The 114137-nt window shown below is 52.2% G+C and carries 112 protein-coding genes, 2 tRNA genes, 1 other RNA gene, 1 pseudogene and 1 other annotated feature (2 of these 117 running past the window's edge); of the genes and pseudogenes, 51 read left to right on the top strand and 65 right to left on the bottom strand.

Going from position 1 to position 114137, the window contains the following annotated elements:
• Positions 1-244: the beginning of a class I fumarate hydratase FumA gene (gene fumA, locus HVY19_RS09680; RefSeq protein WP_181684084.1), read on the bottom strand. Its footprint begins 1403 nt before the window's first position; 244 of the gene's 1647 nt are visible here — the first part of the coding sequence; the start codon lies at positions 242-244; its stop codon lies off the left edge, out of view.
• A 198-nt stretch (positions 245-442) separates the two neighbouring features.
• Between fumA and manA the strand changes: the two genes are divergently transcribed.
• Positions 443-1618 (top strand): mannose-6-phosphate isomerase, encoded by a 1176-nt coding sequence (manA, locus tag HVY19_RS09675; RefSeq protein ID WP_181684083.1) that lies wholly within the window; start codon positions 443-445, stop codon positions 1616-1618.
• A gap of 101 nt (positions 1619-1719) precedes the next feature.
• Complete coding sequence (locus HVY19_RS09670; RefSeq protein WP_181684082.1) at positions 1720-3228, top strand: YdgA family protein; 1509 nt, start codon at positions 1720-1722, stop codon at positions 3226-3228.
• A gap of 91 nt (positions 3229-3319) precedes the next feature.
• Here HVY19_RS09670 and HVY19_RS09665 read toward each other — a convergent pair whose 3' ends face one another.
• The gene (locus HVY19_RS09665) at positions 3320-4345 is read right to left on the bottom strand and encodes a Mal regulon transcriptional regulator MalI (protein ID WP_181684081.1); all 1026 of its coding nucleotides are present in this window, start codon (positions 4343-4345) and stop codon (positions 3320-3322) included.
• 175 nt (positions 4346-4520) lie between these two features.
• Here HVY19_RS09665 and malX point away from each other — a divergent pair, with 175 nt between their 5' ends.
• The 3 genes from malX (at position 4521) to add (ending at position 8401) form a co-directional block, all read left to right on the top strand.
• Positions 4521-6113 carry a PTS maltose transporter subunit IICB gene (malX, locus tag HVY19_RS09660; protein WP_181684080.1) on the top strand — a complete coding sequence of 531 codons (1593 nt, stop codon included), beginning with the start codon at positions 4521-4523 and terminating at the stop codon, positions 6111-6113.
• Positions 6114-6123: 10 nt separating this feature from the next.
• Positions 6124-7296 carry a MalY/PatB family protein gene (locus HVY19_RS09655; protein ID WP_181684079.1) on the top strand — a complete coding sequence of 391 codons (1173 nt, stop codon included), beginning with the start codon at positions 6124-6126 and terminating at the stop codon, positions 7294-7296.
• Between the two features lie 103 nt (positions 7297-7399).
• Positions 7400-8401, top strand: a complete 1002-nt coding sequence (gene add, locus HVY19_RS09650) for an adenosine deaminase (RefSeq protein ID WP_181684078.1) — start codon at positions 7400-7402, stop codon at positions 8399-8401.
• Positions 8402-8485: 84 nt separating this feature from the next.
• On the opposite strand, the gene HVY19_RS09645 is transcribed toward add, so the two are convergent.
• A complete protein-coding gene (locus HVY19_RS09645; protein ID WP_181684077.1) occupies positions 8486-9526 on the bottom strand; it encodes an oxidoreductase in 1041 nt (346 codons plus the stop codon).
• 243 nt (positions 9527-9769) lie between these two features.
• On the opposite strand from HVY19_RS09645, the gene blr reads away from it, so the two are divergent.
• The 12 genes from blr to gstA all read left to right on the top strand — a co-directional run bounded on the left by blr (position 9770) and on the right by gstA (position 20021).
• Positions 9770-9895 carry a division septum protein Blr gene (gene blr, locus HVY19_RS09640; RefSeq protein ID WP_181684253.1) on the top strand — a complete coding sequence of 42 codons (126 nt, stop codon included), beginning with the start codon at positions 9770-9772 and terminating at the stop codon, positions 9893-9895.
• A 281-nt stretch (positions 9896-10176) separates the two neighbouring features.
• Positions 10177-10392, top strand: a complete 216-nt coding sequence (ydgT, locus tag HVY19_RS09635; protein WP_181684076.1) for a transcription modulator YdgT — start codon at positions 10177-10179, stop codon at positions 10390-10392.
• A gap of 78 nt (positions 10393-10470) precedes the next feature.
• Positions 10471-10911 carry a DUF2569 domain-containing protein gene (locus tag HVY19_RS09630; protein WP_181684075.1) on the top strand — a complete coding sequence of 147 codons (441 nt, stop codon included), beginning with the start codon at positions 10471-10473 and terminating at the stop codon, positions 10909-10911.
• Positions 10912-10987: 76 nt separating this feature from the next.
• The gene (gene rsxA / locus HVY19_RS09625) at positions 10988-11569 is read left to right on the top strand and encodes an electron transport complex subunit RsxA (protein WP_181684074.1); all 582 of its coding nucleotides are present in this window, start codon (positions 10988-10990) and stop codon (positions 11567-11569) included.
• Positions 11569-12147: an electron transport complex subunit RsxB gene (gene rsxB, locus HVY19_RS09620; protein WP_181684073.1), complete on the top strand. Its 579-nt coding sequence runs from the start codon at positions 11569-11571 to the stop codon at positions 12145-12147. The genes rsxA and rsxB overlap by 1 nt, the downstream gene beginning before the upstream one ends.
• Positions 12140-14179, top strand: a complete 2040-nt coding sequence (gene rsxC, locus HVY19_RS09615) for an electron transport complex subunit RsxC (RefSeq protein WP_181684072.1) — start codon at positions 12140-12142, stop codon at positions 14177-14179. The genes rsxB and rsxC overlap by 8 nt, the downstream gene beginning before the upstream one ends.
• Positions 14180-15238 carry an electron transport complex subunit RsxD gene (gene rsxD / locus HVY19_RS09610; protein WP_181684071.1) on the top strand — a complete coding sequence of 353 codons (1059 nt, stop codon included), beginning with the start codon at positions 14180-14182 and terminating at the stop codon, positions 15236-15238.
• Between the two features lie 3 nt (positions 15239-15241).
• Entirely contained in the window at positions 15242-15862 is a 621-nt protein-coding gene (gene rsxG / locus HVY19_RS09605) for an electron transport complex subunit RsxG (RefSeq protein ID WP_181684070.1), read from the top strand.
• Positions 15863-15864: 2 nt separating this feature from the next.
• The gene (locus HVY19_RS09600; protein ID WP_181684069.1) at positions 15865-16563 is read left to right on the top strand and encodes an electron transport complex subunit E; all 699 of its coding nucleotides are present in this window, start codon (positions 15865-15867) and stop codon (positions 16561-16563) included.
• Complete coding sequence (nth, locus tag HVY19_RS09595) at positions 16560-17195, top strand: endonuclease III (RefSeq protein ID WP_181684068.1); 636 nt, start codon at positions 16560-16562, stop codon at positions 17193-17195. Before HVY19_RS09600 ends, nth begins: the two co-directional genes overlap by 4 nt.
• A gap of 609 nt (positions 17196-17804) precedes the next feature.
• Positions 17805-19310 carry a dipeptide/tripeptide permease DtpA gene (gene dtpA / locus HVY19_RS09590; RefSeq protein WP_181684067.1) on the top strand — a complete coding sequence of 502 codons (1506 nt, stop codon included), beginning with the start codon at positions 17805-17807 and terminating at the stop codon, positions 19308-19310.
• A gap of 105 nt (positions 19311-19415) precedes the next feature.
• A complete protein-coding gene (gene gstA, locus HVY19_RS09585; RefSeq protein WP_181684066.1) occupies positions 19416-20021 on the top strand; it encodes a glutathione transferase GstA in 606 nt (201 codons plus the stop codon).
• 59 nt (positions 20022-20080) lie between these two features.
• Here gstA and pdxY read toward each other — a convergent pair whose 3' ends face one another.
• The 5 genes from pdxY to anmK form a co-directional block, all read right to left on the bottom strand.
• Positions 20081-20941 carry a pyridoxal kinase PdxY gene (pdxY, locus tag HVY19_RS09580; protein ID WP_181684065.1) on the bottom strand — a complete coding sequence of 287 codons (861 nt, stop codon included), beginning with the start codon at positions 20939-20941 and terminating at the stop codon, positions 20081-20083.
• 64 nt (positions 20942-21005) lie between these two features.
• Entirely contained in the window at positions 21006-22280 is a 1275-nt protein-coding gene (gene tyrS / locus HVY19_RS09575) for a tyrosine--tRNA ligase (RefSeq protein WP_181684064.1), read from the bottom strand.
• Positions 22281-22406: 126 nt separating this feature from the next.
• Positions 22407-23063: a pyridoxamine 5'-phosphate oxidase gene (pdxH, locus tag HVY19_RS09570; protein ID WP_181684063.1), complete on the bottom strand. Its 657-nt coding sequence runs from the start codon at positions 23061-23063 to the stop codon at positions 22407-22409.
• Positions 23064-23121: 58 nt separating this feature from the next.
• Positions 23122-23445, bottom strand: coding sequence for a C-type lysozyme inhibitor (gene mliC, locus HVY19_RS09565; protein WP_181684062.1), 324 nt, complete (start codon positions 23443-23445; stop codon positions 23122-23124).
• 92 nt (positions 23446-23537) lie between these two features.
• Positions 23538-24659 (bottom strand): anhydro-N-acetylmuramic acid kinase, encoded by a 1122-nt coding sequence (gene anmK, locus HVY19_RS09560; protein ID WP_181684061.1) that lies wholly within the window; start codon positions 24657-24659, stop codon positions 23538-23540.
• Positions 24660-24908: 249 nt separating this feature from the next.
• Here anmK and slyB point away from each other — a divergent pair, with 249 nt between their 5' ends.
• A complete protein-coding gene (gene slyB / locus HVY19_RS09555; RefSeq protein ID WP_181684060.1) occupies positions 24909-25376 on the top strand; it encodes an outer membrane lipoprotein SlyB in 468 nt (155 codons plus the stop codon).
• A gap of 42 nt (positions 25377-25418) precedes the next feature.
• Here the strand turns inward: slyB and slyA are convergent, their stop codons facing one another.
• Positions 25419-25859, bottom strand: a complete 441-nt coding sequence (gene slyA / locus HVY19_RS09550; protein ID WP_181684059.1) for a transcriptional regulator SlyA — start codon at positions 25857-25859, stop codon at positions 25419-25421.
• A 223-nt stretch (positions 25860-26082) separates the two neighbouring features.
• Between slyA and HVY19_RS09545 the strand changes: the two genes are divergently transcribed.
• The 3 genes and pseudogenes from HVY19_RS09545 to HVY19_RS09535 all read left to right on the top strand — a co-directional run bounded on the left by HVY19_RS09545 (position 26083) and on the right by HVY19_RS09535 (position 29225).
• Entirely contained in the window at positions 26083-26295 is a 213-nt protein-coding gene (locus HVY19_RS09545) for a DUF1656 domain-containing protein (protein WP_181684252.1), read from the top strand.
• A gap of 1 nt (position 26296) precedes the next feature.
• A complete protein-coding gene (locus HVY19_RS09540; RefSeq protein WP_181684058.1) occupies positions 26297-27151 on the top strand; it encodes an HlyD family secretion protein in 855 nt (284 codons plus the stop codon).
• Positions 27152-29225, top strand: a pseudogene (locus tag HVY19_RS09535) (FUSC family protein).
• On the opposite strand, the gene sodC reads toward HVY19_RS09535, so the two are convergent.
• From sodC to HVY19_RS09520, 3 genes are all read right to left on the bottom strand, one after another.
• The gene (gene sodC / locus HVY19_RS09530) at positions 29168-29692 is read right to left on the bottom strand and encodes a superoxide dismutase [Cu-Zn] SodC (RefSeq protein WP_181684056.1); all 525 of its coding nucleotides are present in this window, start codon (positions 29690-29692) and stop codon (positions 29168-29170) included. The pseudogene HVY19_RS09535 and the gene sodC sit on opposite strands and share 58 nt — an antisense overlap.
• 79 nt (positions 29693-29771) lie before the next feature.
• Positions 29772-30668 (bottom strand): aldo/keto reductase family oxidoreductase, encoded by an 897-nt coding sequence (locus tag HVY19_RS09525; protein ID WP_181684055.1) that lies wholly within the window; start codon positions 30666-30668, stop codon positions 29772-29774.
• 49 nt (positions 30669-30717) lie between these two features.
• Positions 30718-30957, bottom strand: a complete 240-nt coding sequence (locus HVY19_RS09520) for a DUF1289 domain-containing protein (RefSeq protein WP_181684054.1) — start codon at positions 30955-30957, stop codon at positions 30718-30720.
• A 101-nt stretch (positions 30958-31058) separates the two neighbouring features.
• Here HVY19_RS09520 and HVY19_RS09515 point away from each other — a divergent pair, with 101 nt between their 5' ends.
• The 5 genes from HVY19_RS09515 to HVY19_RS09495 all read left to right on the top strand — a co-directional run bounded on the left by HVY19_RS09515 (position 31059) and on the right by HVY19_RS09495 (position 38883).
• Positions 31059-31658 carry a TetR/AcrR family transcriptional regulator gene (locus HVY19_RS09515; RefSeq protein ID WP_181684053.1) on the top strand — a complete coding sequence of 200 codons (600 nt, stop codon included), beginning with the start codon at positions 31059-31061 and terminating at the stop codon, positions 31656-31658.
• A 57-nt stretch (positions 31659-31715) separates the two neighbouring features.
• Positions 31716-32813 carry an alkene reductase gene (locus HVY19_RS09510; RefSeq protein ID WP_181684052.1) on the top strand — a complete coding sequence of 366 codons (1098 nt, stop codon included), beginning with the start codon at positions 31716-31718 and terminating at the stop codon, positions 32811-32813.
• 89 nt (positions 32814-32902) lie between these two features.
• Complete coding sequence (gloA, locus tag HVY19_RS09505; RefSeq protein ID WP_181684051.1) at positions 32903-33310, top strand: lactoylglutathione lyase; 408 nt, start codon at positions 32903-32905, stop codon at positions 33308-33310.
• A gap of 102 nt (positions 33311-33412) precedes the next feature.
• Positions 33413-34060, top strand: coding sequence for a ribonuclease T (gene rnt, locus HVY19_RS09500; RefSeq protein ID WP_181684050.1), 648 nt, complete (start codon positions 33413-33415; stop codon positions 34058-34060).
• Positions 34061-34203: 143 nt separating this feature from the next.
• Positions 34204-38883, top strand: a complete 4680-nt coding sequence (locus tag HVY19_RS09495) for an ATP-dependent helicase (RefSeq protein ID WP_181684049.1) — start codon at positions 34204-34206, stop codon at positions 38881-38883.
• A 63-nt stretch (positions 38884-38946) separates the two neighbouring features.
• Here HVY19_RS09495 and grxD read toward each other — a convergent pair whose 3' ends face one another.
• Entirely contained in the window at positions 38947-39294 is a 348-nt protein-coding gene (gene grxD / locus HVY19_RS09490; RefSeq protein WP_003832760.1) for a monothiol glutaredoxin 4, read from the bottom strand.
• A 332-nt stretch (positions 39295-39626) separates the two neighbouring features.
• Between grxD and HVY19_RS09485 the strand changes: the two genes are divergently transcribed.
• Together HVY19_RS09485 and sodB are read left to right on the top strand one after the other, a co-directional pair.
• The gene (locus HVY19_RS09485; protein ID WP_181684048.1) at positions 39627-40460 is read left to right on the top strand and encodes a C40 family peptidase; all 834 of its coding nucleotides are present in this window, start codon (positions 39627-39629) and stop codon (positions 40458-40460) included.
• Between the two features lie 255 nt (positions 40461-40715).
• Positions 40716-41297: a superoxide dismutase [Fe] gene (gene sodB / locus HVY19_RS09480; RefSeq protein WP_181684047.1), complete on the top strand. Its 582-nt coding sequence runs from the start codon at positions 40716-40718 to the stop codon at positions 41295-41297.
• Between the two features lie 47 nt (positions 41298-41344).
• On the opposite strand, the gene HVY19_RS09475 is transcribed toward sodB, so the two are convergent.
• Positions 41345-42511, bottom strand: a complete 1167-nt coding sequence (locus HVY19_RS09475; protein WP_181684046.1) for an MFS transporter — start codon at positions 42509-42511, stop codon at positions 41345-41347.
• A gap of 181 nt (positions 42512-42692) precedes the next feature.
• A complete protein-coding gene (locus HVY19_RS09470) occupies positions 42693-42782 on the bottom strand; it encodes a YnhF family membrane protein (RefSeq protein WP_181684045.1) in 90 nt (29 codons plus the stop codon).
• Between the two features lie 295 nt (positions 42783-43077).
• Between HVY19_RS09470 and purR the strand changes: the two genes are divergently transcribed.
• Positions 43078-44103 (top strand): HTH-type transcriptional repressor PurR, encoded by a 1026-nt coding sequence (purR, locus tag HVY19_RS09465; RefSeq protein WP_181684044.1) that lies wholly within the window; start codon positions 43078-43080, stop codon positions 44101-44103.
• Here purR and punR read toward each other — a convergent pair.
• Positions 44100-45032, bottom strand: coding sequence for a DNA-binding transcriptional activator PunR (gene punR, locus HVY19_RS09460; protein ID WP_181684043.1), 933 nt, complete (start codon positions 45030-45032; stop codon positions 44100-44102). The two genes, purR and punR, sit on opposite strands and share 4 nt — an antisense overlap.
• A 111-nt stretch (positions 45033-45143) precedes the next feature.
• Between punR and punC the strand changes: the two genes are divergently transcribed.
• Together punC and cfa are read left to right on the top strand one after the other, a co-directional pair.
• The gene (punC, locus tag HVY19_RS09455) at positions 45144-46352 is read left to right on the top strand and encodes a purine nucleoside transporter PunC (RefSeq protein ID WP_181684042.1); all 1209 of its coding nucleotides are present in this window, start codon (positions 45144-45146) and stop codon (positions 46350-46352) included.
• Positions 46353-46642: 290 nt separating this feature from the next.
• The gene (gene cfa, locus HVY19_RS09450) at positions 46643-47791 is read left to right on the top strand and encodes a cyclopropane fatty acyl phospholipid synthase (RefSeq protein ID WP_181684041.1); all 1149 of its coding nucleotides are present in this window, start codon (positions 46643-46645) and stop codon (positions 47789-47791) included.
• Positions 47792-47830: 39 nt separating this feature from the next.
• Here cfa and HVY19_RS09445 read toward each other — a convergent pair whose 3' ends face one another.
• Entirely contained in the window at positions 47831-48472 is a 642-nt protein-coding gene (locus HVY19_RS09445) for a riboflavin synthase subunit alpha (protein WP_181684040.1), read from the bottom strand.
• 218 nt (positions 48473-48690) lie between these two features.
• Here HVY19_RS09445 and mdtK point away from each other — a divergent pair, with 218 nt between their 5' ends.
• From mdtK to HVY19_RS09425, 4 genes are all read left to right on the top strand, one after another.
• Positions 48691-50064, top strand: coding sequence for an MdtK family multidrug efflux MATE transporter (gene mdtK, locus HVY19_RS09440; RefSeq protein ID WP_181684039.1), 1374 nt, complete (start codon positions 48691-48693; stop codon positions 50062-50064).
• A gap of 151 nt (positions 50065-50215) precedes the next feature.
• Positions 50216-50292, top strand: a tRNA-Val gene (locus tag HVY19_RS09435).
• Positions 50293-50296: 4 nt separating this feature from the next.
• Positions 50297-50373: transfer RNA gene (locus HVY19_RS09430), tRNA-Val, on the top strand.
• A 145-nt stretch (positions 50374-50518) separates the two neighbouring features.
• Positions 50519-50824, top strand: a complete 306-nt coding sequence (locus HVY19_RS09425; RefSeq protein WP_181684038.1) for a monooxygenase — start codon at positions 50519-50521, stop codon at positions 50822-50824.
• A gap of 31 nt (positions 50825-50855) precedes the next feature.
• Here the strand turns inward: HVY19_RS09425 and HVY19_RS09420 are convergent, their stop codons facing one another.
• The 11 genes from HVY19_RS09420 to tssB all read right to left on the bottom strand — a co-directional run bounded on the left by HVY19_RS09420 (position 50856) and on the right by tssB (position 63155).
• Entirely contained in the window at positions 50856-51659 is an 804-nt protein-coding gene (locus HVY19_RS09420) for an MBL fold metallo-hydrolase (RefSeq protein WP_181684037.1), read from the bottom strand.
• Between the two features lie 55 nt (positions 51660-51714).
• A complete protein-coding gene (locus tag HVY19_RS09415; RefSeq protein ID WP_181684036.1) occupies positions 51715-53022 on the bottom strand; it encodes a VasL domain-containing protein in 1308 nt (435 codons plus the stop codon).
• 156 nt (positions 53023-53178) lie between these two features.
• On the bottom strand, positions 53179-53622 hold the full coding sequence (gene tssE / locus HVY19_RS09410) for a type VI secretion system baseplate subunit TssE (RefSeq protein ID WP_181684035.1): 444 nt from the start codon (positions 53620-53622) through the stop codon (positions 53179-53181).
• Position 53623: 1 nt separating this feature from the next.
• Complete coding sequence (gene tssJ / locus HVY19_RS09405) at positions 53624-54160, bottom strand: type VI secretion system lipoprotein TssJ (RefSeq protein ID WP_181684034.1); 537 nt, start codon at positions 54158-54160, stop codon at positions 53624-53626.
• Positions 54141-55232 (bottom strand): type VI secretion system baseplate subunit TssG, encoded by a 1092-nt coding sequence (gene tssG / locus HVY19_RS09400; protein WP_181684033.1) that lies wholly within the window; start codon positions 55230-55232, stop codon positions 54141-54143. Before tssG ends, tssJ begins: the two co-directional genes overlap by 20 nt.
• Positions 55196-56959, bottom strand: a complete 1764-nt coding sequence (tssF, locus tag HVY19_RS09395; protein ID WP_181684032.1) for a type VI secretion system baseplate subunit TssF — start codon at positions 56957-56959, stop codon at positions 55196-55198. The genes tssG and tssF overlap by 37 nt, the downstream gene beginning before the upstream one ends.
• A 27-nt stretch (positions 56960-56986) precedes the next feature.
• Positions 56987-59068, bottom strand: coding sequence for a type VI secretion system domain-containing protein (locus HVY19_RS09390; protein WP_249419103.1), 2082 nt, complete (start codon positions 59066-59068; stop codon positions 56987-56989).
• 3 nt (positions 59069-59071) lie between these two features.
• Positions 59072-59725, bottom strand: coding sequence for a type VI secretion system protein TssL, short form (gene tssL, locus HVY19_RS09385; RefSeq protein WP_181684031.1), 654 nt, complete (start codon positions 59723-59725; stop codon positions 59072-59074).
• A complete protein-coding gene (gene tssK / locus HVY19_RS09380) occupies positions 59722-61062 on the bottom strand; it encodes a type VI secretion system baseplate subunit TssK (protein WP_181684030.1) in 1341 nt (446 codons plus the stop codon). The genes tssL and tssK overlap by 4 nt, the downstream gene beginning before the upstream one ends.
• A gap of 14 nt (positions 61063-61076) precedes the next feature.
• The gene (gene tssC, locus HVY19_RS09375) at positions 61077-62621 is read right to left on the bottom strand and encodes a type VI secretion system contractile sheath large subunit (protein WP_181684029.1); all 1545 of its coding nucleotides are present in this window, start codon (positions 62619-62621) and stop codon (positions 61077-61079) included.
• A gap of 42 nt (positions 62622-62663) precedes the next feature.
• Positions 62664-63155, bottom strand: coding sequence for a type VI secretion system contractile sheath small subunit (gene tssB / locus HVY19_RS09370; protein WP_181684028.1), 492 nt, complete (start codon positions 63153-63155; stop codon positions 62664-62666).
• A 538-nt stretch (positions 63156-63693) separates the two neighbouring features.
• On the opposite strand from tssB, the gene HVY19_RS09365 reads away from it, so the two are divergent.
• From HVY19_RS09365 to HVY19_RS09345, 5 genes are all read left to right on the top strand, one after another.
• Entirely contained in the window at positions 63694-63834 is a 141-nt protein-coding gene (locus HVY19_RS09365; RefSeq protein ID WP_152404854.1) for a hypothetical protein, read from the top strand.
• 369 nt (positions 63835-64203) lie between these two features.
• Positions 64204-65037: an ABC transporter substrate-binding protein gene (locus HVY19_RS09360; RefSeq protein ID WP_181684027.1), complete on the top strand. Its 834-nt coding sequence runs from the start codon at positions 64204-64206 to the stop codon at positions 65035-65037.
• Position 65038: 1 nt separating this feature from the next.
• Entirely contained in the window at positions 65039-65860 is an 822-nt protein-coding gene (locus tag HVY19_RS09355; RefSeq protein ID WP_181684026.1) for an amino acid ABC transporter ATP-binding protein, read from the top strand.
• Positions 65857-66636 carry an amino acid ABC transporter permease gene (locus tag HVY19_RS09350; protein WP_181684025.1) on the top strand — a complete coding sequence of 260 codons (780 nt, stop codon included), beginning with the start codon at positions 65857-65859 and terminating at the stop codon, positions 66634-66636. The genes HVY19_RS09355 and HVY19_RS09350 overlap by 4 nt, the downstream gene beginning before the upstream one ends.
• Positions 66626-67330, top strand: coding sequence for an amino acid ABC transporter permease (locus tag HVY19_RS09345; RefSeq protein WP_181684024.1), 705 nt, complete (start codon positions 66626-66628; stop codon positions 67328-67330). Before HVY19_RS09350 ends, HVY19_RS09345 begins: the two co-directional genes overlap by 11 nt.
• Here the strand turns inward: HVY19_RS09345 and ydhT are convergent.
• The 10 genes from ydhT to HVY19_RS09295 all read right to left on the bottom strand — a co-directional run bounded on the left by ydhT (position 67299) and on the right by HVY19_RS09295 (position 76350).
• Entirely contained in the window at positions 67299-68108 is an 810-nt protein-coding gene (gene ydhT / locus HVY19_RS09340) for a protein YdhT (RefSeq protein ID WP_181684023.1), read from the bottom strand. The two genes, HVY19_RS09345 and ydhT, sit on opposite strands and share 32 nt — an antisense overlap.
• A gap of 3 nt (positions 68109-68111) precedes the next feature.
• Entirely contained in the window at positions 68112-68897 is a 786-nt protein-coding gene (gene phsC, locus HVY19_RS09335) for a thiosulfate reductase cytochrome B subunit (RefSeq protein ID WP_181684022.1), read from the bottom strand.
• Positions 68894-69562: a 4Fe-4S dicluster domain-containing protein gene (locus tag HVY19_RS09330; protein WP_181684021.1), complete on the bottom strand. Its 669-nt coding sequence runs from the start codon at positions 69560-69562 to the stop codon at positions 68894-68896. Before HVY19_RS09330 ends, phsC begins: the two co-directional genes overlap by 4 nt.
• Before the next feature lie 50 nt (positions 69563-69612).
• Entirely contained in the window at positions 69613-70263 is a 651-nt protein-coding gene (locus HVY19_RS09325) for a YdhW family putative oxidoreductase system protein (RefSeq protein WP_181684020.1), read from the bottom strand.
• 10 nt (positions 70264-70273) lie between these two features.
• The gene (locus HVY19_RS09320; protein WP_181684019.1) at positions 70274-72376 is read right to left on the bottom strand and encodes an aldehyde ferredoxin oxidoreductase; all 2103 of its coding nucleotides are present in this window, start codon (positions 72374-72376) and stop codon (positions 70274-70276) included.
• Positions 72377-72396: 20 nt separating this feature from the next.
• Positions 72397-73023: a ferredoxin-like protein gene (locus HVY19_RS09315; RefSeq protein WP_181684018.1), complete on the bottom strand. Its 627-nt coding sequence runs from the start codon at positions 73021-73023 to the stop codon at positions 72397-72399.
• Between the two features lie 466 nt (positions 73024-73489).
• Positions 73490-73699 (bottom strand): fumarate hydratase FumD, encoded by a 210-nt coding sequence (gene fumD, locus HVY19_RS09310; protein WP_181684017.1) that lies wholly within the window; start codon positions 73697-73699, stop codon positions 73490-73492.
• 133 nt (positions 73700-73832) lie between these two features.
• Positions 73833-74645, bottom strand: a complete 813-nt coding sequence (locus HVY19_RS09305; protein WP_181684016.1) for a MetQ/NlpA family ABC transporter substrate-binding protein — start codon at positions 74643-74645, stop codon at positions 73833-73835.
• A gap of 21 nt (positions 74646-74666) precedes the next feature.
• Complete coding sequence (locus tag HVY19_RS09300) at positions 74667-75335, bottom strand: methionine ABC transporter permease (protein ID WP_181684015.1); 669 nt, start codon at positions 75333-75335, stop codon at positions 74667-74669.
• The gene (locus HVY19_RS09295; RefSeq protein WP_181684014.1) at positions 75328-76350 is read right to left on the bottom strand and encodes an ATP-binding cassette domain-containing protein; all 1023 of its coding nucleotides are present in this window, start codon (positions 76348-76350) and stop codon (positions 75328-75330) included. Before HVY19_RS09295 ends, HVY19_RS09300 begins: the two co-directional genes overlap by 8 nt.
• 523 nt (positions 76351-76873) lie before the next feature.
• Between HVY19_RS09295 and pykF the strand changes: the two genes are divergently transcribed.
• Positions 76874-78295: a pyruvate kinase PykF gene (pykF, locus tag HVY19_RS09290; protein WP_181684013.1), complete on the top strand. Its 1422-nt coding sequence runs from the start codon at positions 76874-76876 to the stop codon at positions 78293-78295.
• A 309-nt stretch (positions 78296-78604) separates the two neighbouring features.
• The gene (lpp, locus tag HVY19_RS09285) at positions 78605-78841 is read left to right on the top strand and encodes a murein lipoprotein Lpp (protein WP_001082307.1); all 237 of its coding nucleotides are present in this window, start codon (positions 78605-78607) and stop codon (positions 78839-78841) included.
• Positions 78842-78910: 69 nt separating this feature from the next.
• Here the strand turns inward: lpp and HVY19_RS09280 are convergent, their stop codons facing one another.
• The 10 genes from HVY19_RS09280 to HVY19_RS09235 form a co-directional block, all read right to left on the bottom strand.
• Positions 78911-79900, bottom strand: coding sequence for a L,D-transpeptidase family protein (locus HVY19_RS09280; RefSeq protein ID WP_181684012.1), 990 nt, complete (start codon positions 79898-79900; stop codon positions 78911-78913).
• A gap of 97 nt (positions 79901-79997) precedes the next feature.
• Positions 79998-80408, bottom strand: a complete 411-nt coding sequence (gene sufE / locus HVY19_RS09275; protein ID WP_181684011.1) for a cysteine desulfuration protein SufE — start codon at positions 80406-80408, stop codon at positions 79998-80000.
• A 12-nt stretch (positions 80409-80420) separates the two neighbouring features.
• Positions 80421-81641 carry a cysteine desulfurase SufS gene (sufS, locus tag HVY19_RS09270; protein ID WP_181684010.1) on the bottom strand — a complete coding sequence of 407 codons (1221 nt, stop codon included), beginning with the start codon at positions 81639-81641 and terminating at the stop codon, positions 80421-80423.
• Complete coding sequence (gene sufD / locus HVY19_RS09265) at positions 81638-82909, bottom strand: Fe-S cluster assembly protein SufD (protein WP_181684009.1); 1272 nt, start codon at positions 82907-82909, stop codon at positions 81638-81640. Before sufD ends, sufS begins: the two co-directional genes overlap by 4 nt.
• On the bottom strand, positions 82884-83630 hold the full coding sequence (sufC, locus tag HVY19_RS09260) for a Fe-S cluster assembly ATPase SufC (RefSeq protein WP_181684008.1): 747 nt from the start codon (positions 83628-83630) through the stop codon (positions 82884-82886). Before sufC ends, sufD begins: the two co-directional genes overlap by 26 nt.
• 9 nt (positions 83631-83639) lie before the next feature.
• Complete coding sequence (gene sufB / locus HVY19_RS09255) at positions 83640-85127, bottom strand: Fe-S cluster assembly protein SufB (protein WP_181684007.1); 1488 nt, start codon at positions 85125-85127, stop codon at positions 83640-83642.
• Between the two features lie 8 nt (positions 85128-85135).
• Positions 85136-85504, bottom strand: a complete 369-nt coding sequence (sufA, locus tag HVY19_RS09250; protein ID WP_181684006.1) for a Fe-S cluster assembly scaffold SufA — start codon at positions 85502-85504, stop codon at positions 85136-85138.
• 528 nt (positions 85505-86032) lie between these two features.
• Positions 86033-86221, bottom strand: a complete 189-nt coding sequence (locus tag HVY19_RS09245) for a YdiH family protein (RefSeq protein ID WP_181684250.1) — start codon at positions 86219-86221, stop codon at positions 86033-86035.
• Between the two features lie 100 nt (positions 86222-86321).
• Positions 86322-86732, bottom strand: a complete 411-nt coding sequence (menI, locus tag HVY19_RS09240) for a 1,4-dihydroxy-2-naphthoyl-CoA hydrolase (protein WP_181684005.1) — start codon at positions 86730-86732, stop codon at positions 86322-86324.
• Positions 86729-89785 (bottom strand): FAD-binding and (Fe-S)-binding domain-containing protein, encoded by a 3057-nt coding sequence (locus HVY19_RS09235; RefSeq protein WP_181684004.1) that lies wholly within the window; start codon positions 89783-89785, stop codon positions 86729-86731. The genes menI and HVY19_RS09235 overlap by 4 nt, the downstream gene beginning before the upstream one ends.
• A 201-nt stretch (positions 89786-89986) precedes the next feature.
• Here HVY19_RS09235 and ydiK point away from each other — a divergent pair, with 201 nt between their 5' ends.
• From ydiK to aroD, 3 genes are all read left to right on the top strand, one after another.
• On the top strand, positions 89987-91099 hold the full coding sequence (gene ydiK, locus HVY19_RS09230; protein WP_181684003.1) for an AI-2E family transporter YdiK: 1113 nt from the start codon (positions 89987-89989) through the stop codon (positions 91097-91099).
• 184 nt (positions 91100-91283) lie between these two features.
• Positions 91284-91391, top strand: an RNA gene (gene rprA, locus HVY19_RS09225) — antisense sRNA RprA.
• A gap of 89 nt (positions 91392-91480) precedes the next feature.
• Positions 91481-92239, top strand: coding sequence for a type I 3-dehydroquinate dehydratase (gene aroD / locus HVY19_RS09220; protein ID WP_181684002.1), 759 nt, complete (start codon positions 91481-91483; stop codon positions 92237-92239).
• Between the two features lie 99 nt (positions 92240-92338).
• Here aroD and ppsA read toward each other — a convergent pair whose 3' ends face one another.
• Positions 92339-94717 (bottom strand): phosphoenolpyruvate synthase, encoded by a 2379-nt coding sequence (ppsA, locus tag HVY19_RS09215; RefSeq protein ID WP_181684001.1) that lies wholly within the window; start codon positions 94715-94717, stop codon positions 92339-92341.
• Between the two features lie 330 nt (positions 94718-95047).
• Between ppsA and ppsR the strand changes: the two genes are divergently transcribed.
• Together ppsR and aroH are read left to right on the top strand one after the other, a co-directional pair.
• A complete protein-coding gene (gene ppsR / locus HVY19_RS09210; RefSeq protein WP_181684000.1) occupies positions 95048-95881 on the top strand; it encodes a posphoenolpyruvate synthetase regulatory kinase/phosphorylase PpsR in 834 nt (277 codons plus the stop codon).
• 155 nt (positions 95882-96036) lie between these two features.
• Entirely contained in the window at positions 96037-97083 is a 1047-nt protein-coding gene (aroH, locus tag HVY19_RS09205; RefSeq protein ID WP_181683999.1) for a 3-deoxy-7-phosphoheptulonate synthase AroH, read from the top strand.
• A gap of 96 nt (positions 97084-97179) precedes the next feature.
• Here the strand turns inward: aroH and selO are convergent, their stop codons facing one another.
• The 14 genes from selO to thrS form a co-directional block, all read right to left on the bottom strand.
• Complete coding sequence (selO, locus tag HVY19_RS09200; protein ID WP_181683998.1) at positions 97180-98622, bottom strand: protein adenylyltransferase SelO; 1443 nt, start codon at positions 98620-98622, stop codon at positions 97180-97182.
• Positions 98623-98683: 61 nt separating this feature from the next.
• A complete protein-coding gene (locus HVY19_RS09195) occupies positions 98684-99397 on the bottom strand; it encodes an EAL domain-containing protein (protein WP_181683997.1) in 714 nt (237 codons plus the stop codon).
• A gap of 223 nt (positions 99398-99620) precedes the next feature.
• Positions 99621-100085 carry an NlpC/P60 family protein gene (locus tag HVY19_RS09190; protein ID WP_181683996.1) on the bottom strand — a complete coding sequence of 155 codons (465 nt, stop codon included), beginning with the start codon at positions 100083-100085 and terminating at the stop codon, positions 99621-99623.
• A gap of 78 nt (positions 100086-100163) precedes the next feature.
• A complete protein-coding gene (gene btuD / locus HVY19_RS09185; RefSeq protein ID WP_181683995.1) occupies positions 100164-100913 on the bottom strand; it encodes a vitamin B12 ABC transporter ATP-binding protein BtuD in 750 nt (249 codons plus the stop codon).
• Positions 100913-101464 carry a glutathione peroxidase gene (locus HVY19_RS09180; protein WP_181683994.1) on the bottom strand — a complete coding sequence of 184 codons (552 nt, stop codon included), beginning with the start codon at positions 101462-101464 and terminating at the stop codon, positions 100913-100915. Before HVY19_RS09180 ends, btuD begins: the two co-directional genes overlap by 1 nt.
• A 61-nt stretch (positions 101465-101525) precedes the next feature.
• Positions 101526-102506 carry a vitamin B12 ABC transporter permease BtuC gene (gene btuC / locus HVY19_RS09175; protein WP_181683993.1) on the bottom strand — a complete coding sequence of 327 codons (981 nt, stop codon included), beginning with the start codon at positions 102504-102506 and terminating at the stop codon, positions 101526-101528.
• Between the two features lie 100 nt (positions 102507-102606).
• The gene (gene ihfA / locus HVY19_RS09170) at positions 102607-102906 is read right to left on the bottom strand and encodes an integration host factor subunit alpha (protein WP_001229265.1); all 300 of its coding nucleotides are present in this window, start codon (positions 102904-102906) and stop codon (positions 102607-102609) included.
• A 4-nt stretch (positions 102907-102910) separates the two neighbouring features.
• Positions 102911-105298: a phenylalanine--tRNA ligase subunit beta gene (gene pheT / locus HVY19_RS09165; RefSeq protein WP_181683992.1), complete on the bottom strand. Its 2388-nt coding sequence runs from the start codon at positions 105296-105298 to the stop codon at positions 102911-102913.
• Between the two features lie 14 nt (positions 105299-105312).
• The gene (gene pheS / locus HVY19_RS09160; protein WP_181683991.1) at positions 105313-106296 is read right to left on the bottom strand and encodes a phenylalanine--tRNA ligase subunit alpha; all 984 of its coding nucleotides are present in this window, start codon (positions 106294-106296) and stop codon (positions 105313-105315) included.
• A gap of 234 nt (positions 106297-106530) precedes the next feature.
• Positions 106531-106654, bottom strand: a sequence feature (Phe leader region).
• Positions 106605-106649, bottom strand: a complete 45-nt coding sequence (pheM, locus tag HVY19_RS09155; protein ID WP_181684249.1) for a pheST operon leader peptide PheM — start codon at positions 106647-106649, stop codon at positions 106605-106607. (Overlaps the previous feature by 45 nt.)
• Before the next feature lie 118 nt (positions 106655-106772).
• A complete protein-coding gene (gene rplT / locus HVY19_RS09150; protein ID WP_000124850.1) occupies positions 106773-107129 on the bottom strand; it encodes a 50S ribosomal protein L20 in 357 nt (118 codons plus the stop codon).
• Positions 107130-107179: 50 nt separating this feature from the next.
• Positions 107180-107377 (bottom strand): 50S ribosomal protein L35, encoded by a 198-nt coding sequence (gene rpmI / locus HVY19_RS09145; RefSeq protein ID WP_003030583.1) that lies wholly within the window; start codon positions 107375-107377, stop codon positions 107180-107182.
• A 96-nt stretch (positions 107378-107473) separates the two neighbouring features.
• Positions 107474-108016: a translation initiation factor IF-3 gene (infC, locus tag HVY19_RS09140; RefSeq protein WP_181684248.1), complete on the bottom strand. Its 543-nt coding sequence runs from the start codon at positions 108014-108016 to the stop codon at positions 107474-107476.
• A 3-nt stretch (positions 108017-108019) separates the two neighbouring features.
• Positions 108020-109948 carry a threonine--tRNA ligase gene (thrS, locus tag HVY19_RS09135; RefSeq protein WP_181683990.1) on the bottom strand — a complete coding sequence of 643 codons (1929 nt, stop codon included), beginning with the start codon at positions 109946-109948 and terminating at the stop codon, positions 108020-108022.
• A 301-nt stretch (positions 109949-110249) separates the two neighbouring features.
• Between thrS and yniD the strand changes: the two genes are divergently transcribed.
• A complete protein-coding gene (gene yniD, locus HVY19_RS09130) occupies positions 110250-110357 on the top strand; it encodes a small membrane protein YniD (protein WP_181683989.1) in 108 nt (35 codons plus the stop codon).
• 58 nt (positions 110358-110415) lie between these two features.
• On the opposite strand, the gene HVY19_RS09125 is transcribed toward yniD, so the two are convergent.
• Entirely contained in the window at positions 110416-111174 is a 759-nt protein-coding gene (locus HVY19_RS09125; protein WP_181683988.1) for a YdiY family protein, read from the bottom strand.
• A gap of 286 nt (positions 111175-111460) precedes the next feature.
• Here HVY19_RS09125 and pfkB point away from each other — a divergent pair, with 286 nt between their 5' ends.
• The 3 genes from pfkB to HVY19_RS09110 all read left to right on the top strand — a co-directional run bounded on the left by pfkB (position 111461) and on the right by HVY19_RS09110 (position 113753).
• Positions 111461-112393: a 6-phosphofructokinase II gene (pfkB, locus tag HVY19_RS09120; protein WP_181683987.1), complete on the top strand. Its 933-nt coding sequence runs from the start codon at positions 111461-111463 to the stop codon at positions 112391-112393.
• 102 nt (positions 112394-112495) lie between these two features.
• Complete coding sequence (ghoS, locus tag HVY19_RS09115; protein WP_181683986.1) at positions 112496-112786, top strand: type V toxin-antitoxin system endoribonuclease antitoxin GhoS; 291 nt, start codon at positions 112496-112498, stop codon at positions 112784-112786.
• Positions 112787-112892: 106 nt separating this feature from the next.
• Complete coding sequence (locus HVY19_RS09110; RefSeq protein ID WP_181683985.1) at positions 112893-113753, top strand: fructosamine kinase family protein; 861 nt, start codon at positions 112893-112895, stop codon at positions 113751-113753.
• A gap of 96 nt (positions 113754-113849) precedes the next feature.
• On the opposite strand, the gene HVY19_RS09105 is transcribed toward HVY19_RS09110, so the two are convergent.
• Positions 113850-114137, bottom strand: the 3' portion of a protein-coding gene (locus HVY19_RS09105; RefSeq protein ID WP_181683984.1) for a YniB family protein. The gene runs 249 nt beyond the window's last position; only the last 288 of its 537 coding nucleotides appear in the window; its start codon lies beyond the right edge, outside the window; its stop codon occupies positions 113850-113852.

The raw sequence follows: 114137 nt of genomic DNA, 5'->3' as shown, positions 1-114137 counted from the left end.
TTTCACTGGCCTGCGGGTCATGCAGAATGTCAGCCACCTGCTGTTGATGCGACGGGCGCAGCATAAACGACGCGTCGTGGAATGCCTGTTGCGCAAGCAGCGTTAAGGCTTCCGGGGCCACTTTGAGGATCTCTTGACCTTCAAATTCGGCGACTGTTACATGTTCACTGGTCAACAGGTAGTATTCGGTTTCGTCCTTTTTGAGGGGAAAAGGATCCTGATAATGAAAGGGTTTGTTTGACATTGTTCTCTCACTTACAGCTCGGTGTGATTGTTCTGGGCAGCAGTTCCGTTGCCCTCTTTAAAAGCAAGTCAGCATATCCTACACAATTCTTTAACAAAAACTGAGACTAGTACGACTTTTTGCGTGCAGAGGTTACTTCAGGCGGGTTTCTTGCTTTAATAACCGAATTATATTCCACGAAAAAACAGGGCATTGATAATGCAAAAACTCATCAACTCCGTGCAGAACTACGCCTGGGGCAGCAAAACCGCACTGACTGAACTCTATGGCCTTGCCAACCCACAGCAATTACCGATGGCTGAACTGTGGATGGGCGCGCACCCAAAGAGCAGTTCTCAGGTTGTAGATGCCTCCGGAAAGGCTGTTTCGCTGCGCGACGTGATTGATAACGATAAAGCCACCCTGCTAGGCGACGCCGTTGCCCAACGCTTTGGCGAATTACCTTTCCTTTTTAAAGTCCTGTGCGCCGCTCAGCCCTTGTCGATTCAGGTGCATCCGAATAAGCACAATTCCGAAATCGGCTTTGCGAAAGAAAACGCAGCCGGGATCCCAATGGATGCCGCAGAACGTAACTACAAAGATCCGAACCACAAGCCGGAACTGGTATTTGCCCTGACGCCGTTCCTCGCAATGAACGCGTTTCGTGAGTTTTCTGAAATTGTATCTCTGCTGCAACCTGTATCAGGCGCACATCCCGCCATTGCCCATTTTCTCGAAAAACCAGATGCGGAACGCCTGAGCCAACTTTTCGCCGCGCTACTGAATATGCAGGGAGAAGAAAAATCACGCGCGCTGGCGATTCTTAAAAGTGCGCTGGACACACAGCAAAGCGAACCGTGGGAAACCATTCGCCTGATCGCCGGGTTTTATCCCGACGACAGTGGGCTGTTCTCACCGCTGCTGTTAAACGTGGTGAAACTGAATCCGGGTGATGCCATGTTCTTGTTTGCAGAAACGCCGCATGCCTATCTGCAAGGCGTAGCGCTGGAGGTCATGGCAAACTCCGATAACGTGCTGCGTGCCGGCCTGACGCCGAAATATATCGACATTCCGGAACTGGTGGCGAACGTCAAATTTGAGGCGAAACCGGCCAACCGGTTACTGACGACACCGCAGAAAAACGGTCCGGAACTGGACTTCCCGATTCCGGTCGATGATTTTGCCTTCTCGCTCCATGATCTCTCTGCGCAAAGTGTTGCCATCGAACAGTCAAGTGCCGCCATTTTGTTCTGCGTGGAGGGCGAGGCGCTGCTGCAAAAAGGTGAACAGCGTCTGACGCTCAAACCGGGTGAGTCGGCGTTTATTAGTGCCGCCGAGTCTCCGATCACCGCCAGCGGCGTGGGACGTTTAGCGCGGGTATTCAACAAACTCTAGCAACTTACTGAATTTTTTAACAACTCTTGCTAAGCTAGTAAGAGGTCTTCGAATTCTCCAGGTGGCCTATGCTGCCTGGTTTCATTTTATGGATAAACAATATGAAAAAATCGCTGGTAGCTGCGAGTGTGATCGTCGCACTCGGCGTCGTCTGGACGGGCGGCGCATGGTACACAGGTAAAAAGCTTGAAAAGCATCTTTCTGAAATGGTCACCCAGGCGAATGAGCAAATTAAGCGCTCTGCGCCGGAGGCAAACGTAGAGCTTGGCTATCAGAACTATCAGCGCGGCGTGTTCAGCAGCCAGTTGCAACTGGTGATCAAGCCGGTCGCCGGAAAAGAAAACCCGTGGCTAAAAGCCGGTCAGAGCGTGGTATTTAACGAATCTGTCGATCACGGTCCCTTCCCGTTCGCCCAACTAAAAACCTTTAATCTTCTGCCTTCAATGGCCTCGGTGAAAACCACGTTAGCCTCAAATGATGTTAGCAAGCCATTGTTTGATTTGGCAAAAGGGGAAACGCCGTTCGAGATTAATTCTCGCATTGGCTATAACGGAGACTCCCGTTCTGTTATCAATCTTAAGCCACTGAATTATGAAAAAGACGCTGAGAAAGTTGCTTTCAGCGGCGGCGAATTTACGCTCAATGCGGATAAAGAGGGCAACGTCGTCTCTTTATCTGGTGAAGCGCAAAGTGGCCTGGTCAATGCAGTTAACGAATATGACCAAAAGGTTCAACTCACCTTTAATAACCTGAAAACAGAAGGCTCCAGCACCCTGGCAAGCTTTGGCGAGCGCATCGGCAACCAAAAAGTGTCCCTGGAAAAAATGGCCATTTCGATTGAAGGTAAAGAGATGGCGCTGCTGGAAGGCATGGAGATCAGCGGCAAATCCGATCTGGTCAACGACGGCAAAACCATTAACAGCCAGCTCGATTACTCGCTTAACAGTCTGAAGGTGCAAAATCAGGATCTGGGTAGCGGCAAATTGACCGTCAAAGTTGGCCAGATTGACGGCGAGGCATGGCATCAGTTTAGTCAGCAGTACAATGCGCAAACGCAGGCATTGCTGTCCCAACCAGAAGTAGTGAGCGATCCGGAACTCTATCAGGAGAAAGTCACCGAAGCTTTCTTTGGTGCCCTGCCACTGTTGATGAAAGGCGAGCCGGTGATCACTATCGCACCGTTGAGCTGGAAAAATGCCAAGGGAGAAACGGCCTTTAATCTTTCCCTTTTCCTGAAAGATCCCGCAACTGCAACTGGCGAGCCGCAAACGCTGGCGGACGAAGTGGACCGTTCCGTGAAGTCACTTGACGGGAAAATCACGATTCCAGTGGATATGGCCATTGAATTTATGACGCAAATCGCCCGACTGGAAGGGTATCAGCAGGACGAAGCCGCGGAACTGGCGAAACGGCAGGTGAATGGTATGGCGGCGATGGGACAGATGTTCCGCATCACTACGCTGAAGGACAATACCATTGGTTCCAGCCTGCAGTACGCCAACGGTCAGGTTACGTTGAACGGTAAGAAAATGCCCCTTGAGGAATTCGTCGGTATGTTTGGCATGGCGTCCCTGCCAATGCCTGATGCGCCCGCAATGCCTCAGCAGTAAACAGAAAACCCCTCGTCAGAGGGGTTTTTTATTCGGTGGTGCTTACCGTGTATATCTGATAAGCGAAACGCCATTCGACATAATACCCGGTCTATTGCACGACAAGACGCGCAGCCATCGTCTGGTTACGACTATGGCTGTCCTCGTGACTGATGCGCTGTAAGATCCGCTCCGCCAGGGTATAGCCCATTTCCCGGGCGGGTGTCGTGGCCCAGACGATGGGAAGATCGTCCAGCGCGTTTTCTGCGACATCAGCAAAGGCGCCCAGTGAGACCTGCTGTTCAAAGTAGCGATCGACACCCCCTTCACCGCTCTGACGCCCTGCTCTCATCAGACCAAACCACGCGCCCATCGCGATAGTTTCGTTATAACAAACGACGGCGCTGATGGTCGGATTGCGCCGTAACAAAGCCGTGATAGCTTCAGCGGCCTGTTTTTGGCTGGAGGCGCACTCCAGCACCCAGTCGCTGTGAAAGGGTAAGCCGTATTTCAGCAGCGTGGCGCAGTACCCCCCCACGCGCTCGGCGCGGGTTAATGACGAGCTTTTCCCTCCCAGCCACGCAATACGCTGATGTCCGTGACGAATCAGGTGTTCCGTCAGTAGTTGCGAGGCCTGCATGTTATCCGGGCGAACAGTATCAACTTCATCGATATAACTGGCTCGTGAAGCGAAAACCACCGGGATCCCCTTCTCTTCCGCCATAATGCGCAGAGTCTCGCTACTGCCTGCCGCCCCGGCGATCACAACGCCATCAACCCCTTGATTAAGCAACATTGTAAAGCGCTGCGTGAGTTGCTCTCCGTCCTTGCCACCATGCAGCAAAAAGACCATTCGCCCTTGCGCTTCCAGCGCCTCCGTGAGACCCGCCGTCAGCTCCGCGTAAAACTGTGTCGACAAGTCGCGAACGATGAGGCCGACAACGCCGCTTTGCCCCCCTCGCAGCGCCGAGGCCTGGCGGTTGCGCACAAAGCCAAGCTGTTCAATGGCCGCATTTACGCGTTCGCCAGTCGCCGATGAGATTCGGCCTTTGCCGCTCAGGACCAATGAAACCGTACTGACGGAAACCCCAGCTGCCAGCGCAACATCGTGGATAGTTATTTTTTTGGCGATAGCCATGAAAACGACAGTCTCCCTGATTTCGTGACAGATAAAACGTTTTATCAATTACTTATCTTTATACGCTTTATTATCCTTCAGGAATGTGATTTCTGCCGCACTAAAATTAGGTAAAACGTTTTATCTTCTTGCTCAAATTCACTCATTCAAATGGATTTTCACAAGGAATCGTTAGATGACGGCGAAAACAACACCAAAAATCACGTTATGGGAGTTCTTCCAACAGTTGGGCAAAACGTTTATGTTGCCCGTGGCATTACTGTCATTTTGCGGAATTATGCTAGGGATTGGCAGTTCACTGAGCAGCCATGACGTCATAACCCTACTCCCCGCGCTGGGTAACCCGGTTCTTCAGGCTATCTTCACCTGGATGAGTAAAGTCGGATCGTTCGCCTTTAGCTTCCTGCCGGTCATGTTTTGTATCGCCATCCCGTTAGGGCTGGCCCGTGAAAACAAAGGCGTTGCCGCATTTGCCGGTTTTGTTGGCTATGCAGTGATGAACCTCGCCGTTAACTTTTGGCTGACGGCGAAAGGTATTCTCCCCACGACTGACGCCGCGGTCCTGAAAGCAAACAACATTCAGAATATCCTCGGCATCCAGTCCATCGACACCGGGATCCTCGGCGCGGTTATCGCCGGTATTATTGTCTGGATGCTGCATGAACGCTTCCACAACATCCGCCTGCCGGATGCGCTCGCGTTCTTCGGCGGCACCCGCTTTGTGCCGATTATCTCCTCCGTCGTCATGGGACTGGTCGGGTTGGTGATCCCGCTGGTGTGGCCCGTGTTTGCCATGGGGATCAGCGGACTGGGTTATATGATCAATAGCGCAGGCGACTTTGGTCCGATGCTGTTTGGTACGGGTGAACGCCTGCTGCTGCCGTTCGGTTTGCACCATATTCTGGTCGCGCTGATTCGCTTTACCGACGCGGGCGGCACTCAGGAAGTCTGCGGACAGAGCGTGAGCGGCGCGCTGACCATCTTCCAGGCGCAACTGAGTTGCCCTACCACGCAAGGCTTCTCTGAAAGTGCGACCCGCTTCCTTTCACAAGGCAAAATGCCCGCATTCCTCGGCGGTTTGCCCGGTGCCGCATTAGCGATGTACCACTGCGCACGACCGGAGAACCGTCATAAAATTAAAGGGTTGCTGATTTCCGGGCTGATTGCCTGCGTCGTTGGTGGCACGACGGAACCGCTCGAATTCCTGTTCCTGTTCGTCGCACCGGTTCTGTATGTCATCCACGCGCTGTTGACCGGCCTGGGCTTCACCATGATGTCTGTGCTGGGCGTGACCATCGGTAACACCGACGGCAATATTATCGATTTCGTGGTGTTTGGGATCCTGCACGGTCTGTCGACCAAGTGGTATCTGGTGCCAGTGGTTGCCGCAGTCTGGTTTGCGGTGTACTACGTCATCTTCCGCTTCGCGATCACCCGCTTTAATCTTAAGACGCCGGGGCGTGACAGCGAAATTGCCAGCACCATTGAAAAAGCAGTTGCCGGCGCGCCGGGCAAGTCTGGCTATAATGTGCCGGCGATCCTGGAAGCGCTGGGTGGCGCGGATAATATCGTTAGCCTGGACAACTGCATTACCCGCTTGCGTCTGTCGGTGAAAGATATGTCGCTTGTGAATGTTCAGGCGCTGAAGGACAATCGCGCAATTGGTGTCGTACAGTTGAATCAACATAACCTGCAGGTGGTTATTGGTCCGCAAGTTCAGTCTGTAAAGGATGAAATGGCCGGTCTGATGAACACCGTTCAGGCATAAGGACAAGCGCATGTTCGATTTTTCACAGGTCGTAGACAGACAGGGAACGTGGTGTACGCAATGGGATTATGTCGCCGACCGTTTCGGTTCTGCCGACCTGCTGCCGTTTACTATTTCTGATATGGACTTTGCCACGGCCCCCTGCATCCTGAAGGCGCTGAATCAGCGCCTTACCCACGGCGTGCTGGGCTACAGTCGCTGGAAAAATGATGAGTTCCTCGGTGCTATCTCGCACTGGTTTGCGATTCGCCACAATAGCGCGATTGACGCCTCTTCGCTGGTCTATGGCCCTTCCGTTATTTACATGGTTTCAGCATTAATTCGTCAGTGGTCATCCGTGGGAGATGGCGTGGTTATCCATACCCCTGCCTATGACGCGTTCTACAAAGCGATCGAAGGCAACCAGCGCAAGGTTTATCCTGTCGCGCTGGAAAAGCAGGACGGCGACTGGCACTGTGATATGAACAAGCTGGAAGCGGTGCTGGCGCGCGGGGAAAGCAAAATCCTCCTTCTGTGTAGTCCGCAGAACCCCACCGGCAAAGTCTGGACGCGTTCTGAGCTGGAAACGATGGCGGAACTTTGCCAGCGCCACGGCGTGCGGGTGATCTCAGATGAAATTCATATGGATATGGTGTGGGGCGAACAGCAACATATTCCCTGGAGTAACGTGGCGCGTGGCAGTTGGGCATTGCTGACGTCCGGTTCAAAGAGCTTCAATATTCCTGCCCTGACGGGGGCATATGGCCTGATCGAAGACGCTGACAGCCGTAATCGCTATCTGCAAGCATTGAAAGGTCGCGATGGACTCTCTTCTCCTGCCGTACTGGCGCTGACGGCGCATATCGCGGCCTATGAGCAAGGTGCGCCCTGGCTCGATGCGCTGCGGGATTATCTTCAGGGTAATTTACGCTTCGTTGCAGATACGCTAAACAACGCATTTCCGACGCTCCACTGGCAGGTGCCACAGTCCACCTATCTCGCCTGGATCGATCTACGGCCGCTGTGCCTGGATGACACTGCGTTGCAAAACACGCTGATCCAGCAGGAAAAAGTGGCTATTATGCCAGGCTACACCTATGGCGATGAAGGACGAGGATTTATTCGCCTGAACGCCGGGTGCCCGCGTTCGAAACTGGAAAGAGGCGTAGCCGGATTGATTAACGCCATCCATTCCTTACGCTGATGACATGTTGCGCAATGAAATTTGTCATTGCGCAACATAGCTTTTATGGCGAATTTGTTTTTATAATAGCGCGCACTTTTATATCAGAAAAATGAGTGCGACCATGATTGATACTTCCCTGCCTTTAACTGACATTCATCGCCACCTCGATGGTAACATCCGACCACAAACGATTCTGGATCTTGGCCGCCAGTTTAATCTGCCTCTTCCCGCACAAACGCTGGAAAGTTTAATTCCCCATGTTCAGGTGACTTCCGCAGAACCCGACCTGGTCAGCTTTCTCTCTAAGCTGGACTGGGGGGTAAAAGTCTTAGCGTCCCTCGATGCCTGCCGCCGCGTGGCACGCGAGAATATTGAGGATGCCGCCCGCAACGGTCTGCACTATGTCGAACTGCGTTTTTCACCGGGTTATATGGCAATGGCGCATCAGTTACCGGTTGCCGGTGTTGTTGAAGCCGTTATCGATGGTGTACGCGAGGGTTGCCAGGATTTCGGCGTACAGGCGCGTCTGATTGGCATCATGAGCCGAACCTTTGGTGAAGCGGCTTGTCTCCAGGAACTTGAAGCACTGCTCGCGCACCGTGACCAAATCACTGCGCTCGATCTGGCGGGTGATGAACTGGGTTTCCCTGGCAGTTTGTTCCTCTCGCATTTTAATCGCGCGCGTGACGCAGGCTGGCGTATTACAGTTCATGCGGGGGAAGCGGCCGGTCCGGAGAGTATCTGGCAGGCAATTCGTGAACTGGGCGCGGAGCGAATTGGTCATGGCGTGAAAGCGGTTGAAGACCCGGCGCTGCTTGATTTTCTTGCAGAACAACGTATCGGAATGGAATCCTGCCTGACGTCAAATATTCAGACCAGCACCGTTGCATCACTGGCGGTTCATCCGCTGAAAACCTTCCTTGAGCATGGCATTCTCGCGAGCATCAATACTGACGACCCAGCGGTTCAGGGCGTGGATATTATTCATGAATACACCGTGGCAGCCCCGGCGGCCGGGCTGAGCCGAGAACAGATTCGTCAGGCGCAGATTAACGGTCTGGAAATCGCTTTCCTGAGTGCGGCGGAGAAACAGGCGCTTAGAGATAGAGTAGCAGCAGCGTAAGCGGCAATGCCGGAAAGCGCTAACGCTTTCCCGTCCAGTGGCTTGTAGGCCCGGTGAGCGACAGCGCCACCGGGCACATCGAGATTATGCGAGGCACAGCGTCGAGCGATGCTTCGCCGACTCAATCCCGAGCTCAATCAGTTCCATAATCTGAATTGCCTGGCTCGCCGGAACCGGGTTTTCTCCATTACCGTTGAGCGCATCACGAATACCCGCATAATAAGCAGGATAATTCCCCGGCACGGTCAGCCAGGTTTCTTCGACCCGCGCTTCGCCTTCTACCCGCGTTAACACGCCGTCACGCATGTCATACCCCCAGTCCTCTTGCGGCAATCGCTCACCGTTTTTCAGGCGCTCTTCCTGCGGGTCAAGACCGTATTTAACATAGCTGGCACGAGAGCCGTGCACGATATAGCGCGCCGATTCCGCCGCCGCCAGCATGGTGCCATGCAACACAACCCGACGCTGTGGATACGAGAGAATGGCATGGAAGTAGTCTGTCGATTGCGCGCCCGGCCGCAACTGTGCTAAATCCACCGTCATACTGACCGGCAGGCCGAACAAATTGATCGCCTGATCGAGAAGATGCGGTGCAAGATCGTACCAGATGCCACTGCCCGGACCACCCTGCTCACGCCAACGGTCACGCACCTGCGGACGAAAGCGATCGAAATGAGATTCAAAATAGGCGACCTCACCAAGAACGCCTTCTGCCAGCATCGCTTTCAATGTCAAGAAATCACTATCCCAGCGGCGGTTATGGAACACAGACAGTACTCGCCCCAGACTGCGTGCCAGAGAATCCAGCTCACGCGCTTGTGACAGTGTCACGGTAAATGGCTTATCGACCACCACATGTTTACCCGCTTCCAGCGCTGCTTTCGCCAGCGGGAAATGGGTATCATTAGGTGTTGGAATGACGATCAGGTCGATATTCGGGTCATTAAACAGATGCTTCGGCTCTGAGACAACCGCCACGGAAGGCCAGTCAGCCTTCACTTTTGCTGCATCGCTACTGGAAACCACCGCCAATTCCAGCCCAGGCGTTCCCGCAATAAGAGGGGCATGGAAGGTTTTACTGGCGTAACCGTAGCCAATCAGTCCAACTCGGATGTTGTCACTCATAAAATTGCCTCTTGTTTCAGTCTGTGGCTATTTCACACTATCCATGAACCACTCACAATAGTGTAATAACCTTACAGGGAAAATGGTTGCAAACTTAACTTAAGTCAAACAATCAACACTTTCAGATTACTTTACTGCAAAAAGTTGCTGAAATCGTTCCCGCCCTACTTGCCGTGACAATTATTGCTAAGTAACATCTGCTTCCTGGTATTTATGGATAAATCAACGAAAATGTCATCAGTAATCAATCGTCTCATTGAATTAACAGGTTGGGTTGTTCTCGCGGTTTCCGTGGTATTGCTTGGCGTCGCTAATCATATTGATAATTACCAACCCCCAGAGCCTGTGACCACCCCGCAAGCCAAATAATCTCTTGAGCTTTACCTCCGTAGGTTACTGAGCCAGGCCTTTTCCTCAGGTGATATCCAGAAAAGGCTGAATTTCTGTCTTTATCGGGTAATTGTGACGTATCCAGCGCCTGTGGTTATTGCCAGTTGCCTTCAGTCACGTTACCCTTCCCCTGATATCGTTTTACATGCGATATTTTACTTAAGAATATACTTATTTCGTTTTTTGTTCCCCGGCTTATTTTCCCGGGAATAGTCTTTTTATTTCTCAGTTACACCTATTTATATCAGGGATCTCTGTATATGACTGTTCAGGATTATTTATTAAAATTCCGTAAAATTAGTTCTCTCGAAAGTCTGGAAAAGCTGTTTGATCATCTGCATTATTCACTTACTGACGATCGGGACATTATCAATATGTACCGCGCCGCCGATCACCGCCGCGCTGAACTGGTTTCCGGCGGTCGACTGTTTGACGTAGGACAAGTCCCTAAGTCTGTCTGGCGTTTCGTTCAATAAGAAAGTAGCGATCGCGAGCAAAGGCTTTATAATACCAGCCCCATAAAGAACGGTACGTCTGGCTATTCCGGAGATTTTATGACCACAACACCGGCGCAGCGCATTGGAGGCTGGTTACTGGGCCCTTTAGCCTGGCTTTTAGTTGCATTATTAAGCGCGTCCTTGGCGCTCTTTTTGTATGCCACCGCCCTTGCCACACCGCAAACATTCGATATGCTGGCGCAGCAAAGCACAGGTAATCTGCTGCTTTGGGGTGTCTCTTTGCTTACCGCAATCGCCATGTGGTATTACACCCTGTGGTTGACAATTGCCTTCTTCAAGCGCAGACGCTGCGTGCCTAAACATTACATTGTCTGGCTGCTGGTTTCGGTACTGCTGGCAATCAAGACATTCGCATTTTCGCCCGTTCCTGATGCCCTGGCCGTTCGCCAACTGTTGTTCCCGCTGCTTGCGGCGGCACTTTTAGCGCCTTACTTCCGCCGCTCGACGCGTGTGAAAGCGACTTTTGTGAACCCGTAATAACCTTACAGTTAACCTGTTGTCGCCTGCTGCTGATTATCAGATAATAGGCGGCTTTTTTATTTCAGGCCGAAAAATGACTGATTACCTGCTGCTGTTTGTCGGAACTGTGCTGGTCAATAACTTTGTACTGGTGAAGTTTCTGGGTCTTTGCCCGTTTATGGGGGTTTCCAAAAAGCTGGAAACCGCGATGGGTATGGGGCTTGCGACGACTTTCGTGATGACGCTTGCCTCAATATGCGCGTGGCTGATTGATACCTGGGTCCTCATTCCACTAGACCTTATCTATCTGCGCACGCTGGCCTTTATTCTGGTCATTGCGGTTGTTGTGCAATTTACTGAGATGGTGGTGCGCAAGACCAGTCCGGCACTGTATCGCCTGCTGGGTATCTTCTTGCCGTTGATCACGACCAACTGTGCGGTGCTGGGCGTCGCGTTGTTGAATATCAATCTCGGTCATAATTTTTTGCAGTCGGCGCTGTACGGCTTTTCCGCCGCCGTCGGCTTCTCGTTGGTGATGGTACTGTTCGCAGCCATTCGTGAACGTCTCGCAGTGGCTGATGTCCCTGCTCCTTTCCGCGGTAACGCGATTGCGCTGATTACCGCAGGGTTAATGTCTCTGGCCTTTATGGGCTTTAGTGGTTTGGTGAAGTTGTAATGAATGCTATCTGGATTGCCGTTGCCGCCGTGAGCCTGCTGGGTCTGGTGTTTGGCGCCATTCTGGGTTATGCCTCCCGCCGTTACGCGGTGGAAGATGATCCTGTTGTTGAAAAAATTGATGAGATTTTGCCGCAAAGCCAGTGTGGGCAATGCGGTTACCCCGGCTGTCGCCCTTATGCAGAGGCCATCGGCAGTCAGGGTGAAAAAATTAACCGCTGTGCGCCCGGCGGCGAAACCGTGATGCTGAAAATCGCGGAACTGTTGAACGTGGATCCACAACCTATCGATGGCGATGAACAGGATGTTGCCCCCGTCCGTATGCTGGCGGTTATTGATGAACCCAACTGTATTGGGTGTACAAAATGTATTCAGGCCTGCCCCGTGGATGCCATTATCGGTGCCACCCGCGCGATGCACACGGTCATGAGCGATCTTTGTACCGGCTGTAATCTTTGCGTCGATCCATGTCCGACCCAATGTATTGAATTACGCCCGGTCGCTGAAACGCCAGACAGTTGGAAGTGGGATTTAAATACCATTCCCGTTCGTATTATTCCCGTGGAACAACATGCTTAATTTATTCTCTGCGTTTAAAAAGAATAAGATTTGGGATTTTGATGGCGGTATTCATCCGCCTGAAATGAAGTCTCAGTCCAACGGCACACCGCTGCGCCAGGTTCCTCTTGCGCAGCGCTTTGTTATGCCGCTTAAGCAGCACATTGGTGCCGAAGGTGAACTGTGCGTCGCCGTTGGCCAGCACGTGCTGCGCGGACAACCACTGACGCGCGGGCGTGGCCGAATGCTTCCGGTTCATGCGCCGACCTCCGGTACTGTTGTTGCGATAGCGCCTCACTCTACTGCTCATCCTTCGGCACTGGCAGAACTGAGCGTGATTATCGATGCCGATGGCGAAGATCGCTGGATTGAGCGCGAAGGCTGGGTGGACTATCAAAACCATAGCCGCGAAGCGCTCATTAGTCGTATTCATCAGTTCGGTGTCGCGGGACTTGGCGGTGCAGGCTTCCCCACGGGCGTTAAATTGCAAGGCGGCGGCGATAAAATTGAAACGCTGATCATTAATGCGGCGGAATGCGAGCCCTATATCACCGCTGACGACCGCCTGATGCAGGATTGCGCCGCCCAGGTCATTGAGGGGATTCGTATCCTCGCGCATATCCTGCAGCCGCGAGAAGTCCTGATTGGCATTGAAGACAATAAACCGCAGGCAATTTCAATGCTGCGCGCGGTACTGGCCGATACCCATGATATCTCTCTGCGCGTGATCCCGACCAAATACCCTTCCGGCGGTGCTAAACAGCTGACGCAAATCCTGACGGGGAAACAGGTTCCCCACGGTGGTCGCTCGTCGGATATAGGGGTATTGATGCAAAACGTCGGCACCGCTTACGCCATCAAGCGCGCGGTCATTGACGGCGAGCCAATTACAGAACGCGTCGTTACCGTCACCGGTGAGGCAATTGCGCGTCCCGGCAACGTCTGGGCCAGACTGGGAACACCGGTTCGACATCTGCTGAATGACGCCGGTTTCTGCCCTTCTGCCGATCAAATGGTCATTATGGGCGGCCCATTGATGGGCTTCACGCTGCCGTGGCTTGACGTTCCGGTAGTGAAAATCACCAACTGTCTGTTGGCACCTTCGGCAACAGAAATGGGTGAGCCGCAGGAAGAGAAAGGCTGCATCCGCTGTAGCGCCTGTGCTGATGCCTGCCCTGCCGATTTGCTGCCGCAGCAACTTTACTGGTTTAGCAAAGGCCAACAGCATGACAAGGCCACTGCGCATAATCTCGCTGACTGTATTGAGTGCGGTGCCTGTGCATGGGTCTGCCCAAGTAACATTCCGTTAGTGCAGTATTTCCGCCAGGAGAAGGCGGAGATCAACGCGATTAAACTGGAAGAAAAACGTGCTGCAGAAGCGAAAATGCGTTTCAAAGCCCGACAGGCACGGCTGGAGCGTGAAAAAGCAGCCCGCCTGGAAAGACATATAAAAGCCGCCGTGCAGCCTGCGGCAAAAGATAAAGATGCCATTGCGGCGGCACTGGCTCGCGTAAAAGAAAAACAAGCGCAGGCGACGCAGACGGTGATCGTTAAAGCCGGTGAAAAGCCCGACAACAGTGCGGTCATCGCCGCCCGTGAAGCGCGTAAGGCGCAGGCGCGAGCAAAACAGGCGGGTAACGAGGTTGTTGCGGACGTTGATCCACGTAAGGCTGCGGTCGAAGCCGCCATCGCCCGTGCAAAAGCCCGTAAACAAGAACAGCTGAACAGCAGCGAACACGCTGCACCTGCTGAGACGGTTGATTCGCGTAAGGCTGCGGTCGAAGCGGCCATCGCCCGTGCGAAAGCGCGTAAACAAGAACAGCAAAACAGCAGCCAACACGCTGCGCCTGCTGAAACAGTCGATCCGCGTAAGGCTGCGGTCGAAGCGGCCATCGCCCGTGCAAAAGCGCGCAAACAAGAACAGCAGGCTAGCGCTGAAACGGCCATCCCCGCTGCCGCCGCCGAAGATCCGCGAAAAGCGGCAATCGCTGCTGCGATTGCCCGCGCTAAAGCCAAAAAAGCCGTTCAGCAGCAGGTTGTTAACGAGGAATAAATGGTATTCAGAATCGCAAGCTCCCCTTATACGCATAACCAGCGACAAACGTCGCGCATCATGCTGCTGGTTTTACTCGCTGCTGTACCGGGCATTGCCGCGCAGTTATGGTTCTTCGGTTGGGGGACTCTGTTTCAGATAGTCATTGCGTCAGTAAGTGCGCTACTGGCTGAAGCCCTTGTGCTTAAACTGCGTAAACAGCCAGTTGTGCCTGTTTTGAAAGACAACTCCGCGTTGCTCACCGGTTTACTGCTTGCGGTGAGTATTCCTCCGCTCGCGCCATGGTGGATGGTGGTCCTCGGAACGGTATTCGCCGTGATTATCGCCAAACAGTTGTATGGCGGGCTGGGACAAAACCCGTTTAACCCGGCAATGATAGGCTACGTGGTGCTACTGATCTCCTTCCCCGTGCAGATGACCAGCTGGCTTCCACCCCATGATATTGCCGCAACCGCACCTGGTTTCGTCGATGCGCTTCAGGTTATTTTTACCGGGCATACGGCAAGCGGCGGTGATATGAACTCGCTACGTATGGGCATTGACGGAATAAGCCAGGCCACGCCGTTGGATACCTTTAAAACCTCGCTCCATGCCGGACGCTCCCTAGAGCAAATCATGGATTATCCCATCTTTAGCGGCATGCTTGCGGGTGCAGGCTGGCAGTGGGTGAACCTGGCATGGCTGGCAGGCGGGGTGTTCCTGCTATGGCAAAAAGCGATTCGATGGCATATTCCGCTTAGCTTTCTACTCTCGCTGGCGGTATGCGCAACGTTGGGCTGGCTGTTAGCGCCGGATACGCTCGCCTCACCGCAAATACATTTGCTATCCGGGGCGACGATGCTTGGCGCATTCTTCATTTTGACCGATCCGGTGACGGCGTCGACGACCAACCGTGGCCGCTTGCTGTTTGGTGCGCTGGCGGGTCTTCTGGTGTGGTTAATCCGTAGCTTCGGCGGTTATCCCGATGGCGTAGCATTTGCTGTCCTGTTGGCGAATATCGCGGTTCCGCTGATTGACTACTATACGCGTCCTCGCGTATACGGACACCGCAAAGGATAAACCATGCTGAAGACTATCCGTAAACATGGCATCACTCTGGCGCTGTTTGCTGCGGGCTCAACCGGGCTGACCGCGGCCATCAACCTGATGACCAAAACAACAATTGATGAACAGGCCGCGATTCAGCAAAAGGCACTGTTTGATCAGGTTCTCCCTGGTGACCGTTATAATAACCGCTTACAGGACCGCTGCTTTGTGGTGAACACCCCGCAACTGGGCAAAGGTGAACACCGGGTTTATATCGCGGAACAGGATGGCAAGCCCGTCGCCGCGATTCTTGAAGCCACCGCGCCTGATGGCTATTCCGGCGCGATCCAATTGCTGGTTGGTGCTGACTTTAACGGTACCGTTTTAGGTACCCGCGTGACTGAACACCATGAAACACCGGGTCTGGGCGATAAAATCGAACTGCGCCTTTCCGACTGGATCACCCTTTTCAGCGGCAAGCAGATCCAGGGCGATAACGATAGCCACTGGGCGGTAAAAAAAGACGGCGGCGATTTTGATCAGTTTACTGGCGCCACGATTACCCCTCGAGCGGTGGTTAACGCGGTCAAGCGTGCGGGTTTGTATGCGCAGACGCTCCCCGCGCAATTGTCTCAACTTCCTGTTTGCGGAGATTAACCATGAGCGAAATTAAAGAAGTCATCGTTCAGGGATTGTGGAAAAACAACTCTGCACTGGTGCAACTACTGGGGCTTTGTCCCCTGTTGGCAGTCACCTCAACCGCGACAAATGCGCTTGGCCTGGGACTCGCCACGACGCTGGTGCTCACACTGACTAACCTGACGGTTTCTGCACTGCGTCGTTGGACACCCCCAGAGATCCGTATTCCTATCTATGTGATGATCATCGCCTCGGTAGTAAGCGCAGTGCAGATGTTGATTAATGCCTATGCGTTCGGTCTTTATCAGTCGTTGGGCATTTTTATCCCGCTGATCGTGACTAACTGTATTGTTGTTGGCCGTGCTGAGGCCTTCGCCTCCAGGAAAGGCCCCGCGCTTTCCGCGCTTGACGGGTTTTCGATTGGGATGGGGGCCACCTGCGCGATGTTCGTGCTGGGTTCCCTGCGTGAAATCATTGGTAACGGCACACTGTTCGACGGTGCCGACGGTCTGCTCGGCAGTTGGGCGAAAGTCTTACGGGTGGAAATCTTCCATACCGACTCCCCGTTCCTGCTGGCCATGTTACCGCCGGGTGCTTTCATTGGCCTGGGTCTGATGCTGGCGGTAAAATATCTCATTGATGAGAAAATGAAAAAACGCCGCGCCAGTGCAGCAGTAGCCACTCAACTGCCCTCCGGCGAACAAGGGAATGTGTCATGAACAAAGCGAAGCGGCTGGAAATATTGACGCGATTACGCGATAACAACCCTCACCCGACGACAGAACTGAACTTCAGTTCCCCTTTTGAACTGCTGATTGCTGTGTTGCTTTCTGCACAGGCAACCGACGTCAGCGTTAACAAGGCAACGGCAAAACTCTACCCGGTTGCGAATACGCCTGCGGCGATGCTTGAACTTGGTGTCGAAGGGGTGAAGTCCTACATCAAAACCATCGGCCTGTTTAACAGTAAGGCCGAAAACGTCATCAAAACCTGCCGGATCCTGCTTGAACAGCACCAGGGAGAAGTCCCCGAAGATCGTGCTGCGCTGGAGGCACTACCAGGTGTCGGACGCAAAACAGCAAACGTGGTGCTAAATACCGCCTTTGGTTGGCCGACCATCGCCGTGGACACCCATATTTTTCGCGTCTGCAACCGCACGCAGTTTGCCCCTGGTAAAAACGTCGAGCAGGTTGAGGAGAAACTGCTGAAAGTCGTACCGGCGGAATTTAAGGTCGATTGTCACCACTGGTTCATTCTTCATGGCCGCTACACCTGTATCGCCCGCAAACCACGCTGTGGCTCCTGCATTATTGAAGACTTGTGCGAGTACAAAGAGAAAGTCGATATCTGATCCTCAGGGGAGGAATTTTCCGCCCCTTTCATAACCCTTGTTGATCCACTCTCTCACTCACTTTCAACCGACAATCATTCCGCATCTTTAGTCATATCTAATGCATTATCGCTGGGTTCTAACACTTAGCCAGGTTAATCATTTTTTTAATAACGAAAAATTCTATTCAGTTGTGATCCAGATCAATCCGATAACTTAATGTAAATCATTTTAATAAAAAATGTTAAATACGCAATGAAATGACCTGTGCATGACTTTTAATCACAAAACATTACACTGCCTATTTTTCAGATAATGGCCTTTATCACTGGGGTGAAAGGCAAATAGCAGAACATATCGCCAATTAGCCTTTTCAGACCCACTGCTATAGTGTAAAAATCTGCCATTTCATTTTTAGAGAAATTTAACGCTGGATAACATTTGCCAACCCCGTGAAATACACCACTCCAGATATATGTAACAGATTATTACAAAGGACTTGTCTGAAAGTGCAAGATAGTGAACATTACTTGCCGTTTCCCCTCCCACTATAACAATCTCACGGCTGCCAGGCAGGTAACACGTGACTGAACACCCCCGTTAATATGGGATGTAAAAAAAGAGGTAAAAGTGTCTACTGCAAACAATAAACCAACTGAAAGCGTCAGTCTTAATGCTTTCAAACAACCTAAAGCGTTCTATCTCATCTTCTCTATCGAGCTCTGGGAACGTTTCGGTTATTACGGCCTGCAAGGGATCATGGCCGTCTACCTGGTTAAGCAACTGGGTATGTCAGAAGCGGATTCAATCACCCTTTTCTCCTCCTTTAGCGCCCTTGTATACGGTCTGGTCGCCATTGGCGGTTGGTTAGGGGATAAAGTTTTGGGTACCAAGCGCGTCATTATGCTCGGTGCTGTGGTGCTGGCTATCGGCTATGCTCTGGTGGCATGGTCCGGTCACGATGCCGGTATCGTCTATATGGGTATGGCTGCCATTGCCGTAGGTAACGGTTTATTTAAAGCGAACCCATCGTCACTGCTTTCAACCTGCTATGCAAAAGATGACCCGCGTCTTGATGGTGCATTTACCATGTACTACATGTCCGTCAACATCGGTTCATTCTTCTCCATGCTGGCGACACCGTGGCTGGCTGCAAAGTATGGCTGGAGCACTGCGTTCGCACTGAGCGTCGTCGGTATGCTGATCACCGTGGTGAACTTTGCCTTCTGCCAACGCTGGGTGAAAAACTACGGCTCTAAACCAGACTTCGAGCCGATCAACTACCGTAACCTGCTGCTGACCATCGTCGGCGTGGTTGCCCTGGTTGCCGTCGCAACCTGGCTGCTGCACAACCAGGAAATTGCTCGTATGGCGCTGGGTGTGATCGCGCTGGGTATCGTCTTTATCTTCGGTAAAGAAGCTTTCGCGATGAAGGGTGCGGCGCGCCGTAAAATGATCGTGGCATTCATTCTGATGCTGGAAGCGATTATCTTCTTCGTTCTGTACAGCCAGATGCCGACCTCGCTTAACTTCTTTGCGATTCGTAACGTTGAGCACTCAATCCTTGGTTTTGCCTTCGAACCTGAACAGTATCAGGCGCTGAACCCATTCTGGATCATCATCGGTAGCCCAATTCTTGCCGCTATCTACAACAAAATGGGTGACACCCTGCCAATGCCGACCAAGTTCGCGATTGGTATGGTCCTGTGTTCCGGTGCGTTCCTCGTTCTGCCGCTAGGTGCAAAATTCGCGACCGATGCGGGTATCGTTTCAGTGAACTGGCTGATCATTTGCTACGGCCTGCAGAGCATCGGTGAACTGATGATTTCTGGTCTGGGTCTGGCGATGGTGGCACAGCTGGTGCCGCAGCGTCTGATGGGTTTCATCATGGGTAGCTGGTTCCTGACCACTGCTGGCGCAAACATCATTGGCGGTTACGTCGCAAACATGATGGCCGTGCCAGAAAACGTGACTGACCCGCTGATGTCTCTGGAAGTCTACGGTCGCGTGTTCCTGCAGATTGGTGTGGCAACTGCCGTTATTGCCGTGCTGATGCTGCTGACCGCACCGAAACTGAATCGTATGACTCAGGATGACGACACCAACGCAAAAGCGACAAATACCGCGACTGCATAACGTGTTGGGAAACTAAAATTGAGGCCGCTAACTGTGCGTTAGCGGCTTTTTTTTTGCCCTAACACGATTTAGGATAAATGAAACCTCTGTCGAAAGGAGTTACCGATGAAACTGTTCTATAAACCGGGTGCCTGTTCCCTCGCCTCACATATCATCCTTCGTGAGAGCGGGAAGGATTTCACGCTGGACGGCGTCGATTTAATGAAAAAGCGCCTGGAAAATGGCGATGATTTTTTTGCGGTAAATCCAAAAGGACAGGTCCCAGCCCTTCTGCTTGATGATGGCACGCTGCTGACTGAAGGTGTGGCGATCATGCAATATCTCGCCGATAACGTCCCTGACCGCCAACTGCTTGCCCCGGTAAGCAGTATTTCGCGGTATAAGACCCTGGAATGGCTTAACTACATTGCCACCGAGCTGCATAAAGGGTTTACGCCATTGTTTCGCCCGGACACGCCAGAGGACTATAAACCTACCGTTCGCGCGCTACTGGAGAAAAAACTTCAGTACGTTAACGACGCGCTGAAGGAAGGCCAGTGGATCTGTGGCTCGCGTTTTACTATCGTGGATGCCTACCTGTTTACCGTTCTACGTTGGGCATATGCGGTGAAACTGAATATGGATGGGTTTAGCCATATTGCTGGCTATATGAAGCGTGTAGGTGAGCGCCCTGCGGTTGCTGCGGCGCTGAAAGCGGAAGGGTTAATTTAGAAGATGTTGCCGGGTGGCACTGACGCTTACCCGGCAAATCGCGGCAATTTTCGAATCTGTTACAGCAGGGTCGCGCTAAAATAGTGCTCGGGCTGGGCAATACGATCCTGAGCGGCAACAACCTGTAATTCATATTCCTGCATCGCTTTGGTGGCGATCATAATCTCATATACGGCGGCAGTGACATGTTCCAGCGCATGCTGAACCGTTGCGCCCTGCAACAGTTTTACCAGCAGTAAACCGCTGGTGACGTCGCCAACGCCAACAGGTTGTCGTGCACCAAAGTCGACCAGTGGACGGCTGATATGCCACGCCTCATGCGCTGTTACCAGTAGCATTTCAAAACGATCCTGACTGTATCCCGCTCGTGCAAGATGCTTCACCAGCACAATTTCTGGCCCCTGCGCGATCAGTTCACGGGCGGCGGCAACCGCTTCCGCGACGCTGTTAACTGGGTGTTCACAGAGAATTTCCAGTTCAACCAGGTTGGGCGCGATAATATCGCTGGCCGGTAGCGCGTAGCGAACGTGAAATTCCGCCACTCCAGGGGCCACGATGCACCCTTTTTCTGGATGTCCCATCACCGGGTCGCAGAAATATTTTGCCTGCGGGTTCGCTGCCTTCACCTGACGAACGATCCCTAAGATATGCTCGCCCTGCTCCGCTGAGCCGAGATAACCGCTCAGAACGGCATCGCAGGTCTGAAGTTTATTAATATCGGCAATACCCTGAACAATTTCCGTCAGATGGCCTGGAGGCATGACGCAGCCGGTCCATTTTCCATACTGGGTATGATTCGAGAACTGAACGGTATTCAGAGGCCAGACATTTGCGCCAAGGCGGCGCATCGGGAATTCTGCTGCACTATTGCCCGCATGTCCGAAAACCACATGGGACTGGATGGCGAGGATATTCTTCATTATTTCTTACCACAACCCTGAAAAAATTAAGGGCGTGGTTTCCCACGCCCCTGCATCATGTGAATTACTTCCAGCACACCAGGCAATAATTCTTTTTACCCCGACGTAACAGGGTGTAGCGACCAAACAGGCGATCGGCTTCCACGAAGACATATTCAGGATCGGTCTGTTTTTCACCGTTAATGGTTACCGCATTCGAAGCAATGGTTTTACGCGCCTGTCCACGAGACGGTTGCAGTTCAGAGTCCACCAGCGCTTGCATCAGATCGGCCCCTTTTTCCATCTCGACCATTGGCACGCCGTCCTGCGCCAACTGCTCGAAATCGGCTTCGCTCAACGCGCTCAGGGAACCGCTGAACAGGCTTTCAGTAATGCGTTTAGCTGCCACCAGACCCTCTTCGCCATGAACAAGACGCGTGACCTGCTCGGCCAGCACGTACTGGGCGCGCGGCGCTTTGCCACTGTTTTTGTCTTCTTCTTCCAGGGCATTGATCTCTTCAATGTCCATAAAGGTGAAGAACTTCAGGAAGCGATAAACGTCAGCATCGGCGGTGTTGATCCAGAACTGGTAGAATTTGTACGGACTGGTCTTCTTCGGATCTAACCAGACTGCGCCACCTTCGGTTTTACCGAACTTCGTACCGTCGGCTTTGGTGATCAGCGGAACGGTCAGCCCAAAGACCTGGTTCTGATGTAAACGACGGGTCAGGTCGATACCCGAGGTAATGTTACCCCACTGGTCTGAGCCACCAATCTGTAAAACGACGCCGTGCAGTTTATTCAGGCAGGCAAAGTCATACCCCTGCAGCAGGTTGTAGGAGAACTCAGTAAAGGAGATACCCTGATCGTCACGATTGAGACGCTGCTTCACCGCTTCTTTGTTAATCATCTGGTTAACAGAGAAATGCTTACCGATATCACGCAGGAAGGTCAGCACGTTCATGCTGCCAAACCAGTCGTAGTTATTGGCGGCGATTGCCGAGTTGTCTCCGCAGTCGAAATCCAGGAACGGTGCAACCTGTTTACGGATTTTGTCTACCCACTCCTGAACAGTGTCTTCGGTGTTCAGTTTACGCTCGGCAGCTTTGAAGCTCGGGTCGCCAATCAGACCGGTCGCGCCGCCAACCAGTGCGACAGGCTTGTGGCCGGCCATCTGGAAGCGTTTCAGGCATAACAATGGAACAAGATGCCCCAAATGCAAGCTGTCAGCGGTAGGATCGAAGCCGCAATAGAGCGCGATCGGGCCTTGCGCCAGTCGCTCTGCTAACGCTACCTCATCCGTCACCTGGGCCACCAGCCCCCGCTCTTGCAATTGTTTAATCAAGTTACTGCTTGCCATCAAAATCTCCATGTATAAAACGACTGCACCTATGCCGGTACACGACTTTTCGCCAGACGCGAAAGGTATATAGAATAAAGCGCTGGCGCACGTAGCGCTAGCGCTTAACACAACAATTTTCGGGGATTAAGGCGCCAGTCGGTCAATTTTCCATGCGTTGTTTTCACGCTGGTAAAGAAAACGGTCATGCAGGCGGTGTTCACCCCCCTGCCAGAACTCCATTTGCTCAATGCTCACGCGAAATCCCCCCCAGAAACTGGGAAGTGGGATTTCGCCCTGCTGGAATTTCTGTTTCAGTTCGAAGAATTTGCTTTCGAGGATCCCACGCGCCGAAATTCGGCTGGACTGTTTTGACACCCAGGCACCGATTTGACTGTCACGCGGACGGCTGTGGAAGTATTTCACCACTTCAAGTGTAGAAAGACGTTCGGCTTTGCCTATCACCATCACCTGACGTTCAAGCATATGCCAGGGGAACAGCAGACTCACCCGGGGATTATTTTCAATTTGATGCGCCTTGCGGCTACCGAGGTTGGTATAAAACACCAGCCCTTTTTCATCATAATGCTTCAGCAGGACAATCCGCTGATACGGCTGGTGGTTTTCGTCAACCGTAGCAACGACCATTGCCGTTGGGTCTGCCAGTCTGGCATCACATGCCTGAGCCAACCAGCGTTCGAAGAGGGATAAAGGTTCTGCGGGAAGATCGTGGCGTCGCAGGCCACCTTTGGTGTATTCGCGGCGCAGATGCGCAATTTGCTGCAATTCGTCGTTATCAGACATGGTGTTCGCTACGGATTGTCAGTGGGTGGCGCTATTGTGCGCCGCCCTGCTGTAAATCTCAACGCTTCGGGTTTTGTAACTGGCAGTTATTTAACACAATGCGGTCGCGCTTATAGATGGTCGCCGTGTCGCCTTTCGACCAGAAGACATAAATTCCGTCAGTGTAGCGTGCGCCGGATGCGGAAACACCCTGTTTAAGGTTGAGCATTTTATTGTCATAAATAAAGCTCACATCCTGACGGGTATTATTCAACTTTACGGTAAGCGGTTTTTCATCACACTGATATTCCAGTGTGTCCGTTTGCATACGTTCGACAAACTGGTTGTAGACGCTACAACCCGTCAGCATGAGCGGCAAACATACGAGTAACAGTTTTTTCATAGACGTATCCCGAAAACTTTCCTGGTCCGGAGGGTGAATTCACCCTCCCTAAGATCAAGAGTGTAACGGCAGAAGAGGCAAGAAAAATTCAGTTAACTCTGAGTTCGCGGGTTAGCCGGAAAAATAGCGCCTAATACGCTGGCTTCTCTGGCCCCCGTCACGGACGGCAAATTGCCGGGAAGCCCTGCCAGCGTCCGCCAGGCAAGCCACGCAAACGCGAGAGCTTCCATATCATCACCGCTGATCCCTGCATCATCAGTAGAGGTAACCTCGGTGCCCGGCAGAAGACCAGCGAGTCGCGCCATCAACAACGGGTTGCGACTCCCGCCTCCACAAACCATCAGTCGCTCACAGCCTCCGCTGAGCAACACCTGTTCTGCAATCGTGACCGCCGTCAGTTCGGTTAATGTGGTTTGTACATCGCGGGGATCTACGCCCGGAAACGCGGCAAGATGTCGTTCCACCCAGCCATAATTGAAATACTCGCGCCCCGTGCTTTTCGGCGCAGGTAAAGAAAACCACGGATCGCTGAGCATATTTTGCAGCAGCGGAAGGATCACCGTACCCGCGCTGGCCCACTGCGCATCCTGATCGTACGGTTTCCCGCGCTGACGCCAGATCCATGCATCCATCAACATGTTCCCCGGCCCGGTATCGTGTCCACGAACGGGTTGACCCGGAATAAGCATCGACAGATTGGCGATACCGCCGATGTTCAGCACCATTCGACGTTCGCTCGGGTGCGCCAAAAGCGCATGGTGAAATGCGGGAACAAGCGGCGCGCCCTGCCCCCCGAGCGCAATATCACGGCGGCGGAAGTCGCCCACTACGGTAATGCCCGTCAGTGCGGCAATCTGATTATTATCGCCAATTTGCAGGGTATGCGGGGCATTCCCCGTCGGCTCGTGCCAGACCGTTTGCCCGTGGCACCCTATGGCAACCACATCTTGCGGACGCAGCTTTTCCTGGGCCAGCAGCGCATTGACCGCCTCAGCAAACAGTTTTCCTAATCGCACATCGAGTTGCCCGAGTTGCGAAAGGGTCAAGGGTTGTCCCTGGCAAATATCGAGGATCGCCTGTTTCAGGGAAACGGGCATCGGCCAGCTCAGACTGCCCTGCTGTGCAACCATTGTGTCATCTATTGTCGCCAGTACCACGTCGACACCGTCCAGACTGGTGCCTGACATTACGCCAATAAAGCGGCCTGATTTCATAAATGTTCCTTTTGAGCATCACTTTTTTGCGTAAACACTCCATCATAAACGCTCAACCAATGCTACGATTCATTGTCCTTTTTATTATAAAGAGCGCCGTCAGATTCGTTTAGAGAGGGTTAACCTGACTACTATTATGATTTGTGCATTGTTACGAGGGAGAACAAGTGACCTTTACCGCGCAAATGCCATATAATTTAACCATGAGGGATGCTGGGTAGCGTTTCATGGTGAACAGGAGATTTTCAAATGATTAAACGTGTGCTGATCGTTTCACTGGCGGGTTTATCTTTAGTAGGTTGTACCAACACCTCTAGCCTTTCCGGTGATGTCTATACGGCTTCTGAGGCGAAGCAGGTTCAGAACGTCACTTACGGTACAGTGGTCCACGTTCGACCGGTACAAATTCAGGCAGGTGATGATTCCAACGTCATCGGTGCGATTGGCGGTGCTGTGCTCGGCGGTTTCCTCGGAAGTACCGTTGGTGGGGGTACCGGTCGTTCATTAGCCACCGCAGCGGGTGCTGTGGCTGGTGGCGTGGCGGGCCAGGGCGTCCAGGGCGCGATGAACAAAACGCAGGGTGTTGAACTCGAAATTCGGAAAGATGATGGCAATACCATCATGGTGGTTCAGAAACAGGGTGATACCAAATTCTCTGCGGGTCAGCGCGTTGTTATGGCCAGCAACGGTAGCCAGGTTACCGTTTCTCCGCGCTAAGCAAATTAACGTGTGGTCAGTAACTGGCCACACGTTTCCCGTTTAGTCGTGAGACTGTAGTTCGATAATGTTGTGTTCCAGACGTGCAATAAGCTTGATCAGCAGATCAATTTCCTGCATTGAAATACCTTCCAGAATTTCACCACGGGTTTTGTTGATGACTGCTTCCATATCGGCGATCAGCGGTTCTGCCTTTTCAGTCAGCTTAATGCGTTTTGCCCGGCGATCGCTGGCACATGTCTGACGTGAAATCAGCCCCTTCTCTTCGAGCTGATCCAACGTACGTACCAACGATGGCTGTTCAATACCGATCGCTTTTGCCAGTTGTATCTGTGATTGATCCGGTGGCAGTTGGTGGATATTGTGCAGTGTTACCCAGTGAGTCTGCGTCAACTCCAGAGGCTTAAGACGGTGGTCTATCAAAGCACGCCATATGCGCACCAACCGTGCCAGATCAGAACCTAGTGGCGATTCCAATTTCATCTCCTTATAATTAGCTTGCTAAGATATTATACTGATTTTAGAATAGTGTGCAGCATTTGTATTTCTAAAACAAATGGATTGCTGCATTTGGTAACCACCGGACATATTTTTCAGAAATTACGCGAAAATAGCGCGCGTCGTATCGGTTTTTTGCTAAACCTGGAGAAACGCCACTTGACGCAAAGGAATATTGCTTGTGACCTCCGCATTTTCTTCAACAGGAATGCCTCTACAGGACGTGGTATTCGGGGCTTCCGTTTATTTTCCTCCTCTGTTTACCGCCTTTGTGCCTGGATTTGTTCTTTGGCTCTGTATTCATCGTCTCCTGCGCGACCGACTTTATTCCGGCGAGTTCTGGCATCCATTATTAATGGATTTATCGCTCTTTACTCTTTGTGTATGTCTGAGTTTTCTATTGCTGGTCGTGTGGTGCTGAAATGATGAAAAAACTTAAGTATTTCTCGACTATTCTGATCGCAATGGTTGCCCTGATGGCTGGATGGGCCTTATGGAACTATTATATGCAGTCTCCATGGACACGAGACGGCAAAATTCGGGCAGAACAGGTCAATATTTCGGCACAGGTTTCGGGGAGAATTGTCGATCTTAAGGTTAAAGATAACCAGTATATCCAGGCTGGCGATCTGCTGTTCACTCTCGACAAGACCCCTTTCCAGATCGCCGAACTGAACGCTCAGGCCGAACTGGCCAAAGCGCAATCCGAACTGGCAAGAGCGAATCACGAAGCAAATCGCCGCCGTCATCTGACGCAAAATGTCATTTCTGCCGAGGAGTTGGACACGGCGAATATGAACGTCAAGGCGATGCAGGCAAGCGTTGAGGCTGCACAAGCCACCCTTAAACAGGCAGAGTGGCAGCTAGGTCAAACGGATATTCGCTCCCCTGTTTCAGGCTGGGTCACTAATCTTTCAACCCGCATCGGCAATTTCGCCACTGCCGGACAACCCATATTTGCCCTCGTCGATAGCCAGTCTTTTTTCGTGATGGGTTATTTTGAAGAAACCAAGTTAAGACATATCCGCGTGGGTGCGCCGGCGCGAATTACGTTGTACAGCGGCAATACAAAGTTACAGGGTCATGTTTCCAGCATTGGACGTGCCATTTACGATCAAAGCGTCGAGAGCGATTCTGGCCTGGTACCGGACATCAAACCGAACGTCCCGTGGGTCCGCCTGGCTCAACGCGTCCCAGTGCGTATTACCTTCGACAAACTACCTGAAGACGTTACGCTCGTTGCGGGAACCACCTGTAGCGTTGCCATCGGGCAGTAAATGAAGCGCCTGACCTTTTCTCTCTTTAATACCCCGTGGTTGAAAGCAACCGCCGGACAGTGGCGCTATGCTTTGCGTAACACCATTGCGATGTGTCTGGCGTTAACCTTCGCCTACTCTCTGAATCTGGATGAACCCTATTGGGCGATGACGTCCGCTGCAGTGGTAAGTTTCCCGACCGTTGGTGGAGTGATCAGCAAGAGCCTGGGACGTATTGCGGGCAGTCTTCTTGGAGCCGTCGCTGCCCTGATCCTCGCCGGGCACACGCTCAACGAACCCTGGCTTTTTCTGCTGAGCATGTCGGCATGGTTAGGATTTTGTACCTGGGCCTGTGCGCATTTTACCAATAATGTGGCCTACGCTTTCCAGCTTGCAGGCTACACTGCCGCGATCATTGCCTTCCCGATGGTCAACACGCTGGAAATCACACAGCTTTGGGACATCGCCCAGGCCAGGGTTTGCGAGGTCATTGTCGGGATCCTCTGCGGCGGCATGATGATGATGATTTTGCCCAGCACCTCGGACGGTTCGGCCTTGCTCACCGCGCTGAAAAATATGCATGCCCGATTGCTGGAACATGCCAGTTTGCTATGGCAACCAGAAACCACCGACGCCATCCGTTCGGCGCATGAAGGGGTGATCGGCCAGATTCTGACGATGAATCTTTTGCGCATTCAGGCTTTCTGGAGCCATTACCGTTTTCGGCAGCAGAACACGCTGTTGAATTCGCTTTTACATCAGCAGTTGCGGCTTACCAGCGTTATCTCAAGCTTGCGCAGAATGCTCCTGAACTGGCCAACACCACCTGCGCAGACTCGGGACGTTGTCGAACAATTGTTAAATGCCCTTGCCAACCCCCGGACCGATTATTATACCGTCGCGCGAATTATCGCCCCGCTTTCACCTCGCGATATGAATGATTTCCGCCACGTCGCCTTCTGGCAGCGGCTGCGCTATTTTTGCCACCTTTATCTGCAAAATAGCCGTCAGCTACACTTGCTTGAAGCGGGTACGCCGGTGGGTCATATCACCGTTCGTCGCACGCCGGGTCTGGCACGACATACCGATAACGTTGAGGCCGTCTGGAGCGGCCTGCGCACATTTACCACGCTAATGGTGATTGGCGCCTGGAGTATCGGCTCACAATGGTCGTCAGGCTCGAGCGCGTTGTCGCTGGCTGCGATCAGTTGCGTTCTTTATTCTGCCGTAGCCACACCGTTTAAATCGCTTTCGCTGTTGATGCGCACGCTGGTGCTACTGTCATTATTCAGCTTTATCGTTAAGTTTGGCCTGATGGTACAAATCAGTGAGCTATGGCAGTTCCTGCTGTTTCTTTTTCCACTGCTGGCAACGATGCAATTATTAAAGCTGCAAATGCCAAAGCTGGCTGGATTATGGGGGCAGTTAATTGTCTTTATGGGTTCGTTTATCGCCGTCACCAATCCTCCGGTCTATGACTTTGCCGGTTTTCTGAATGACAACACCGCGAAAATTATCGGCGTCGGCATTTCATGGCTGGCATTCGCAGTACTCCGCCCTGGGTCGGACGCGCGCAAGAGTCGCCGCCATATTCAGGCGCTGCGTCGGGATTTCGTCGATCAACTCAGCCGCCATCCTGTCCACAGCGAACATGAGTTTGAATCATTAACGTATCATCACGTCAGCCAGTTGAGTAATAGTCAGGATGCCCTCGCGCGCCGCTGGTTACTGCGCTGGGGCGTGGTGCTTTTAAACTGCTCACATGTGGTCTGGCAGCTACGTGCCTGGGAAGCGCGTTCAGATCCACTTTCGCGAGTCAGAGATATTTGTATTTCATTATTACGCGACGTGATGAGTGAGCGCGGCGTTCAGCAGCGTTCACTCGCCGCCACACTCACGCAGCTGTTACATATCTGCGAAACGCTGTCTCACCATCATCAACCCGCTGCGCAAGAGTTGGCGGCGATAGTCTGGCGACTGCATTGTTCGCTTTCTCAGCTGGAACAAGCGCCGCCACAGGGAACGCTCGGTTCCTGATTACTTGATCACCCCGCAGGCGAAGCGCGCACCTCCACCACCGAGCGGTTTAGGCTGATCGGACATATTATCGCCACCCACATGGATCATCAGCGCTTTATCTTTGACATCATTCAGTGATTTCAGGCGCGGTGCCACGACGGGAATTATCGCCCGGCCTTCGTTGTTGACGACCAGTACAGGCAGGTCGCCCAGATGGCCGTCGCCGTCGGGACCCGCATGTTTACCGGATTTATGCGGGTCAAGATGCCCACCAGCCGCCTCTGCAGCGGAGGCTTTACCCTCTTTGATAGCTGGCTGGCAGCTTCCGTTAGCATGAACATGAAAACCATGTTCGCCAGGGGGAAGCGCTTTAAGATCCGGCGTAAACTCCAGCCCTTTCTCCGTTTCAGCGATGGTCACCTCGCCAATGGCTTGCCCGATGCCCTGGGCGGTGACCATGTTCATTTCGACTTTCTCACTGGCTGCTTGCGCGCCAGTACACGCTAACAGGGTGATGATGATCAGATGTAATTGTTTCTTCATAGGACCTCCGTTCAGTGTGCATTCCCATTAAGTGTAAACCAGTGTCGCATTTTCGAACGGGAGATCCGGGATTTAGCAATTACGGTACATCGTAACCTAATGCGGCCTTGCGAATACGGAACCACTGCTGACGGCTCATCGCCAGGCTTTCGGCCCCAATCGACGCCCGCACGCGCTCGATTTTACCAGAACCGATGATCGGCAGTGGCTGAGACGGCAGACGTAAGATCCAGGCATAAACGACCTGTTCTATAGACTGTGTGTTGAGTTCCTCAGCTACGACAGCCAGTTCATCGCGCAGTGGCTGGAATGCCTCATCATTGAACAGTCGGCCTCCGCCAAGACAGGACCATGCCATCGGGCGAATGCGCAGTTGCTGAAGCTGATCCAGCGTACCGTCCAGCAGCAGCGGCTGATGAACCGGGGAGATTTCGACCTGGTTGGTTGCCAGGGTGAACGGCAGGCGCGACTGCAGTAAGGCAAATTGCGCAGGCGTAAAGTTTGACACGCCGAAATGACGCACTTTTCCACTCTGATGCAAATGCTTAAAGGCTTCGGCAACCTCATCAGCATCCATTAGCGGATCCGGACGATGGATTAACAGCAGGTCCAGACGATCGGTCGCGAGGTTTTTGAGGGACTGCTCTGCACTCTTCACAATGTGATCGCGATCGGTAATGTAGTGACCAAGGGCATTTTCCGGACGAGCCGTCGTCGCAATTCCACATTTTGTGACAATTTCCATGCGCTCGCGTAAATGCGGAGCCAGTTTCAGCGCTTCGCCAAAGGCGGCTTCACAGGCATAACCACCATAAATATCGGCATGGTCTACAGTAGTAATACCTAAATCCAGGTGCTCTTCAATAAAGCTGACCAGCTCTCTTGCGGACATGTTCCAGTCCATTAACCGCCAGTACCCCATCACAAAGCGGGAAAACTCCGGGCCTTGCGGCGCAATAGTAATACGCTGAACCATAACTGCTTCCTCGTGAATTAAACTGCCCCGAGTATATACAATTACCGCCTTAAAAGAGTGAAGGCTGTTGAGGTTCTTCGGGTTCCACCGGTTTATTTGCCCGCATTTTACGCAGCAGGCGTTGTCGACATAACCGCAGCACCTCTTGTTTCTGCGCATCGCTCATCGTTTGCCAGTTAAAACGCTCATCCCGGCTACGCATGCATCCCCGGCAAAAACCACGCTCGTCAGACTGACAAATTCCCCGGCATGGGCTCTGGACAGGGAAAAACTCCAACTGCTCCGCCACATCCCCTCCTCATACTTTGCTTTTCACTCTATTGAAGACGCAAAGACGATTTCTGGCAACCCACCTTGCATTAGACCGACTGGTCTATTATACTCGCTTTCATGACAAAACAAACTGAATACGATACCCGCGAGCATCTGCTGGCAACCGGTGAGCGACTCTGTATGCAGCGTGGCTTTACCGGCATGGGGTTGAGCGAACTGCTTAAAACCGCCGAAGTGCCAAAAGGGTCGTTTTATCACTATTTTCGCTCGAAAGAAGCGTTCGGCGTTGCGATGCTGGAGCGGCATTTTGCTGCTTATCATCAGCGTCTGACAGTCCATTTCGAGACGGGAGCCGGAAACTACCGTGACCGGATCCTTGCGTATTATCAGGAAACCCTGAATCAGTTTTGCCAGCAGGGCATTATCAGCGGTTGTCTGACAGTGAAGCTCTCCGCTGAGGTCTGCGATCTGTCAGAAGATATGCGTACTGCGATGGACAACGGTGCGAGGCAGATTATGGCGATTCTGGCGCAGGCGCTGGACAATGGACGAGCCAATGGTTGCCTGACGTTTAGCGGCGAGCCGTTGCAACAGGCACAGATCCTGTATGCCCTGTGGCTGGGGGCAAATCTGCAGGCCAAGATTTCGCGCAGTGCGTCTTCGCTTGAAAACGCGCTGGCGCATGTGAAATGTATTATTGCAGCGCCTGGTGTTTGACAGGCGTTTTATTTCATTACTGACTAGACGACCGGTCTATTCGAACCTGGAGCAATTATGTCTTCTGCAAAACTGTTTACCCCATTAAAAGTGGGCGCGATTACTGCACCAAACCGCGTATTCATGGCACCGCTCACCCGCTTGCGTAGTATCGAACCCGGTGACATCCCAACACCGTTAATGGCCGAATACTATCGTCAACGCGCCAGCGCGGGGCTGATTATCAGCGAAGCGACGCAAATTTCCGCTCAGGCGAAAGGCTATGCTGGCGCACCAGGTCTGCACAGTGATGAGCAAATTGCCGCGTGGAAAAAAATCACCGCTGGCGTGCATGCTGAAAACGGTCGCATCGCCGTTCAGCTATGGCATACCGGTCGTATTTCGCACTCCAGTCTGCAACCGGGCGGCCAGGCTCCGGTGTCGGCTTCCGCAATCAGCGCAGGCACCCGTACCTCTTTACGTGATGAAAACGGGCAGCCGATACGTGCAGAGACGTCCATGCCTCGCGCACTGGAAACCGAAGAAATTCCAGGAATCGTCAACGATTTCCGTCAGGCGATTGCTAATGCTCGCGAAGCCGGTTTTGACTTAGTGGAACTGCACTCCGCCCACGGCTACCTCTTGCATCAGTTCCTCTCCCCCTCCTCCAACCAGCGTACTGACCGCTATGGCGGCAGCGTTGAAAACCGCGCCCGTCTGGTACTGGAAGTGGTGGATGCCGGGATTGAGGAATGGGGAGCGGACCGCATCGGTATTCGTGTTTCACCTATCGGCACATTCCAGAATGTCGATAACGGACCGAACGAAGAAGCCGACGCCTTGTACTTAATTGAAGAGCTGGGTAAACGTGGTATCGCTTACCTGCATATGTCTGAGCCGGACTGGGCTGGCGGTAAACCGTACACCGACGCATTTCGTGAAAAAGTGCGTGCCCGTTTCCATGGACCCATCATCGGTGCGGGTGCGTATACCCCAGAAAAAGCCGAATCGTTAATTGAGAAAGGATTGATTGATGCCGTCGCGTTTGGTCGCGATTACATCGCCAACCCGGATCTGGTCGCCCGTCTACAGCGCAAAGCCGAGCTGAACCCACAACGTAGCGAGATGTTCTACGGCGGCGGCGCAGAAGGCTACACCGACTACCCGACGCTGTAAGACAGAATTCCTTCATTGATAGCGGCGCAACAACGCCGCTATACTAAAATAACAGTTTGAATGTCTTGACCATTTTTAAGGGGATAACAATGCGTTTACTTCACACTATGCTGCGCGTTGGCGACTTGCAACGTTCTATTGATTTCTATACCAACGTGCTGGGCATGAAACTCCTGCGCACCAGTGAAAACCCGGAATATAAGTACTCCCTGGCGTTCGTAGGCTACGGCGCAGAAACTGACGAAGCCGTGATCGAACTGACGTATAACTGGGGTGTGGATAAATACGATCTGGGCAACGCCTACGGGCATATCGCCCTGAGCGTCGATAACGCCGCTGAAGCCTGTGAGCGTATTCGCCAGAACGGCGGCAACGTTACTCGGGAAGCCGGTCCGGTCAAAGGTGGCACCACGGTCATCGCCTTTGTGGAAGATCCTGACGGTTATAAAATCGAACTGATCGAAGAGAAAGACGCTGGTCGCGGTCTGGGTAACTGATCCCTGCCGGGCGCAGTTCCCGCTGCGCCCGTTGTTTTACTGCATCAAAGCGTATTTTTTGGCATAATGCGCGCTGCAATTTTTCCGTATTAAGAGAGTCTGATGTCCGATAACGCTCAACTTACCGGTCTGTGTGACCGTTTTCGTGGTTTTTATCCTGTCGTCATTGATGTCGAAACGGCAGGGTTTAACGCCAAAACCGATGCGCTGCTAGAGATCGCCGCCATCACGCTGAAAATGGATGAGCAAGGCTGGCTGATGCCGGACATGACACTGCATTTCCATGTTGAACCCTTTGAAGGGGCAAATTTGCAGCCAGAAGCCCTGGCGTTCAACGGAATCGACCCGAGCAATCCGCTGCGCGGCGCGGTCAGTGAATACGACGCCCTGCATGCCATTTTCAAAATGGTGCGCAAAGGTATTAAAGACAGTGGTTGTAACCGCGCCATCATGGTTGCCCACAATGCAACTTTTGATCACAGCTTTATGATGACCGCCGCAGAGCGTGCCTCACTTAAGCGCAATCCGTTCCATCCGTTTGTCACTTTTGACACCGCAGCGCTAAGTGGCCTGGCATTAGGACAGACGGTGCTGTCGAAGGCCTGCCTCGCTGCTGGTATGGAGTTTGACGGAACGCAGGCCCACTCGGCGCTATACGATACCGAAAGGACTGCCGTACTGTTTTGCGAAATTGTTAACCGCTGGAAGCGTCTGGGCGGTTGGCCGCTACCGCTACCCACAGAATCCTGATTATCGGGCCCGATGGCCGTCGGCTATCGGGTTTTTGTCCCTCCCCCTCATACTGTATATTTGACCAGTATCAATACACATTCCCTTTTTCCCGCTATTCTGTAACAAGGTCAGGTTCGCAACCGTCATAAGGGACAGGGAGAATGTCAGAACTCAATGCATCGTTACCTCACCTGCCGGATATATTCACTGAGGCAACTCGCAACTGGTTTACCTCGGCCTTTCGTCAGCCAACGCAGGTTCAGTCCCAGACGTGGAAGGTGACCGGTGCGAATCAACATGCCTTAGTCATTGCCCCAACCGGTTCCGGTAAAACGCTGGCTGCGTTTCTCTATGCGCTGGACAGACTGTTTCGTGAAGGCGAACAACGACAAGAAACCCCCTCTTCAGCCAAAGAAAAGAAAGTCACGCGGATCCTGTATCTGTCTCCGATCAAAGCGCTGGGAACAGACGTACAGCGCAACCTGCAGATCCCTCTACGCGGGATCGGCGAAGAACGTCATAAGCTCGGTGCGCCCGAGGTCACGATCGCGGTGGGGATCCGCACAGGAGACACCTCCACACAGGAGCGGGCAAAACTCAGTCGCAACCCGCCCGATATTCTCATCACCACACCTGAATCGCTTTACCTGATGCTGACTTCCCGCGCCAGAGAAACGTTGCGCGGCGTTGAAACCGTCATTATTGATGAAGTTCATGCGGTAGTGGGAACCAAACGCGGCGCGCATCTGGCTCTCAGTCTCGAACGCCTGGATGCCCTGCTCACCAGACCAGCGCAGCGTATCGGGCTGTCAGCAACAATACGCTCTGTTGCAGATGTTGCCGCCTTTCTTGGTGGAGATCGGCCGGTTACCGTTGTCAATCCCCCCGCCACACGCCAACCGGATATCCATATTGTTGCACCCGTTGCTAACCTGGATAACGTATCTGCCGACGCTCCCGGCACCGAAGAGAATGACGATTCAGGAAGAGAAGGATCAATCTGGCCGCAGATCGAGTCAGGTATTCTCGAGCAGGTGCTTCATCACCGCTCGACCATTGTCTTCACCAATTCACGCGGACTTGCGGAAAAACTCACGGCCAGGTTAAACGAGCGCTACCTGGCGCAAGTACAACGTGCGGGCGCTCCCCAGTCGGAACCGGTGCACTATGCGTCGTCTTCGGGGTCCACCAGCAATCGGGCGCAGGACGCGCAGGCATTTATTGCCCGGTCGCATCATGGGTCAGTGTCCAAAGAACAGCGGGCGGTGACGGAACAAGCGCTTAAATCCGGCGATCTTCGCTGCGTCGTGGCGACGTCAAGCCTCGAACTTGGCATTGATATGGGTGCAGTCGATCTGGTAATTCAGGTCGCGACCCCGCTTTCCGTTGCCAGCGGACTGCAACGGATAGGCCGTGCCGGGCATCAGGTTGGCGGTGTATCAAAGGGGCTGTTCTACCCGCGAACCCGGCGGGATCTGATAGATTCCGCCGTGATTGTAGAATGTATGTATGCCGGAAAACTGGAAACGCTTACTCCGCCCCGCAATCCGCTTGACGTCCTCGCGCAACAAACCGTCGCAGCCGTGGCGATGGATGCGCTTAACGTTGACGACTGGTTCGCCACCGTTCGACGTGCTGCGCCGTGGAAAGATCTGCCAAGAAGCGCTTTTGACGCCACGCTGGATATGCTGGCCGGGCGCTACCCTTCAGGTGATTTCTCAGTTTTTCGTCCGCGCATTATCTGGAATCGCGAAACCGGACTTCTGACCGCACGCCCTGGCGCACAGCGTCTGGCCGTAACCAGCGGCGGAACGATCCCCGACCGGGGTATGTTCAGCGTTATGCTACCGGAAGGTGAGGAACAGGCAGGTTCACGACGCGTGGGAGAACTTGATGAAGAGATGGTGTATGAATCACGCGTCAACGACATCATCACGCTGGGTGCCAGCTCATGGCGGATCCAGCAGATCACCCGCGACCAGGTCATCGTCACTCCTGCACCTGGACGTTCCGCCCGTCTTCCCTTTTGGCGAGGTGAAGGCGTTGGTCGCCCGGCCGAACTGGGTGAGCAGATTGGCGATTTTATTCATGCCATGGACGAAGACAACGTCGGGCAAGTCGTCTCTTCCAGACTGACCGATGCGAATGTTGTGAGCAATATTAAAGGGCTGATCGAAGATCAAAAGAAGGCCACCGGCGTGCTTCCGTGGAGTCGACATCTGGTACTGGAACGCTGTCGGGACGAGATGGGCGACTGGCGCGTTATGCTGCACTCTCCGTATGGTCGCCGGGTTCACGCGCCGTGGGCGCTGGCTGTTACCGGTCGTATTCAGGCGCTGTGGGGGGCAGATGCCTCTATCGTTGCCAGCGATGACGGCATCGTTGCACGAATTCCGGATACCGACGGTAAATTGCCTGACGCGGCTATTTTTCTGTTTGAACCGGAAAAGCTGCTGCGTATTGTCCGCGAAGCGGTAAGCAGCACCGCGCTTTTTGCTGCCCGATTCCGTGAGTGCGCCGCACGTGCCCTGCTGATCCCAGGCCGTTCACCGGGGCATCGGTCCCCACTCTGGCAACAGCGCCTGCGCGCGGGTCAACTGCTGGAGATCGCTGCCGGATATCCTGATTTCCCCATCATTCTGGAAACTGCCCGCGAGTGTCTACAGGATGTCTACGATCTCGAGGCGCTTGACCAGCTTATGCGGCGACTCAACAACGGTGAAATTCAGATATCCGAGGTCACAACCGCTACGCCATCCCCCTTCGCTACGAATCTTCTTTTTGGCTATGTGGCTGAATTTCTCTATTCAACGGACACGCCGCTGGCAGAACGGCGCGCCTCGGTGCTGGCACTGGACAGCGAGTTGCTGGGCAATCTGTTAGGCCAGGGCAATCCACTGGAATTACTCGACCCGGTTATTGTCCGTCAGGTCGAGGACGAACTTCAGCGTCTGGCGACAGGCAGAAAAGCGCAGGGTATTGAAGGCATTTATGACCTCCTACGGGAGTTAGGGCCGATGAGCGAAGATGAGCTCACGGCGCGACATGAGGGCACCGCTGACGAAATTCGCACCTGGCTGCAGCAGTTAATTGACGACAAGCGAGTGTTTGTTGCCGTCATTGCAGGTATTCCGCGCCTGGCCTGTATGGATGATGCCACCAGCCTTCGTGATGCATTAGGTGTGCACTTGCCGCCCTCCCTGCCACAAGCGTGGCTGCATCCGGTAAATACACCGCTGCGGGATCTTTTCCTTCGCTACAGTCGTACTCATGCGTTATTCACCACCGCACAGATTGCAGAAGCGTTTGGGCTGGGTATCGTCGTCGCGGATGAACTTCTCCAGCCGTTACGGGACCAGGGATTGCTCATTTTCCTACGCACAGAGGAATCTACCACCCCGGGAGGGATCCGCTCTGCCATCTGGGTAAGCGAGGAGGTTTTTCGTCGGCTGCGCATTCGCTCATTGCAGGCGGCCAGAGAAGCTACCCGTCCGGTTTCAGCACAAATCTATGCACGGCTGCTGCTGGAGCGTCAGGGGGTGCTCTCAACCACTGACGGCAGCGCGGCACTCTTTGCAGGAACCGGCATCGGAACGCTGGAAGGAAGTGACGGTGTAACGCGCGTCATAGAGCAACTGGCCGGACTCGCACTCCCTGCGTCACTGTGGGAGAGTCACATCTTACCCGCCAGAGTCCGTGACTATTCACCGGATATGCTTGATGAACTTCTCGCCACCGGAGAAGTTATCTGGTCCGGAGAGAAGAAACTCGGTGACGATGACGGACTGGTCGCTCTGCATTTGCGTGACTATCTGGCCGAAACCCTGGCCCCAGCGAGCAGCGAAAACCACACACTTTCAGCGATCCAGCGCGCTATTCTGGATGTGCTGTCAGGTGGTGGTGCCTGGTTTGCCCAACAGCTCAACACAATGATCCGCAGCAAATTCGAAGCCCCGTTAGACGATGATTCCATCTCCCCTGCACTTATGCACGAAGCGCTCTGGGGACTGGTCTGGCAGGGCTATGTCACCACAGATATCTGGGCCCCCTTGCGTGGGCTGTCTCGCGCCGCCGCCTCTACCCGGCATCAACCCCGACGTTCAACGCGCATGCGTCGAGGTCGGCCGGTTTATCCCTCCCGCCCGATAAGCCATATTATGCCTGTCTCGTACAATACGCCTGCGCTGGCCGGCCGCTGGTCGCTGTTGAGTACAGAAAAACTCAGCGATACCGAGCGGATGCTGGCCAGCGCCGAGAATATGCTCGACCGCTACGGGATTATCAGTCGCCAGGCCGTGGTTGCCGAATATATCCCCGGCGGTTTCCCTGCCATGCAGACTCTGTGCCGCAGCATGGAAGATAGCGGGCGTATCCTGCGTGGACGCTTCGTCGAGGGGATGGGTGGCGCGCAGTTTGCTGAGCGAATGACCATCGATCGGCTTCGCGAATTGTCCGCTCAAGGAAAAGATAATCAGACCTACACGGCCGTCGGCTTGTCCGCAGCTGATCCCGCAAACCCGTGGGGCAATTTTCTGCCCTGGCCTGCCCATTCTTCAACGCTCGCACCTACCCGACGTAACGGCGCCTTTGTTGTCATTTGCGGTGGCGTTTTAAAACTGTATCTTGCCCAGGGTGGAAAAAAAATGATTGTCTGGACGGAGAAAGAGGCTATGCCATCAGCTGACATTTTCCGTTCGCTAACCGACGCGTTGCGTCGCGAACCAAGGCTACGTTTTACGCTTACTGAGGTTAACGATCAGCCAGTACGACAGACCAGTCTGTTTACACTGCTACGGGAAGCGGGATTTACCAGTTCACCACAGGGGCTGGATTGGGGATAGAGGCATTGATGTGAAAAGGAGCTTTCCTGACGACAGGAAAAGCTCCTTTAAAACGGGTACAGATTACTCTGCGTCTGGTTCTTCAGTTTTGTATTTTGCAGCAGTTTCTTTAATCAACTGCTGCAACTCACCGCGCTGGTACATTTCAATGAGAATGTCGCAGCCGCCAACCAGTTCACCATCTACCCACAGTTGTGGGAAAGTCGGCCAGTTAGCATATTTCGGCAGTTCAGCGCGAATATCCGGGTTTTGCAGAATATCCACATAGGCAAAACGCTCACCACACGCGGAAAGTGCCTGCACAGCCTGGGCAGAGAAGCCGCAGCTTGGCAGTTTTGGTGAACCCTTCATGTACAGGAGAATCGGGTTTTCAGCGATCTGGCGCTGGATTTTTTCGATAGTGGTGCTCATTGTCTTGCTTCCTTAACTTCTTTTACGGCAGTTGACTGACATTGTAGCGGGTCAGACCAACATCGGAAAATAACATTTTCATCACGTTTACTATTTTATCGTCTGACGACCAAAGTTGCATTCCTAATAGCACTTCAGGCCACCGTTATATACAGATTGTCGGTTTGAGCATCAAATTCCACTTTGGCTGATGAATTTTTTTGCACTCAGTAGCGAAACACTATTTTTAACAATAAAAGCTATTAACAATCGTTGTTTCTATAGATTAGAATCCTAACGTTTTGTAAATCACACGCAGGTATGATTCAACCTGCCTTAACCGAGGACTGCCAGTGGCGCGGATAAACCGGATTTCGATCACGCTCTGTGCTTTACTTTTTACATCTATTTGCGTTCTGCCTTCAGCACATGGCTCAAGGCACGCCAGCACTACATCTGAAGTTACACATACAAAAAAAGCATCTGAAAAAAAGAAAAGTACCGTAACGGCCAGAGCCAGTAATAAAACCAGTAAAACAGCCAGCAAGCCCTCCCGTAAAACCACTGCTAAAACTAAAACCGTCTCTTCCAGCAAAAAGCCCACTGCCGCTTCTACTAAAAAAACCAAAACCGTCAGCCGCAAAGCGAAATCTGCGGTCAAGAAAACCGCAGCGGTAACCTGGACAGAGAAATGCACGCCGCGCAAAGGGCGTAAGCCGCATTGCGTAAAGGTTAAAGGCAGCATGCCGGGGACGATTGCCGACGCGCATAAAGTAAAAATGCAAAAGGCAACCTCGACGGCGATGAACAAATTGATGAGCCAGATCGGTAAGCCGTATCACTGGGGCGGTACTTCTCCGCGCACCGGTTTTGATTGCAGTGGCCTGGTCTATTATGCCTATAAGGATTTGGTGAAATTCCGTATTCCACGTACCGCAAACGAGATGTATCACCTGCGTGACGCGGCACCGATTAAGCGTGGTGAATTAATGAATGGCGATCTGGTGTTTTTCCGCACTCAGGGACGTGGAACGGCAGATCATGTCGGCGTGTATGTCGGTAACGGAAAATTCATTCAGTCGCCGCGCAGCGGTCAGGAAATTCAGATCACTTCCCTCAGCGAAGACTACTGGCAGCGCCACTATGTGGGCGCGCGTCGGGTTATGACGCCTAAAACCATTCGATAAAACTTACCCTGTTGTTCAGTCAACAGGGTAAGTTCTTCTTTTGCCACACCTTTCAATTTGCTACCCTATCCTTACGTACAATAGGGTTATTGTGCGAATGTATAATTTTAAATCCCTGAATGGTTTGGGGTGCAGAATGGCAGCAAGGGAGTGACTCGAATCCCCGGTGGCTTATCACTGTAAGTGGCTGGGGTGAACGTGTGCAGCTAACGCATCTGCAGCCTGGAGCATGACGGGAAAATAAGGAGAGAAGCAATGTCGTTCGAATTACCTGCACTACCGTATGCTAAAGACGCCCTCGCGCCGCATATTTCGGCTGAAACGCTGGAGTATCACTACGGTAAACATCACCAGACGTATGTCACCAATCTGAACAACCTGATTAAAGGCACCGCGTTTGAAGGAAAGTCACTGGAAGAGATCGTGCGTAGCTCTGAAGGTGGTGTATTCAATAACGCGGCTCAGGTCTGGAACCACACTTTCTACTGGCACTGCCTGGCACCAAACGCGGGGGGTGAACCGACCGGTAAGCTGGCTGAAGCCATTGCCGCTGCTTTCGGTAGCTTTGCTGAATTTAAAGCACAGTTTACCGATGCCGCCATTAAGAACTTTGGCTCTGGCTGGACCTGGTTAGTTAAAGGGAAAGAGGGGAAACTGGCTATCGTATCTACGTCAAACGCCGGTACGCCGCTGACGACTGATGCCACGCCGCTGATGACCGTTGATGTCTGGGAACACGCCTACTATATCGACTATCGTAATGCGCGTCCTGGCTATCTGGAAAACTTCTGGGCGCTGGTGAACTGGGAGTTTGTCGCGAAAAACTTCGCTGCATAATCTGTTAAATGCCTGATGGCGCTAACGCTGCCATCAGGCATTTTTATTTAGCTGGCAACACACTCTGCCTGAGGCTGTTTTCTCGCTGATACAAACACCAGTAACAGTGCCAGCCCTGCGACAATCGCCCCCATGACCGGGACAAAGCTATAGCCTAATCCGCCGGAGATCACCGCCCCGCCTGCTGCTGCACCTAACGCATTTCCCAGGTTAAATGCGCCTATGTTCACAGAGGAAGAAAGACCAGGCGCTTCGTGTGCGACACGCATGACTCGCATCTGAAGCGGCGGCACGACGGCAAATGTTGCCGCGCCCCAAACCACCATACTGACGGCCGCCCCCCACTCACTCTTCGCGAGAAACGGTATTGCCAGCATGATCACCATCAGAAGCAACAGAAAGCCCTTCAATGTACCATTAACCGAACGGTCGGCCAGTTTCCCGCCAAGATAATTACCGATTGAAAAACCCACACCAATCAGGACGAGCATTCCGGTGACAAACGCAGGGGTTGCGTTGGTAATACTGTGCAGCACAGGTGCGATATAGGTGTAAAGTGTGAACATGGCGCCCGCACCCAGCACTGTGGTCATTAAGGCAGACAACACCTGTGGGCGCATTAAAACTGCCAGTTCTTTTTTCACTTCCGGACGCGTGCCCGCTCCGCCTTTCGGCAATGAGAAGAACAGACTCACCATGGAGATAACGCCCAGACCGGCGGTTGCCATAAACGACATGCGCCAGCCGATAGTTTCACCCAGCCAGGTCGCTGCGGGGACGCCACCGATATTGGCGATGGTCAGCCCCATAAACATGGTTGCCACCGCGCTGGCCTGTTTATGTTTCGGGACTACACTCGCAGCAACAACAGAGCCCAGCCCGAAGAACGCGCCGTGGTTAAGGCTGGTCAGAATCCGCGACAGCATCAGCGTGGTGTAATCTGGCGAAATAGCAGAAAGCACATTGCCAAGTGTAAAGATTGCCATCAAAAAGATCAGCGCGTTACGACGTCCACGATGTGAAAGCAGCAGCGTCATCAGCGGCGCGCCGACCATTACTCCAACGGCATAAGCGCTGATCAACATCCCCGCTGCCGGTATTGACACGCCGACGCCATTAGCGATGACGGGCAATAAGCCCATCGGTGAGAATTCTGTAGTTCCTATACCAAACGCACCGATTGCCAGCGCCAGTAACGGATAATTAATTTTCATGTGTTGATTGCTCCGCCTCTTCGCGTTGAAACGCGATGCTCATGTATGAGTGAAAAGCATGACATCAATCACAAAAAAATGAAATTAACAAAAGTACAAAAGACTATTGCAGATTAGATAACAATTCAGACAGGGATATTGGCAGGAAGGTATGAGGGAGCGCATGCTCCCTCTCGGTGAATCAGTGCAGTGCTGCCGTCAAACCACCCGCAACGATCAGGGCCAGAACAATAACTGTGGTCACTACGGAAAACTTAAGATCGGTACTCATCAACTTTTCTCCTTTTTATTCCCACACAAAAAGTGATATAGCGCATTTTTACACACTTCTGAGTAAAAATCTCCCACGATTTAGAGTGATATCTGTTTTTAGCACTTCCCCTTTTCGTTAAGATCAGCCAGAATTCCACGCTTACTAATTTAGCGTACTGGCCATTGACCCCTTCCTGTCGTTCCGTGTCGTTTTCCCGGCGTGCCGCAACCCTGATGTTGCGATCGGGGTGTGTGAAGGCAAACGTTTACTTAACGTAGTTTAACGATCGGGTTAGGGTCTGGAGTGAGATGTAATGGCAACAATTAAAGATGTAGCGAAGCGAGCAAACGTTTCCACTACAACCGTATCACACGTAATTAACAAGACGCGTTTCGTCGCTGAAGAAACACGCAATGCGGTGTGGGCGGCAATCAAAGAATTGCACTATTCCCCCAGCGCCGTTGCCCGTAGCCTGAAGGTGAACCACACCAAGTCTATTGGACTGTTGGCGACCAGTAGCGAAGCTGCGTATTTTGCAGAAATTATTGAAGCCGTGGAAAAAAACTGCTTCCAGAAAGGCTACACCCTGATTCTGGGTAATGCATGGAATAGCCTCGAAAAACAGCAGGCCTATCTCTCAATGATGGCGCAGAAACGCGTCGACGGCCTGCTGGTGATGTGCTCTGAGTACCCGGAGCCCCTGCTTTCCATGCTCGAAGAGTATCGCCATATCCCAATGGTGGTAATGGACTGGGGCGAAGCCAAAGCAGATTTTACCGATACGGTGATTGATAACGCCTTTGAGGGCGGCTATATGGCGGGTCGTTATCTTGTCGATCGCGGTCATCGAGAGATCGGCGTCATTCCGGGGCCGATGGAGCGAAATACCGGTGCCGGACGTCTGGCCGGTTTTATGAAGGCGATGGAAGAAGCACTGATCAAGGTTCCGGAAAACTGGATTGTTCAGGGTGATTTTGAGCCGGAATCCGGTTACCGCGCCATGCAGCAGATCCTGTCGCAGTCGCATCGCCCAACGGCGGTCTTTTGCGGCGGTGATATTATGGCGATGGGCGCGCTTTGCGCTGCGGATGAGATGGGACTGCGCGTGCCGCAGGACATTTCGCTGATCGGTTATGATAATGTGCGTAACGCCCGCTTCTTTACGCCGGCATTAACGACGATCCATCAGCCAAAAGATTCACTGGGTGAAACCGCCTTTAATATGCTGTTAGACCGTATCGTCAACAAACGCGAAGAGTCGCAGTCTATCGAAGTTCATCCGCGCCTCATTGAACGTCGTTCCGTTGCGGATGGTCCGTTCCGCGACTATCGTCGTTAATTCTTTACTGCGGGAGTCTCTTCCGGCTCCCGCAACCACTCTCTGTTCAGCGTTTCGCTGTCTCCCAGATAGTCCAGCAGCCAGGCAAGCGCAGGTGAGGTATCGTTCTGCTGCCATGTCAGGCAGCATGCCGCATCCGGGAACGGATTCTCCAGTTCCAGTGCCACCCACTGTCCGTCATTAAGCCGCGGTTTAGCAAAATGCGTGGGCACCATGCCGATGCACAGCCCGGCAGAAATGCAGGTCGCCGAAGAGTTCCAGTCCGGAACGACCATCCGCCTTTGGTTATCAAGTAGCCAGGTCACGCGTTTTGGCAGGGTACGCGACGTATCCTCCAGCACCAGTGATGGCCAGTTGCGCAGAGTGTCATCACTCAGGGGGCCGCGCATCGCCGCTAAGGGATGCTGCTTTGCTACCACGCAACTCCAGCTCAGCATCCCCATATCACGGAAGGTGTAGCGTCCCCCAACGGGTATCGCCTGCGTTGCACCGATAGCAAGCTCTACCCTGCCATCAGAAAGCGCGTCCCACACACCGTTGAAAACCTCCTGAAAAACCAGTAACTCTACGTCATCAAAATGGCGATAGAAATCAACGATCATTTGCTGGGTGCGTTCCGGGCGAACAATATTGTCCACCGCGATCGGCAATTGCCCGCGCCAGCCGTTAGCAATCTGCTGACACTGTTGCCGTGTGTCCTGCATTTTTTTGATAACAGAACGGCCTTCTTTCAAAAACCACGCGCCAGCGGGCGTTAATACGACATCCCGATGACGCCGCTCAAAAAGCGGGACTGCCAGCCATTCTTCAAGCTGACGCACGGTGTAACTGACCGCAGAAGGAACACGGTGTAACTCTTGCGCCGCTGAACTAAAGCTGCCGTTGCGCGCGACAGCATCGACCACTTCCAGTGCGTATTCTGACCACATAATCTGCCTGCAAAATTTTTGAATGCAATGTCCAAATATTACCGTTTCACAAGCAGAAATACACTCCCTACACTCTGCCGCATTGTCATTAGGTTAATTAAGAGAACATGTATGCAACCTGGAAAAGGGTTTTTAGTGTGGCTGGCAGGACTCAGCGTGTTGGGTTTTCTGGCGACGGATATGTATCTGCCGGCTTTTGCCACCATCCAGTCTGACCTGCAAACCCCAGCCTCCGCGGTCAGTGCCAGCCTGAGCCTGTTCTTAGCCGGCTTTGCGGTGGCGCAACTGCTGTGGGGACCGCTTTCGGACCGCTACGGACGTAAGCCAATTCTCCTGTTGGGCCTGTCGATTTTTGCGGTGGGCAGTTTGGGGATGTTATGGGTTGAAAGCGCAACCGGGCTGCTCGTCCTGCGCTTTATCCAGGCCGTTGGCGTCTGTGCGGCAACGGTTATCTGGCAGGCTCTGGTTACGGATTACTATCCCTCGCAGAAAATTAACCGCATTTTCGCCACGATTATGCCGTTGGTCGGGTTATCTCCAGCCCTGGCACCGCTGCTGGGCAGTTGGATCCTGACCCATTTCTCCTGGCAGGCCATTTTTGCCACGCTGTTCGCTATTACCCTTATTCTGATGCTGCCAGCGTTGCGTCTGAAGCCGTCCAGTAAAGCACGTCATGATAACCACGAGAAACTGACCTTCACCACGCTTCTGCGTTCGAAAACCTACCGGGGCAATGTATTAATTTATGCCGCATGTTCAGCCAGTTTCTTTGCCTGGCTTACCGGTTCGCCGTTTATTCTCAGTGAAATGGGCTACAGCCCCGCGGTAATAGGTCTTAGCTACGTGCCGCAGACCATTGCGTTTTTGATTGGCGGTTACGGCTGTCGCGCCGCCCTGCAAAAATGGCAAGGCAAGCAGTTACTCCCCTGGTTGCTGGTGGTCTATGCGCTAAGCGTTGTTGGCACCTGGGCTGCTGGCTTTATTCACAACGTTTCGCTGACTGAGATTCTGATCCCGTTCTGCGTGATGGCAATTGCCAACGGTGCCATTTATCCCATCGTAGTGGCAGAAGCGCTGCGGCCTTTCCCTCAGGCGACAGGCCGGGCGGCGGCCTTGCAAAACACCCTGCAACTGGGGCTGTGTTTCCTCGCAAGCCTGGTCGTATCCTGGCTTATCAGCACGCCGCTGCTGACAACGACCAGTGTCATGCTGACGACCGTTCTGCTGGCAGGATTGGGTTATAAAATGCGTTCGCTGCCTCAGGCTTGCGAACCGATAAACGACCACGCAGCAGAGATTGCCCATAGCGAATCTCATTGATATCAATGATATTTTATATTGATTAGCCACCTAACAATTTTTGATTGAATCATCAGATTTTGAGGCCTATACTAAATCTCGGTTGTTAAAAATACGAAAATAATTATGTATTAACGGGAACCGGAGCGTTCCCGTTTCACCATGGATGGCCTATTCGGCAAGGTTTCCTCCTTTCCTCTGCTCTACGTCGATTAATAGACTCGCGAAATATTCCGTGAGATTTCTCACAAAGCCTAAAAAGCGTCTACGCTGTTTTAAGGTTCTAATCACCGACCAGTGATGGAGAAACTATGAGCTCATCGTGTATAGAAGAAGTCAGCGTTCCGGATGACGACTGGTACCGGATCACCAACGAATTATTAAGCCGTGCGGGTATCACCATAAACGGTTCCTCTCCCGCAGACATACAGGTTACGAACCCCAAATTTTTCAAACGTGTATTACAAGAGGGGTCACTGGGTCTGGGTGAGAGCTACATGGACGGCTGGTGGGAATGCGAACGACTGGACATCTTTTTCAGTAAGGTTTTACGGGCCGGACTGGAAGGCCAACTACCCCGCCACTTTAAAGATACGCTCCGCATCGCTGGCGCACGCCTGTTCAATTTACAAAGTAAAAAGCGCGCCTGGATAGTTGGTAAAGAACATTACGATCTCGGTAATGACCTTTTCAGTCGTATGCTTGATCCTTATATGCAGTATTCCTGCGCCTACTGGAAAGACACGGACTCGCTCGAGTCAGCACAACGCGAAAAACTGAAACTGATCTGTGAGAAGCTGCATTTGCGGCCTGGTATGCGCGTGCTGGATATCGGCTGCGGCTGGGGCGGTCTGTCACACTATATGGCCAGCCACTATGGGGTTAGCGTCGTAGGCGTGACCATTTCCGCTGAACAGCAAAAAATGGCGCAGGCGCGGTGCGCCGGGCTGGATGTGACGATTCTACTCCAGGATTATCGGGACCTGGATGACCAGTTTGACCGCATTGTCTCGGTGGGTATGTTCGAACATGTCGGACCGAAGAATTATCCAACGTATTTCAACGTGGTCGACCGCAATTTAAAACCTGACGGTCTTTTCCTGCTGCATACTATTGGTTCGAAGAAAACGGATAATAACGTCGACCCGTGGATCAATAAATATATCTTCCCGAATGGCTGCCTTCCCTCTGTGCGCCAAATCGCCAATGCCAGTGAAGCGCATTTTATCATGGAGGACTGGCACAACTTCGGTGCGGATTACGACAAGACTCTGATGGCGTGGCATGAGCGTTTCATCGCCACATGGCCGGAAATCGCGGAACACTATTCTGAACGTTTTAAACGGATGTTCAGCTATTATCTGAATGCCTGCGCCGGTGCGTTCCGGGCCCGTGATATTCAACTCTGGCAGGTGGTTTTCTCTCGCGGCGTTGAAAACGGTTTGCGTGTTCCTCGCTAGTCGTTTTGCCCCCGCTGTTATGCAGGGGCGAAAATTCCCCTAGGCTTCACTCTCGTGTTTCACCACCACCATTTCGCGCGCCGCCAGCACGCGTTCGACCGTGTCCACTACGGCCTGCGTCTGCGGATCAATTTCAATATTGACCCGTGCGCCCAGCTTTTTCTTACCCAGCGTAGTGCGCTCCAGTGTTTCCGGAATGAGATGTACACAGAAACGTGTTGGCGTCACTTCGCCGACAGTTAAGCTAATACCGTCAATGCCAATAAATCCTTTATACAGGATATATTTCATCAACGTGGGATCCTGGATTTTAAACCAGATTTGACGGTTGTTTTCGGAGGTTAAGATCTTCGAAATTTCAGCGGTAGTGATGATATGCCCGGACATCAAGTGTCCGCCAATTTCATCGCTAAATTTGGCTGCACGCTCAACATTAACGCGGTCGCCGACCTTCAACTCACCGAGATTCGTTATTCGCAGTGTCTCTTTCATCAGATCAAAACTGATGAGATTGCCATTTATTTCTGTCACGGTCAGGCAGCAGCCGTTATGCGCCACCGATGCGCCCGTTTCCAGAGCGTCCAGCATGTGTTCAGGTAATTCCACTACATGGGTGCGAAAATTTGGTTTTTCATCAATTGACACCACTTTGGCGGTGCCCTGAACAATACCCGTAAACATAACTGCAACTCCTGAATTCAGTTAATACATTTCTGCCTGCAACAATAACAGTTGGAAAATCAGGTTGCCAGTAAAGCACCCGGTCAAGGTGTTTTTTCACTGGAGAATTATGCATTCCTCGCTACAATAGACTGAAATTTCCCCTGCATCTTCTTCTTGCTGCCACACGTGGCGGCTTTTTTAGTCTCATAAATAAAAACAATTCTATAGGTGTTCACGTGCAGAAGTATATTAGCGAAGCGCGTCAGTTATTGGCTCTGGCAATTCCGGTGATTCTTGCGCAAGTCGCCCAAACCGCAATGGGGTTTGTCGATACGGTTATGGCCGGTGGCTATAGTGCCACCGACATGGCGGCCGTGGCGATCGGCACCTCGATCTGGCTTCCCGCCATTCTGTTCGGACACGGACTGTTGCTGGCGCTCACCCCTGTTATTGCCCAGCTTAATGGTTCCGGCCGACGCGAACGTATTGCCCATCAGGTGCGCCAGGGCTTCTGGCTCGCGGGTATCGTCTCGGTGCTGATTATGGTGGTGTTATGGAATGCGGGTTACATCATCCGTTCAATGCATAACATTGATCCGGCATTGGCAGATAAAGCCGTCGGTTATCTTCGCGCGCTATTGTGGGGCGCGCCAGGCTATCTGTTCTTCCAGGTAGCGCGTAATCAATGTGAAGGGCTGGCAAAAACCAAGCCCGGCATGGTCATGGGCTTTATCGGACTGTTGGTTAACATTCCGGTGAACTATGTGTTTATTTATGGTCACTTCGGGATGCCAGAACTGGGCGGCGTTGGCTGTGGTGTTGCTACCGCTGCCGTGTACTGGGTGATGTTTGGCGCCATGATCTGGTACGTCAAAAATGCGCGTTCAATGCGCGATATCCGTAACGTGCATCGCTTCAGCAAACCGGACAACGAGGTGATGAAGCGTCTTATTCAGTTAGGTTTGCCGATCGCGCTGGCGCTGTTCTTTGAAGTCACGCTATTTGCTGTTGTGGCACTCTTGGTTTCGCCGCTGGGTATTGTCGATGTTGCGGGTCATCAGATTGCCCTGAACTTCAGTTCACTGATGTTTGTGTTACCGATGTCGCTGGCTGCAGCTGTGACCATCCGCGTGGGCTACCGACTGGGACAAGGCTCCACGCTGGATGCGCAGACCGCTGCACGCACTGGTCTGGGAACGGGCGTGTGCATGGCGTGTATCACGGCGATTTTTACCGTATCGTTTCGCGAGCAGATCGCCCTGCTCTACAACGACAATCCGGAAGTGGTTACCCTGGCGGCGCAGCTGATGCTCCTGGCGGCAATTTATCAGATTTCTGACTCTATCCAGGTGATAGGCAGCGGGATTTTGCGTGGTTACAAAGATACGCGCTCTATCTTTTTTATTACCTTTACCGCGTATTGGGTGCTGGGCCTACCCAGCGGTTATATCCTTGCGCTGACCGATCTGGTGGTTGACCGGATGGGCCCGGCAGGTTTCTGGATGGGCTTTATTATCGGCCTGACCTCTGCGGCCATCATGATGATGCTGCGAATGCGTTTCCTGCAACGCCAGCCGTCAGCGGTAATATTGCAACGCGCCGCGCGATAAACCGGCAATAGCCGCCTGCGGGCGGCTATTCTGTCAACATTTTGCGCACTAACTCTGCAATCGAGTGAAATCCGGAAGAAAATTACCATTTCCCTCTTGCCTCATTCCGGCTCTGCCGCTAATATTCGTCCCCGTTGTCACCTACAACGTTGCGTTCATAGCTCAGTTGGTTAGAGCACCACCTTGACATGGTGGGGGTCGTTGGTTCGAGTCCAATTGAACGCACCATTCTGCGTCCGTAGCTCAGTTGGTTAGAGCACCACCTTGACATGGTGGGGGTCGGTGGTTCGAGTCCACTCGGACGCACCAGATTTTCCTGATCTGGTGCTTTTCTTCTTCCTCATTATTTTCTGAACTTCATTTACACTGTTCCCTGCATCTCATTTTCGTTACATTACAGATTCTGCATTCACAGGATCGACTCATCTTTTGAGTTTTAAAACGGAGAATGACTATGCCTAAATTATTACAGCTTCACTTTGCCTTTAACGGTCCGTTTGGTCAGGAAATGGCTGAGCAGCTTCGTGGTCTGGCTGAGTCAATCAACCAGGAACCGGGCTTTTTGTGGAAAGTCTGGACGGAAAGTGAAAAGAATAAAGAGGCGGGGGGAATTTATCTGTTTGAGAGCGAGGAGACGGCGTTTGCCTATCTCGACAAGCATACCGCACGGTTGAAACATCTCGGCGTTGCTGAGGTTGTCGCTAAAATCTTCGACGTTAATACTTCACTAAGCGCCATCAACAAAGCCAAGCTGGATTGATCGTTTGAGTCTGAGGGGGTGATCCCCCTCGTTAGCATGAATTCGGTTTCAGGCAAGTGATATATTTCGCTCCTGAGCATTGAACGATCTCACTGGCATTGTTAGTAATATCCTGCCCTTCAAACGCACCATACATGCGGGCAAATTTTACCGTCGTTAAGCGCTGTAGAATTCTGGCTACGGTTTCAGCTGCCAAGGGCAGCATATTGGGGTAGCTCCACATAAACGACACAGCGTTTGCCCCTGGAGTAATCTGCAAAATATCCCCTGCCAGAATCGTGCCTTCGCCCTCTTCCCAGTGCAATACTGTACCTCCGGCAAAATGGCCTCCCAGACGTAACAGCCTAATACCCGGTAAGAGTGCGTACGTATCCCCTTTCCATAAGTGAATATAGGGACTGTCACGCATTATCCACGCGCGATCGTCGCTATGGAGATAGATCGGCGCATTAAAGGTTTCCGCCCAGTCCTGCATGGTGGTGTAGTAATGTGGATGGGAAATGGCAATGGCGTTAACGCCTCCCAGCGCAGAGACGAGAGATTTCGTGGCGGGATCCAGATTCGCGATACAATCCCAGAGAACATTTCCCGCAGGCGTAACGAGCAAGAAAGCCCTTTGGTTTATTGCGAAAGATGGAACAGTTTTCAGGCTGAACAGTTTCGCCGCGTGCTGCCGCCACTTATTGGAATGACTACGCGTGAGTTCATCAAAATCCATCCATGCCTGCCCGGACACAGGTACATACTGTCGCTCATCCTCACAAATTTTGCACCGCTCAACGTGGCCCTGCCCGCAGTCGTAAGACGTACCGCAGGCTTTACATAGCGTTATCATCGTTATTCCTGCCCTGCGAAAAAGAGTAATTATGGCAGAGAATGAGAAAGAGGCTTTAATTAAAGGGTGATGGGGTGAACTGGGAGTAGTAGTTCAGTAATGCCTCAAGTGACGCTTCAGCTTGATGCCTCTGTATCGGCGTAATCGCACTCTCCAGACCAAGCTGCCGCAACTGTTCCTCCAGCGGCACCGCCCCATTAAACGCCTGAATTATCGAAAACACCTCCGACTTCAACTCGCTAACGGTCATGTACTTGCCGCGCTTTTCATCCAGTGTATTCAGCCGTTGGGTAAGTGCCTGTAACTGCGTCATCCCCTGGTTCCAGCTGTTAAGTTGCTCCGCTGTGGGAAGTGATGCGTTCAGTTGCTGTCGCCATTGCGCTGCCAGCGGCTTTGCCTGCTCTGGCCATAATGCCTGAGCCTGTTGAATAAGCTGTTCCCTGTAGCGTAATGACCACTCCGGCGGCAGGCTGGACAGTCGCTCTAACTGCTGTTGTGTCTCTCGGATCCCTTCTTCTGGCGAGGGCGCATTCTGCCGGAATTCCAGTAACTGCTCCCTATTAAGAGCCATCGGCAGCGGTGATAAAGATAAAGCGTACTGTTGCCTCAAACTGTCTGGCGTATCCAACGCTTTCCAGCCCCATACCAACACGCTGGCAATCAGAAGCATTGTGAACATACCGAGAAAAAAAGGTTTCCAGGCACTGAGTTCTGCCGCCGGTGGACGGGCCACTTTTGGCTCTTCCGGGACAACATAGACCCACTTGTCTCTGTCGGCAATCTCAACCATCTGAGGATCGAGAGGCAGCGTCACACCGGCTGTTTCCTGTGTGACGGGCTCGCTATTTTCCAGGCGGACAGCGGCGGCATGCACCTGAGCTCGTAACGTTTCAATCTGGCTAAGGTGTTTTAGTTCAAGGCGCTGCATAACCTCATTCAGGTGCGTCAGATGTTGTTCCGCAACATATAGCTGACTCAAATCATCCCAGGTCAGCGTCAACGTGCGCAATGCCTGCTGAAGCCTCCGACTCAGACCTGACAGGATCTCCATCCTGGCATGAACCTGCTGGGGCCAGAGCGCCCCCCACTGCCGGGAGATGAGCGCATCCAGTATCGCCAGCCCTTCATTCAAGCCATAAGCCCCGGCAAGCTGCGTTCGCACCAGCGTATACCAGGCTGCAGTTTGCAGTTCAACGCCATTATGTTCGAAGAGCGAAAGACACAGTTTTTCAGCATGCTTCCAGTTCACATCCGGTCGCGCCGGATGAGTCAGTTTATTCAGTTCATCGCGCAGCGCCGCATAATCAGCAAGCGTACGAGGGTCACCGCCGGTTTTAAGGTGACGTTGAGAGTCAGTAGCCATAGGAGAGCGTTACTCAATATTGTGGACTGAAATCAGTCTGTTTACATAGCTCAGGAGTGCGAAAGGATATTTATGAATATCTATCCGTAATAATTCATATTAAAAAGCAAATAAAACCCTGAAATTAAACTCCAAAGGCAATATCCGCGGAAATAATTAAATGACGGAATGATTATCCAGGTAATTCTCTTGTTTTAGGTGACGAATAAGAACGCGTCCCTCGGGCATAAACTCTGTACCGTAACGAACAAGACCTGTAGCTATCAGTTCAGCATCGATAGCGTAGCGTAATTCCCCCGGTTGAGTTTGTTCCAGCAGTATGATCTTTAGTGATTTCAATCGAGGTTCATATTTAAGCAGTACCGAAGTGAGCGTCTGCATAAGTTGATGGGTGGTTCCCGGCATCCCCTGAAGTATTTTTGTCATATCCGGCAGTCCATAATCTGGCAAGTGTGCCAACGTTCCAGCACGCGTATTGAGAATACACTGCATATTATCCAGTACCGAGAGGATGACCTGGTTCTCCTCGCTGACAACAGGCAGGTCAATGCCTCCAGCAAAATTTCCGTACAGCATTTCATACAGGGAGGGTTGGAGCATTTTATTCATCCTTTACTGGATGTAGCGTCAGAACATTATTTCTGGCTTCAATAATGCGAGGCTTGTCCGGGTCAAGTTCTTCGCGCGCGAGTACCAGTCGCCAGGTATTATTCACCTGGTCCGGGTCAATAAACATTCCTGCTATCGCGACAAATTGTGCATCTTCTTCCATGGGCACATCTATTGTTACAGTCTCCCCCGGGCGCAGGCGGACATCATTTTGCGCAATGAGATCAGCTTTAATCGCCTGACTGTCGTCGGCAAACAGTGATGGATAGTCGCTGTCGTCAAAACTTTTACGATCGCGTAATTGATAGATTCGCACTACCGTCGCCAGCGATGCGCCATTAGCATTATTGTTGACCCCTTCCCGCGCCTGAAGATCCAGATGCAGCGTTTTCACCTGTTTATAGAAAATGGATTTCGTCACAGAGATTGTGCTGTCCTTTACTTTCTGTGTCAGTCCACAGCCAGCCAGGGAAATACCTGTTATTAATACCAATAATATGGCCGGAACTTTACCAGCGGTAATCGCCATTTTCGTCACTCTCCCTTCGGTGAAAATTTTCCTGTACGCCTTGATAGCGTCCGAGATTAATTGTGATCATGTCATCACGGTTTTGTTGTTGATTCAGTGGACGGAGTACTGCCGTTCGCCCGAGTTGTACTCCCTGGCGCGGTTTACAGGACAACTGCGCATCCGGAAGAAGAATTCGTGCCACATGCAGTTGCAATCGCACATCCAAATTTGAACCGAGGTAAACATGTAGCAGGGCCATCAGATCATTGTGTAACTCTTCACCCGGCAACCAGCCTTTTACTTCTTCTGAATTATCAGTGGTCAGGCGCAACAACACCTGACCATTAACATCCGTGGCATGCGTCCCCATGACGGGTCGTTGCTTCAGACTCACCTGTTGCCTTGTGCTCATCTTCAGAGGCTGTTTTAACGGGATCCGACAGCGATCATGGTGGTACAACGTGGTGCGGGTATCAGGGGCCAGCAGTTTTACTAAGGTCCCCAGCCCTTCTGCAGTGCGCCCCGGCAGCAGCATTGCCGGGAGTAGTGCGAGAAAGCGTGAAAGCGGCGTGCCTGCATTTGACGCACATCCCTGAATACCTAATCCAGCAAGTCCTAACAGGTATTGTGATGTATTGTCCGTTCCACCGGCTTTGAAAGTGGCTGGATAGGAGTATTTACGCCAGATTCGATAGTACTGCGCAATCAATCGATGATTGAAGATATCCAGAAAGTCCTGAGTCGCTTCATATCCTTCTCGTCGTTGGGCAATATCATCGATGTAGTGCGTTGGTAGCGGCGACTCTACCCCGTACAGCCCCATAAAGGTGACACGGATCGTTGGCGGCAAATGGGGGTGTTCCGGGGCCGGGTCTTCCATCCCTTTAATTTCACTGGCCGGAAACCCCATACCCGGATGCGGACGAAAACGAACGGGTTCATCACTCATCCGCCACTGGGATCCCGGTATTGAGGCGTCAGGTTGGCTCTGCTCCAACAACTGGCAAAAGCGATAAAAATTCATGTGCGGCAGTTGATGCCGTAGCGCTGCGATTAGCCGGGCAGGCGCTGATTGTGATTCTCTTTCCATCGGATACTCTTCCCTTCAGGCTGAACAATCAACGTAAGCTGGTTAAACTGATTCATATCGGCATACAAAGCGAAAAAGCGGTTAAGCATTTCACCAAACAGATGGATATCACCTTCACCGGTAAAACCATTGCTATCGATCGTGACTTCAATATCCAGTCCACGCAGCAGAAAGCCGCCTTCAAAGCGCTGTAAACGATGATGCTGAACGTTCAGAATGGCATCCAGACGACGATTATTGAGTTCATCGTCTCGCCAGTTATAAAGAGCCAACGTGCCCCGGAGCACCTCTGCGCTGCTCATCATATTCAGAAACCGGGTACCCAGATGACTCAAGACTCGCCAGTGAAAGCGGTCTTCTGCCGGAGGATAGGCAGGTAATGTCGGTTTGCAAAGATTACGTACAACCAGCGAAATTTCAGACACCTGTTCACAACTGTCCAGAAGCGTGCTCTGGAGTGCCCGACGCGGTAGTTGCCCGTTGGTTCCGGTAATGCGTAATGAGAGGGTTTCCCTGTCGAGCATTCTGTCCGTTTCCCACTGCTGCCCCCCCAATATCAACCATGTGTCGTGCATGCCGGTAACCCCTCGCTTAACGCGTGTGTGGTAATAGCGCTCTGGTGCATGCCGACGCATCATCCCCCCCTGATGTCGAAAACTGGTGAATGGCACATATCTCGCATCACCCGTTCGCCCCGATCCAGTGACACTGTCTACCGAATAAATCTCGGTATGGCCGTCCTGAAGCCGTTTCGGCCGTAACAAGTATTCACTTTCTAACCCACTAATCGTCAACGGATCTGCTTCAAGTGTGAACAGATTTATTACCGGAACGCAGTGCGCTCGCAGGGTGTTGCCTGTTACCGGCAAGTCGCTCTGCCATACCTGGTTAAAAACCACTTCAATATCGAACCTGACCGTTCCTGAAGGGAGGGTCAGGTTTTCCATGCCGTTAAAATGCACAAACATAAATTTTTCACGGAAGCTGAAATATTCAAGGAGGAGTTGATAACCACTAAAAGCACTTTCTCCCTTCGGCCACAGACCATCCTCCTCAGCAAATCCCCCTGGCGAAAAATAGCCGTCTATTTTAATTCGATCTGTTTGCCCATCCAGACGGAGATACAATCCTGCCTGCCGCTTTGTCAGCCAGAGGTGAAGCGCAGTGCCCGTGACAGTATCCTCGCCAAGATAGAGTGGCAGATTGCGGAGGTCCACTTGCCCCCAGTCCGCTTGCCCACTGCAAGTAAAGCGAATTCGTAGCGCAGATCGTCCATCAGGCTCAGTTGTCATTACAACATCGGAAATGTCCAATGGGTTTAGGGTGACATCATTTGTTGTACGATACCGGCAGACCGTTTTTTTTGGCCCTACAGGTTGAGAGTAAATTTCCAGCCCGGCAGGAAGGACTTCTGCCATTTTCATTGCCGGTAAATCGGGTTTCAGCGACACGACAGACAGCGACGGTATGGTGCGCAAATAATGTGGCCATAACATGCTTACCAGGCCTTCCGTGAGTTCCGGCAGGTCGTCATCTATTTTCTCGCGCAGTCGCCCCATCGAAAAAGCAAACCCTTCAAACAGGCGCTCAACGTAAGGATCCGGCGTACCGGCTTTATCGAGATCGAGCATTGCCGCTCTGTCGGGGTGGGTTTGCGCGAATTCTTTCGCCGCTTCACGTAGATACCGCATTTCGGCATCAAAATAGCGCAGGGATAAATCTTCCATGTCATGATCTTTTTTGGTCAGAGAGGGTCAACCACACAGCACTGCTGCGCGGGCAGGATCAATAGTAATAAGTTCAGCCAGAAGGCGATCCATCTCGGGCTGAAGTCGGGTTTTATCCGATTCGTTGCGCCCGGCTTTCATGCGAAGCAAGCGGAGGTGCCGGGCCTTAACCTCGAATATCAGTTCCGGCTCCCATTCTGCGAGCGGTAACGTGCAAGCATGAGCACCAAGCTCAGAGAGAAGGTGATGCGCAAGTTCATTATTCCCCGTCTGCTCCGCTATACGTGACATCAGTAATCGAAGCAACCAGCGATTGCGGGAGTTGCTGGTGCCGGGTCGGCTTTGTAACCAGTTAATAGCCGCATCAGCGCCGTCATTATCAGCAATAGCCAACGCCTCCGCTTCCAGGTGCAAAATGTCATTATCTCCGGCGGTACTGGCGGTGTGCTCTTCGCGCCATCCGGCGTTCTCATCCAGTACCTGCTGGTGTATCCAGTTCAGCGTGACCTCATCGGCATAGGGACTACCGTCGCTGAAAGCAAGCTCTTCGAGGCCTGCCAGTCGGGAAAGAAGTCCTTTCAAATCGTTCTGGATTATTGCCGCTTCGGCCTCCTTTCGGGATTTCAACAAGGCCTGATGGATATACCATTGCAGATCCAGCCATAGGTGATTGGCACCACGAGAAAACATCTCAGCGGCCTGCTCAAGTAATTCCTGCCAGCTTTGTTGTAGATATAACCGCTTCAGCAATGCCCGCTGTTCCGGTTTAGGAGGGTCAATACGGGTTCTGCCATCTGCCGATAGCGGGGGAAGTTGATGTATTGTGTCGTGCCGGATGCTCTTCATCAGATGGTGACCAGATATCCAGCCGTTAATTGCCGCTTCCACTGGCGGGATCAGCCTTCCTCCTTGATATAGCCCCAGACCGTAACGCAAAGGTTCTCCGCGTCGCTGCCAGTCATCGAGCAGCAGACTGTCTGCACGTAAACGCTGTTGTGCCTGCTGTTTTGGCAGCGGTGGCGTACCGCTGAGATGCTCGTAAACAGCAAGATGATCGCCAACGCTACGGATCAATCTCTGGTTGTTAATGAAGGACGCCAGCATCGCCAATGCGAGGAAGATGAAACACGCGCCCCCTGCCAGGCGAGCATCTTGCATCAGGCGACTGATCCCATGGCGACGTGGCAGATACGGGAGCAGAACCTCCGGAAGCGGAAGTTCATTCGAACTCTGTTTACTTTCCGGAGAAAGCGTCGTGATTTCAGCTAATTGATTTAGCCAGAGGTTGTCAGCCACAGCAGTGACAGGTGCCAGGCAGATACCTGTTGCGCAGAGCGTTAACGAAGGAAGTTCAGCCTGACGCGTACTGAGCGGCTGAGAAATACGGCTATTCACAAAACTCAGTATGCCTTCGAGCCATAGCGTATAAGTGAGTCGTTTGGAATCACCAGGCATCTCATGCTGCCAGTCACCGACAGGTGTGGCGACATGGCCGTTACGGCGTACCCGAAGACCTGGTAAATCCGGCGTAACGGTGAACCATTGTGGTTCTTCATTCTCTTTAAATGCCGGCGCCGAAACCCACGTAACGGCCCAAACCGGCGGCACACCATTAAGCCACGTTCTGCACTGCACTATGCTCCGTCGCCACCCTCTCAGAGACTGCGCCAGAATGTCTTCCGATGTTTGTCTCTCTGGGAGGACGGCCAACATGACAGAAACCTGCGAGATAAGAGCAGGACGCACTGCGGCCAGGTGCTGGGCGAGCAACGGAAGTTGTTCCGCATTTTCGGCCCTAAGAAACCATCCCTGTAAGGTTTCGCGATAGGTACGCCCTACCGGAAATAATGCTTCCGAATCACCACTGACAAGCACAACGGCACCCTGAAAATCCTCAGGAGGCAAATTACACTCGTCAATTTGCTCACTCAGGATCTGGCGCAAGTGATGTTGTCGCCATAATCGCCAAAGCACCAGGCCACTCATAAATAGAATGAAGACGCTAAGGGCAACACGATTCCAGATCGAAACAGGCCAAAAACCCAGCACGAGCCACAACGCTAAAACCGCCGCGAAAATCGTGAGAAAGATCCAGGAATAAGCGCGCATTCTTTATCCCCGCCCGGCAATCTGTTCGACCATTTGTGACAGTAAGGAGGAAAAGGTGAACCACAGTCCCGCCAGTACAACGATTCCCACCACCCAACCAAGCCAGTACATCCGCCGCCCACTGCGCAAGCGAGACGCTTTCACCACGATCGGCGCTTCCTGACTCAGTGTGAACGGGGGCACCCGCTCACTCAGTTCTCGAACAACATCCTCACGTCGTTCATCATCCTTTTCGCGGTATTGTCCGACAAATCCCAGTTGCAAAGTGCGATACAGACAGGTCAGAACCAGGATATCCGGCGAAGGCTCACGCAGGATGATACGAATACGTTCCCATAATTCTTCCCCTGCATGAAGCGTGTGAAAAAAACGCGCCTGTAGCGGATCTTTTCGCCATTTACGGTAACCGTCATCCTCCTTGTCACGGTTCAGAACGCTTTCATCCAATAATGCACAATACGCATAGAGCATTCGGTCACAGCTAATCTCGCTGAACCCTGCTTCAGTTAATGTATCTCGTGCCTGGTTTACCCAATGACAGGCCCTGCGGTACAGCGTATCGCCGTCTTTTATCTCCTGACCACAACGCAGCTGACTGACCATCAACCAGCCTGGATAGAAGGTTTTATTTATCAGATCTAAATCTTTGGTGTTCATGAGCGCAGCACCGCAAACAGTTCAAGTTTCACCTCGCCTAGCGATTCCGGCGTGTAGAAAGTACAGTTTCCTGCCTCTAACATCGCTCGGGCCGCTGCCGTCGTCAGATCCAGCGCAAGATACTGATTTTCCAAGCGCAATGGGATTGCAGCGGGCACATGACTAAGGGGCTTAATGACCATACCGCTAAGAGCAATATTGACGACTTCGGATACATCATCATTGCTGCCCGCCTTACACAGTTGCGGAAAACGGGTTTGCAACTCATGGTTTGGCATTGCCGATCGCACTGACAGGTAGAAATCAGCGCCTTCACGCAGCCGCGCATCATGCAATTTCCCTCGCCAGATCTCTCGATCTTCACCCTGTTTCAGTTCGATGGTGATGACACGAGAAGGCAGGCTTGCTTCAAGCAACGTATCCAGAAGAGAAAAAAGAGGAGGAAAAACTTTTTCAGGCTCATCGTGCCAGTAATGCGGAATGTCACCCGCGTTATGCTCAAGCGAAAAGGTCATCAGGCTACCAGCAAGTCTTGCCAGCTCGCGATAGAGCAATTCTGGATGGCGAGACGGCGTCTGGTATAGCTCCGTTATGACGGGTTCAGCACTGTTTAATGCATTAAGCAACCAGAACAACGAGACATCTGCGACCGCAAAATCTGCCATTCTTTCGTTACTTTCACGGCGCATGGCCATCAGGCGCTTACGTCGAGCCTGCAGTCTGTGCAGAAGATCATTCAGTTCACCCACCAAGCCTGGGCTTGCTGACAGCGATAACAGTGGAGGGATAAAACGCCGGTCCAGACTCCACTGCCCTTGCGTATTCAGGGTGAGCCTTGCGACCGGACAGGTCAGATACGCGCTGTTTTCCTGCGTTGAAAGGCGAAGCGTAAGCGCATGACGGAGCACGGCGACCTCGCTACGCTCATGCCCAGCCAATTCCTGGACCGTCACCCGCTCAGACTTCCAGCGTCGCGGACGAGCACTGTCGCGCCCGTCATCCAGATTGCCACCATTAGCGCTAAGCAGTGGCAGTGAAAGCAACACTTCTACGTTATCCTGTCCTGCGACAGATAAGTCACAAACTGGCGGCAGATTGTCTGCCAAATCGGTATCGACCAGCGTTCCATCAGCGAAGCGAACACAAAGACGCGTAGCATTGAGTCGGGAGAGCGTGAGTGCGCCATCATCAAATTCGGCACACAGCACGCCCCAGGGATGTGCTATGGCCATTCTTGAGACGGTGTCGGCAACGTGCGCATCCCACCGAGCTTGTTGCTGAAATTGTTGCGGGGCCAGAAAGGCCCCATCATCCCATAACGGACGATATATTTTCATCCCTGCTCCCTGTCTTACGCTTTCGCCTTCGGCATCTGCGACACCAGAGAAAGATTGACGTCCATGCCTTCCACCTGGAAGTGCGGTACTGCATACAGCTTCACGCGGAAGAATCCCGGGTTATCTTCGATATCTTCGACGATCACTTTGGCATCACGCAGCGGGTGCGAAGCCTGCAGTTCGTCGCCCGGGTCGGTCATTTCCGTTACCAGTCCGCGTACCCAAGTGTTCAGCTCAAGTTCAAGCAAACGGCGGTCCTTGGTGGTACCGATGTTTTCACGCTGGATAAGCTTCAGGTAATGGGCGATACGCGACAGCAGGAAGATATACGGCAGACGAGCGTTAATGCGGCTGTTAGCGGTAGCATCCGGAGTGTCGTACAGCGCCGGTTTTTGCGCAGAGTTTGCCGAGAAGAAGCAGGCATAATCACGATTCTTATAGTAAGACAGCGGGATAAAGCCCAGGTTGGCAAATTCAAATTCGCGGGTTTCCGGAATCATCACTTCAGACGGGATCTTCACCTGATTGCCGGTGCCAAGATCGTACAGATGAATGGGTAGATCTTTCACCGCGCCACCGGCCTGCGGTCCACGGATCTGGACACACCAGCCGTTATTAATAAAGCTACGGACCATATTGGCAGCAAAGGCAAAGGATGCGTTGGTCCACAGGTATTTCTCATGGTCCGGTCCTTTTACCTCTTCAACATAGTTAAAGCTGCGCACCGGTACGGTGTCAGGACCATAAGGCAGACGCCCCAGTACGCGCGGCATGGTCAGTCCGATATAGCGGGAGTCATCCGTGTCGCGGAAAGATTTCCACTTAATATATTCAGCGCGATCGAAGTAGTTTCCGATATCTTTAATAGCAGCAACGTCTTCCATCGACTCTTTCAGGAAGAATTTAGGACCGACCGAACCAATGAATGGCATATGCGCGGCGGCAGAGACTTTGGAAATGTTACGCAGCAGCGCGACGTCTTGCGGACTGGCGTCGAATTCATACGAAGAAATGACTGCACCAATTGGCTCACCGCCTGGGGTGTCGTATTCACTGGTATAGGTGTGCCAGTATAAGCCGCTTTGAATAAGCTCAGGCGCATCTTCAAAGTCCTGACGCAGGTCATCTTTGGAGAGATCCAGAATTTCGGTACGCACGTTTTGACGATAGTCGGTACGATCCACCAGATGCTTCAGGCCGCGCCACAATGATTCCACTTTCTGGAATTCTTCGTGATGCATAACAGCATCCAGTTGACGGCTAATCTGGAAATCCAGCTCTGCGATGTGGTGATCGATCAGCGTCTTATCGAGCTTTTCAACGCTCTGCCCGGATTTACGGATACAATCCATAAATACCTGCATCGCTGCAGTAAGACGTTCGCCAGCTGGCGCTTCAGCCAGTGCGGTATCGTCCAGAAACGCATTAATATCACCCAGGCGAGATGCTGGAGTCAGATTGATTTTTTCAAACAGTGAAGCATATACGCTTTCACCCACTGCTTTTTCCAGAACCTGGTTTTGCCCTTGAGTCAGGCTATTTTCACTATTGACAGACATAAGCATTCACTCGATTAATCCATTAAAAGACACGCCCACGTTTTATTTCGGAGCAAGCGCACTCATTTCGTCGCGTAATTCCTGGGACAACGCCGGGTCTTTAAGAATTTTCTCGAGTTCTTTTCTGAAAGTGACGTTATCAAGAAGATTCGATTTGAGATCGCGTAATAAATTACGCATTGCGAGCATGGCGCGGAGTTGGGGAATTTGACGGGCGATTTGTTCTGGTTCGAAATCTTTCATTTCAGAGAAACTGAGTTTGACAGTTTCCTCCGAGCCATCGTCAGAAAGGGTGTTCTGAACGGTGAGATTAACTTCCGGGTTAAATTCTGAAAGTACACTATTGAAGTTGTTTTTGTTGATATTAACCTTCTCTCTTTTCGATAATGGTCGGATTTCTTTACCATTACTGAAATCACCGACGGTTAATACTTTCAACGGTAATTCGACTTTCTTCTGCGCGCCACCTGTATGCAGGTCCAGACGAATATTGACGCGTGACTTCGGCACCTCATTCTGGAACGTATCGGCCATAATATTCCTTGCCTTATTGCAGTGTTTATTGATTGAAGAGCGTTTTCTAAACAACCTCATAATAGAACAAAGATCCACAAATGATCAACAACACAGATCTTTAATCTACACAGTTGTGTTAAGTGAGAATTTTCTTCCAATTGCTGGCGACTCTTTATGCGGCAGCAAAGCCTTTTAGCGATATAAAGTGATTTATAGTAAGTGAAGTTGTAGCGTTTTCGCCTGATAACTAGATATTACTTAAATTAAACATCATAACAATAATGAACGTTGATTTACGTCAATACTCATCCAGCATGCCCAATCAATTAAGATCTGATGGTAACCTATATTTTCCAAAAATTCATTAAAGGTGCCGGTAATAGTTGGAAATACATATTATATTATCCGCATATTAATTTTATTCAGGTTCGTTGTTGAACAAATGTCAGCAGACGCCCTACTCTGGTGTCGAAACATAACGTAGCAACAGGTGATCTCAGTGGCACTTTTGCCCTATACTGCTTTCATGTCAAAACTGAACGCGTACAGGTAAATGATGGAAATTGATCTCGATAATCTGGTTTTTAACGGACTAGAAGAAGCGCAAGAGCGTAATGCGGAACGTCTGGAAGATGCCGACAAGAAAGCGGAATCGGTCATTGCCGATGACGATTGCGGCGACGCCTGCAAAATTTGATGTTAACGCAGGTAGCCCCTGCGATCTTGGGCCTGGTGACTTCGTGTAGTCTTTCAGGCCCGTTTTCAAGTCTGTGAATTTTACAGGACGTCGAGTGACTGCTGGGCACAGGCTTCACCAGAATGCCCACCCGGCGCACCGCCGATGCTAATCACCTCAATCACCTCCAACCTCTTTTACCGGTGAACCCCCGCCAGTAACCAAAAGCTATGCCTGGCGCACATATCATATTCAGTACGCTGTCCCGCGTAGTCCCCCCGTTCACTAATCTTATTTTGTCGTTTGATAAGTACATTTTCTTATTTTGCAGCGGATCTCAGATGTGGGAGCGTAAAAGGACAAACCAATAAATACAGGGATTTCGAAGAAATGATGGCAACGAATAAAAACAACACTAGAACCTCAATCATGGCTCTCGGCATCATGTTGGCCGCAGGCTTACTGGCAAATCCGGCACAAGCCGACCAACTCGCTGATATCAAAGCGGCAGGTGTAGTAAAAGTCGCGACATTTGATGCGAATCCGCCGTTTGGATCCGTTGATCCTGCAACGCATCAGATTGTCGGCTATGACGTCGATTTTGCGAAAGCGCTGGCAAAATCTCTGGGCGTCAAACTGGAACTGGTCGCCACTAACCCCGCTAACCGCATTCCGTTGCTGCAGTCGGGTAAAGCCGATTTGATCGTGGCGGACATCACCATTACGCCTGAACGCGCTCAGGTCATTGACTTTTCCGTACCCTATTTCGTCACCGGGCAGCAGTTCCTGGTTCCGGCAACATCGTCCGACAAACTGGATGCGTATCAACGTGCGCGAATTGGCGCAGTGAAAGGGACGACGGGAGAGCAAGCATTACACCAGCGATTCCCGCAATCTCGCGTGCTTGCCTACGATGACATTCCGCTGGCGCTGACCGCACTGCGTAACGGCAATGTGCAGGCAATCACCCAGGATTCAACGATTCTGACCGGGTTACGCAACGCAGCGCCGGATAAGGCTGACTTTAAAATCCTGCCCGATTTACTCAGTAAAGAGGAAATTGGCGTCGGGGTGAAAAAAGGTGAACCGGCGTTATTAAAAGCGGTCAATGACGAACTGCTGAAACTCGAATCCAGCGGGCACGCCAGCCAGATTTACGACCAGTGGTTCGGGCCAGAAACGAAAACACCCCAGCCTCGCGCATTCACGATTAAGGCTCAGTAAGATGCTGGCAAGCCTGTTAACCCCATCCGCAGCGCAGACTGCGGATTTTAGCGCGCTACATCAGTCGCGCGTGGAGTTGCGTGACGTCGTGAAAGAGTACGCCGGAAACCGTGTACTTAACGGCATCAATCTGACGGTTGAACCCGGCGAAGTGGTGACTATTCTTGGCCCCTCCGGATCAGGTAAGTCAACCCTTATCCGGCTCATCAATCAACTGGAGTCACTCAGCAGCGGCGACATTTACATTGATAATAAGCCCATCGGACAGCTAAAGGGGATCGCGTTGCGGCAACTCCGCAGTCGTATTGGCTTTGTGTTTCAGCAGTTTAATCTTTACCCGCATCTTAGCGCATTGCAGAACATTGCTCTGGCCCTTGAGTTTGTCCACGACTGGACAAAGGCGCAGGCTCAACGTCGGGCGCTTGAATTGCTGAAACACGTTGGCCTTGAGGACAAAGCCGACGCCTGGCCTGCACAGTTATCTGGCGGTCAGCAGCAGCGGGTCGCCATTGCGCGGGCGCTTGCCTCTTCACCACAAATTCTGCTTTTTGACGAACCCACTTCCGCGCTCGACCCGGAGACGATTGGCGAAGTGTTGCAGGTGATGAAAGATCTCGCTCATAGCGGTATCACCATGATTGTCGTGACGCATGAAATGCATTTTGCGCGCGAAATTGCCAATCGGGTGGTCTTTATTGACGGAGGGGAGATTCTGGAAGTCGCCCGTCCGGAAGTGTTTTTCACCCATCCTCAGCATCCACGCGCCCGCCAGTTTCTGCATAAAGTCCTCGATCCGCTGCATCTGGAGTCATCACGACAATGACGGTTATGGACTGGCAGGGAGTGCTGACCGGCCTTCCCCTGCAATGGATTGTTTCTGGTTTTCTTACCACGCTGTGGGTCAGCGCAGCAGGGATTGTCCTCGCCACGCTGCTGGCTATTTTACTGTTAGCACTTCGTCCTAGCGGCAGCAGGTTTGGTCGTCTACTGGTGGCTGGCTGGGTATCGCTGTTCCGTAACACTCCGCTTCTGGTCCAGCTCATGTTCTGGTATTTCGCGGGCTGGAATCTGCTTCCCCGGGACATTATTGACTTCGTTAATGCCGAACATACCTGGTCTGTTTTGCCCGGTAACGTCTGGTGGTTAACAGCCGAATTCCTCTGTTCGGTTTGGGGACTGGCAGTGTTTACTTCCGCCTTCCTGGTTGAGGAAATCGCTTCAGGTCTGCAGGCCGTGTCTGTCGGACAGCGCGAAGCGGCACTTTCTCAAGGGTTCTCGGCCTGGCGTACGTTTCGCTATATTCTGCTGCCGCAGGGGCTGGTAAATGCATGGCAGCCCGTTGTCGGCCAGTATCTTAATTTGATGAAGCTCTCGTCACTGGCGAGTGGAATCGGATTTGCGGAGCTTACCTATCAGGTCCGGCAAATTGAAAGTTACAATGCGCATGCACTCGAAGCGTTTGCCGTCGGTAGCGCACTCTATCTGCTCACAGGCGTTGCGCTCGGCATGTCGTTGACATTTTTCGGGCCCACGCCGAAACGGAAAACAACGCGGAGATCGCTGAGAGTACTGTTCAGGAGTCCGCAACATGATCGCTAATCTTCAGGTGCTCACCGAAAACCTTGATTATTTACTTTGGGGGCGTCTGGCCGAAGGTCAGCCTGGTGGCGTGGCGTTGACGCTGCTCATGACGCTCGGCGCAGCTGCACTGGCGCTGCCCGGCGGCATCATTCTCGCCTGTATTGCCTGGCGTTATCCGGGAAGGGTTCGCAACGGGCTATTTATCTGGGCAGAGTTCATTCGCGGGATCCCACTTATCTTTGTCATATTTTGGCTGTGGTATCTACTGCCCATGCTGACTGGAAGCGATCTTCCCGGTGGGGCGACCGTGACGCTGGCGCTGGCGTGGTTTACTGCGGCCTCGGTTATGCATTCCGTCTACGCAGGATTGACGGCGCTCCCTCACGGGCAATATGAGGCAGCAATGACACAGGGGTTTTCGCCTGCCAAGGCGTTAGGGTTGATTTTGCTGCCGCAGGTACTGCGTAATGTACTGCCTTCTTTGACAGGCATTACTATCGGCTTGCTGAAGGATACGTCGCTGGCGTTTATTGTTAACGTTCCGGAACTGACCACCGTGGCCGGACAGGTCAATAACCGCGAGCAGGTCTATCCGGCGGCTATCTTCATCTTTACCGGACTGGTGTATTACCTGCTGTGCTACGGGCTGGAGAACGTCGTCCAGCGACGAACGCAAGGGACTAACATTCGACAAACTGATGCTGCGCGTTAAGACGATATTTTACCCCGGCGCGAATACCGTTCTCTCCTTCTACCGCAACGGCGAACCGCATACGTTCGCCGTCGTGGTACGCCAGCGCGGCACAGCCACCTGGACCCAGGATAAATGAATCAATAATACCCGTACTGGCGATAGCCGCATTTTCGCCGGTGCAGACGATGTGGACGTTATCACCGCTATTGGCTATTTTGGCACTGGCGCCGAAATTGACGATCTGCGTCAGATCGCCATTGCTCGCAACATGACACCTTTCCCCGAGCGTACTCACCCGCACGCGCATTCCGCTGCTGGCGATTCGCGAACCATTACCGGCGCTGCTAATACGCGTCGAATTGCCCGCCACCGCTACGCGGGCGCGATCGCCGGAACTGCTGATATGTGTGTTGTATCCCACGCTACCAATGCGAACACAATAGCCCGCGCTGGCAAGCTGCGACGCATAGCCCGCGCTGGCAATTTTGAGGTTATCTCCGGCAAAGCCAAGATTAGCACTGTCATTTGCATCAGCGATTTGTCCGACCCACTCTGATTCACACGGTTCCGACAGGCGCGCCATCGCAGAAATATCCTGCCGCGCAAAGCTCTCTTCATCCAGCCAGCGCGACCAGGCGTATTCCACCAGACTGTTCGCCCAGTCGAGATAGCCTTCACGACTTAGCGCGCGGTGAACGTCCGCATAGTTTCCCCCTTCGGGGAAACGGCGTAAAAACCAGCGATACATGACGGGGCCGACCCGCCATGCTCGCAAATCCTTCCGCGAGATCATCATGGGCTAGTGCCGATGATAGCCGTCAACCATGCAGCGGAAAGTCTCCGTTGGTGTTCGCCCCGTGGTACATAAATAGAGGTGACCAAAAATGAAGAACACACTGATAATCGCGAGCGCGAAATGTGCCTGTAACAACCAGTAGCGCACACCGGGGAACAGATTGCCAACGGCCTGAGGATAAAGAGAAAGTAACCCTGTTGCCAACAACAGTGGCAGTAACCCGTACATCACACCGACATAAGCCGCCTGTTGCAGCGGGTTGAATTTCGCCCGAGCCGTGGCCGGGAACGGATGCCCTTCGCCCTGCATAATGCCGAACAGATAAAAACGGGCCTGTCGGACTGCGCGCCCCATCCAGCCTTCCGGGTGAATGATGTAATGGTGGCCATTGCCGCCAAGCGCATTAATCAGAATGAACACAACCCAGCACGCCAGCAGCAGAAAACCGCAGATTTCATGGACTGCCAACAGGCTTTGTATAACCGCTGCATCCACCAGCCCAAAGTGATTTATCAGGCCACTGGCGAGCAACAGGACAAAGAGCAACGCGTTCGACCAGTGCCAAAGACGAATAGCTCTGGAGTAGAGATAAACCTTCTCACCGTGCCCGGCCGTCGTCTTATTAGCACCCCGATAACGAAGCCAGGCGTGAAGCCCTAGCACTAGCCACATCGCGACCAGCAGTAGTCCGGCGATCACCAGCCAGACCGGCCAGTATTCAGGGGAAAACACAGGCACGTAGTTCGCCAGTTGGGCTTGAAACTGTTCAGCATTCTGCGACGCGTTCATACATTTTCCTTTTTAATCAAATGTTGACCGAACCGGCGATACAGATGAGGCTCTCCCGTATCTGGCAATTCATACTGATAGTATTTATTTTCCCGTAGCCAGGTTTTGATTTCCGGACTGTCATCAAGCCCAAACAGCAGCGCGTTTTCCGGACACGCCGAAACGCATATTGGCGGGAACCCTTTCGCCAGCCGGGACTCGGCGCAAAAATCGCATTTATCGGCCACTTTCGTTTGCGGGTTCAGGTAACGCACCTGATAAGGACACGCTCCGATGCAGTAACTGCAACCAATGCACTTCGCCTTGTCAACGCGCACAATACCGTGTTCGTCGCGCCAGGACGCTCCGGTGGGACAGACCGCCATACAAGGTGCCTGTTCACAGTGCTGACAGGACTGACGGAAATAATGGTAGAGCGTCTCGTTGTCGTTATCTGACACAGGAATATGGGCAATCGATAAGCGACTTCCCTGCGCAGGAACATGATTCGTTTTCCGGCACGCGCGGGTGCAGATATTGCAGCCATTACAGCGTGATTCATCGTGGATCATGACATACTGTGCGGGTTTCTTTTTCGTTGTATTGGCAAGCAACGTCTGGCCTGGGCCGCTGAAAAATATGACCGTCCCCATGCCAAGCATAAATTTCCGTCGAGTGAAGGACATCTTGTTATCCTCTAATGCTGTGGTCGCGTTCGCCCACGCTTTCCTTGAATTCAGGGGTTCTGATACTGCTCAACTTCAAGCCATTCGCACAGGCCATAAGCCTTGCCGTAACTCATGTACCGCTCGCTAAACAGGTAGAGCGCGTCGTTAGACGCCGCCACAGGTCGAATGTCTGCAAAGTCGGGATGCGTTTCAATCGCGGCGAGCGCGGTTTCAATCTGCTGCGGATCAAAACCGTAAGGCGATTGTTCCAGCATGGCGACCTTGTAAGGACGCGGATAGGTCTGGCAATCGAAACGCACCGCCTGTGCGATTGCCCGACATATATCCTTTTCAACGACCTGAACGCACATATCGGCGTAGTTCGCTGTCATGGTTTGGGTTGAGAAGTAATAATCATCCTGAGAGCCGTGCACACACACGATGTCCGCTCCTGCCTCACCGCTGATAAGGGCTTCAAGCAGCGGTGAAAGCGCCGTCTCTTCTATGGCATAGGGCGGCAACAAGAACAGAGCTCGTGCGACAAGTTGTCCCGATGTTGAGTGCTGGCGAATAAAATCCGCCATGATGTCAACGGGGCTTGCCGGGGCGTCAGGCACGGTTTCATCCTCAACGTGCTGACGCCCCCCTTGCAACCACTGGCGTTTATCCAGGTCCACATCAGATTCAATGTGACTGACCTCATCCCCAGGATGGCTCATTGACTCGTCCTCACGCCGGCAACAGATTCTGCGCGGCCAGATCGGCAGCGACATCTTCAAGACCGAGTCGATGTAACGTCTCGCGTGTTGGACAACCCAGTTCCGGATGCCAGCCCATCTCCTGATAGAAGAGCGTGAAGGACTCTTTCATATCATCACGGTCCATCTTATCGGTCCCTTCGGTGAACACCGGGATCTTCGGATCTTTATCGAAGACCCATGAGCAGATGAGATCGTGTTCGTTGCGCATATCGGTGGTTTGCATTAGTTTGACCGTATAGGCACGGTGCAATGTGAAGATGCGCTCTGCGGCCAGATCGAGACTGGCCTGGGTAGTTTCATCACCCGTAACAGCCTGGAAAAACTTCGCTTCCAGATCTAAATCTCCGCGATAGTTTCGGCTTTTCAGCGGGGAAACGGTCATTGGCCAGACCCAGTTGCACAGCGTGACCGCGTTATGCAGGCAGACTTTCAACAGCGTCCATTTGGCGTATTTGATTTTGGCCGCATTGATTGGCGTATAATTTTTGGTTTCGTCATACGCGTCTTCTGAGCCAAACAGTTCAGCCGCCACTTCGCGTTGCAGCTTCAGCGGTAAACCGGAGCCGATAAAGTTGATATGGGTGTGGGCCATGCAGTCACGGTTGAACATGCAGTTGGTAATCGCCCCGACCTGCGCAGACGCTTCGTTGGCATGGTGAACCGGGAAGCCATACGGCGACCACAGTTTATTTTTGGCGTAGCCCCAGTATTCTTCACCCAGGTTCCAGCGTTCGGCAATGGCATATGAACCGTCCGCCAGATGACTGAATTCACCGACGCGATGCGCCAACCGGTAATAGAAGTCTTTAATAAAATGCGGATCGCCCGCTTCCAGTTGATCCCAGGGGATCTGTGCATATTCTTCAGCCGGGAGAACCCTCTTAAACACGCCCTTGCTGTAGCAATAGATGAAGTCGCGGTGCAACTGACCGTAGTTACACCAGATGCCGTAATCATCAAACAGGTTGATGCCGACCAGGTTTCCGACCACGCGTCCATCATCCTTGTCGTCGAAATCCTTTGGTCCATGCGGGAAAATGGTGGTGTGAACATAGTTCGCCACGCAGGTATTTCCCCCCGTACTCGGCACGCCGAAATCTTTCACTCGTGGAATATTGAGCTGCGACATACAGCGAATCGGGCAGGAGTGACAGCCGCTCATTTTTACGGTGTATTTTTCCGCCGCCGGGCCTAAGTCAAATATCGATTTCAGGGTGCGAAACCCGACAGTGTTTTGATTGCCTGGCGGGATTTCACCGGTTTCGATCGGTCCGCCTTCCGCAGCCGCCCAGTACAAACCTTTTCGCGCCGTCCAGCGCGACGTTGGCGATGAATATTCAGCCCACGCCTGTGGCGTGCTGGGGACAACGTGGTTGTTATTGGCGCCGATGAGTTCGGTCATCATGTAATCGTTGAGACGCTTCATCTCTTTGCGGTCGGCAATGTTAACGCCCTTCGTGCCTTCAACCGCTATCGCCTTCAGGTTTTTGGAGCCCATTACTGCCCCGGTACCTGCACCGCCGCTGTGGTTGCGGCTGTTTATCATGCAGGAGAGCGGCACCAGGTTTTCTCCCGCCTGACCAATCGCCGTCACGCAGGTTTCTGGCGTTGTCATTCGGCAAATTTCTTCTGTGGTGGCTCGTGTCCCTTTCCCCCACAAGAAATCGGCTTTTTCGATCGTCACTTTGTCGTCTCTGATATTTATCCAGACCGGTGACGCCGCTTTACCTTCAATAATGATGGCGTCATATCCAGCAAATTTCATTTGCGCAGCAAAGAAACCGCCCATATGCGCATCAACGACTAAATTACCCTTTGTGAAAGTAGAAAGTGACGTGATATTTACGCGGGAACTGCATGGCGCGCCTGACCCCGTAAGAGGACCGGTCGCAAATACCAGTTTGTTGCCTTCGTCAAATGGTTTGGTGCCGGGTGGGACTTCGTCATACATGATTTTGTAGCCGAAACCCATACCGCCAATAAATTTCTTATATTTACTGGAATCTTCCAGGGTAATACTGCCTGTTGTCAGATTGACCCGTAAAATATTACCTGTCCAACCGTTAGCCATAATGTTTTCCTTCGCAAGATTTAAACAGTAATATCTTTCCATTCGACAATTTTTAACGCCCCAGTCGGGCAGGCATTCGCGCATTCCCCGCATAACACGCATTTCGACGATTTCTCGGTTACCGTATTTACGGTAGCCATCATCCATGGACATGCGGTGGTACACGCACTGCATCCAATACAGCGTTTATGATCGACAGCGATGCAACCCTCTTCCTGTTGCCAGGTAATGGCCCCAATCGGGCAGACTTTCATACACTGAGGATCTTTGCACTGACGACAGGTATCCGGTGTGTAGTTCAGGTCACCGTACAGGCCGCCACCCGAGCCGGGGCCGTTGTCGCCAAAGAAGTAGTGGCGATGAATTTTGATGCGGGAAAAGAATGTGCCCACCGCGCCATCATTGTAATTTGTGCAGGATATTTCGCAGCGATGACAACCTGTGCAGCGCGCCCGCTGGGTGACCAGCACCCCTTTCGGCGTATTAATTAGCCCAACGGTGCCGCTGTCGACATCTTCTTGCTTACAGCCCAACAGTGACAGTAATGCGGGCGCGATGGTTAACCCAGCCAGACCTTTTCCTGAAATACGCAGGAATTCCAGCCGCGTTAAGCCTAAATCTAATAGTGGACGATCAACCTGATTCATTTATTTCGCATCCTTTTCCCAAACGCGGTGCTGACAACACGTTTCAGGCTGATGTTAATGACGCGAAAACAGAGCCTCTGATGTTGCCCCCCACTGCTGATATTATTGCCTTAACCGGATCGCATAAGTGACACGATTAAACTCAATTAAACTAATCCTTTAGGGTTAGGCGAAATAAATAATGAGTACATTTAAAGGGTTAAACTTTGATCATTATCAAGCAAAGCGGGGAAGAGAAATAATTAATGCGGAGTGAGATTTATTATCATTAATATACGTGGCGTGTTTTCATCTGTTTGCGAAATAAATGTGATATTGTTCCCAGAAAAATATCTTTTAATGAATGCAAGGTATAATTAATTATATAGCGAAGCAGACCCATTTTCTATTCACACTATTCGTAACAATATTAATTAACAGGATTATATATAGAAAATTTTAGGGGAGTCGATGCCCCCCACTGTTCTTATCCTGCGAGGGCTTTAATGACGGTTTCCATCGCCTGCTTTTCAATATCGGTTCGCGAAATTCGCTGATTTGCCAACGCCGCGCGTAACACGCCGGCAATGACGATATGTTTCGGCTCCTGTCCTAAATCGCGCATCTCAAGCACGACCTTCCCCACGACCCGGCACATTTCACGGTACAACTCATCTTCTTTTGTCAGGTTTCCCATTATTATTGTCTCTTCGCTAGCACATACTCAAAGCATATCTTACTCTGGCTATTAAGACAAAAAACAAAGAAAATCAGTAAAATAAGTGGACGATTGCCGGGCAAGGCTGCGCCATTACCCGGCAAGAGGCGGATTAGTTGTTTACCGGAATGACGGCGCCTTTATATTTGGTACGGATCCACTCCTGAATCTCTTTGGAATGGAGAACGTCGACCAGTGCAACGATATCTTTTTTCTTCTCATCGCCGCGATGGACAGTAATGATGTTGGCGTAAGGGTTGTTTTCACCGCTTTCAACTGCAATTGGATCGTGTACAGGATCGAGACCCGCATCGATAGCGTAGTTAGCGTTAATCACTACCGCGTCACCCTCATCATTGTTGTACATTTGCGGAAGCAGCGCCGCTTCAACATTGGGCAGGAATTGCAGCTTTTTCGGGTTTTCGACAATGTCGCTGATGCGCGCACTGACTTTATCCACACCTGGCTTCAGCTTTATGACGCCCTCTTTCTCGAAGATTGACAGGATGCGACCTTCTTCAGAAACCGCGTCACGCATGATCACCTTACCGCCTTCTGGTAAATCCTTCAGCGACTTCACCTTTTTCGAATAGATGCCAATGGGCTCAATGTGAATTGCGCCCGCGCTGACAAAATCATAGGTTTTATCGTTGGCATGATCTTTCAGTACGCTGTTGAGGTAGGGGATATGCTGAAAATAGTTTGCGTCGATCTCACGCCCCGCCAGCGCGGTGTTTGGCAGGATATAGTCCTGGAACGGTTTAATCTCCAGATCGATCCCCTGCTTTGCCAGAATCGGCTTAGCCTGCTCAAGAATTTCGGCATGTGGCACATTCGAAGCGCCGACGGTCAGCGTTTCTGCCCATGCGGTAAAGCTGAGAGCGCTTAAGGTTGCTGCTGCGAGTAATGTCAGTGTTTTTTTCATGATTATGGTTCCCGTATTTTATTAGCGTTTGTCTAACAGAGAAGTGATCACATCGCCGCAGAACTGGATAATGAAAACAATGACCAGAATGGTCACCGTCGCCACCAGCGTGACGTCGTTGTGGTTGCGCTGGAATCCTTCCAGATAAGCCAGATTCCCTAAACCACCTGCACCAATCACGCCCGCCATCGCGCTGTAGCTAACCAGCGCAATCAGCGTCACGGTGATACCGGACACCAGAGCGGGTGAAGATTCAGGCAATAAAACCCGAAAGATAAGCGTGCTGAACCGAGCGCCCATAGCGCGCGTCGCTTCAATAACGCCCTTGTCGACCTCACGCAGGGCAATCTCTACCAGCCGGGCATAAAAAGGCGCGGCCCCGACGATCAGTGCCGGTAAGGCGGCATCCGCGCCGAGAATGGTGCCGACCAGCGCTTTGGTAAATGGAATCAATAAAACAATCAGGATGATGAACGGAATCGAACGGAAAATGTTCACCACCAGTGAAATGACGCTGTATACCGCACGATTCTGGAAAAGGCCGCCACGCGCGGTCAGAAAGAGCGCCAGCCCCAGTGCGATTCCCAGCACAAACGTTGCCACACCGGAGAGTGCCGTCATGTAAAGCGTCTGCTGCGTGGCTGTAAGCAGTTGATCCCATTTCAGATGAGGGAAAAGATTCTCAGTCATGACGAACCACCTCGCCCTCAATGCCGCTGCTCTGCACATCGGCTAAAATATTGTCCAGTTGCTCTTCAGACGCCACCACGTGCAGCCAGAGCTGACCAAATACGCCATGTGCCGTTTGGGTCATTTTGCCGTGCAGGATATTGAATGGCAGGCTGTAGCGCAGGGTCAGTTCACCGACAATGGGTCGATGTGTGCTGTGGCCGGTAAAGGTCAATTTAATGACCGTCCCACCCAACTCACGTACCAGTTGCGGATTAAACGCCTCTTCTTCTACATACTGGCTAACCTGACGGACGAACTGCTGAGTGATCGGCTGCTGAGGATGGGTAAAAACCTGGAGCACTTCACCCTCTTCGACCACCTTACCGTTTTCCATCACCGCGACACGGTCGCAAATTTTGCGCACTACGTGCATTTCATGGGTGATAAGGACAATGGTCAGCCCGAAACGACGGTTGATATCCAGCAGTAAATCGAGGATTTGGTCGGTGGTTTGCGGATCAAGCGCCGATGTGGCTTCATCACACAGCAGCACATCGGGACGGTTTGCCAGTGCGCGAGCGATCCCCACGCGCTGCTTTTGCCCTCCGCTTAGCTGTGACGGATAGGCATTTTCGCGCCCGGTCAGCCCGACCAGGTCAATTAGCTCTGCCACGCGCGCTTTAATTTGCGCTTTTGGCGTCCCGGCAATCTGCATGGAAAAGGCAATATTTTCACTGACCGTACGTGACCAGAGTAAATTGAAATGCTGAAAGACCATGCTGATCTTCAGACGTGCCTGGCGCAGCGTTTCGCCACGCGCAGCGGCAATGTCCTGCCCATTAATAGTCACACTTCCCGTCGTCGGCTTTTCCAGTCCGTTGAGCAAACGTATCAGGGTACTTTTTCCCGCGCCGCTATAGCCAATAATGCCGTAAATTTGTCCCTGTTCAACCGTCAAATTGACGTTATCAACGGCAGTGATGGAAAGCCTGCCTGGCGTAAACACTTTCGAAATATTATTGAGGACAATCATGTCGTTATCGTTTCCACTGCAGCAAATTCTGGTTCTGCTATTGCTCAGGGCTTTTTAGCAGTATGGATGTCTAAACGAGTGTATGCAGAGGGAGATAATTTTGAAATGAATAAAAAGACATTTGTTATAACCTGAAGGAATATGTCTTGTTGCGCAAATCGACGTGCATTTTGCGTTCGCGCAATTGGCATACAGGACTTGTTTAATAACAAATTGTTGTGAATCTGCACAGATACCTTTTGAAACGCTGTTTCCATTTTCCTTTTTGATTCATTTTGGCTTATAATGCGCGCCAATTGTCTCTTGAATGGTTTCAGCACATTGACCTGTCATACTCAGCGACTACAAAGCGACCCTTTCCGTTGGGCTGAAACACGAGCACACATTCCTCTGCACGCTCTTTCGATGTCACCTATCCTTAGAGCGAGACATCACAACTTTCGTAATACTTGTTTAGCTACCTGGCCGTGCGCCCCGGCAGCCAGATTTCCATATCCTTCTCAACTTAAAGACTAAGACTGTCATGAAAAAGACCAAAATTGTTTGTACTATCGGTCCGAAAACCGAATCTGAAGAGATGTTGACCAAAATGCTCGACGCGGGCATGAACGTGATGCGTCTGAACTTCTCCCACGGCGACTATGCAGAACACGGCCAGCGTATCCAGAACCTGCGCAATGTGATGAGCAAAACCGGCAAAAAAGCCGCTATTCTGCTGGACACCAAAGGTCCGGAAATCCGCACCATCAAACTGGAAGGCGGCAACGACGTCTCCCTGAAAGCGGGCCAGACCTTCACGTTCACGACTGACAAGTCTGTTGTCGGCAATAATGAAATCGTTGCTGTGACCTATGAAGGCTTCACCAGCGATCTGTCCGTTGGCAACACCGTTCTGGTCGACGACGGTTTGATCGGTATGGAAGTTACCGCCATTGAAGGTAACAAAGTTATCTGTAAAGTGCTGAACAACGGCGACCTGGGTGAGAACAAAGGCGTTAACCTGCCGGGCGTTTCCATTGCCCTGCCAGCGCTGGCCGAGAAAGACAAACAAGACCTGATCTTCGGTTGCGAGCAAGGCGTTGACTTCGTTGCTGCGTCATTCATCCGTAAACGTTCTGACGTGGTTGAAATCCGTGAGCACCTGAAAGCGCACGGCGGCGAAAACATCCAGATTATCTCCAAAATCGAAAACCAGGAAGGCCTGAACAACTTCGACGAAATTCTCGAAGCGTCTGACGGCATCATGGTTGCTCGTGGCGACCTGGGTGTTGAAATTCCGGTTGAAGAAGTGATCTTCGCGCAGAAGATGATGATCGAGAAATGTGTTCGCGCACGTAAAGTGGTTATCACCGCGACCCAGATGCTCGACTCCATGATCAAAAACCCGCGTCCGACCCGCGCAGAAGCGGGCGACGTGGCTAACGCCATCCTCGACGGGACTGACGCCGTTATGCTGTCTGGTGAATCCGCAAAAGGTAAATACCCTCTCGAAGCGGTCTCCATCATGGCGACCATTTGCGAGCGTACCGACCGCGTTATGACCAGCCGTCTGGATTACAGCAACGACAGCCGTAAACTGCGCATCACTGAAGCCGTTTGCCGTGGCGCCGTTGAAACCGCGGAAAAACTGGAAGCGCCGCTGATTGTTGTCGCAACCCAGGGCGGTAAATCTGCCCGTGCTATCCGTAAATATTTCCCGGATGCCACTATTCTGGCACTGACCACTAACGAAACGACCGCGCGTCAGCTGGTGCTGAGCAAAGGCGTTATACCGCATCTGGTAAAAGAGATCGCTTCTACAGATGATTTCTACCGTCTGGGTAAAGAAGTTGCCCTGCAGTTAGTTGATCGTGGTCTGGCTCAAAAAGGCGACATCGTGGTCATGGTTTCCGGTGCACTGGTACCGAGCGGTACGACCAACACAGCATCTGTTCACGTCCTGTAATAATTCCTGTGTGAATTAATTCGGATAAAAAAGCGCCCATGTGGCGCTTTTTTTATTTCTTCGATAGCCATCATTAATAAAAAAGCAAATCGGATTTCACTATCTAATTAGAGATTATCTAAGATGAATCCGATGGAAGCAGCCTGTTTTCACACAGTTTTTTAGTCAAATTTGCCCGTTTCGATGCTTCTTTGAGCGAACGATCAAAAATAAGCGTCTTCTCATCAAAAAAATATTCTCAACATAAAAAAGTTTGTGTAATACTTGTAACGCTACATGGAGATTAACTCAATCTAGAGGGTATTAATAATGAATCGTACTAAACTGGTACTGGGCGCGGTAATCCTGGGTTCTACTCTGCTGGCTGGTTGCTCCAGCAACGCTAAAATCGATCAGCTGTCTTCTGACGTTCAGACTCTGAACGCTAAAGTTGACCAGCTGAGCAACGACGTGAACGCAATGCGTTCCGACGTTCAGGCTGCTAAAGACGACGCAGCTCGCGCTAACCAGCGTCTGGACAACCAGGCTACTAAATACCGTAAGTAATAGTACCTGTGTAATAAAAATGGCGCACATTGTGCGCCATTTTTTTTGCCCTGCGTTTACCCTTCACATTTATTGCGTTTGCGTTTCACCGCTCACTGAACCATTCTGCGCGGACTGCGCCATCGGCACTGTCACTGCTGCTGGCGACTGACCTGGCGACACCGCAACGGGATAGCCCGCCCGACGGTACAGCGCCTTATCTACCAGCCCGTGATCAACCTCTTTGCTGTCTTTGAACTGGGTGAAGCCTGCCGGCAAGACATAGGGCATCGTCTGCACGTTCTGCTCTTCTTCAGGCGACAATGGGCGATGGACTTCCACATAGCGTATCCCGTTCGGCTCAACGCTATATTTTACCGGCTCATTGATGACTTTTACTGGCGTTCCCGTTCTGACCTGGGCAAACAAGGCTTTGATGTCCGGCGCGTTCATGCGGATACAACCGGAGCTGACGCGCAAACCCACGCTATCAGGCTGACTGGTGCCATGGATGAGATACTCGCCGTTACCGTGCGCCAGGCGCAGTGCATAGCTGCCTAAGGGGTTATTGGGTCCTGCGGGCACAACCGGTGGCAACGTCACCCCACGTTCAAGCGAGCGTTTACGGATGCCCGCGGTTGGCGTCCAGGTTGGGTTCGGTATTTTTTGCCCTATTCGGGTTTCCATAACCGGCGTTTCCAGCCCTTGCAAACCAATGCCAATGGGATAAACCTGAACGATATTTTCGCCAGGCGGGTAATAGTAAAGTCTTAATTCCGCCAGATTAACAATGACCCCTTCTCGTGGTGCATCCGGTAATAACAGTTGCGACGGGATAGTCACTAACGTGCCCGGTTTAGGTACCGGCGCAATGGTATTATTTGCTTCAAGAATAAGCATCGCGGCGGTATCAAAACGGCGAGCAATGGCCTGAAGGTTTTTATCCCCCGGCTGCACCGTGTAGGTTTGATTTTGCCCAACAAGACGACTGCCTTCCGGCGGTAATGGATAATCAACCGCCCAGGCAGTTGGTAAAACGCCAATAAGCATCAGAGTCATAAAAGACGCACGTTTCTTCATAACCACCCTCCTGGCTTTTTTTTACCGGATGGCGACTTTGCCTTCTCCGGACTACGAGACGCTATTACCTCGCCATCCGGCAATGACAATCAGCGTCTTATGAGCTTAGTTTAGTACGAATCGCGCGAATCATCGCTTCCAGCCCCTGAGAACGGGACGGAGTGAGGTGCTGAGTCAGCGCCATTTTTTCAAACCACGGCCGTACATCAAAATTTACGATATCCTGAGCGGTCATTTGGTGATACAGAATAAATACGATTGCGATAAGCCCTTTTACGATTGCCGCATCGCTGTCGCCCTGCAGTTCAATAATACCGGCTTCATTCTGCCGCATCACAATCCAGACCTGACTCTGGCATCCCTGAATGCTGTTTTCCGCACGACGATCTTCGGCAGATAATTCCGGCAGTCGTTGGCCCAGCTCAATAATGTAAAGGTACTTCTCTTCCCAATTAGCGCAGCGTAGAAAATTACGCAACAGTTTTTCTCTATCCGGTAGCGCAGCCATAGCAACTCCCTGTTATCCCAGTAGACGATGAATACGTTGCAGCCCGGTCACCAGGCGGTCGACCTCTTCATGGGTGTTATACATGGCTAACGACGCCCGGCACATAGCCGGAACGTTATAGAACGCCATCAGCGGCATTGCACAATGATGTCCGGTACGCACCGCGATACCATAATTATCGAGGAAGCTGCCGACGTCATAGGCATGATGTTTTCCCAGATTAAAGGCGATGACGCCCAGTCTGTCTGGCGGCCCGTACAGTGTGAGGTCGGGCACCGCAGCCAGTTGTTCCAACGCATAATGCATCAGGTGCTGTTCATATTCGCCAATGTTGTCCAGCCCAAGCGCCGAGACATAGTCCAGCGCCGCGCCAAGGCCGATAATTCCCCCGGTGTTGGGTGTCCCCGCTTCAAAACGCCAGGGCGCTTTCGTCCACGTTGTTCCCTGCGTCAGGCTGACGGTCGCGATCATTGCCCCCCCCCCTTCCCACGGCGGCATCTGTTGTAACAGTTCCTCTTTTACATACAGCACGCCGATGCCCGTCGGCCCATAGAGTTTATGTCCGGAGAATACGTAGAAATCGCAATCCAGCGCCTGTACGTCTACAGGGTGGTGCATGATCGCCTGCGCACCGTCCACCAGCACTTTGGCGCCATGTTGATGCGCCCACCCGGACAGTTGGGCTATCGGGTTTTCCGTACCGAGCACATTTGAAACATGCGTAATCGCCAGCAGGCGGGTTTTATCATCAAACAGCGTTGGCAGGATATCCAGTTGCAGCGTTCCGTCTGGATTGAGCGGAATCACGCGCAACTGCGCTCCGACTCGCGCACAGAGCATCTGCCAGGGCACGATGTTAGCGTGGTGTTCCATCTCGCTAATAATGATGTTATCGCCCGCATGGACGTTTTCTGGCCCCCAACTGTTGGCGACCAGGTTAATGCCTTCCGTGGTGCCCCGAACAAACACCAGTTCTTCTGCGGAACGCGCATTGATGAACATCGACGCCTGTTTACGCACGTTCTCCATTCTTTCCGTTGCCTGTGCGCTCAGCGTGTGAATACCGCGATGTACTGCCGCATAGCCATGGCGATAAAACTCGGCCTCCGCGTCGATCACTTGTGCCGGTTTTTGCGCGCTGGCGGCGCTGTCAAGATACGCCAGCGGCAGGCCGTTCACTTCGCGGGTCAGGACAGGAAAATCCGCACGGACTTTGTCGATGGGAAAGGTCATGCTTCGCCTCCGGGCAGCCGTTGACCAATACGGGCCAACACCTGCTGTTTAAGGGCCTCATTGCCGAGTGCTTCCGTCAATTCTGCGGCAAAGGCATAGAGAATCATCTGCTGCGCATCCTGCTGGCCGATCCCACGCGAGCGCAGATAAAACATCTGCTCATCATCAATGCGTCCCACCGTCGCGCCGTGGCTGCACTTCACATCATCGGCATAGATCTCTAACTGCGGTTTCGTATCTACCTCGGCCAACTTACCGAGCAGCAGATTGTTGTTGGTCATCTGACCATCAGTTTTGATCGCATGCCGGGCAACGTTAATCAGCCCATTGAATACGGCCCGGCCTTTATCGCTGACGATAGTTTTATGCAACTGTCGGCTGTTGCAGTAGCCTTTGTTGTGTTCAAGCCATGTGCGGGTATCACAGACCTCATTTTTTACCGGCATTGCCAGGCTGTTGATCCTGAGGGTGGTGTTTTCACCGTTAAGCTGGGTACTGGTATTGTGGCGTAATACCGCATCGCCCAGCAGGAAACTGTCGCTGTGCGCCGTTGCGTCTTGTGCCAGCAAAATATCGTTATGGGCGAAGTGATGACTGAGCGCGTTTTCAAACGCCAGTTTGAGATGCCGCAGATGGGCATTAGCCGCCACGTTCACGGTCAGGCGCGCCCCGGTAAAATGCCGTGCGTCATTCAGGCTCATGTAATGCTCAATGACCGTCGCTTCCGCGCCTTCTTCCAGTTCAAGGTGGTGACGATAGTGGGCCGTGTTCACCTCATCGCCATTTACGCCCTGGGTGATATGCATCAGGAGCAATGGCTTAGAAGGTCGTTGGTTGCGCTTCACGCGTATATGCGTCACGCTTCGCGCCAGGCTTTCGGTCAGATGCAGAAATACTTCGGGCTGTACCGCTGCGGGTAGTGCCTGTCGCTCATCGTTAATCACCAACTCAATGCCGCTATCGTTGAACGTGTCGCTGAGCGTCGGGCTGAACTGACCGTCAACAAACACCAGCCGCAGCGCATCCACTTTTAACGCCAGCGCGTCGCGCTGAGCCGGGGAAACGTCTGCACACCGGCTGACGAACTGGCTGTTGGTAAGCCCTTCGAGCGGCGTGTACTTCCAGTTCTCATGTTTGCGCGTCGGTAGCCCCAGACGCAGCAATTGCTGGAGATGCTGGTACGCCTGTTCGCTTCGCTTGTCGCCTTGTGCTTCAAACAGATGGTGCCACTGTTGCAGCACATTACTGCTGTTCGCTAAGCCAGCCATATCCCTGCTCCTCCAGTTGTTTGACCAGAGTGAAATCACCTGACTTCACGATCCGCCCCTGATACAAAACGTGGACATAATCAGGCTTGATATAGTCAAGAATGCGCTGATAGTGGGTCACGATCACAAACGACCGATTGCCGTCACGCAGCGAGTTTACGCCGTCGGCTACCACCTTCAGGGCATCAATATCCAGCCCGGAGTCTGACTCATCGAGAATACACAGTTCCGGTTCCAGCACCGCCATTTGCAGAATATCGTTACGTTTTTTCTCTCCGCCAGAAAAACCCACGTTCACCGAGCGCGTCAATAAATCTTCGGGCATCTTCAGTAGCGCGATTTTCTCCTCCATCAAATCCTGAAAATCAAAGCGGTCGAGCGATTCCTGCCCACGATAGGTGCGTACCGCATTCAGTGCCGTTTGCAGGAAAAACTGATTGCTGACACCGGGGATCTCAACCGGATACTGGAAAGCCATAAAAATACCTTCCCCGGCACGATCTTCCGGAGAAAGTGCCAACAGGTCTTTCCCTTTAAACTCAACCGATCCGCCCGTGACTTCATAATCTTCGCGCCCGGCTAACGTTGCGGAAAGCGTGCTTTTACCTGAGCCATTGGGCCCCATAATGGCGTGAACTTCACCAGGACGAACCTCAAGGCTCAACCCACGCAGAATCGCCTTATCTTCCACGCTGACCTGTAAATCTTTAATACTTAACATGTATATTCCTTAACCGACGCTGTGTTCGAGACTTATGGCGAGGAGTTTCTGCGCTTCGACGGCAAACTCTAGCGGCAACTCAGAGAACACGTCTTTACAGAAGCCGTTGACGATCATCGAAATCGCATCTTCTTCGCTGATACCGCGTTGCAGGCAATAGAACAACTGATCTTCACCAATGCGCGACGTTGTCGCCTCGTGCTCAAGCTGCGCGCTGTTGTTGCGGCATTCGACGTAGGGGAACGTGTGCGCACCGCAATCGGCACCTATTAGCATGGAATCGCACTGGGTGAAGTTGCGGGCATTGGTCGCCGTCGGCATGATTTTTACCAGCCCACGGTAGCTGTTCTGGCTGTGCCCGGCGGAAATCCCCTTCGAGATAATGGTCGATTTAGTATTCTTACCGATGTGGATCATCTTGGTGCCGGTATCCGCCTGCTGGTGCCCACTGGTGAGCGCCACCGAGTAGAACTCACCGATAGAGTTGTCACCACGCAGAATACAGCTTGGGTATTTCCAGGTAATTGCCGAACCGGTTTCCGACTGGGTCCACGACATTTTGCTGTTTTCGCCTTCGCACAGCGCCCGTTTGGTGACAAAGTTCAAAATGCCGCCGGTGTTGTTATCGCCAGGGAACCAGTTCTGGACAGTGGAGTATTTCACCTCAGCGTCTTTATGAATGATCACTTCCACTACCGCGGCGTGCAGTTGATAGCTGTCGCGAACGGGAGCCGAGCAGCCCTCGATATAACTGACATAGCTGCCTTCATCCGCCACCAGGATGGTACGCTCAAACTGACCGGTTTTTTCCGCGTTAATGCGAAAATAGGTTGAAAGCTCCATCGGGCAACGCACGCCTTTTGGCACGTAAATAAAGGTGCCATCAGAGGCGACAGCGGCATTGAGCGCCGCGAAGAAGTTATCGTTTCCAGGAACGACGGTACCGAGATATTTTTTCACCAACTCAGGATGATCGTGAATCGCCTCACCGAAAGAGCAGAAAATGATCCCCTGTTCCGCCAGTTTTTCCCGGTAGGTCGTCGCCACTGACACTGAGTCAAAGATGGCATCTACAGCCACTTCTCGTCCTTCCCGCACCGGCACGCCAAGTTGCTCAAATGCGGCTTCCACCTCTTTGCTGAGGAAGGCGTTAGCCCCCGTTTGCTGGACAGCGCCGGGTTCTGTTTCACAGGCATCATCGCAGTTCCCGCACGAAGGCGCGGAATAGTAGCTGTAATCCTGATAATTAAGGGTGTTGTACTGCGCTTTTAGCCAGTGCGGCTCTTCCATTTCGACCCATGCCCGGTACGCGTTCAGGCGAAATTCCAGCATCCACTCTGGCTCTTTGCGTTTCGCAGAAATGGCGCGCACCACCTCTTCATTGATGCCTTTCGCCAGCTCATCCGTCTGCAGTTGCGTAAAAAAGCCTTCTTTGTAATTCAACGGGCCACCGGTCCAGCTTTTTACATCATCTGTTGCTTCAGTATTTCGAGACATAGTACCGCCTATACCCCAAAGCTTTCGCCACAGCCACACTCGTTCTGGGCTTTCGGGTTATTAAATTTGAATAACTGGTTTAAGCCTTCGTGGACAAAATCGACTTCAGTGCCGTCGATAAAGGGCATGGCCTGTAGCGGAACATACAGCTTTGCGCCCTCTGCCTCGAACAACAAATCGTCTTTTTCCGGCTCACTGACCGTGCCCAGCACGTAGCCAAAGCCCGCACAACCTGTCTGTTTGACGCCTAAACGTACGCCAAGCATTCCGGGTTGTTTGGCAACCAGTTCACGGATATGCGCTGCTGCCGCAGGCGTTAGCGTTAATCCGCGCCAGGCAAAATCATCCGGATTAAATGTTCCTGAGTGCAATTCCATACAGTGACCTCGCGTTATGAGCCATCGGGCGATAACATCATGTTAGTGATAATGATTATCACTTCAACCCCTCAACAACAGGGTCATTCGGTTAATTCACCCATTTTGAGCACTTTAATTAAGCATAGACCCTGCTCTGCGGGATTACCGGACGGAACACAATTGTTCAATGCATTGAAAAATAATGGATTAAGAAGGATTCATCGGCAGGAGTGGTCGATTGCGTAAAGATGTATAGAAAATGACTATTTCAAAGATAGGAGTGACTACAAAAGGTATGAGCATCACAAATAAAAAACCCTTAAGGTTATCCGCAAATAGCCTTAAGGGTTCCCGCCCCATCCGGCGCTTATCTCCGGCACTCATCATGGCTTAGCTCTTGAAGGGGCGATAGGAATAGTCTCATTTCCGGGAGAGGCGCTTTTAACACAAATTGCGTTTTGTTTTTTTTCCAATCCAATTCAGGTGATTAAAAAATAAAAAAGCCGCATTACGCGGCCAATTTTATGATTTGTGCGTCAGCCACAATCAATGGACGCCCAGGCGCCAGGCAAAATAGATCTCTTCTTTTAATTCTGTAGAAGACAGCGTCAGCAGGTCAGTAAATTCCAGCTCTAACTGTTTTAGCTTTTTGAGGTATTGGGCAGGAGAAAGTTGGGTGGTATCGCGGCGTAAAAATTCAATTGCCAGTTGGGCCGGATCGAGTTGGCTAGTCATATTGTCCTCACTTTTGGTCTTAACCTGCACAGTATATCACCTTTTCCTGTGCAGATTATGACCAAAAGCAATACTGATCACACTTTTTTACGTGACAACGTCACACAATAGCCGTCGTTAACCTTGACGTGCAGCAAAGCCTTTGCCGATCGTCATAGATATCGATTTGCCAGACCTGGTGGCGGGAGCCTGTATGAATCGCCTGACAAACCCCTTTCACTCGCCCTTCACGCGCAGAGCGCACGTGGTTGGCATTGACCTCCAGACCGACAACCCTCTGCCCCCCCTCGGTACAGAGATAACCGGCTACTGAACCAAGGCTTTCTGCCAGCACGACAGACGCACCGCCGTGGAGTAGACCAAACGGCTGTTTAGTTCGCGAGTCAACCGGCATGGAGGCCTCCAGCGTATCATCGCCAATATGCTCGAAGCGAATATCCAACAACCCCACCATATTGCCTTCCCCCATGGCGTTGAGCGCCTCAAGGGTGACTTCACGTTTCCAGATCATCCAATTATCTCCAGTAATGCCTGAACGGGATGACGCACTCCGGTGCCCTCAACACGTTTCACCTGGCTACGACACGAATAGCCTGTTGCCAGACAACGATTTCGCGGCAGTCGCTCCATGGCCTGGTGCCATGACAGCTCGTAGATGCCCAGCGAGCTGGCATGATTTTTTGCCTCATGGCCATAAGTTCCCGCCATGCCACAGCAGCCCACGCTGACGTTTTCCAGTTTCGCACCGAAGCGGGCAAATATTGTCGCCCACTGCGCGGGTGCCCCAGGCAATGCGGTCACTTCAGTACAGTGGCCGAAGAAGTACCAGGACTCACCGCTGAGCTCGCGCGTTTCGTGGGAAGCCAGCACCGTCGATAACCATTCATTCGCCAACTGCACGTGGAAGTCCCCGCGCTGCTCGCCTAACGCCAGCTTATATTCATCACGGTAGCAGAGCACCAACGCGGGATCGACCCCCACCATCGGCATCCCCAGTTGGGCGACACGATTCAAAAATTCAGAAGTCTTTTTAGCCGTCTTCGCAAAACGGGTCAGGAAACCTTTAATATGCTGCGCCTTACCGTTAGGAGAGAATGGCAACAGAACGGGCTGTAACCCCAGTTTTTCCACCAGACGAACGAAGTCGGCAACGACCTGCGCATCGTAATAGCTGGTGAACGGGTCCTGCACTACCAGCACCGTCCTGGCTTTCTGTTCAGCCGGTAATGCCTCAAGCTGCTCCAGCGTCATGTTAGCCGAGCGATGCCCCACCAGTTGCTGTTGCAGTGAAGGCGTCGACAGCAGCGGCAGATCCACCATGCCTATATGTTTTGCCGAAAGCTTGCGCACCAGAGGTTGGTTAATAAAGAAGTTAAAGGTTTTCGGCGCGCGCGCCATCAGCGGTGCATAGGTTTCAACCGTCGCCACCAGATGGTCGCGTAGCGGACGTAAGTAGCGCGTGTGATAAAGCTGCAGGAAGCGCGAACGGAATTCCGGTACGTCTATTTTGATTGGACACTGCGTTGAGCACGCCTTACAGGCCAGACAGCCGGACATCGCCTCTTTCACCTCGTGGGAGAAATCATATTCCCCTTTATTGGCATGCCACGTATTGCGGGTGCGCGCAATCAGCGTGCGCAGACTGGGGCGTTTCTCCGATAGCGCGTTCTCCAGTCGTACCGGGTCAATGCCACGATCGGCCAGCAGACGTAACCATTCGCGCACCAGTGTCGCGCGTCCTTTCGGTGAGTGGATACGGTTGAGGCTGATTTTCATCGACGGACACATCGGGCTTTTCGCGTCGAAGTTAAAGCACAGACCGTTGCCGTTACACTCCATCGCCCCGCGCCAGGTCTGGCGTACCGCCAGTGGGATTTGCCTGTCGTACGTCCCCCGCTTAACCGCATCGACCTTCATCATCGGTGCGTCAAGCCCTTCGGGCGGACAAATTTTACCGGGGTTCAGGCGATTATGAGGATCAAACGCCGCCTTCACTTTACGAAGTTCGCCATAAAGCGTATCGCCAAAAAAGGCCGGACTGTATTCCGCACGGAAGCCTTTACCATGCTCGCCCCACAACAGACCACCATATTTTGCCGTCAACGCAACCACTTCATCGGAAATCTGCTGCATCAGCATTTCCTGCTGCGGATCGCACATGTCCAGCGCCGGGCGCACGTGCAATACCCCGGCATCAACGTGACCAAACATGCCGTAGCTCAGCCCGTGACCATCCAGCAGGGCACGAAACTCAGCAATATAGTCAGCAAGATGTTCAGGCGGAACGCAAGTATCTTCAGCAAACGGGATAGGTTTCGCTGTCCCTTTCGCATTGCCCAGCAGACCAACGGCCTTTTTACGCATGGCGTAGATACGCTCGACGCCAGCAAGTTCTGTACAGAGCTGCCAGCCGATAACTCCGGCCTCTTCACGAGCAATCAGGCCATCAAGGCGCTCGCACAGTGCGGCGACCTGACCATCAATTACTTCCGCATCATCTCCGGCGAACTCTACAATATTCAAGCCGAGCATCTCTTTGTCAGGAACATCGGTGATTAATTCACTCACCGAATGCCAGACAATATCTTCCCGCGCCAGATTCAGCACCTTTGAATCTACCGTTTCGACCGACAGCGCCCGCGCCTCTACCATAAACGGCGCATTGCGCAACGCGGAGTCAAAAGAGTCGTATTTTACATTCACCAGACGGCGAACTTTCGGCAAAGGCGTAATGTCGAGACGTGCTTCGGTGATAAATGCCAGCGTGCCTTCTGAGCCGGTCAGAATGCGGGTTAAATCAAACTCGCTCATATCGTCGTTAAAGACGTGACGTAAATCGTAGCCGGTCAGGAAGCGGTTCAGTTTTGGGAAACTTTCAATTATCAGTTGACGGTTGTCGCGACAGCGTTCCAGCACGGTACGATAGATACGGCCAATGGCCGTGTTATTTTTACCCAGCGCTTCGGCCAGTTCGACAGGCAGCGGTTGCGTGTCGAGAATATCCCCCCCCAGCAGCACCGCGCGTACGCCGAGCACATGGTCGGAGGTTTTACCGTACACCAGCGATCCCTGACCAGAGGCATCGGTGTTAATCATGCCGCCGAGTGTTGCCCGGTTACTGGTCGAAAGCTCCGGGGCAAAGAAGTAACCAAATGGTTTGAGGTACTGATTAAGCTGATCTTTGATCACCCCCGCTTCCACACGAACCCAGCCCTCTTCAGGGTTGATTTCAATAATGCGGCTCATATAGCGGGACATATCAACGATAATGCCCTGATTCAGCGCCTGACCATTAGTACCTGTGCCGCCGCCGCGTGGAGTGAAGATCAGCGAGGTAAAACGAGGCTCCGCCGCCAGTCGGGCAATTAATGCCACATCGGCCGTGGAACGGGGAAAAACAACGGCATCGGGAAGAAGTTGATAGATACTGTTATCTGTCGACATCGTCAGACGATCGGCATAACTGGTCGCCGTATCGCCGGTAAAACCCTGTTGCTCCAGCTCTTGCAAAAAATTGAGCACCAGCTGAACGACGCCGGGTGCCTGAGAAATTTGTGGAATCATTGTTCTGACCCTTTCCTGCGGTCTGTGTTGTGAGGTTATCGTTTGCTTAATGTTGTATCACATTTTTTTCTAATACACCCAGTAGAAATACTGGCAGAATCCGCCTGTTAAAAATCGCTGATATTGCTCATTATTATCAGAGTTATTTTGCGTATTTACGTCGCGTCAACGTTCGACGCACTACAAAGGTGAAAACTGTTTATGGTCAATATTCGTCAGCCCAGGGATATCGCACAAGTGCTGCTGTCGGTGCTGTTTTTAGCCATCATGATTGTGGCGTGTCTCTGGATTGTTCAACCTTTTATTCTGGGCTTTGCCTGGGCCGGTACCATCGTCATCGCCACATGGCCGGTACTATTGGGCTTGCAAAGAATGCTTTGGGGTCGCCGCTCGCTCGCCGTGCTGGTCATGACGCTGTTATTAGTGCTGCTGTTTGTCATTCCCATCGCGTTGCTGGTGAACAGTATCGTTGATGGCAGCGGTCCGCTCATCCATGCGCTAACGGGCGGCGACATGACGCTTCCGGATCTTGCCTGGCTGAACAGTATTCCGCTGGTAGGTACCAAACTGTATGCCGGGTGGCATAACCTGCTGGATATGGGGGGCGCGGCGATCATGGCGAAAGTTCGTCCCTATATTGGCGCGACGACAACCTGGTTTGTCGGGCAAGCCGCGCATATTGGCCGCTTTATGGTGCACTGTGCGCTGATGCTGTTATTCAGCGCCCTGCTGTACTGGCGTGGAGAGACCGTTGCCCTTGGCGTCCGCCATTTTGCTACCCGTCTGGCGTCTAAACGTGGCGATGCGGCGGTATTGCTTGCCGCTCAGGCCATCCGTGCGGTCGCGCTGGGTGTTGTGGTGACGGCGCTGGTCCAGGCGGTGCTCGGCGGCATCGGTCTGGCGATTTCAGGGGTTCCCTATGCCACCCTGCTGACGGTAGTGATGATTCTCTCTTGCCTTGTGCAACTGGGGCCACTGCCGGTGTTAGTTCCGGCCATCATCTGGCTGTACTGGACCGGGGATACAACCTGGGGGACGGTGCTGTTGGTGTGGAGTTGCGTGGTAGGTACTCTGGATAACGTAATCCGTCCAATGCTGATTCGCATGGGCGCGGATTTACCGCTGATCCTGATTCTGTCCGGCGTCATTGGCGGTCTGATTGCCTTCGGCATGATTGGCCTGTTTATTGGTCCGGTTCTGCTCGCAGTTTCCTGGCGACTGTTCTCGGCATGGGTCCACGAAACCCCACCGCCGTCAGAGGAAGCAGAGGAGATCCTCGAAGAACTGGCTGAAATTCAGAAGAATAATCAGTAGGTTCATCAGGCGGCTTCGGCCGCCTGAATGTTTAGCATTACTTATCAATAGATAAGTCCTGATAACGTTTAATTCACTACTTTCCTGCATAATCCCACCGCTACGTCACAAATTCTTTATAGTTATTAAACTATTGAGACGAATCTGATCGACGCTAAAAGCTCTCATACCCTACTATTAGCTCACGGTTATAGATCAACACCTTGATTTATAAGCATGGAAATCCCCTGAGTGAAACAATGAATTGCTGTGTGTAGTCTTTGCCCATCTCCCACGATGGGCTTTTTTTTTACTTCAAGCCGCCTGCTGCACAGTACATAATGGAAAAATGTGGCGCGATGACACACGCAGGTCATCGACAGAAAAGCAGACAGGACATTCATGACAACCGTAACCGTAAAAAATCTTGTGATTGGCAAAGGGATGCCAAAAATTATCGTCTCGCTGATGGGCAAAGACGTAAGCAGCGTTAAATCTGAAGCGCAGGCCTACCGTGGGGCGCGGTTCGATATTCTTGAGTGGCGCGTCGATCACTTCACTGACGTTTCCTCTACAAAGACCCTTCTGGACGCCGCCCGTGCAATTCGTGATGTGCTGCCCGAAACGCCGTTACTTTTCACTTTCCGCAGCGCAAAAGAAGGTGGAGAAAAGGCGATTTCAACGCCGGATTATCTCGCGCTTAATCGGATAGCGATTGAAAGTGGTCTGGTCGATCTCATTGACATTGAGCTTTTCACGGGTGATGAAGCCGTCAAGGACATCGTGACCTATGCGCACTCTCAGGGTGTGCGTGTGGTGATGTCGAACCATGATTTTCATAAAACGCCGACGGCGGATGACATTGTTCAGCGTCTGCGCAAAATGCAGGCGCTTGGCGCAGATATTCCCAAAATTGCGGTAATGCCCCAGAGTAAAAATGATGTGTTGGTACTGCTTTCCGCCACGCTGGAAATGCAGCAGCGTTATGCGGATCGTCCAATTATTACGATGTCGATGGCTAAAGATGGCGTGATTTCACGTCTGGCGGGGGAAGTATTTGGTTCTGCGGCTACATTTGGCGCTGTGAAAAAGGTTTCGGCACCTGGGCAAATCGGCATCGACGATCTGCATTCAGTATTAACGATTCTGCATAATGCCTGATGGCGACATCAACGTCGCCATCAGGATTTTTACCCGGGGTGCTTCGCTTTCCCGGCCTACGTTTGATGTGACGTGTAGGCCGGATGGCGACAGCTTAGCTTACTTCTTCAGTTCAGCCAGACTCAGCCAGGTCTGCACCACGGTATCCGGGTTCAACGACAGGCTGTCGATCCCTTCTTCCATCAGCCAGGCAGCAAAGTCTTCGTGGTCAGACGGGCCCTGACCGCAAATCCCCACATATTTGCCCTGTTTCTTGGCTGCACGAATCGCCATCGACAGTAGTGCTTTCACCGCATCGTTACGCTCATCAAACAGTTCAGAAACCACGCCAGAGTCGCGATCCAGACCCAGAGTCAACTGTGTCATATCGTTAGAGCCGATGGAGAAGCCGTCAAAGTGCTCCAGGAACTGTTCTGCCAGCAGCGCGTTAGACGGAATTTCACACATCATGATGATCTTCAGCCCATTCTCGCCGCGCTTCAGTCCCTGACGCGCCAGTTCGTCTACCACCGCTTTCGCCTGCTCCACGGTACGGACAAACGGGATCATAATTTCGACGTTGGTCAGTCCCATTTCGTTACGTACACGTTTTACCGCCTCGCACTCCAGCGCAAAGCAGTCGCGGAAGCTGTCGGAAACATAGCGACCCGCCCCACGGAAGCCAAGCATCGGGTTTTCTTCTTCCGGTTCGTAGCGTTCTCCGCCGACCAGGTTCGCGTATTCGTTAGACTTAAAGTCAGACAAACGGACAATCACGCGTTTTGGATAGAATGCGGCACCGAGCGTTGCGATCCCTTCCGTCAGGCGGCCAATGTAGAATTCGCGCGGTGAATCGAAACCCTTCATCATTTCGCGAATTTCGTTTTGCAGTTTTGCGTCCTGATCGTCGAATTCCAGCAGCGCGCGCGGGTGAACGCCAATCATACGGTTGATGATAAATTCCAGACGCGCAAGCCCGACCCCTTCGTTTGGCAGGCAGGCAAAGTCGAAGGCGCGATCCGGGTTACCGACGTTCATCATCACCTTGAGCGGCAGATCCGGCATGGTGTCAACGCTGGAACTCTTGACGCTAAAGTCGAGCAGGTCAGCATAAACATAGCCGGTATCGCCTTCCGCACAGGAGACGGTCACTTTCTCATCATCCTTCATGCGTTCGGTGGCATCACCACAGCCAACGACAGCAGGAATTCCCAGTTCACGGGCGATGATCGCCGCATGGCAGGTACGTCCACCACGGTTGGTGACAATGGCCGCCGCTTTTTTCATGATCGGTTCCCAGTCCGGGTCGGTCATGTCAGTCACCAGTACATCGCCTGGCTGAATGCGGTTCATTTCGCTGATGTCATGAATGACTTTTACCGTGCCCGCGCCAATGCGGTGACCGATCGCGCGACCTTCAGCAATGATCTTACCCTGCGCATGCAGCGTATAACGCTCCATTACCTGACCGCGTGAGCGTACGGTTTCCGGTCGTGCCTGGACGATAAACAGCTTGCCAGTGTGACCGTCTTTCGCCCACTCGATGTCCATTGGACGACCGTAGTGCTTCTCGATCTGTACTGCCTGTTTCGCCAGTTCCTGCACTTCGTCGTTGGTCAGCGAGAAGACGTCGCGTTGTTCCTGCGGCACATCTTCAATGGTGACCTGCTTACCGTGCTCCTGGGTTGGCGCGTAGACCATGCGGATTTTTTTCGAGCCCATCGTGCGACGCACAATAGCCGGACGATTCGCCGCCAGCGTTGGTTTGTGGACGTAGAATTCATCCGGGTTAACCGCGCCCTGCACCACCATCTCACCCAGTCCCCACGCTGAGGTAATAAATACCACCTGGTCAAAACCGGATTCAGTGTCGATAGAGAACATGACGCCAGACGAGGCCAGATCTGAACGCACCATCCGCTGCACACCCGCAGAAAGTGCAACACCCCGGTGGTCATAACCCTGGTGGACGCGATAAGAGATGGCGCGGTCATTAAACAGCGAGGCAAAGACGTGTTTTACTGCCACCAGCACGGCATCAAAACCCTGAACGTTGAGGAAGGTTTCCTGCTGTCCGGCAAAGGAGGCGTCTGGCATATCTTCCGCCGTCGCGGAAGAACGAACGGCAAACGAGGCGTGTTGGTCATCCGCAGAGAGCTGCGCGTAAGCGTCGCGAATGGCATTTTCCAGTTCGGGCTGGAAAGGAGTGTCGATAATCCACTGGCGGATCTGCGCGCCTGCCTTTGCCAGCGCAGTGACGTCGTCAATATCCGTTTTATCCAGCAGTTCATAAATGCGCTGGTTTACACCGCTTTGGTCCAGAAACTGGTTAAACGCATCGGCGGTTGTTGCAAAACCATTCGGTACGGATACACCCATACCGGAAAGGTTAGTAATCATTTCACCCAGGGAGGCATTTTTGCCCCCAACTCTGTCTACATCATTCATGCCGAGTTGGTTATACCAAAGCACCAGCGGTGACGAGCCATTGTTGGACATCGAACAATCCTTATATATGAACGAGGTTAGGAAACGCTTAATTGCCTATTTATCTTTGCATATTTAACCCGGCGAAAAAAACGGTGAATCGTTCAAGCAAATATAAATTTTATTTTTTAGGACAGTTTACCCTGTTTGCGCAAACCCGCAGGCGACGGGCATCTCCACAATAAGTGAAGGTATAAACAGTTATTTTAGAAAATGAAATGTGCTTTTCAGTAATTATAAAAATACCATTTCACTTTAGAAATTCAGCAGCAGATTTATCCCTTCCCTGCTGATTTAATATATGCTTTCATTGAATTATGACTGCCATTCAGGATGAACCAAATGGATAATGCTGTAGATCGCCACGTATTTTATATTTCTGATGGAACGGCAATAACCGCCGAGGTTTTGGGCCATGCGGTAATGTCGCAATTTCCCGTGACCATCAGCAGTATTACGCTGCCGTTCGTCGAAAATGAGAGCCGGGCTCGCGCGGTGAAAGACCAGATTGATGCTATCTATCAGCAGACCGGCGTGCGGCCTCTGGTCTTTTATTCGATTGTACTGCCTGAAATTCGCGCCATCATTTTGCAAAGCGAAGGCTTTTGTCAGGATATCGTGCAGGCGCTGGTGGCCCCGCTCCAGCACGAGATGAAACTGGATCCAACGCCGATTGCTCATCGCACCCATGGGCTGAATCCTGGCAACCTGAATAAATACGATGCACGTATTGCCGCTATTGATTATACCCTTGCGCATGATGACGGGATTTCGTTGCGCAACCTCGATCAGGCACAGGTCATTTTGCTGGGCGTCTCGCGCTGTGGCAAAACCCCTACCAGCCTCTACCTGGCGATGCAGTTTGGTATCCGCGCGGCGAACTACCCCTTTATTGCCGATGACATGGATAATCTGGTCCTTCCTGCATCGTTAAAGCCTCTCCAGCATAAGCTGTTCGGCCTGACAATCGATCCTGAACGTCTGGCGGCCATTCGTGAAGAACGTCGGGAAAATAGCCGTTATGCCTCTCTTCGCCAGTGCCGAATGGAGGTGGCGGAAGTCGAGGCGCTGTACCGGAAAAACCAGATCCCCTGTCTCAACAGTACCAACTATTCCGTAGAGGAAATTGCCACCAAGATCCTCGATATCATGGGTCTCAATCGCCGCATGTACTAATAAACTAGTTCATGAGTTCTGTTTTTTTGCTATCATGCCGTTCTGCTCGCGAGGTGTGACCCACCTCGCACTTGAAATCAGCAGGGATTGGTTTATGGTGTGCCCATCACTTCCGGTGCCCTTGCCGTAGAAGCAACAAATTTCTGAGAAATGTAATGAACAGAACCGATGAACTTCGCACTGCGCGGATAGACAGTCTGGTTACCCCAGCTGAACTGGCGCAGCGACATCCCGTATCTGACGCCGTTGCCAGTCATGTCACCGACTCACGTCGCCGGATAGAAAAAATATTGAATGGTGAAGATCGCCGCCTGCTGGTGATTATTGGCCCCTGCTCGATCCACGATCTTGATGCTGCAATGGAATACGCCACGCGTCTCCAGGCGCTGCGCGTTCAGCATCAGGCGCGCCTTGAAATTGTCATGCGCACCTATTTTGAAAAGCCGCGTACCGTGGTGGGCTGGAAAGGGCTGATTTCCGATCCGGATTTGAACGGCAGCTACCGGGTCAATCACGGGCTCGAACTGGCGCGCAAACTGCTGCTCCAGGTGAATGAACTGGGCGTTCCTACTGCCACCGAATTCCTCGATATGGTGACCGGGCAATTTATTGCTGATTTGATCAGTTGGGGGGCGATTGGCGCACGGACGACAGAAAGCCAGATTCACCGCGAAATGGCCTCTGCGCTCTCCTGCCCGGTTGGCTTTAAGAATGGCACTGACGGCAACACCCGCATTGCGGTGGATGCCATCCGCGCCTCCCGCGCCAGCCATATGTTCCTCTCACCGGATAAAACCGGGCAGATGACCATTTATCAGACCAGCGGTAATCCGTATGGGCATATCATCATGCGCGGCGGTAAAAAGCCTAACTATCACGCTGAAGATATCGCCGCCGCCTGCGATACGCTGCATGAGTTTGATCTTCCAGAACATCTGGTGGTGGATTTTAGCCACGGAAACTGCCAGAAGCAGCATCGTCGTCAACTGGATGTCTGTGACGATATTTGCCAGCAGATCCGCAATGGCTCGACGGCAATTGCCGGGATTATGGCCGAAAGCTTCCTGCGCGAAGGTACGCAGAAAATTATCAGCGGTCAGCCGCTGGTCTATGGTCAGTCAATTACCGACCCCTGTCTGAACTGGGAAGACACCGAACTGCTGCTCAGTAAACTCGCAGCAGCAGTAGACAGCCGCTTTTAGCTGCTGCTTATGAAATGCCGGATGGCGACGCATGGTGTTTTATCTGGCCTACACGCAGATGTAGGCCAGGCAAGCGAGGCGCCATCAGGCATCGCGCTAACTTGAACAGCTCACCGCTAAACGTCTCCCCCAATCAGGCGGACGATGAGTATAATCGTCCGCTCTGTCGCGGTACGGATCCTGCAGCACCTCATGCAAACGATATAACTCGCTCATGTCACCGTTTTCAGCCGCCGTTATTGCCCGCTGTGCCAGCCAGTTTCTCAGCACGACCGCCGGATTGACACTTTGCATAAGCTGTTGACGTGCATCATCGGCTATCTCGTCCTGCGCCAGACGCGAACGATAGCGTGAGAACCAGGCATCAAATGCCGCGCGATTAATGAACTCGTCTCGCAGAGGCGATGCCGCGCTCTGTTGTTCTGTCACGCTCAACATGCGGAAAGTACGCGTGTAGTCACTGCGTTCGTTAGCCATCAGGCTGAACAATTCGTTAAGAAGTGCGTTATCGTCCTTTTGCTCAGTCATGAAACCCAGCTTTTTCCGCATCCGCTGACCATAGCGCGTCAGCAGCGCCAGTTGGTAGCCATCCAGAGCATCGTTGAGCGCATCAACAGGTAGAATTGGCGACAGGCTTTGCGCGAGTCGTTGGAGGTTCCATAGCCCCACCGCAGGTTGGTTATCAAAACGATACCGCCCCTGATGATCGGAGTGGTTACAGATGAATTCGGGGTCGTAATCGTCGAGGAAACCATACGGACCGTAATCCATCGTCAGCCCCAGAATCGACATGTTATCGGTATTCATTACGCCATGAGCAAACCCAACGGTTTGCCAGTCAGCAATTAACGACGCCGTGCGTTCCACTACATCACGAAACCAAAGCAGGTATTTATCCGCTTCATCCTGAAGATGTGGCCAGTAATGGCGAATAGCAAAATCGGCCAACTGCTGGACTTTCTCCGGCTCGCGGCGATAGTAGAAATGCTCAAAATGACCGAAGCGCATATGACTCTGCGCCAGACGCATCAGCATCGCCCCCGCTTCTACCGTCTCGCGATACACCGGGGTATCGCTGGTCACGATAGTCAACGCGCGAGTCGTCGGGATGCCAAGATAGTGCATTGCTTCACTGGCCAGGCTTTCGCGAATGGTAGAGCGCAATACCGCCCGTCCATCGCCCATCCGCGAATAGGGCGTCAGGCCTGCCCCTTTCAGGTGCCAGTCCATTGTCGTCCCATCGGCAAGCCGTTGTTCGCCCAGCAGAATTCCGCGGCCATCACCCAGTTGTCCGGCCCAGACGCCAAACTGGTGGCCGCTATAAACCTGAGCCAGTGGCGACATGCCCGGCAACAGGGTTTCACCGCCCCAGACGCCAGCGGGGTTATCCGCTGCAAAAAGGGACTCGGGAATTCCCAACTGAGCGGCAAGCGGAGCGTTATGCCAGATTAAACGGGCGTTATTGAGCGGCGTTGGCGATAGCGCGGTATACGTTGCCGGCAGTTCATCGCGCCAGCGGGCAGTAAAAGACAGGGTCATAGGGCCTCCTGCGTGTAGTGTAGACGGTTAACTCCGTCTTAAACACCAGCAAACAGAAGGGTTATGGATGGATAAGTTTGGTGATCTGGTTAGCGCTGACGGCAGGCCAGAGATGGCCCTGCATTGCGCTGAAACCAAATGAAGCCACGCGCTCAGCCATTTCCTCATTATCTATCCCCCCAATCATCACCGATTCGCAATAGGGAGAAACCTGGGTCAAAATGGCGCGCATAAACGGTTCAAATGATGGACTGGCAGCACGCTGATGTATAAAATTCCGGTCCAACATGACGCGGTTGAAAAGACCATCAAAAATAGCCTTCGTTGAGCTTTCCCCAGCACCAAAATTAGCCAGCACCAGCGGGAAACGGGCGGCCAACGCATTCAGGGTGAGATTATCTTTGCCGCAAGCCAGGTCGGGAAAATTTTCACCGATCATCAATTCCAGAAATGAAAATCGTTTAACTAATGCTATACATTGGCTATTCGCTAATAATAATGGCACCACAGCCGGGGTGATAATAATCCAGGCCGCCAATTTATGCTGAATAAAAAAATGTTGGCACGTTTCAAGTAATGCTAATTTTTCTTCAAACAACTGGCATTGTTGTTCGGACGTGAGATGCGGCATGACCAGTTCAGTCGGGATGCGTACATCACCGGCAACACTGATAAAATGGGCAATAATTTCTAAACCAATAAGTTTATTTTGTGCATTACGGGCGGGGTGAAAACAGAGCTGACTATACCAGGCATTATCCAATGTAACATGCATTACGTTACCCCTTCAGCGAGAGCGTCAGACGGCAGTTTGTTACAAAGGACGCAAGCACACGCCTTTATTGATGTATTCGATGGAATGTTCATGTCGTCCTTTTAAACCGGAATCCGGGTCCTTTTGTTTCAGCTTATCCTGGTTGTAAAAGCTGATCCAGCTTTGTTCTTTTCCCCTACGTTAAATCATAGAGTCAATCCACTCCCATATCGCCAATTCGATTTTATATCCGTCTGGCCTGCCAAAAATTCTTCCGCCAGTAGACATTTTCCAGTGACGAACGCATTACTCCTCGACTGGTAGACGCATGGATAAACTGACCATTGGTGTCATAAATTCCCACATGCAGCCCGCTTTCACCTGAACCCGTTTTGAAGAACACCAGGTCGCCGGGCAGTAACTCCTCTTTATCAATCTTGGTACCTATTTTGGCCTGCTGTCGCGTCTCTCGCGGCAGTTGTAAGGAGAACTGATCGCGCATCGTCATCAGGACAAAGCCGGAGCAATCCACGCCACGACGGCTCATTCCGCCATAGCGGTAAGGCGTACCGTGCCAGGTCTGGAGCTGATCGTTTAACCCGGCAATAACCATAATTGAGTCTGAGAGCCGGGCATTGGGTGCCGGCGCACGATGACTGCTGCATCCTGCCAAGAGTAATGCTGTCAAAAGAAGGAACCAGAAACGCATTCAGGACGAATCCTCTGTTTTTTAATTCTGATAACAATTTAGCGGTGATTAACGCTGATTATCAACAAGCGATTTCATTTACGTTGTAGAAATCAGCATCCTGTGGCCTTCAATATCCAGACGACGGAAGTTCATCCCATAGGCTCGCGCTAAATTTGGCGGTGTCAGCACCTCTTCCCGTGGCCCGCTGGCGAGCAGTTTTCCCTGCTGAAGCAACCACGCACGGTGAGCATGGCGCAAAGTATGGTTAAGATCGTGACTGCTCATCACGATGGCGATACCCTGCCCGCATAATCGGCTCAGGATGCGGTCCAGCGCATTTTGCTGCGCCACGTCAAGACTGTTCATCGGTTCATCCAGCAGCAGCAACTGCCCGTGGGGGTTGGATACCGGTGATATCTGTAAAATGACCGCCGCCAGCCGAACTCGCTGCCATTCTCCTCCGGATAGCTGCCGGGTATTGCGCTCCAGTTTGTCGGCCAGTCCCAGAGACTCCGCGACGTCCATTAATGGGTCCGTGCGTGATTGGTCGCCCTGATGTAGCGTCAGAAAATGCCAGACCGGCATGGCAAAAGGCGGGGTTTGCTGTTGTGCCAGATAGGCGCGATGGCGAGCCAGCTTAGCGGCTGGCCACCGTTTAAGCGGGGTGCCAGCAAATTCCACTTCCCCAGGACCGAAAGTGAGCCCCGCTATGCGCGCCAGCAACGTACTTTTTCCAGCACCATTCGGCCCGACGAGATGCAGGATCTCCCCTGCCCGGATCTCTCCGGACAGCGGCCCCAGTCGGGTCGTCTCAGCCACATCCTGTAACTGCATCAACACTGACATTATTTTGCCAACGCGAGTTTAATGCTTTCCATGACAATAGGATCCTCAGGCGTCATATCGGGTGAAAAACGCTGAATAACCTGACCGTCTCTGCCCACCAGGAACTTCTCAAAATTCCACAAAATATCGTCCGGATACAGCGGCGCACGCCCTTTACTGGCCATACGCTCATAGAACCCGCTCTCTTCCGGTGCCACCGCCGTCGGCGCTGCCGCAATCAACTTCTGGTAAAGCGGGTGACGCCCTTCGCCATTGACATCAATTTTGCTGAACATCGGGAACGTCACACCCCAGGTTGTCGCACAATACGTTTTAATTTCTTCTTCGCTGCCCGGCTCTTGCCCAAGAAACTGATTGCAGGGAAACCCCAGAACGTAGAAGCCCCGTTCACCCCACGCCTTCTGGATATTTTCTAATTGTTCATACTGTGGCGTGAGTCCACACTTTGAGGCCACGTTGACGATCAGCAGGACATTTCCGGCGTACTTATCCAGCGTCACCACCTGCCCATCAATTGTCGTAACTTCTGTATTTAATATCGTGTTTTGCATAGCATCTCCTGGTGTGAGGGTTTCAAATACCCGCTTCTAATCTTAGACGGTCTTTTCCAGACTAACGTCCGGCCTTTAACAGTAGCCAGATAAAGGCCGGTGCGCCCAGCGTGGCGGTCACCACGCCAATAGGTAACTCTGCTGAGGCAAGCGCGAGTCGGGCGACGACATCAGCCAACAGAAGCGCAATGGCACCTGCAAGCGCGCACCCTGGCAACAGTACGCGATGATCCGTTAGACCACACAGTCGTAAAATATGCGGGATCACCAGACCGATAAAGCCAATCGCGCCTGCCAGCGCTACGCTCACGCCCACCATCCAGCCGGTTGCCACGACCAGCAAATTTCTCCACAGCCACAGGGGCAACCCTAACTGGCGGGCAGAGGTTTCCCCCAGCGCCAGCATATTCATGGACTGAGACTGGCAGCATGTCCAGATTAATATGGGCATCAGTGCCACCATCAGCCAAGACTGGCTCCAGTCAACGCCACCAAATCCCCCCATCATCCAGTACATTAACTGGCGCAGATCAAAGGAAGTAGAAAAGTAGATGGCCCACGTCATCAGGGCGCTACAGATAATCCCCAACGCTACGCCAGCAAGCAGCAGACGGCTGGTGGACAGGTGTCGGCGGGCAAAGCGTAGAAGAATAAGGGTAATAACCAGCGCCCCCGCAATAGCGCACAACCCCAACGCCCAGTGCGGAAGAACCCCCTGGCCTAACAAAACAGCGGCAATAAGCCCGACCCCTGCACCGTTCGAAACACCCAATAGCCCCGGTTCTGCCAGCGGATTTTCGAACAGCGCCTGCATAACGGCACCGGATATCGCAAGTGCCGCCCCTACCAGCAAGACTGCAAGTGTACGTGGTAGTCGGATTTGCCAGACAAAGAGTTCGCCGCGCGGGGTTAGCCAGTCTCGTGGGAATATCCACTGCTCCCCGGCACACAGGCTCAGCAGTAACGTCAGCAGCATTAAAGCTGACAGGCTCAGGATCCAGCGCACGTTTTGACGCTGTTGTTGACGGGCAAATGTCAGCATGTTTTCCATTCAGCTGAAAAGGACGGAGGTTGATTTTACGGTGAGTCGCGGATGCTGCAAAGAAAAAAGGCCGCTAAGCGGCCTTTTTAGTTAGATCTGATTACTCATCTTTGGGCGAAGCGTTTTCGACCCGACTTTTTAACTTCTGTCCGGGTCTGAAGGTCACTACGCGCCGTGCTGTAATGGGAATATCCTCGCCCGTTTTCGGGTTACGTCCCGGGCGTTGATTCTTATCACGCAGATCGAAGTTACCAAAACCAGAGAGTTTTACCTGCTCACCGTTTTCCAGAGCGCGACGGATCTCTTCGAAAAACAGTTCGACCAGTTCTTTGGCATCCCGCTTGCTAAGCCCAAGCTTATCAAACAGATATTCTGACATTTCAGCTTTTGTAAGCGCCATAGGTTCAATCCCTCAATGATGCCTGGAATCGCTCTTTTAATGCCTCTACACATTTGGCAACGGTAGCGGCAATCTCCTCTTCTTCGAGTGTACGGCTGGTATCCTGAAGGATCAGGCTAATGGCGAGGCTCTTATACCCCTCCGCAACACCCTTACCACGGTACACGTCAAATAAGTTTACGCCAACTACCTGATTTACGCCAACTTTCTTACATTCGGATAAAATATCAGCAGCGGGAACGTTTTCAGCAACAACCACAGCGATGTCACGACGGTTTGCCGGGAAGCGTGAAATCTCGCGCGCCTGAGGTACGACGCGGTCTGCAAGCTTGTTCCACTCCACTTCAAACACCAGCGTACGACCGTTCAGGTCCAGCTTACGTTCCAGTTCCGGATGAACAACACCAATGAAACCAATGCGTTCCCCATGCAGATAAATGGCCGCAGACTGCCCTGGATGTAATGCCGGGTTCGCTTCCGCTTTGAACTGGACGTCATTAAGCTTACCGGTAAGATCAAGTACAGCTTCCAGATCGCCTTTCAAATCATAGAAATCAACGGTCTCTTTTGCCAGGTCCCAGTGTTCATCGTAACGGTTGCCACAAATCACACCTGCCAGCATCAGATCCTGACGAATGCCCAGATTCGCCTGGGTATCCGGAACAAAGCGCAGCCCACTTTCAAAAATGCGCACACGGCTCTGCTGACGGTTCTGGTTATACACCACCGTTGCCAGCAGCCCGGTCCACAGGGAAAGACGCATTGCCGACATTTCAACGGAAATTGGGCTTGGCAGCAGCAGCGCCTCTTCACCCGGGTGAATCAGTTGCTGAACTTTTGGGTCAACAAAGCTATAGGTAATAACTTCCTGGTAGCCTTTGTCATTGAGCATGGTTTTCACGCGTTTCAGCGACAGGTTCGCTTCACGATGCGAGCCCATAATCAGCCCTGCCTGAACCGGCTCGTCAGGAATGTTGTTGTAGCCATAAACGCGAGCCACTTCTTCAACCAGGTCTTCTTCAATTTCCATGTCGAAACGCCAGCTTGGCGCAACGGCTTTCCATTCATCCTGGCCTTCGGTAACTTCGCAGCCCAGGCGACGCAGAATATCGCTGACCTGATCATCAGCAATATGATGACCAATCAGGCGATCCAGCTTACTGCGGCGCAACGTAATGGTAGCTCTCTTCGGCAACGTGGCTTCGTTAGTCACATCGATAATCGGACCGGCTTCACCGCCACAGATATCGATTAGCAGACGCGTTGCACGCTCCATCGCTTTGTATTGCAGCGCTGGATCGACACCACGCTCGTAGCGGTGAGATGCATCGGTATGCAAGCCATGACGACGCGCACGGCCGGTAATCGACAGCGGGCTAAAGAATGCACATTCCAGCAGCACGTTCTGGGTTTCATCGCTCACGCCAGAATGTTCGCCACCAAAGATGCCGCCCATGGCCAGCGCTTTGTTATGGTCGGCAATCACCAGCGTATCGGCGTTCAGCTTCGCTTCAGTACCGTCCAGCAGTACCAGCGTTTCGCCTTCTTTCGCCATACGGACGACAATGCCGCCTTCAATGCGGTCTTTGTCAAAGGCGTGCATTGGCTGACCCAGTTCGAGCAGCACATAGTTGGTGACGTCAACCACAGCATCAATAGAACGAATTCCACAGCGACGCAGTTTTTCTTTCATCCACAGCGGCGTTGGCGCTTTCACGTTGATGCCTTTCACCACACGACCCAGGTAGCGCGGGCAAGCGTCTGCGGCTTCAACGTTAATCGGCAGGACATCGCTCACCGTTGCCGCAACTGGGGCCATTTCTGGCTCAACCAGCGGCGCTTTGTTCAGCACAGCAACATCACGGGCAACGCCAATAATGCCTAAGCAGTCGGCACGGTTTGGCGTGACGCTGATCTCGATGGTGTTATCATCCAGCTTCAGATATTCGCGGATGTCAGTGCCGATTGGCGCATCCGCTGGCAGCTCGATGATTCCGCTGTGATCGTCAGAAATACCCAGCTCAGAGAAAGAGCACAGCATGCCTTCAGACGGTTCGCCGCGCAGTTTAGCGGCCTTGATTTTGAAATCACCCGGCAGAACGGCACCGATGGTAGCAACCGCCACCTTCAATCCCTGACGGCAGTTTGGCGCGCCGCAGACGATGTCGAGCAGGCGCTCGCCGCCGACGTTAACTTTCGTCACGCGCAGTTTGTCCGCATTCGGGTGCTGGCCGCATTCAACCACTTCCCCCACGACCACACCGTGAAACTCACCAGCGACCGGTTCGACACCGTCAACTTCCAGACCTGCCATGGTGATTTGGTTCGACAACGCATCGCTGTCAATTGCCGGGTTAACCCACTCGCGTAACCACAGTTCACTGAATTTCATTATTTATCCTGCCTTTATTTAAACTGTTTGAGGAAACGCAGATCGTTTTCGAAGAATGAACGTAAATCCGTTACGCCGTAACGCAGCATGGTCAGACGTTCCATACCCATCCCAAACGCAAAGCCAGAATAGATTTCAGGATCGATACCCACATTGCGCAGTACATTCGGATGCACCATTCCACAGCCCAGCACTTCCAGCCATTTGCCGTTTTTACCCATAACGTCAACTTCAGCAGACGGTTCGGTGAACGGGAAGTAAGACGGGCGGAAACGAATTTGCAGGTCTTCTTCAAAGAAATTACGCAGGAAGTCGTGCAGCGTGCCCTTCAGGTTGGTGAAGCTGATGTTGGTGTCAACGATCAAACCTTCCATCTGATGGAACATCGGGGTGTGGGTCTGGTCGTAATCGTTACGATACACGCGACCCGGCGCAATGATGCGAATCGGCGGCTGTTGCTCTTTCATGGTACGGATTTGCACTCCAGACGTCTGAGTACGCAACAGACGGGTTGCGTCGAACCAGAAGGTGTCGTGATCCGCACGTGCTGGATGGTGGCCCGGAATGTTCAGCGCATCGAAGTTGTGATAGTCATCTTCGATTTCCGGGCCTGTCGCCACGGTAAAGCCCAGTTCGCCAAAGAAGCTTTCAATGCGGTCAATGGTGCGGGTGACCGGGTGCAGACCGCCATTTTCAATACGACGTCCTGGCAGGGAAATATCCAGCGTTTCTGCGGCGAGACGGGCATTCAGTGCGGCATTTTCGAGATCCGCTTTACGCGCATTCAGTGCTTGCTGTACCTGTTCTTTAGCTTCATTGATGACCGCGCCGGCTGCGGGGCGCTCTTCCGCTGGCAGCTCACGCAGGGTCGTCATCTGAAGGGTCAAGTGCCCTTTTTTGCCCAAATATTCGACGCGTACATTGTCTAACGCGGCAACATCTGACGCCTGGTTAATGGCTGCCTTCGCACTGGCAACCAGCTCTGCGAGATGTGACATGGTTTTCCTCATTATGTGGCGATATTCATAAGTCGCTCGGGTATACGCAAAATCATTCAGGTTGTATCAAGGCGGCAAGAGAGCGACAAATTCGTCTGGAACGAATTTGAACAGCCTGGGCTGCCTTCGTTGAGGGACACGGATGTCCCTCATTAATCCTCAGGAGCGTACATCAGTACGTGACTGGGGTGAGCGAATGCAACCAACACAGAGACAACCTGAAGGATGACGCGTATAAAAAAAGCCTCCACCAGGGAGGCTTTATGCGCTGTTTTTCGTTTCTTCTTTCACGCGCTAGCCTCCTGGACTCAGGTGCTAAAGTAAAAAAAGAAGCGGAAAATAGCAGCATACATGCTTGCGTTACCTTACAGGGTAAAAACAAAGAACCTTTATTGAAAAGGGTTACCGATAAATTGTCAACATTTTGACGGCACTACAATAAAAGAGAGGGAGCCAGGCTCCCTCTTTTCACTGGCTTAAGCCAGAGCTGCTTTCGCTTTTTCAACCAGAGCGGTGAACGCTACTTTGTCGAATACTGCGATGTCAGCCAGGATCTTACGGTCGATTTCAACAGAGGCTTTTTTCAGGCCGTTGATGAATTTGCTGTAAGAAATACCGTTCTGACGTGCTGCTGCGTTGATACGCGCAATCCACAGTTGACGGAACTGACGCTTACGTTGACGACGGTCACGGTAAGCATACTGACCTGCTTTGATAACTGCCTGGAAGGCAACGCGGTATACGCGAGAACGCGCACCGTAGTAGCCTTTGGCTTGTTTCAAAATTTTCTTGTGACGTGCACGAGCAATTACACCACGTTTTACGCGAGCCATGTGAGCTCTCCTGTATCTATATTCTTAGTAAAAAATTAAACGCTAACGGCTTATGCGTACGGCAGGCACGCGATTACCAGGCCCAGATCGCCTTTAGAAACAAGGCCTTTTGGACGCAGGTGACGTTTACGTTTAGTAGATTTTTTGGTCAGAATATGACGCAGGTTTGCGTGCTTACGCTTAAATCCACCACCACCGGTTTTTTTGAAGCGCTTAGCAGCACCGCGTACGGTCTTAATTTTTGGCATCTTAATAACTTCCACTTCGCATTGTTAATAAACGAAACATAGGCGAACAAAACCTGTGAAGCCCAAAGGCTCCACAGGCAATGCTACTTGAAGGCCTTACTGTTTCTTCTTAGGAGCAAGCACCATGATCATCTGGCGGCCTTCGATCTTCGTCGGGAAGGATTCGACCACTGCCAGATCAACCAGATCTTCTTTCACGCGATTAAGCACTTCCATACCGATCTGTTGGTGGGCCATTTCACGACCGCGAAAACGCAGCGTGATCTTGGCCTTATCGCCCTCTTCGAGAAAGCGAATCAGGCTGCGGAGTTTTACCTGATAGTCGCCTTCATCTGTACCAGGACGGAATTTAATTTCCTTAACCTGGATAACTTTTTGCTTTTTCTTCTGTTCCTTAGAAGACTTACTCTTTTCATAAAGGAACTTGCCGTAGTCCATAATACGACAAACTGGCGGTTCGGCGTTAGGGCTGATTTCAACTAAATCTACTCCAGCTTCTTCAGCCTTTTCGATTGCTTCTCTCAGACTCACAATACCCAGCTGCTCACCTTCCAGACCCGTTAAGCGAACTTCCTGGGCGCGAATCTCGCCATTGATACGATTCGGACGTGCCGTTTGAACTCGTTTTCCGCCTTTAATACCTTATTCCTCCAGTTGTTGAAGACTGCGGCTGCGAATCTCTTGTTGCAGCTTCTCGATCACTTCGTTTACGTCCAGACTGCCCAGGTCTTTACCACGGCGGGTGCGAACGGCAACTTTGCCAGCTTCCACCTCTTTATCACCGCAGACCAACATATAAGGGACACGACGTAACGTGTGCTCGCGGATTTTAAAGCCTATCTTCTCATTTCTCAAGTCTGCTTTTACACGAATGCCCGCATTTTGTAGTTTCTGCGTCAATTCGTTAACGTATTCAGACTGTGAATCGGTAATGTTCATGACCACGACCTGAACCGGCGCAAGCCAGGTTGGGAAGAAGCCAGCAAACTCTTCAGTCAGGATACCAATAAAGCGTTCCATAGACCCAAGAATTGCGCGGTGAATCATAACCGGTACCTGACGCTCGTTGTTTTCGCCCACATAAGAGGCGCTCAGACGAGACGGCAGCGAGAAGTCCAGCTGTACAGTACCGCACTGCCATGCACGATCGAGGCAGTCATACAGGGTAAATTCAATTTTCGGACCGTAGAACGCGCCTTCACCCAGTTGATATTCAAATGGGATATTATTTTCTTCCAGCGCGACGGCTAAGTCCGCCTCAGCACGATCCCACATTTCATCGCTGCCGATACGTTTTTCGGGGCGAGTGGAAAGTTTGACGACGATCTTCTCGAAGCCAAACGTGCTGTACATATCGTAGACCATACGGATACATGCGTTAACTTCATCGCGGATTTGCTCTTCTGTACAGAAGATATGCGCATCATCCTGAGTGAAGCCACGAACACGCATCAAGCCATGCAGCGCGCCTGACGGCTCGTTACGATGGCAGCTACCGAATTCCGCCATACGCAGCGGCAGATCGCGGTAGGATTTCAGGCCCTGATTGAAGATCTGCACGTGACCCGGGCAGTTCATCGGCTTGATGCAGTATTCACGGTTCTCAGACGAGGTCGTAAACATCGCATCTTTGTAGTTTTCCCAGTGCCCGGTTTTTTCCCAGAGCACGCGGTCCATCATGAAGGGGCCTTTCACTTCCTGATACTGGTACTCTTTGAGCTTGGAACGCACAAAGACTTCCAGTTCACGGAAGATAGTCCACCCGTCATTGTGCCAGAACACCATGCCCGGCGCTTCTTCCTGCATGTGGTACAGGTCAAGCTGCTTACCGATTTTACGGTGGTCACGCTTCGCCGCTTCTTCCAGGCGTTGCAAATAAGCATTTAGCGCTTTTTTATCCGCCCACGCCGTGCCGTAAATACGCTGCAACATCTTATTGTCGCTGTCGCCGCGCCAGTATGCGCCTGCGGTTTTCATCAGTTTGAAGTGATGGCAGAAGCGCATATTCGGTACGTGCGGTCCACGGCACATATCAATATATTCTTCATGATGATACAAGCCAGGCTTATCATCATGAGCAATGTTTTCATCAAGAATAGAAACCTTATAGGTCTCGCCGCGCTTCACGAACGTTTCACGCGCTTCGTGCCAGCTGACTTTTTTCTTAATGACGTCGTAATTCTTTTCAGCGAGCTCGTGCATCCGCTTCTCGAGCGCGTCGACATCTTCCTGGGTCAGTGTACGGTCAAGGTCAACATCATAATAAAAACCATTGTCGACAACCGGGCCAATCGCCATTTTGGTATTTGGCCAGAGCTGTTTGATCGCATGCCCTAATAGGTGTGCGCAGGAGTGACGAATAATCTCCAGCCCTTCTTCATCTTTTGCGGTGATTATTGACAGGGTCGCATCGTGCTCAATCAGGTCGGAAGCATCAACCAGCTCACCGTTAACACGGCCAGCGATGGTGGCTTTCGCCAGACCAGGACCAATGTCCAGAGCAACATCCATGGGGCTTACAGCGTGGTCGTAATGGCGTTGACTGCCATCAGGAAGAGTAATAACAGGCATGTTATGTCCTTATTTGCAGTGGTGACCCATACGCAAGATCACATACAAAGTTTCAATATTTAAAATTACCAAAAAGTAATAGGCTGATTCCCGCTTCACTCTGCGAAATATATCACTGGCCATCGTGTGATGACGCCGGACCTACACCTGCCTTTTGGTAAAACCGTCTGACAGTGTACACGGCATTCACTGAGGATCAAAGCCGCAAACTGCAAACGTGTATTAACGTAAATCATTACACTGAATGACCCGGGGTTTTGTTAAACTCGTAATAATTATCCGAAACACACAGGAAACCGCGATGCCGACAAATCGCTTTGCCAAAAAACACTGGAAGATGGTAGTGGTGCTGCTTGCCATCTGCGGAGCAATGCTGATGTTGCGCTGGGCAGCGATGATTTGGGGATAGGTCTGGCAAGAGTATATATTTTGATGACGCCAGGCCGGATAAGCGACCTGGCTTGCAATTACATCTTATAGCCCAGTGAAACCGTGGTGCGGCGATCGGTATGTTCCGGTGCCGTCGCAGGCGGTTCAGAGTTCCAGGTCACGTTATAAGCGACTTTCAAACCAAAATGTTCGTTGATATCAACATTAAGAGCCGTCTCGGAATTGACGGTGGTATCTTCAGCGCCAAAGACGGACACGCCCTGGTTAAATTTGGTGTTGTCAGTCAGCTGCCATGCGTAAGCCCCTGATGCATAACCCAGCGGCTGCGTTTCGTGTGTGCCGTCAGTGCGCTCGTCATAACGAACGCCAGGACCAAATTCAAAACGGAAGCTGTGCACCGGTCCGTTAAGGAACTGACGACCATAACCCGCCGTCGCCGTATCGCGCTCGTGATAACCGTTGTAGCGATCCGTCAGCCAACTCGCCTGACCGAACAGGTAATCGTAATCGGTCATGTTATAACGACTACGACCGCCGACCGCATATTTCTCCGAAGAGCGTTCGTCATTAGAAGAGGTATTGCTGGCATTTCCCCACAGCGACCATGCGGTGGCTTGCCCGTACCAGGTCATCGTCGAATCTGCGGTTAAGGAAGAACTTTTCGTGTTGCCTGACTGCGCCAGATAACCTGCGTTAAGGTTACCTTCGAAGGGCTTTTTCGCACTTGAGGGATCATCCATGACAGTAAAAACGGAATCATCGGCGGCTGCATACATTGACGCAAACACGCCCCCCGCCAGCAGAACTGCAGCGGGAACTGTCTTTAAGAGCTTCATTTATTAAGAGTCCGTACAACAAAAAAAGAGACCTTGATGGTCCCGGAAACTTTCTGCGGGATCAAAGACTAACGACCCAGGAAAGGTAACAAATTATAAAAAGGCTCGAATAACATAGCAATCAATTATTATTTCATTTTTTGAATAAGAGCGTTCTCAAAACAATAAAAAGTATATATATACTTAACGCAATTTAAATTAATAATATCCAATAAATCAGTTTGTTAATTACTTCACTTTCTGTTTATTCAGTGCCAGACTGAAGTTAGCCTAACAGGAGGTAAAGATGGTACGTATCTATACGTTAACACTTGCGCCCTCTCTCGATAGCGCAACAATCACCCCGCAAATCTATCCCGAAGGGAAATTGCGCTGCACCGCCCCGGTTTTTGAGCCGGGCGGCGGCGGTATTAATGTCGCTCGTGCAATTGCCCATCTCGGCGGTAAGGCAACGGCAATATTTCCTGTCGGTGGCGCGACGGGTGAACACCTGGTCTCCCTGCTTGCCGATGAAAATGTTCCGGTATCCACGGTTGAAGCAAAAGACTGGACCCGCCAGAATCTACACGTTCATGTCGAAGCGAGCGGTGAGCAGTATCGCTTTGTCATGCCTGGCGCCGCGCTGGATGATGACGAATTTCGCCAACTGGAAGAACAGGTTCTAGAAATTGAATCTGGCGCTATTCTGGTCATCAGCGGCAGCCTGCCACCCGGCGTGAAGGTCGAAAAATTAACCCAACTGATTACCGCCGCGCAGCACCAGGGCATTCGCTGCATTATCGACAGCTCCGGCGAGGCGCTTACCGCAGCTTTAGCCATTGGTAATATCGAACTGGTAAAACCAAACCAGAAAGAGCTCAGCGTACTTGTGAATCGTGAACTGACTCAGCCTGATGACGTGCGCAATGCGGCGCAAGAACTGGTCCGCAGCGGTAAAGCGCTTCGCGTGGTGGTTTCGCTCGGGCCTCAGGGGGCACTGGGCGTGGATAGCGAAACCTGTGTACAGGTGGTTCCGCCTCCGGTGAAAAGCCAGAGCACAGTAGGCGCAGGTGACAGCATGGTCGGCGCGATGACCCTCAAGCTTGCGGAAGGTGCCTCGCTGGAAGATATGGTTCGCTTCGGCGTCGCGGCAGGTAGCGCAGCAACCATTAACCAAGGCACGCGCCTGTGCTCCCACGAAGATACCCAAAAAATCTACGCTTACTTGTCCCAACAGTAACTTGCGCCCCCTTCTGTCGGAGGGGGAATTAACCCACAAAGCTGTCAGCATCAGGTTTCACCGTCTATTCTGAAAACTCATGAGTTTACAGAGAGGTGTAAAATGGCCAGTGGAGAAATCACCCGATATGTCGTATCCGTAAAATTTCACGAGCATTCATTAACTGAAATAAACGAGCTTAATAATCATCTCGCGCGCGCCGGTTTTGTTCTCACCCTCACGGATGATGACGGTCATGTGCATGAACTGGGAACGAACACGTTTGCGTTCATCAGCGCGCAGAGCGAAGATGAGGTCAAGGCGCTGGCGGCCGGACTGGCTGAAAGTGCTTTAGGTCAGGAACCAGACGTCACCGTGGTCACCTGGGAGACGTGGCAGAAAGACAGGCAATAAATGTCTTTTTTAGGATAACTCATCCACGATGTGCGTTAGTTCGTGTTTTTTAACTACATATTTGCGCTAACCTTATGATCTGGCAGACAACATGGGGAGAGACATCATGTGGCAGGCTATCAGTCGTCTTTTAAGCGAGCAATTGGGCGAAGGCGAAATCGAACTGCGTAACGAACTGCCTGGCGGAGAGATCCATGCCGCATGGCACTTGCGCTATGCCGGACGCGATTTCTTCGTTAAATGTGATGAAAGGGAACTCCTCCCTGGCTTCACGGCAGAAGCCGATCAGCTGGAACTGTTATCACGCAGCCGTACCGTCAACGTCCCCAAAGTCTGGGCGGTGGGGGCAGATCGAGATTACAGTTTTCTGGTGATGGATTTCCTCCCTCCCCGTCCGTTGGATGCGCATAACGCCTTCATTCTGGGTCAGCAACTGGCCCACCTGCATGGCTGGAGCGATCAGCCCCAGTTCGGGCTGGATTTCGATAACGCACTTTCCACCACGCCACAGCCGAATGCCTGGCAACGACGCTGGTCGACATTTTTTGCCGAACAGCGTATCGGCTGGCAACTGGAGCTTGCAGCAGAGAAAGGGATTGCCTTCGGTAATATTGACGCGATTGTTGAGCATGTCCAGCAGCGCCTTTCTTCACATCAACCGCAGCCGTCTTTGCTGCACGGTGATTTGTGGTCCGGAAACTGCGCATTAGGACCGGACGGCCCTTATCTTTTTGATCCCGCCTGTTATTGGGGAGACCGAGAGTGTGATCTGGCGATGCTGCCGCTGCATGCTGAGCAGCCCCCGCAGATTTATGACGGCTACCAGTCCGTCTCTCCGTTGCCCAATGATTTTCTCGAGAGACAACCCATCTATCAGCTGTACACGCTGCTTAACCGGGCAAGATTGTTTGGTGGACAGCATCTGGTGATTGCACAGAAAGCGATGGACAGGCTGTTGGCGGTATAACGATAGTGCCCGATGGCGCTAAGCTCATCGGGCATGCGGAACCGTTTGAATTGTTGGCCGGATAAGCCGCGAATTGCCTTCCGGCCACGGGTTCGCTTACACAAACCCCAGCAAAGAGAAGAACACGTAGCCAATAATGAGGGTAATCACCGGCAAAATGTAGAGAGGAAAGATCTGCAACAACAGCGTGTGATGTGGAACAATCACCCTCGCTTCGAGTGCCTCACGTGACAACCCTTCGCTGCCTTTCGCTTTTTCCAGAATCAGTTGGTCTTCAATGCCCTCACGCAAAAAACGCGCCTGACGACTCATTCTTGCCCCTGAATCCTGCATCGCCAGCCCGACAAAAATCAAAATGAAGATTATCCAGAACAAAATGTTCAG

Source organism: Citrobacter sp. RHB25-C09 (assembly GCF_013836145.1).
Lineage (GTDB): Bacteria > Pseudomonadota > Gammaproteobacteria > Enterobacterales > Enterobacteriaceae > Citrobacter_A.
This window is presented reverse-complemented; position numbering and strand designations above follow the sequence as displayed.

What these genes read in the sequence shown, in the direction of transcription:
- aroH (WP_181683999.1), top strand. Translation starts at nt 96,037, where the DNA reads ATGAACAGAACCGATGAACTTCGCACTGCGCGGATAGACAGTCTGGTT.
- HVY19_RS09350 (WP_181684025.1), top strand. Translation starts at nt 65,857, where the DNA reads ATGACGGTTATGGACTGGCAGGGAGTGCTGACCGGCCTTCCCCTGCAA.
- HVY19_RS09295 (WP_181684014.1), bottom strand. Translation starts at nt 76,350, where the DNA reads ATGATTGTCCTCAATAATATTTCGAAAGTGTTTACGCCAGGCAGGCTT.
- rsxA (WP_181684074.1), top strand. Translation starts at nt 10,988, where the DNA reads ATGACTGATTACCTGCTGCTGTTTGTCGGAACTGTGCTGGTCAATAAC.
- ghoS (WP_181683986.1), top strand. Translation starts at nt 112,496, where the DNA reads ATGGCCAGTGGAGAAATCACCCGATATGTCGTATCCGTAAAATTTCAC.
- yniD (WP_181683989.1), top strand. Translation starts at nt 110,250, where the DNA reads ATGCCGACAAATCGCTTTGCCAAAAAACACTGGAAGATGGTAGTGGTG.
- HVY19_RS09655 (WP_181684079.1), top strand. Translation starts at nt 6,124, where the DNA reads ATGTTCGATTTTTCACAGGTCGTAGACAGACAGGGAACGTGGTGTACG.
- btuD (WP_181683995.1), bottom strand. Translation starts at nt 100,913, where the DNA reads ATGTCAGTGTTGATGCAGTTACAGGATGTGGCTGAGACGACCCGACTG.
- HVY19_RS09545 (WP_181684252.1), top strand. Translation starts at nt 26,083, where the DNA reads ATGCCTCTACAGGACGTGGTATTCGGGGCTTCCGTTTATTTTCCTCCT.
- tyrS (WP_181684064.1), bottom strand. Translation starts at nt 22,280, where the DNA reads ATGGCAAGCAGTAACTTGATTAAACAATTGCAAGAGCGGGGGCTGGTG.
- tssG (WP_181684033.1), bottom strand. Translation starts at nt 55,232, where the DNA reads ATGGAAAGAGAATCACAATCAGCGCCTGCCCGGCTAATCGCAGCGCTA.
- lpp (WP_001082307.1), top strand. Translation starts at nt 78,605, where the DNA reads ATGAATCGTACTAAACTGGTACTGGGCGCGGTAATCCTGGGTTCTACT.
- HVY19_RS09415 (WP_181684036.1), bottom strand. Translation starts at nt 53,022, where the DNA reads ATGGCTACTGACTCTCAACGTCACCTTAAAACCGGCGGTGACCCTCGT.
- HVY19_RS09330 (WP_181684021.1), bottom strand. Translation starts at nt 69,562, where the DNA reads ATGTCCTTCACTCGACGGAAATTTATGCTTGGCATGGGGACGGTCATA.
- ppsR (WP_181684000.1), top strand. Translation starts at nt 95,048, where the DNA reads ATGGATAATGCTGTAGATCGCCACGTATTTTATATTTCTGATGGAACG.
- HVY19_RS09125 (WP_181683988.1), bottom strand. Translation starts at nt 111,174, where the DNA reads ATGAAGCTCTTAAAGACAGTTCCCGCTGCAGTTCTGCTGGCGGGGGGC.
- HVY19_RS09190 (WP_181683996.1), bottom strand. Translation starts at nt 100,085, where the DNA reads ATGCGTTTCTGGTTCCTTCTTTTGACAGCATTACTCTTGGCAGGATGC.
- HVY19_RS09600 (WP_181684069.1), top strand. Translation starts at nt 15,865, where the DNA reads ATGAGCGAAATTAAAGAAGTCATCGTTCAGGGATTGTGGAAAAACAAC.
- HVY19_RS09390 (WP_249419103.1), bottom strand. Translation starts at nt 59,068, where the DNA reads ATGCGCGCTTATTCCTGGATCTTTCTCACGATTTTCGCGGCGGTTTTA.
- thrS (WP_181683990.1), bottom strand. Translation starts at nt 109,948, where the DNA reads ATGCCTGTTATTACTCTTCCTGATGGCAGTCAACGCCATTACGACCAC.
- gloA (WP_181684051.1), top strand. Translation starts at nt 32,903, where the DNA reads ATGCGTTTACTTCACACTATGCTGCGCGTTGGCGACTTGCAACGTTCT.
- pheS (WP_181683991.1), bottom strand. Translation starts at nt 106,296, where the DNA reads ATGTCACATCTCGCAGAGCTGGTTGCCAGTGCGAAGGCAGCCATTAAC.
- nth (WP_181684068.1), top strand. Translation starts at nt 16,560, where the DNA reads ATGAACAAAGCGAAGCGGCTGGAAATATTGACGCGATTACGCGATAAC.
- HVY19_RS09420 (WP_181684037.1), bottom strand. Translation starts at nt 51,659, where the DNA reads ATGATAACGCTATGTAAAGCCTGCGGTACGTCTTACGACTGCGGGCAG.
- HVY19_RS09355 (WP_181684026.1), top strand. Translation starts at nt 65,039, where the DNA reads ATGCTGGCAAGCCTGTTAACCCCATCCGCAGCGCAGACTGCGGATTTT.
- tssL (WP_181684031.1), bottom strand. Translation starts at nt 59,725, where the DNA reads ATGAACACCAAAGATTTAGATCTGATAAATAAAACCTTCTATCCAGGC.
- HVY19_RS09525 (WP_181684055.1), bottom strand. Translation starts at nt 30,668, where the DNA reads ATGGTTCAGCGTATTACTATTGCGCCGCAAGGCCCGGAGTTTTCCCGC.
- fumD (WP_181684017.1), bottom strand. Translation starts at nt 73,699, where the DNA reads ATGGGAAACCTGACAAAAGAAGATGAGTTGTACCGTGAAATGTGCCGG.
- HVY19_RS09470 (WP_181684045.1), bottom strand. Translation starts at nt 42,782, where the DNA reads ATGAGTACCGATCTTAAGTTTTCCGTAGTGACCACAGTTATTGTTCTG.
- HVY19_RS09540 (WP_181684058.1), top strand. Translation starts at nt 26,297, where the DNA reads ATGATGAAAAAACTTAAGTATTTCTCGACTATTCTGATCGCAATGGTT.
- HVY19_RS09315 (WP_181684018.1), bottom strand. Translation starts at nt 73,023, where the DNA reads ATGAATCAGGTTGATCGTCCACTATTAGATTTAGGCTTAACGCGGCTG.
- sufC (WP_181684008.1), bottom strand. Translation starts at nt 83,630, where the DNA reads ATGTTAAGTATTAAAGATTTACAGGTCAGCGTGGAAGATAAGGCGATT.
- tssC (WP_181684029.1), bottom strand. Translation starts at nt 62,621, where the DNA reads ATGTCTGTCAATAGTGAAAATAGCCTGACTCAAGGGCAAAACCAGGTT.
- rsxC (WP_181684072.1), top strand. Translation starts at nt 12,140, where the DNA reads ATGCTTAATTTATTCTCTGCGTTTAAAAAGAATAAGATTTGGGATTTT.
- ihfA (WP_001229265.1), bottom strand. Translation starts at nt 102,906, where the DNA reads ATGGCGCTTACAAAAGCTGAAATGTCAGAATATCTGTTTGATAAGCTT.
- pheT (WP_181683992.1), bottom strand. Translation starts at nt 105,298, where the DNA reads ATGAAATTCAGTGAACTGTGGTTACGCGAGTGGGTTAACCCGGCAATT.
- menI (WP_181684005.1), bottom strand. Translation starts at nt 86,732, where the DNA reads ATGATCTGGAAACGTGAAGTCACCCTTGAGGCGCTCAACGCCATGGGG.
- tssE (WP_181684035.1), bottom strand. Translation starts at nt 53,622, where the DNA reads ATGCTCCAACCCTCCCTGTATGAAATGCTGTACGGAAATTTTGCTGGA.
- sodC (WP_181684056.1), bottom strand. Translation starts at nt 29,692, where the DNA reads ATGAAGAAACAATTACATCTGATCATCATCACCCTGTTAGCGTGTACT.
- HVY19_RS09665 (WP_181684081.1), bottom strand. Translation starts at nt 4,345, where the DNA reads ATGGCTATCGCCAAAAAAATAACTATCCACGATGTTGCGCTGGCAGCT.
- tssB (WP_181684028.1), bottom strand. Translation starts at nt 63,155, where the DNA reads ATGGCCGATACGTTCCAGAATGAGGTGCCGAAGTCACGCGTCAATATT.
- tssJ (WP_181684034.1), bottom strand. Translation starts at nt 54,160, where the DNA reads ATGGCGATTACCGCTGGTAAAGTTCCGGCCATATTATTGGTATTAATA.
- HVY19_RS09360 (WP_181684027.1), top strand. Translation starts at nt 64,204, where the DNA reads ATGATGGCAACGAATAAAAACAACACTAGAACCTCAATCATGGCTCTC.
- HVY19_RS09300 (WP_181684015.1), bottom strand. Translation starts at nt 75,335, where the DNA reads ATGACTGAGAATCTTTTCCCTCATCTGAAATGGGATCAACTGCTTACA.
- HVY19_RS09110 (WP_181683985.1), top strand. Translation starts at nt 112,893, where the DNA reads ATGTGGCAGGCTATCAGTCGTCTTTTAAGCGAGCAATTGGGCGAAGGC.
- HVY19_RS09495 (WP_181684049.1), top strand. Translation starts at nt 34,204, where the DNA reads ATGTCAGAACTCAATGCATCGTTACCTCACCTGCCGGATATATTCACT.
- HVY19_RS09670 (WP_181684082.1), top strand. Translation starts at nt 1,720, where the DNA reads ATGAAAAAATCGCTGGTAGCTGCGAGTGTGATCGTCGCACTCGGCGTC.
- HVY19_RS09180 (WP_181683994.1), bottom strand. Translation starts at nt 101,464, where the DNA reads ATGCAAAACACGATATTAAATACAGAAGTTACGACAATTGATGGGCAG.
- HVY19_RS09475 (WP_181684046.1), bottom strand. Translation starts at nt 42,511, where the DNA reads ATGAAAATTAATTATCCGTTACTGGCGCTGGCAATCGGTGCGTTTGGT.
- phsC (WP_181684022.1), bottom strand. Translation starts at nt 68,897, where the DNA reads ATGAACGCGTCGCAGAATGCTGAACAGTTTCAAGCCCAACTGGCGAAC.
- pykF (WP_181684013.1), top strand. Translation starts at nt 76,874, where the DNA reads ATGAAAAAGACCAAAATTGTTTGTACTATCGGTCCGAAAACCGAATCT.
- add (WP_181684078.1), top strand. Translation starts at nt 7,400, where the DNA reads ATGATTGATACTTCCCTGCCTTTAACTGACATTCATCGCCACCTCGAT.
- sodB (WP_181684047.1), top strand. Translation starts at nt 40,716, where the DNA reads ATGTCGTTCGAATTACCTGCACTACCGTATGCTAAAGACGCCCTCGCG.
- HVY19_RS09510 (WP_181684052.1), top strand. Translation starts at nt 31,716, where the DNA reads ATGTCTTCTGCAAAACTGTTTACCCCATTAAAAGTGGGCGCGATTACT.
- gstA (WP_181684066.1), top strand. Translation starts at nt 19,416, where the DNA reads ATGAAACTGTTCTATAAACCGGGTGCCTGTTCCCTCGCCTCACATATC.
- btuC (WP_181683993.1), bottom strand. Translation starts at nt 102,506, where the DNA reads ATGCTGACATTTGCCCGTCAACAACAGCGTCAAAACGTGCGCTGGATC.
- malX (WP_181684080.1), top strand. Translation starts at nt 4,521, where the DNA reads ATGACGGCGAAAACAACACCAAAAATCACGTTATGGGAGTTCTTCCAA.
- punC (WP_181684042.1), top strand. Translation starts at nt 45,144, where the DNA reads ATGCAACCTGGAAAAGGGTTTTTAGTGTGGCTGGCAGGACTCAGCGTG.
- HVY19_RS09245 (WP_181684250.1), bottom strand. Translation starts at nt 86,221, where the DNA reads ATGACTAGCCAACTCGATCCGGCCCAACTGGCAATTGAATTTTTACGC.
- aroD (WP_181684002.1), top strand. Translation starts at nt 91,481, where the DNA reads ATGACAACCGTAACCGTAAAAAATCTTGTGATTGGCAAAGGGATGCCA.
- slyB (WP_181684060.1), top strand. Translation starts at nt 24,909, where the DNA reads ATGATTAAACGTGTGCTGATCGTTTCACTGGCGGGTTTATCTTTAGTA.
- rnt (WP_181684050.1), top strand. Translation starts at nt 33,413, where the DNA reads ATGTCCGATAACGCTCAACTTACCGGTCTGTGTGACCGTTTTCGTGGT.
- sufB (WP_181684007.1), bottom strand. Translation starts at nt 85,127, where the DNA reads ATGTCTCGAAATACTGAAGCAACAGATGATGTAAAAAGCTGGACCGGT.
- HVY19_RS09630 (WP_181684075.1), top strand. Translation starts at nt 10,471, where the DNA reads ATGACCACAACACCGGCGCAGCGCATTGGAGGCTGGTTACTGGGCCCT.
- pdxY (WP_181684065.1), bottom strand. Translation starts at nt 20,941, where the DNA reads ATGAAGAATATCCTCGCCATCCAGTCCCATGTGGTTTTCGGACATGCG.
- HVY19_RS09345 (WP_181684024.1), top strand. Translation starts at nt 66,626, where the DNA reads ATGATCGCTAATCTTCAGGTGCTCACCGAAAACCTTGATTATTTACTT.
- purR (WP_181684044.1), top strand. Translation starts at nt 43,078, where the DNA reads ATGGCAACAATTAAAGATGTAGCGAAGCGAGCAAACGTTTCCACTACA.
- HVY19_RS09445 (WP_181684040.1), bottom strand. Translation starts at nt 48,472, where the DNA reads ATGTTTACGGGTATTGTTCAGGGCACCGCCAAAGTGGTGTCAATTGAT.
- sufE (WP_181684011.1), bottom strand. Translation starts at nt 80,408, where the DNA reads ATGGCTGCGCTACCGGATAGAGAAAAACTGTTGCGTAATTTTCTACGC.
- HVY19_RS09305 (WP_181684016.1), bottom strand. Translation starts at nt 74,645, where the DNA reads ATGAAAAAAACACTGACATTACTCGCAGCAGCAACCTTAAGCGCTCTC.
- mliC (WP_181684062.1), bottom strand. Translation starts at nt 23,445, where the DNA reads ATGAAAAAACTGTTACTCGTATGTTTGCCGCTCATGCTGACGGGTTGT.
- sufA (WP_181684006.1), bottom strand. Translation starts at nt 85,504, where the DNA reads ATGGAATTGCACTCAGGAACATTTAATCCGGATGATTTTGCCTGGCGC.
- sufS (WP_181684010.1), bottom strand. Translation starts at nt 81,641, where the DNA reads ATGACCTTTCCCATCGACAAAGTCCGTGCGGATTTTCCTGTCCTGACC.
- rplT (WP_000124850.1), bottom strand. Translation starts at nt 107,129, where the DNA reads ATGGCTCGCGTAAAACGTGGTGTAATTGCTCGTGCACGTCACAAGAAA.
- ydiK (WP_181684003.1), top strand. Translation starts at nt 89,987, where the DNA reads ATGGTCAATATTCGTCAGCCCAGGGATATCGCACAAGTGCTGCTGTCG.
- anmK (WP_181684061.1), bottom strand. Translation starts at nt 24,659, where the DNA reads ATGAAATCAGGCCGCTTTATTGGCGTAATGTCAGGCACCAGTCTGGAC.
- rpmI (WP_003030583.1), bottom strand. Translation starts at nt 107,377, where the DNA reads ATGCCAAAAATTAAGACCGTACGCGGTGCTGCTAAGCGCTTCAAAAAA.
- ydhT (WP_181684023.1), bottom strand. Translation starts at nt 68,108, where the DNA reads ATGATGATCTCGCGGAAGGATTTGCGAGCATGGCGGGTCGGCCCCGTC.
- rsxG (WP_181684070.1), top strand. Translation starts at nt 15,242, where the DNA reads ATGCTGAAGACTATCCGTAAACATGGCATCACTCTGGCGCTGTTTGCT.
- HVY19_RS09235 (WP_181684004.1), bottom strand. Translation starts at nt 89,785, where the DNA reads ATGATTCCACAAATTTCTCAGGCACCCGGCGTCGTTCAGCTGGTGCTC.
- tssF (WP_181684032.1), bottom strand. Translation starts at nt 56,959, where the DNA reads ATGGAAGATTTATCCCTGCGCTATTTTGATGCCGAAATGCGGTATCTA.
- cfa (WP_181684041.1), top strand. Translation starts at nt 46,643, where the DNA reads ATGAGCTCATCGTGTATAGAAGAAGTCAGCGTTCCGGATGACGACTGG.
- HVY19_RS09425 (WP_181684038.1), top strand. Translation starts at nt 50,519, where the DNA reads ATGCCTAAATTATTACAGCTTCACTTTGCCTTTAACGGTCCGTTTGGT.
- ppsA (WP_181684001.1), bottom strand. Translation starts at nt 94,717, where the DNA reads ATGTCCAACAATGGCTCGTCACCGCTGGTGCTTTGGTATAACCAACTC.
- ydgT (WP_181684076.1), top strand. Translation starts at nt 10,177, where the DNA reads ATGACTGTTCAGGATTATTTATTAAAATTCCGTAAAATTAGTTCTCTC.
- pdxH (WP_181684063.1), bottom strand. Translation starts at nt 23,063, where the DNA reads ATGTCTGATAACGACGAATTGCAGCAAATTGCGCATCTGCGCCGCGAA.
- pfkB (WP_181683987.1), top strand. Translation starts at nt 111,461, where the DNA reads ATGGTACGTATCTATACGTTAACACTTGCGCCCTCTCTCGATAGCGCA.
- punR (WP_181684043.1), bottom strand. Translation starts at nt 45,032, where the DNA reads ATGTGGTCAGAATACGCACTGGAAGTGGTCGATGCTGTCGCGCGCAAC.
- HVY19_RS09515 (WP_181684053.1), top strand. Translation starts at nt 31,059, where the DNA reads ATGACAAAACAAACTGAATACGATACCCGCGAGCATCTGCTGGCAACC.
- HVY19_RS09325 (WP_181684020.1), bottom strand. Translation starts at nt 70,263, where the DNA reads ATGAGCCATCCTGGGGATGAGGTCAGTCACATTGAATCTGATGTGGAC.
- HVY19_RS09195 (WP_181683997.1), bottom strand. Translation starts at nt 99,397, where the DNA reads ATGCATGTTACATTGGATAATGCCTGGTATAGTCAGCTCTGTTTTCAC.
- rsxB (WP_181684073.1), top strand. Translation starts at nt 11,569, where the DNA reads ATGAATGCTATCTGGATTGCCGTTGCCGCCGTGAGCCTGCTGGGTCTG.
- tssK (WP_181684030.1), bottom strand. Translation starts at nt 61,062, where the DNA reads ATGAAAATATATCGTCCGTTATGGGATGATGGGGCCTTTCTGGCCCCG.
- HVY19_RS09645 (WP_181684077.1), bottom strand. Translation starts at nt 9,526, where the DNA reads ATGAGTGACAACATCCGAGTTGGACTGATTGGCTACGGTTACGCCAGT.
- HVY19_RS09365 (WP_152404854.1), top strand. Translation starts at nt 63,694, where the DNA reads ATGGAAATTGATCTCGATAATCTGGTTTTTAACGGACTAGAAGAAGCG.
- slyA (WP_181684059.1), bottom strand. Translation starts at nt 25,859, where the DNA reads ATGAAATTGGAATCGCCACTAGGTTCTGATCTGGCACGGTTGGTGCGC.
- rsxD (WP_181684071.1), top strand. Translation starts at nt 14,180, where the DNA reads ATGGTATTCAGAATCGCAAGCTCCCCTTATACGCATAACCAGCGACAA.
- HVY19_RS09320 (WP_181684019.1), bottom strand. Translation starts at nt 72,376, where the DNA reads ATGGCTAACGGTTGGACAGGTAATATTTTACGGGTCAATCTGACAACA.
- manA (WP_181684083.1), top strand. Translation starts at nt 443, where the DNA reads ATGCAAAAACTCATCAACTCCGTGCAGAACTACGCCTGGGGCAGCAAA.
- selO (WP_181683998.1), bottom strand. Translation starts at nt 98,622, where the DNA reads ATGACCCTGTCTTTTACTGCCCGCTGGCGCGATGAACTGCCGGCAACG.
- sufD (WP_181684009.1), bottom strand. Translation starts at nt 82,909, where the DNA reads ATGGCTGGCTTAGCGAACAGCAGTAATGTGCTGCAACAGTGGCACCAT.
- HVY19_RS09280 (WP_181684012.1), bottom strand. Translation starts at nt 79,900, where the DNA reads ATGAAGAAACGTGCGTCTTTTATGACTCTGATGCTTATTGGCGTTTTA.
- grxD (WP_003832760.1), bottom strand. Translation starts at nt 39,294, where the DNA reads ATGAGCACCACTATCGAAAAAATCCAGCGCCAGATCGCTGAAAACCCG.